Origin of the sequence: Natronococcus roseus (genome assembly GCF_043677095.1) — an archaeon.
In the GTDB taxonomy this organism is placed as follows: Archaea; Halobacteriota; Halobacteria; order Halobacteriales; family Natrialbaceae; genus Natronococcus; species Natronococcus roseus.
This window is the reverse complement of the sequence record NZ_JBHLJR010000004.1, coordinates 216,966-325,128: the sequence shown is the minus strand read 5'-3', so window position 1 is coordinate 325,128 and position 108,163 is coordinate 216,966. Positions and strand designations below refer to the sequence as shown.

The 108,163-nt window shown below is 67.0% G+C and carries 117 protein-coding genes and 1 pseudogene (2 of these 118 only partly in view); 58 read left to right on the top strand and 60 right to left on the bottom strand.

Annotated elements, in window-relative coordinates:
- The 3 genes in view from ACFEMD_RS12745 to lonB are tightly spaced (at most 25 nt apart) and all read right to left on the bottom strand, a layout consistent with a single transcriptional unit that may run on beyond the window.
- Positions 1–264, bottom strand: partial view of a hypothetical protein gene (locus tag ACFEMD_RS12745; protein ID WP_394741363.1) — the 5' portion only. It extends 81 nt beyond the left edge of the window; 264 of the gene's 345 nt are visible here — the first part of the coding sequence; the start codon lies at positions 262–264; the stop codon falls past the left edge of the window.
- Between the two features lie 25 nt (positions 265–289).
- Entirely contained in the window at positions 290–1,249 is a 960-nt protein-coding gene (locus ACFEMD_RS12740) for a CPBP family intramembrane glutamic endopeptidase (RefSeq protein ID WP_394741362.1), read from the bottom strand.
- Positions 1,250–3,475: an ATP-dependent protease LonB gene (gene lonB / locus ACFEMD_RS12735; protein WP_394741361.1), complete on the bottom strand. Its 2,226-nt coding sequence runs from the start codon at positions 3,473–3,475 to the stop codon at positions 1,250–1,252.
- A 222-nt stretch (positions 3,476–3,697) separates the two neighbouring features.
- Here lonB and ACFEMD_RS12730 point away from each other — a divergent pair, with 222 nt between their 5' ends.
- Both ACFEMD_RS12730 and ACFEMD_RS12725 read left to right on the top strand, forming a co-directional pair.
- Positions 3,698–4,213 (top strand): nicotinamide-nucleotide adenylyltransferase, encoded by a 516-nt coding sequence (locus tag ACFEMD_RS12730; RefSeq protein WP_005553865.1) that lies wholly within the window; start codon positions 3,698–3,700, stop codon positions 4,211–4,213.
- Between the two features lie 79 nt (positions 4,214–4,292).
- Positions 4,293–5,099 (top strand): SAM hydrolase/SAM-dependent halogenase family protein, encoded by an 807-nt coding sequence (locus ACFEMD_RS12725; RefSeq protein ID WP_394741360.1) that lies wholly within the window; start codon positions 4,293–4,295, stop codon positions 5,097–5,099.
- A gap of 33 nt (positions 5,100–5,132) precedes the next feature.
- On the opposite strand, the gene ACFEMD_RS12720 is transcribed toward ACFEMD_RS12725, so the two are convergent.
- A complete protein-coding gene (locus ACFEMD_RS12720) occupies positions 5,133–5,480 on the bottom strand; it encodes a HalOD1 output domain-containing protein (protein ID WP_394741359.1) in 348 nt (115 codons plus the stop codon).
- Positions 5,481–5,560: 80 nt separating this feature from the next.
- The gene (thsA, locus tag ACFEMD_RS12715) at positions 5,561–7,105 is read right to left on the bottom strand and encodes a thermosome subunit alpha (RefSeq protein ID WP_394741649.1); all 1,545 of its coding nucleotides are present in this window, start codon (positions 7,103–7,105) and stop codon (positions 5,561–5,563) included.
- Positions 7,106–7,464: 359 nt separating this feature from the next.
- Here thsA and ACFEMD_RS12710 point away from each other — a divergent pair, with 359 nt between their 5' ends.
- On the top strand, positions 7,465–8,427 hold the full coding sequence (locus ACFEMD_RS12710) for a DUF368 domain-containing protein (protein ID WP_394741358.1): 963 nt from the start codon (positions 7,465–7,467) through the stop codon (positions 8,425–8,427).
- 81 nt (positions 8,428–8,508) lie between these two features.
- Entirely contained in the window at positions 8,509–9,297 is a 789-nt protein-coding gene (locus tag ACFEMD_RS12705; RefSeq protein ID WP_394741357.1) for an enoyl-CoA hydratase/isomerase family protein, read from the top strand.
- Here ACFEMD_RS12705 and ACFEMD_RS12700 read toward each other — a convergent pair whose 3' ends face one another.
- Together ACFEMD_RS12700 and ACFEMD_RS12695 are read right to left on the bottom strand one after the other, a co-directional pair.
- Positions 9,298–10,200 (bottom strand): glycosyltransferase family 2 protein, encoded by a 903-nt coding sequence (locus tag ACFEMD_RS12700; RefSeq protein ID WP_394741356.1) that lies wholly within the window; start codon positions 10,198–10,200, stop codon positions 9,298–9,300. It lies immediately after the preceding gene.
- A 54-nt stretch (positions 10,201–10,254) separates the two neighbouring features.
- Complete coding sequence (locus ACFEMD_RS12695; RefSeq protein ID WP_394741355.1) at positions 10,255–10,962, bottom strand: class I SAM-dependent methyltransferase; 708 nt, start codon at positions 10,960–10,962, stop codon at positions 10,255–10,257.
- 267 nt (positions 10,963–11,229) lie between these two features.
- On the opposite strand from ACFEMD_RS12695, the gene ACFEMD_RS12690 reads away from it, so the two are divergent.
- Together ACFEMD_RS12690 and ACFEMD_RS12685 are read left to right on the top strand one after the other, a co-directional pair.
- Positions 11,230–11,511 carry a MarR family transcriptional regulator gene (locus ACFEMD_RS12690; protein ID WP_005553878.1) on the top strand — a complete coding sequence of 94 codons (282 nt, stop codon included), beginning with the start codon at positions 11,230–11,232 and terminating at the stop codon, positions 11,509–11,511.
- Positions 11,512–11,575: 64 nt separating this feature from the next.
- Positions 11,576–12,364 (top strand): MBL fold metallo-hydrolase, encoded by a 789-nt coding sequence (locus ACFEMD_RS12685; RefSeq protein ID WP_394741354.1) that lies wholly within the window; start codon positions 11,576–11,578, stop codon positions 12,362–12,364.
- Here the strand turns inward: ACFEMD_RS12685 and ACFEMD_RS12680 are convergent.
- Positions 12,345–12,612, bottom strand: a pseudogene (locus ACFEMD_RS12680) (hypothetical protein). The gene ACFEMD_RS12685 and the pseudogene ACFEMD_RS12680 overlap by 20 nt on opposite strands.
- A gap of 119 nt (positions 12,613–12,731) precedes the next feature.
- On the opposite strand from ACFEMD_RS12680, the gene ACFEMD_RS12675 reads away from it, so the two are divergent.
- Both ACFEMD_RS12675 and ACFEMD_RS12670 read left to right on the top strand, forming a co-directional pair.
- Positions 12,732–13,475: a YkgJ family cysteine cluster protein gene (locus ACFEMD_RS12675; protein WP_394741353.1), complete on the top strand. Its 744-nt coding sequence runs from the start codon at positions 12,732–12,734 to the stop codon at positions 13,473–13,475.
- Between the two features lie 69 nt (positions 13,476–13,544).
- Positions 13,545–14,309 carry a heptaprenylglyceryl phosphate synthase gene (locus ACFEMD_RS12670; protein ID WP_394741352.1) on the top strand — a complete coding sequence of 255 codons (765 nt, stop codon included), beginning with the start codon at positions 13,545–13,547 and terminating at the stop codon, positions 14,307–14,309.
- A 242-nt stretch (positions 14,310–14,551) separates the two neighbouring features.
- Here the strand turns inward: ACFEMD_RS12670 and ACFEMD_RS12665 are convergent, their stop codons facing one another.
- The gene (locus ACFEMD_RS12665; RefSeq protein WP_005553893.1) at positions 14,552–14,959 is read right to left on the bottom strand and encodes a TRAM domain-containing protein; all 408 of its coding nucleotides are present in this window, start codon (positions 14,957–14,959) and stop codon (positions 14,552–14,554) included.
- A gap of 99 nt (positions 14,960–15,058) precedes the next feature.
- Positions 15,059–16,813 carry a radical SAM protein gene (locus ACFEMD_RS12660; RefSeq protein WP_394741351.1) on the bottom strand — a complete coding sequence of 585 codons (1,755 nt, stop codon included), beginning with the start codon at positions 16,811–16,813 and terminating at the stop codon, positions 15,059–15,061.
- A gap of 253 nt (positions 16,814–17,066) precedes the next feature.
- Between ACFEMD_RS12660 and ACFEMD_RS12655 the strand changes: the two genes are divergently transcribed.
- Positions 17,067–17,225 carry a DUF7559 family protein gene (locus ACFEMD_RS12655; protein ID WP_394741350.1) on the top strand — a complete coding sequence of 53 codons (159 nt, stop codon included), beginning with the start codon at positions 17,067–17,069 and terminating at the stop codon, positions 17,223–17,225.
- Between the two features lie 149 nt (positions 17,226–17,374).
- The gene (locus ACFEMD_RS12650; RefSeq protein ID WP_394741349.1) at positions 17,375–17,845 is read left to right on the top strand and encodes an Hsp20/alpha crystallin family protein; all 471 of its coding nucleotides are present in this window, start codon (positions 17,375–17,377) and stop codon (positions 17,843–17,845) included.
- On the opposite strand, the gene ACFEMD_RS12645 is transcribed toward ACFEMD_RS12650, so the two are convergent.
- Together ACFEMD_RS12645 and ACFEMD_RS12640 are read right to left on the bottom strand one after the other, a co-directional pair.
- On the bottom strand, positions 17,842–19,029 hold the full coding sequence (locus ACFEMD_RS12645) for an NAD(P)/FAD-dependent oxidoreductase (RefSeq protein WP_394741348.1): 1,188 nt from the start codon (positions 19,027–19,029) through the stop codon (positions 17,842–17,844). The two genes, ACFEMD_RS12650 and ACFEMD_RS12645, sit on opposite strands and share 4 nt — an antisense overlap.
- Positions 19,026–19,790 (bottom strand): creatininase family protein, encoded by a 765-nt coding sequence (locus ACFEMD_RS12640; protein WP_394741347.1) that lies wholly within the window; start codon positions 19,788–19,790, stop codon positions 19,026–19,028. Before ACFEMD_RS12640 ends, ACFEMD_RS12645 begins: the two co-directional genes overlap by 4 nt.
- A 383-nt stretch (positions 19,791–20,173) precedes the next feature.
- Here ACFEMD_RS12640 and ACFEMD_RS12635 point away from each other — a divergent pair, with 383 nt between their 5' ends.
- Positions 20,174–20,449, top strand: a complete 276-nt coding sequence (locus ACFEMD_RS12635; RefSeq protein ID WP_394741346.1) for a hypothetical protein — start codon at positions 20,174–20,176, stop codon at positions 20,447–20,449.
- 71 nt (positions 20,450–20,520) lie between these two features.
- Here ACFEMD_RS12635 and ACFEMD_RS12630 read toward each other — a convergent pair whose 3' ends face one another.
- From ACFEMD_RS12630 to ACFEMD_RS12605, 6 genes are all read right to left on the bottom strand, one after another.
- Positions 20,521–21,300: a DUF7388 family protein gene (locus tag ACFEMD_RS12630; RefSeq protein WP_394741345.1), complete on the bottom strand. Its 780-nt coding sequence runs from the start codon at positions 21,298–21,300 to the stop codon at positions 20,521–20,523.
- A 138-nt stretch (positions 21,301–21,438) separates the two neighbouring features.
- Positions 21,439–22,029 (bottom strand): NUDIX hydrolase, encoded by a 591-nt coding sequence (locus ACFEMD_RS12625; protein WP_394741344.1) that lies wholly within the window; start codon positions 22,027–22,029, stop codon positions 21,439–21,441.
- Positions 22,030–22,033: 4 nt separating this feature from the next.
- Positions 22,034–22,531 (bottom strand): DUF7109 family protein, encoded by a 498-nt coding sequence (locus ACFEMD_RS12620; protein WP_394741343.1) that lies wholly within the window; start codon positions 22,529–22,531, stop codon positions 22,034–22,036.
- A 144-nt stretch (positions 22,532–22,675) separates the two neighbouring features.
- Entirely contained in the window at positions 22,676–23,803 is a 1,128-nt protein-coding gene (locus tag ACFEMD_RS12615; protein ID WP_394741342.1) for a glycosyltransferase family protein, read from the bottom strand.
- A gap of 99 nt (positions 23,804–23,902) precedes the next feature.
- Positions 23,903–25,090 (bottom strand): DHH family phosphoesterase, encoded by a 1,188-nt coding sequence (locus tag ACFEMD_RS12610; protein WP_394741341.1) that lies wholly within the window; start codon positions 25,088–25,090, stop codon positions 23,903–23,905.
- A gap of 63 nt (positions 25,091–25,153) precedes the next feature.
- Positions 25,154–26,038, bottom strand: coding sequence for an SDR family oxidoreductase (locus tag ACFEMD_RS12605; RefSeq protein WP_394741340.1), 885 nt, complete (start codon positions 26,036–26,038; stop codon positions 25,154–25,156).
- Between the two features lie 98 nt (positions 26,039–26,136).
- Between ACFEMD_RS12605 and ACFEMD_RS12600 the strand changes: the two genes are divergently transcribed.
- Together ACFEMD_RS12600 and ACFEMD_RS12595 are read left to right on the top strand one after the other, a co-directional pair.
- Positions 26,137–26,781 carry a helix-turn-helix domain-containing protein gene (locus ACFEMD_RS12600; protein ID WP_394741339.1) on the top strand — a complete coding sequence of 215 codons (645 nt, stop codon included), beginning with the start codon at positions 26,137–26,139 and terminating at the stop codon, positions 26,779–26,781.
- A gap of 54 nt (positions 26,782–26,835) precedes the next feature.
- Positions 26,836–27,132, top strand: a complete 297-nt coding sequence (locus tag ACFEMD_RS12595; RefSeq protein ID WP_394741338.1) for a HalOD1 output domain-containing protein — start codon at positions 26,836–26,838, stop codon at positions 27,130–27,132.
- Between the two features lie 16 nt (positions 27,133–27,148).
- Here the strand turns inward: ACFEMD_RS12595 and ACFEMD_RS12590 are convergent, their stop codons facing one another.
- Positions 27,149–27,574, bottom strand: coding sequence for a DUF5791 family protein (locus ACFEMD_RS12590; RefSeq protein WP_394741337.1), 426 nt, complete (start codon positions 27,572–27,574; stop codon positions 27,149–27,151).
- Between the two features lie 375 nt (positions 27,575–27,949).
- Between ACFEMD_RS12590 and ACFEMD_RS12585 the strand changes: the two genes are divergently transcribed.
- The 5 genes from ACFEMD_RS12585 (at position 27,950) to ACFEMD_RS12565 (ending at position 33,569) form a co-directional block, all read left to right on the top strand.
- A complete protein-coding gene (locus ACFEMD_RS12585; RefSeq protein WP_005553918.1) occupies positions 27,950–28,831 on the top strand; it encodes a coiled-coil protein in 882 nt (293 codons plus the stop codon).
- A gap of 280 nt (positions 28,832–29,111) precedes the next feature.
- Complete coding sequence (locus ACFEMD_RS12580; protein ID WP_394741336.1) at positions 29,112–30,413, top strand: carboxylate--amine ligase; 1,302 nt, start codon at positions 29,112–29,114, stop codon at positions 30,411–30,413.
- 68 nt (positions 30,414–30,481) lie between these two features.
- On the top strand, positions 30,482–31,477 hold the full coding sequence (gene sppA, locus ACFEMD_RS12575) for a signal peptide peptidase SppA (RefSeq protein ID WP_394741335.1): 996 nt from the start codon (positions 30,482–30,484) through the stop codon (positions 31,475–31,477).
- A 37-nt stretch (positions 31,478–31,514) separates the two neighbouring features.
- Positions 31,515–32,789: a DUF373 family protein gene (locus tag ACFEMD_RS12570; protein WP_394741334.1), complete on the top strand. Its 1,275-nt coding sequence runs from the start codon at positions 31,515–31,517 to the stop codon at positions 32,787–32,789.
- Positions 32,790–32,843: 54 nt separating this feature from the next.
- A complete protein-coding gene (locus tag ACFEMD_RS12565; RefSeq protein WP_394741333.1) occupies positions 32,844–33,569 on the top strand; it encodes a diphthine--ammonia ligase in 726 nt (241 codons plus the stop codon).
- A 20-nt stretch (positions 33,570–33,589) separates the two neighbouring features.
- On the opposite strand, the gene ACFEMD_RS12560 is transcribed toward ACFEMD_RS12565, so the two are convergent.
- Genes ACFEMD_RS12560 through ACFEMD_RS12550 form a run of 3 tightly spaced genes read right to left on the bottom strand, consistent with a single transcriptional unit; the run spans position 33,590 to position 35,720 of the window.
- Positions 33,590–33,952, bottom strand: coding sequence for a DUF7344 domain-containing protein (locus ACFEMD_RS12560; RefSeq protein ID WP_394741332.1), 363 nt, complete (start codon positions 33,950–33,952; stop codon positions 33,590–33,592).
- A 54-nt stretch (positions 33,953–34,006) separates the two neighbouring features.
- Positions 34,007–34,702 (bottom strand): helix-turn-helix domain-containing protein, encoded by a 696-nt coding sequence (locus ACFEMD_RS12555; protein ID WP_394741331.1) that lies wholly within the window; start codon positions 34,700–34,702, stop codon positions 34,007–34,009.
- A gap of 55 nt (positions 34,703–34,757) precedes the next feature.
- Positions 34,758–35,720, bottom strand: coding sequence for a sugar phosphate nucleotidyltransferase (locus tag ACFEMD_RS12550; protein ID WP_394741330.1), 963 nt, complete (start codon positions 35,718–35,720; stop codon positions 34,758–34,760).
- A 105-nt stretch (positions 35,721–35,825) separates the two neighbouring features.
- On the opposite strand from ACFEMD_RS12550, the gene ACFEMD_RS12545 reads away from it, so the two are divergent.
- Positions 35,826–36,116: a transcriptional regulator gene (locus ACFEMD_RS12545; RefSeq protein ID WP_394741329.1), complete on the top strand. Its 291-nt coding sequence runs from the start codon at positions 35,826–35,828 to the stop codon at positions 36,114–36,116.
- 131 nt (positions 36,117–36,247) lie between these two features.
- Positions 36,248–36,607: a DUF7344 domain-containing protein gene (locus tag ACFEMD_RS12540; protein WP_005553930.1), complete on the top strand. Its 360-nt coding sequence runs from the start codon at positions 36,248–36,250 to the stop codon at positions 36,605–36,607.
- On the opposite strand, the gene ACFEMD_RS12535 is transcribed toward ACFEMD_RS12540, so the two are convergent.
- Positions 36,604–37,032, bottom strand: a complete 429-nt coding sequence (locus ACFEMD_RS12535; protein WP_394741328.1) for a Rieske (2Fe-2S) protein — start codon at positions 37,030–37,032, stop codon at positions 36,604–36,606. The two genes, ACFEMD_RS12540 and ACFEMD_RS12535, sit on opposite strands and share 4 nt — an antisense overlap.
- A gap of 84 nt (positions 37,033–37,116) precedes the next feature.
- On the opposite strand from ACFEMD_RS12535, the gene ACFEMD_RS12530 reads away from it, so the two are divergent.
- Positions 37,117–38,208, top strand: a complete 1,092-nt coding sequence (locus ACFEMD_RS12530) for a saccharopine dehydrogenase family protein (protein WP_394741327.1) — start codon at positions 37,117–37,119, stop codon at positions 38,206–38,208.
- 308 nt (positions 38,209–38,516) lie between these two features.
- Here the strand turns inward: ACFEMD_RS12530 and ACFEMD_RS12525 are convergent, their stop codons facing one another.
- From ACFEMD_RS12525 to ACFEMD_RS12500, 6 genes are all read right to left on the bottom strand, one after another.
- Complete coding sequence (locus tag ACFEMD_RS12525; RefSeq protein WP_394741326.1) at positions 38,517–38,726, bottom strand: hypothetical protein; 210 nt, start codon at positions 38,724–38,726, stop codon at positions 38,517–38,519.
- A 53-nt stretch (positions 38,727–38,779) separates the two neighbouring features.
- A complete protein-coding gene (locus tag ACFEMD_RS12520; protein ID WP_394741325.1) occupies positions 38,780–39,646 on the bottom strand; it encodes an aminotransferase class IV in 867 nt (288 codons plus the stop codon).
- The gene (locus tag ACFEMD_RS12515; protein WP_394741648.1) at positions 39,643–40,272 is read right to left on the bottom strand and encodes an anthranilate synthase component II; all 630 of its coding nucleotides are present in this window, start codon (positions 40,270–40,272) and stop codon (positions 39,643–39,645) included. The genes ACFEMD_RS12520 and ACFEMD_RS12515 overlap by 4 nt, the downstream gene beginning before the upstream one ends.
- A gap of 136 nt (positions 40,273–40,408) precedes the next feature.
- A complete protein-coding gene (gene pabB / locus ACFEMD_RS12510) occupies positions 40,409–41,944 on the bottom strand; it encodes an aminodeoxychorismate synthase, component I (RefSeq protein WP_394741324.1) in 1,536 nt (511 codons plus the stop codon).
- A gap of 49 nt (positions 41,945–41,993) precedes the next feature.
- Positions 41,994–42,743: a helix-hairpin-helix domain-containing protein gene (locus ACFEMD_RS12505; RefSeq protein ID WP_394741323.1), complete on the bottom strand. Its 750-nt coding sequence runs from the start codon at positions 42,741–42,743 to the stop codon at positions 41,994–41,996.
- Between the two features lie 75 nt (positions 42,744–42,818).
- Positions 42,819–43,619: a shikimate dehydrogenase gene (locus ACFEMD_RS12500; protein WP_394741645.1), complete on the bottom strand. Its 801-nt coding sequence runs from the start codon at positions 43,617–43,619 to the stop codon at positions 42,819–42,821.
- A 105-nt stretch (positions 43,620–43,724) separates the two neighbouring features.
- Here ACFEMD_RS12500 and ACFEMD_RS12495 point away from each other — a divergent pair, with 105 nt between their 5' ends.
- The 4 genes from ACFEMD_RS12495 to ftsZ all read left to right on the top strand — a co-directional run bounded on the left by ACFEMD_RS12495 (position 43,725) and on the right by ftsZ (position 47,908).
- Complete coding sequence (locus ACFEMD_RS12495; RefSeq protein ID WP_394741322.1) at positions 43,725–44,669, top strand: calcium/sodium antiporter; 945 nt, start codon at positions 43,725–43,727, stop codon at positions 44,667–44,669.
- 52 nt (positions 44,670–44,721) lie between these two features.
- A complete protein-coding gene (locus ACFEMD_RS12490) occupies positions 44,722–45,189 on the top strand; it encodes an NUDIX hydrolase (protein WP_394741321.1) in 468 nt (155 codons plus the stop codon).
- Between the two features lie 60 nt (positions 45,190–45,249).
- The gene (locus tag ACFEMD_RS12485) at positions 45,250–46,569 is read left to right on the top strand and encodes a D-aminoacyl-tRNA deacylase (protein WP_394741320.1); all 1,320 of its coding nucleotides are present in this window, start codon (positions 45,250–45,252) and stop codon (positions 46,567–46,569) included.
- Positions 46,570–46,726: 157 nt separating this feature from the next.
- Positions 46,727–47,908 carry a cell division protein FtsZ gene (ftsZ, locus tag ACFEMD_RS12480; RefSeq protein WP_394741319.1) on the top strand — a complete coding sequence of 394 codons (1,182 nt, stop codon included), beginning with the start codon at positions 46,727–46,729 and terminating at the stop codon, positions 47,906–47,908.
- Positions 47,909–48,287: 379 nt separating this feature from the next.
- Here the strand turns inward: ftsZ and ACFEMD_RS12475 are convergent, their stop codons facing one another.
- Positions 48,288–48,614 (bottom strand): 2Fe-2S iron-sulfur cluster-binding protein, encoded by a 327-nt coding sequence (locus tag ACFEMD_RS12475; protein ID WP_394741318.1) that lies wholly within the window; start codon positions 48,612–48,614, stop codon positions 48,288–48,290.
- Positions 48,615–48,738: 124 nt separating this feature from the next.
- On the opposite strand from ACFEMD_RS12475, the gene ACFEMD_RS12470 reads away from it, so the two are divergent.
- The 3 genes from ACFEMD_RS12470 to ACFEMD_RS12460 all read left to right on the top strand — a co-directional run bounded on the left by ACFEMD_RS12470 (position 48,739) and on the right by ACFEMD_RS12460 (position 53,463).
- Entirely contained in the window at positions 48,739–50,142 is a 1,404-nt protein-coding gene (locus ACFEMD_RS12470) for a geranylgeranyl reductase family protein (RefSeq protein WP_394741317.1), read from the top strand.
- Positions 50,143–50,360: 218 nt separating this feature from the next.
- The gene (locus tag ACFEMD_RS12465) at positions 50,361–51,554 is read left to right on the top strand and encodes a DUF4397 domain-containing protein (RefSeq protein WP_394741316.1); all 1,194 of its coding nucleotides are present in this window, start codon (positions 50,361–50,363) and stop codon (positions 51,552–51,554) included.
- Positions 51,555–51,714: 160 nt separating this feature from the next.
- The gene (locus tag ACFEMD_RS12460; protein ID WP_394741315.1) at positions 51,715–53,463 is read left to right on the top strand and encodes a gamma-glutamyltransferase family protein; all 1,749 of its coding nucleotides are present in this window, start codon (positions 51,715–51,717) and stop codon (positions 53,461–53,463) included.
- Positions 53,464–53,489: 26 nt separating this feature from the next.
- On the opposite strand, the gene ACFEMD_RS12455 is transcribed toward ACFEMD_RS12460, so the two are convergent.
- The 4 genes from ACFEMD_RS12455 to ACFEMD_RS12440 form a co-directional block, all read right to left on the bottom strand.
- Positions 53,490–55,121 carry a M48 family metallopeptidase gene (locus ACFEMD_RS12455; protein WP_449560124.1) on the bottom strand — a complete coding sequence of 544 codons (1,632 nt, stop codon included), beginning with the start codon at positions 55,119–55,121 and terminating at the stop codon, positions 53,490–53,492.
- A gap of 207 nt (positions 55,122–55,328) precedes the next feature.
- Positions 55,329–56,606 carry an amidohydrolase gene (locus ACFEMD_RS12450; RefSeq protein ID WP_394741313.1) on the bottom strand — a complete coding sequence of 426 codons (1,278 nt, stop codon included), beginning with the start codon at positions 56,604–56,606 and terminating at the stop codon, positions 55,329–55,331.
- A 69-nt stretch (positions 56,607–56,675) separates the two neighbouring features.
- A complete protein-coding gene (locus tag ACFEMD_RS12445) occupies positions 56,676–57,152 on the bottom strand; it encodes a hypothetical protein (protein WP_394741312.1) in 477 nt (158 codons plus the stop codon).
- Between the two features lie 89 nt (positions 57,153–57,241).
- On the bottom strand, positions 57,242–57,577 hold the full coding sequence (locus ACFEMD_RS12440) for an uS10/mL48 family ribosomal protein (protein WP_005553957.1): 336 nt from the start codon (positions 57,575–57,577) through the stop codon (positions 57,242–57,244).
- Between the two features lie 110 nt (positions 57,578–57,687).
- On the opposite strand from ACFEMD_RS12440, the gene ACFEMD_RS12435 reads away from it, so the two are divergent.
- Together ACFEMD_RS12435 and ACFEMD_RS12430 are read left to right on the top strand one after the other, a co-directional pair.
- A complete protein-coding gene (locus ACFEMD_RS12435) occupies positions 57,688–58,128 on the top strand; it encodes a bis(5'-nucleosyl)-tetraphosphatase (RefSeq protein WP_394741311.1) in 441 nt (146 codons plus the stop codon).
- 132 nt (positions 58,129–58,260) lie between these two features.
- Positions 58,261–59,319 carry a DUF5787 family protein gene (locus tag ACFEMD_RS12430; protein ID WP_394741310.1) on the top strand — a complete coding sequence of 353 codons (1,059 nt, stop codon included), beginning with the start codon at positions 58,261–58,263 and terminating at the stop codon, positions 59,317–59,319.
- 55 nt (positions 59,320–59,374) lie between these two features.
- On the opposite strand, the gene ACFEMD_RS12425 is transcribed toward ACFEMD_RS12430, so the two are convergent.
- Both ACFEMD_RS12425 and ACFEMD_RS12420 read right to left on the bottom strand, forming a co-directional pair.
- A complete protein-coding gene (locus tag ACFEMD_RS12425; protein ID WP_394741309.1) occupies positions 59,375–59,875 on the bottom strand; it encodes a DUF5797 family protein in 501 nt (166 codons plus the stop codon).
- A 64-nt stretch (positions 59,876–59,939) separates the two neighbouring features.
- Positions 59,940–61,226, bottom strand: coding sequence for an MFS transporter (locus ACFEMD_RS12420; protein WP_394741308.1), 1,287 nt, complete (start codon positions 61,224–61,226; stop codon positions 59,940–59,942).
- A 114-nt stretch (positions 61,227–61,340) separates the two neighbouring features.
- Between ACFEMD_RS12420 and ACFEMD_RS12415 the strand changes: the two genes are divergently transcribed.
- Positions 61,341–61,595, top strand: coding sequence for a DUF5789 family protein (locus tag ACFEMD_RS12415; protein WP_394741307.1), 255 nt, complete (start codon positions 61,341–61,343; stop codon positions 61,593–61,595).
- 49 nt (positions 61,596–61,644) lie between these two features.
- Positions 61,645–61,953: a transcription factor S gene (locus tag ACFEMD_RS12410; RefSeq protein WP_394741306.1), complete on the top strand. Its 309-nt coding sequence runs from the start codon at positions 61,645–61,647 to the stop codon at positions 61,951–61,953.
- Positions 61,954–62,265: 312 nt separating this feature from the next.
- Here the strand turns inward: ACFEMD_RS12410 and ACFEMD_RS12405 are convergent, their stop codons facing one another.
- From ACFEMD_RS12405 to ACFEMD_RS12395, 3 genes are all read right to left on the bottom strand, one after another.
- Positions 62,266–63,000, bottom strand: coding sequence for a methyltransferase domain-containing protein (locus tag ACFEMD_RS12405; RefSeq protein WP_394741305.1), 735 nt, complete (start codon positions 62,998–63,000; stop codon positions 62,266–62,268).
- A 3-nt stretch (positions 63,001–63,003) separates the two neighbouring features.
- The gene (locus ACFEMD_RS12400; RefSeq protein ID WP_394741304.1) at positions 63,004–63,393 is read right to left on the bottom strand and encodes a nascent polypeptide-associated complex protein; all 390 of its coding nucleotides are present in this window, start codon (positions 63,391–63,393) and stop codon (positions 63,004–63,006) included.
- Between the two features lie 185 nt (positions 63,394–63,578).
- Complete coding sequence (locus ACFEMD_RS12395) at positions 63,579–64,067, bottom strand: PUA domain-containing protein (protein ID WP_394741303.1); 489 nt, start codon at positions 64,065–64,067, stop codon at positions 63,579–63,581.
- A gap of 131 nt (positions 64,068–64,198) precedes the next feature.
- Here ACFEMD_RS12395 and ACFEMD_RS12390 point away from each other — a divergent pair, with 131 nt between their 5' ends.
- Complete coding sequence (locus ACFEMD_RS12390; RefSeq protein ID WP_394741302.1) at positions 64,199–64,372, top strand: hypothetical protein; 174 nt, start codon at positions 64,199–64,201, stop codon at positions 64,370–64,372.
- Here ACFEMD_RS12390 and ACFEMD_RS12385 read toward each other — a convergent pair.
- Together ACFEMD_RS12385 and ACFEMD_RS12380 are read right to left on the bottom strand one after the other, a co-directional pair.
- Entirely contained in the window at positions 64,369–64,866 is a 498-nt protein-coding gene (locus ACFEMD_RS12385; protein ID WP_278300966.1) for a LabA-like NYN domain-containing protein, read from the bottom strand. The two genes, ACFEMD_RS12390 and ACFEMD_RS12385, sit on opposite strands and share 4 nt — an antisense overlap.
- Before the next feature lie 172 nt (positions 64,867–65,038).
- The gene (locus tag ACFEMD_RS12380) at positions 65,039–65,863 is read right to left on the bottom strand and encodes a M48 family metallopeptidase (RefSeq protein WP_394741301.1); all 825 of its coding nucleotides are present in this window, start codon (positions 65,861–65,863) and stop codon (positions 65,039–65,041) included.
- A 336-nt stretch (positions 65,864–66,199) separates the two neighbouring features.
- Between ACFEMD_RS12380 and dapA the strand changes: the two genes are divergently transcribed.
- The 4 genes from dapA to ACFEMD_RS12360 all read left to right on the top strand — a co-directional run bounded on the left by dapA (position 66,200) and on the right by ACFEMD_RS12360 (position 69,975).
- A complete protein-coding gene (dapA, locus tag ACFEMD_RS12375; protein WP_394741300.1) occupies positions 66,200–67,123 on the top strand; it encodes a 4-hydroxy-tetrahydrodipicolinate synthase in 924 nt (307 codons plus the stop codon).
- A complete protein-coding gene (gene dapB / locus ACFEMD_RS12370) occupies positions 67,120–67,887 on the top strand; it encodes a 4-hydroxy-tetrahydrodipicolinate reductase (protein ID WP_394741299.1) in 768 nt (255 codons plus the stop codon). The genes dapA and dapB overlap by 4 nt, the downstream gene beginning before the upstream one ends.
- Complete coding sequence (locus tag ACFEMD_RS12365; RefSeq protein WP_394741298.1) at positions 67,884–68,720, top strand: 2,3,4,5-tetrahydropyridine-2,6-dicarboxylate N-succinyltransferase; 837 nt, start codon at positions 67,884–67,886, stop codon at positions 68,718–68,720. Before dapB ends, ACFEMD_RS12365 begins: the two co-directional genes overlap by 4 nt.
- 505 nt (positions 68,721–69,225) lie before the next feature.
- Positions 69,226–69,975, top strand: a complete 750-nt coding sequence (locus ACFEMD_RS12360; RefSeq protein WP_394741297.1) for an enoyl-CoA hydratase/isomerase family protein — start codon at positions 69,226–69,228, stop codon at positions 69,973–69,975.
- 194 nt (positions 69,976–70,169) lie between these two features.
- Here ACFEMD_RS12360 and paaC read toward each other — a convergent pair whose 3' ends face one another.
- From paaC to paaA, 3 genes are read right to left on the bottom strand one after another with little or no spacing between them, the layout of a single operon-like run.
- Positions 70,170–71,030, bottom strand: coding sequence for a 1,2-phenylacetyl-CoA epoxidase subunit PaaC (gene paaC, locus ACFEMD_RS12355; protein ID WP_394741296.1), 861 nt, complete (start codon positions 71,028–71,030; stop codon positions 70,170–70,172).
- Complete coding sequence (gene paaB / locus ACFEMD_RS12350; RefSeq protein ID WP_394741295.1) at positions 71,030–71,347, bottom strand: 1,2-phenylacetyl-CoA epoxidase subunit PaaB; 318 nt, start codon at positions 71,345–71,347, stop codon at positions 71,030–71,032. Before paaB ends, paaC begins: the two co-directional genes overlap by 1 nt.
- Before the next feature lie 2 nt (positions 71,348–71,349).
- Positions 71,350–72,291: a 1,2-phenylacetyl-CoA epoxidase subunit PaaA gene (paaA, locus tag ACFEMD_RS12345; RefSeq protein WP_394741294.1), complete on the bottom strand. Its 942-nt coding sequence runs from the start codon at positions 72,289–72,291 to the stop codon at positions 71,350–71,352.
- A gap of 219 nt (positions 72,292–72,510) precedes the next feature.
- Between paaA and paaI the strand changes: the two genes are divergently transcribed.
- Positions 72,511–72,909 (top strand): hydroxyphenylacetyl-CoA thioesterase PaaI, encoded by a 399-nt coding sequence (gene paaI / locus ACFEMD_RS12340; RefSeq protein ID WP_394741293.1) that lies wholly within the window; start codon positions 72,511–72,513, stop codon positions 72,907–72,909.
- 100 nt (positions 72,910–73,009) lie between these two features.
- On the opposite strand, the gene paaK is transcribed toward paaI, so the two are convergent.
- Positions 73,010–74,296, bottom strand: a complete 1,287-nt coding sequence (gene paaK / locus ACFEMD_RS12335; RefSeq protein WP_394741292.1) for a phenylacetate--CoA ligase PaaK — start codon at positions 74,294–74,296, stop codon at positions 73,010–73,012.
- A 99-nt stretch (positions 74,297–74,395) separates the two neighbouring features.
- Between paaK and ACFEMD_RS12330 the strand changes: the two genes are divergently transcribed.
- Both ACFEMD_RS12330 and ACFEMD_RS12325 read left to right on the top strand, forming a co-directional pair.
- On the top strand, positions 74,396–75,571 hold the full coding sequence (locus tag ACFEMD_RS12330; protein WP_394741291.1) for a thiolase domain-containing protein: 1,176 nt from the start codon (positions 74,396–74,398) through the stop codon (positions 75,569–75,571).
- Positions 75,568–76,989 carry a zinc ribbon domain-containing protein gene (locus ACFEMD_RS12325; RefSeq protein ID WP_394741290.1) on the top strand — a complete coding sequence of 474 codons (1,422 nt, stop codon included), beginning with the start codon at positions 75,568–75,570 and terminating at the stop codon, positions 76,987–76,989. The genes ACFEMD_RS12330 and ACFEMD_RS12325 overlap by 4 nt, the downstream gene beginning before the upstream one ends.
- Positions 76,990–77,011: 22 nt before the next feature.
- On the opposite strand, the gene ACFEMD_RS12320 is transcribed toward ACFEMD_RS12325, so the two are convergent.
- Positions 77,012–78,148 carry a thiolase family protein gene (locus ACFEMD_RS12320; RefSeq protein WP_394741289.1) on the bottom strand — a complete coding sequence of 379 codons (1,137 nt, stop codon included), beginning with the start codon at positions 78,146–78,148 and terminating at the stop codon, positions 77,012–77,014.
- Positions 78,149–78,468: 320 nt separating this feature from the next.
- Here ACFEMD_RS12320 and ACFEMD_RS12315 point away from each other — a divergent pair, with 320 nt between their 5' ends.
- The 5 genes from ACFEMD_RS12315 (at position 78,469) to ACFEMD_RS12295 (ending at position 81,990) form a co-directional block, all read left to right on the top strand.
- Positions 78,469–79,275 carry an AzlC family ABC transporter permease gene (locus tag ACFEMD_RS12315; RefSeq protein ID WP_394741288.1) on the top strand — a complete coding sequence of 269 codons (807 nt, stop codon included), beginning with the start codon at positions 78,469–78,471 and terminating at the stop codon, positions 79,273–79,275.
- The gene (locus ACFEMD_RS12310; protein ID WP_394741287.1) at positions 79,272–79,610 is read left to right on the top strand and encodes an AzlD domain-containing protein; all 339 of its coding nucleotides are present in this window, start codon (positions 79,272–79,274) and stop codon (positions 79,608–79,610) included. Before ACFEMD_RS12315 ends, ACFEMD_RS12310 begins: the two co-directional genes overlap by 4 nt.
- Positions 79,611–79,669: 59 nt before the next feature.
- A complete protein-coding gene (locus ACFEMD_RS12305) occupies positions 79,670–80,551 on the top strand; it encodes a 3-hydroxyacyl-CoA dehydrogenase family protein (RefSeq protein WP_394741286.1) in 882 nt (293 codons plus the stop codon).
- Positions 80,548–81,393, top strand: coding sequence for an enoyl-CoA hydratase/isomerase family protein (locus ACFEMD_RS12300; RefSeq protein WP_394741285.1), 846 nt, complete (start codon positions 80,548–80,550; stop codon positions 81,391–81,393). The genes ACFEMD_RS12305 and ACFEMD_RS12300 overlap by 4 nt, the downstream gene beginning before the upstream one ends.
- A 138-nt stretch (positions 81,394–81,531) precedes the next feature.
- A complete protein-coding gene (locus tag ACFEMD_RS12295; protein ID WP_160065534.1) occupies positions 81,532–81,990 on the top strand; it encodes a MaoC family dehydratase in 459 nt (152 codons plus the stop codon).
- Positions 81,991–82,080: 90 nt separating this feature from the next.
- Here the strand turns inward: ACFEMD_RS12295 and ACFEMD_RS12290 are convergent, their stop codons facing one another.
- Positions 82,081–82,950 carry an amidohydrolase family protein gene (locus tag ACFEMD_RS12290; protein ID WP_394741284.1) on the bottom strand — a complete coding sequence of 290 codons (870 nt, stop codon included), beginning with the start codon at positions 82,948–82,950 and terminating at the stop codon, positions 82,081–82,083.
- Positions 82,951–83,576: 626 nt separating this feature from the next.
- On the opposite strand from ACFEMD_RS12290, the gene ACFEMD_RS12285 reads away from it, so the two are divergent.
- From ACFEMD_RS12285 to ACFEMD_RS12265, 5 genes are all read left to right on the top strand, one after another.
- Positions 83,577–84,341, top strand: a complete 765-nt coding sequence (locus tag ACFEMD_RS12285) for an aldo/keto reductase (protein ID WP_394741283.1) — start codon at positions 83,577–83,579, stop codon at positions 84,339–84,341.
- A 1,040-nt stretch (positions 84,342–85,381) separates the two neighbouring features.
- Positions 85,382–86,617, top strand: a complete 1,236-nt coding sequence (gene lysA, locus ACFEMD_RS12280; RefSeq protein ID WP_394741282.1) for a diaminopimelate decarboxylase — start codon at positions 85,382–85,384, stop codon at positions 86,615–86,617.
- 85 nt (positions 86,618–86,702) lie between these two features.
- Positions 86,703–87,110 carry an SPW repeat domain-containing protein gene (locus ACFEMD_RS12275; RefSeq protein ID WP_394741281.1) on the top strand — a complete coding sequence of 136 codons (408 nt, stop codon included), beginning with the start codon at positions 86,703–86,705 and terminating at the stop codon, positions 87,108–87,110.
- A 126-nt stretch (positions 87,111–87,236) separates the two neighbouring features.
- The gene (locus ACFEMD_RS12270; protein WP_394741280.1) at positions 87,237–88,313 is read left to right on the top strand and encodes a M20/M25/M40 family metallo-hydrolase; all 1,077 of its coding nucleotides are present in this window, start codon (positions 87,237–87,239) and stop codon (positions 88,311–88,313) included.
- Positions 88,314–88,460: 147 nt separating this feature from the next.
- Positions 88,461–90,356, top strand: coding sequence for a sensor histidine kinase (locus ACFEMD_RS12265; protein ID WP_394741279.1), 1,896 nt, complete (start codon positions 88,461–88,463; stop codon positions 90,354–90,356).
- A gap of 300 nt (positions 90,357–90,656) precedes the next feature.
- On the opposite strand, the gene purB is transcribed toward ACFEMD_RS12265, so the two are convergent.
- Positions 90,657–92,042, bottom strand: coding sequence for an adenylosuccinate lyase (gene purB, locus ACFEMD_RS12260; RefSeq protein ID WP_394741278.1), 1,386 nt, complete (start codon positions 92,040–92,042; stop codon positions 90,657–90,659).
- A gap of 168 nt (positions 92,043–92,210) precedes the next feature.
- Between purB and purH the strand changes: the two genes are divergently transcribed.
- Entirely contained in the window at positions 92,211–93,848 is a 1,638-nt protein-coding gene (gene purH / locus ACFEMD_RS12255) for a bifunctional phosphoribosylaminoimidazolecarboxamide formyltransferase/IMP cyclohydrolase (protein ID WP_394741277.1), read from the top strand.
- Positions 93,849–94,265: 417 nt separating this feature from the next.
- Here purH and ACFEMD_RS12250 read toward each other — a convergent pair whose 3' ends face one another.
- The 3 genes from ACFEMD_RS12250 to carA all read right to left on the bottom strand — a co-directional run bounded on the left by ACFEMD_RS12250 (position 94,266) and on the right by carA (position 96,920).
- The gene (locus ACFEMD_RS12250) at positions 94,266–95,126 is read right to left on the bottom strand and encodes a universal stress protein (RefSeq protein WP_394741276.1); all 861 of its coding nucleotides are present in this window, start codon (positions 95,124–95,126) and stop codon (positions 94,266–94,268) included.
- Positions 95,127–95,219: 93 nt separating this feature from the next.
- Positions 95,220–95,756: a hypothetical protein gene (locus ACFEMD_RS12245; RefSeq protein ID WP_394741275.1), complete on the bottom strand. Its 537-nt coding sequence runs from the start codon at positions 95,754–95,756 to the stop codon at positions 95,220–95,222.
- 87 nt (positions 95,757–95,843) lie between these two features.
- Entirely contained in the window at positions 95,844–96,920 is a 1,077-nt protein-coding gene (carA, locus tag ACFEMD_RS12240; protein WP_394741274.1) for a glutamine-hydrolyzing carbamoyl-phosphate synthase small subunit, read from the bottom strand.
- Positions 96,921–97,022: 102 nt separating this feature from the next.
- Here carA and ACFEMD_RS12235 point away from each other — a divergent pair, with 102 nt between their 5' ends.
- Positions 97,023–97,436: an Lrp/AsnC family transcriptional regulator gene (locus ACFEMD_RS12235; RefSeq protein WP_394741273.1), complete on the top strand. Its 414-nt coding sequence runs from the start codon at positions 97,023–97,025 to the stop codon at positions 97,434–97,436.
- Between the two features lie 18 nt (positions 97,437–97,454).
- On the opposite strand, the gene ACFEMD_RS12230 is transcribed toward ACFEMD_RS12235, so the two are convergent.
- The gene (locus ACFEMD_RS12230; protein ID WP_394741272.1) at positions 97,455–98,165 is read right to left on the bottom strand and encodes a CehA/McbA family metallohydrolase; all 711 of its coding nucleotides are present in this window, start codon (positions 98,163–98,165) and stop codon (positions 97,455–97,457) included.
- Positions 98,166–98,217: 52 nt separating this feature from the next.
- On the opposite strand from ACFEMD_RS12230, the gene ACFEMD_RS12225 reads away from it, so the two are divergent.
- Both ACFEMD_RS12225 and ACFEMD_RS12220 read left to right on the top strand, forming a co-directional pair.
- The gene (locus ACFEMD_RS12225; protein WP_394741271.1) at positions 98,218–99,222 is read left to right on the top strand and encodes a diacylglycerol/lipid kinase family protein; all 1,005 of its coding nucleotides are present in this window, start codon (positions 98,218–98,220) and stop codon (positions 99,220–99,222) included.
- 61 nt (positions 99,223–99,283) lie between these two features.
- The gene (locus ACFEMD_RS12220; RefSeq protein ID WP_394741270.1) at positions 99,284–99,850 is read left to right on the top strand and encodes an NUDIX hydrolase; all 567 of its coding nucleotides are present in this window, start codon (positions 99,284–99,286) and stop codon (positions 99,848–99,850) included.
- Positions 99,851–99,989: 139 nt separating this feature from the next.
- Here ACFEMD_RS12220 and ACFEMD_RS12215 read toward each other — a convergent pair whose 3' ends face one another.
- The 4 genes from ACFEMD_RS12215 to ACFEMD_RS12200 form a co-directional block, all read right to left on the bottom strand.
- Positions 99,990–100,487, bottom strand: a complete 498-nt coding sequence (locus ACFEMD_RS12215; protein WP_241431288.1) for a CAP domain-containing protein — start codon at positions 100,485–100,487, stop codon at positions 99,990–99,992.
- Between the two features lie 104 nt (positions 100,488–100,591).
- Positions 100,592–100,744 (bottom strand): hypothetical protein, encoded by a 153-nt coding sequence (locus ACFEMD_RS12210; RefSeq protein ID WP_394741269.1) that lies wholly within the window; start codon positions 100,742–100,744, stop codon positions 100,592–100,594.
- Positions 100,723–101,043, bottom strand: a complete 321-nt coding sequence (locus tag ACFEMD_RS12205; RefSeq protein ID WP_005554025.1) for a hypothetical protein — start codon at positions 101,041–101,043, stop codon at positions 100,723–100,725. Before ACFEMD_RS12205 ends, ACFEMD_RS12210 begins: the two co-directional genes overlap by 22 nt.
- A 70-nt stretch (positions 101,044–101,113) precedes the next feature.
- Positions 101,114–102,154 carry a zinc-binding dehydrogenase gene (locus ACFEMD_RS12200; protein ID WP_394741268.1) on the bottom strand — a complete coding sequence of 347 codons (1,041 nt, stop codon included), beginning with the start codon at positions 102,152–102,154 and terminating at the stop codon, positions 101,114–101,116.
- Between the two features lie 99 nt (positions 102,155–102,253).
- Here ACFEMD_RS12200 and ACFEMD_RS12195 point away from each other — a divergent pair, with 99 nt between their 5' ends.
- Complete coding sequence (locus ACFEMD_RS12195) at positions 102,254–102,829, top strand: MogA/MoaB family molybdenum cofactor biosynthesis protein (protein ID WP_394741267.1); 576 nt, start codon at positions 102,254–102,256, stop codon at positions 102,827–102,829.
- The gene (locus ACFEMD_RS12190) at positions 102,816–103,532 is read left to right on the top strand and encodes a 5-formyltetrahydrofolate cyclo-ligase (protein ID WP_394741266.1); all 717 of its coding nucleotides are present in this window, start codon (positions 102,816–102,818) and stop codon (positions 103,530–103,532) included. Before ACFEMD_RS12195 ends, ACFEMD_RS12190 begins: the two co-directional genes overlap by 14 nt.
- 376 nt (positions 103,533–103,908) lie before the next feature.
- Here ACFEMD_RS12190 and ACFEMD_RS12185 read toward each other — a convergent pair whose 3' ends face one another.
- The 4 genes from ACFEMD_RS12185 to ACFEMD_RS12170 form a co-directional block, all read right to left on the bottom strand.
- Positions 103,909–104,235, bottom strand: a complete 327-nt coding sequence (locus ACFEMD_RS12185) for a DUF7126 family protein (protein ID WP_394741265.1) — start codon at positions 104,233–104,235, stop codon at positions 103,909–103,911.
- Positions 104,232–105,149 carry a glutamine-hydrolyzing GMP synthase gene (guaA, locus tag ACFEMD_RS12180; RefSeq protein WP_394741264.1) on the bottom strand — a complete coding sequence of 306 codons (918 nt, stop codon included), beginning with the start codon at positions 105,147–105,149 and terminating at the stop codon, positions 104,232–104,234. Before guaA ends, ACFEMD_RS12185 begins: the two co-directional genes overlap by 4 nt.
- Positions 105,149–106,813 carry a CTP synthase gene (locus tag ACFEMD_RS12175; RefSeq protein ID WP_394741263.1) on the bottom strand — a complete coding sequence of 555 codons (1,665 nt, stop codon included), beginning with the start codon at positions 106,811–106,813 and terminating at the stop codon, positions 105,149–105,151. Before ACFEMD_RS12175 ends, guaA begins: the two co-directional genes overlap by 1 nt.
- A gap of 120 nt (positions 106,814–106,933) precedes the next feature.
- Positions 106,934–107,293 (bottom strand): hypothetical protein, encoded by a 360-nt coding sequence (locus ACFEMD_RS12170; RefSeq protein ID WP_394741262.1) that lies wholly within the window; start codon positions 107,291–107,293, stop codon positions 106,934–106,936.
- Positions 107,294–107,449: 156 nt separating this feature from the next.
- Between ACFEMD_RS12170 and ACFEMD_RS12165 the strand changes: the two genes are divergently transcribed.
- Together ACFEMD_RS12165 and ACFEMD_RS12160 are read left to right on the top strand one after the other, a co-directional pair.
- Positions 107,450–107,839 (top strand): cyclophilin-like family protein, encoded by a 390-nt coding sequence (locus tag ACFEMD_RS12165; protein WP_394741261.1) that lies wholly within the window; start codon positions 107,450–107,452, stop codon positions 107,837–107,839.
- Positions 107,840–107,896: 57 nt separating this feature from the next.
- Positions 107,897–108,163, top strand: partial view of a hypothetical protein gene (locus ACFEMD_RS12160; RefSeq protein WP_394741260.1) — the 5' portion only. Its footprint extends 648 nt past the window's final position; only the first 267 of its 915 coding nucleotides appear in the window; its start codon is at positions 107,897–107,899; the stop codon falls past the right edge of the window.

Here is a 108,163-nt window from a genome sequence, read left to right as displayed (position 1 = left end):
TCCGCTCACCAGGTGGGCGAACTGGAGAACCCCGCCCGCGATCAGACAGACCGCGGCACCCGTGACGACCGAGGTCGGATCGTCGGCCTCTCGGTAGAGGATCGCGCCGATCCCGACCGCGATCACCCCGAAGGCGAACTCCGTCACGAGCATCGCCATCGCGTCCTCGGCCAGCGTCGCGTACGCGAACAGGGCGAAGTAAAACAGGATTCCGTAGACGATCAGCCGCCGCATCGACGCCGAGAGTTCGATCGTATCGCTCATACGCGACTCGAGCGTCCCGTCCCCCTTAGCTTTCGAGGGTTCGAGCCCACTCGAGGTCGATCCCCTCGTGGACGACGAACTCGAAGGCGTTGATCAGGTAGTGGGCGACGACGACCACGAGGAAACTCCCTGTCACGATAAAGACCGCCGCCAGCACGAACCCGAGCAGCCCGGTGACGACGACGCCGACGTCGCCCTGCATCCCGTGGCCGAGCGCGAACGCGAGCGAGGACGCCACCGCGAGCAACCACGGCGAAATTCCGAAGCCGACCGAGAGCGCGCCGATCAGCGCCGCCCGGAACAGTAACTCTTCGAAGACGGCGATCAGCGGCAACACGCCCCCGAGCAACACGGCCCATCCTCGAGCCGAGTCGGGCGCCAGCAGCTCCCGGAGCTGTTCGTCGTGGTCGAAACCCAGCCGGGTCGCGAGCGCGGCGCCGAGTTCGTTGGCGACGTAGAGGACGACCCCGACCGCGGTGCCGACGACTAGCCCGGTCTCGAGGTACCCCCTGGAAAATTCGATCCCCAGCGCGTCGGCCGGGACGCCCGTGTAGACGGTCGCCCCCAGCAGAATCAGCGCGAACAGCCCCTGCGAGGCCGCGACGTTCGCGAGCATCATCCCCGTCGTCAGCGAGTCGGGGTCGACGCCGTCCCGACGATCTCGAGGGGACGGCTCGGCCGTCTCCGGCTCGGGATCACGGACGGTCTCAGTCGCGGACACGTCGTCGGGAGCCGCCGACGCCGAACTCGAGCGGGAAGCGTCCACCTCGTCCTCGGCCCCGACTGGCGTTCCGTGGAACTCCTCCTGATCGTCTTCGAGCGGCGACGCTTCGGCGTCGGGGGTGTGATCGGCACCGTCCACAGCGTCGTCGGAGCGTCCCTCGAGATCGATTTCGTCGAACGCCGACTGCGTGAGGTGTGAAAGAACCAGCAACACGAGGAGGACGACGCCGGTGATCGCCGCGAACGCCGTCCACTGAGTCATCTACTGCAGACTCGGGTTCGAACCGCTGGCCGAGCCGACGGCCTGCTGGTCGAACGCCGATCCGGTGATCGACTTGAGTCGATCGACCAGCGAGTCCTTCTTCGGTTCGCCCATCAGGGCGACGTCGAGGACCTCGCTGATGTTCGAACAGGGGATGATCTCGATCATCTCGTCGTACTCGTCTTCGATCATCACGTCCTGTTCGTTGGCCTTCGGGATGATGACCTTCGTACAGCCGGCCTTGGCGGCGGCCTCGATCTTGTGGGTCACCCCGCCGACCGGGAGGACGTCGCCGCGAACCGACAGCGAGCCGGTCATGGCGACCGACTGGTCGATCGGGATATCCTCGAGGGCGCTGATGACGGCCGTCGCGACCGTGATCGACGCCGAATCGCCGTCGACACCCTGCTGGCCGGCCTGGACGAACTGGATGTGAACGTCCTTCTCCGAGAGGTTGACGTCGGAGAACTTCTTGATGATCGCCGAGACGTTCTGGACCGACTCCTCGGCCATCTCCTTGAGCTGCCCCGTGGCGATGACCTGGCCCTGGCCCTGTGCGGGCGCGATCTCGGCCATGACGGGCAGCATGATACCCGAGTCCTCGCCCATGACGGCGAGGCCGTTGACCCGGCCCTCCATCCCGTCGTGGGTAACCTGCAGCTCGTAGTCCTTGCGCCGTTCGATGTAGTCGTCGGCGAGTTGCTGTTCGATCGAGCGCGAGCGGCCCTTGGCCTCGAGGACGTCCTCGCGGGTCGTGAACTCGGCGTCCTCGGCCCGGGCGATGTCGCCGGCGACCCGGACCAGTCCGCCGAGGCTCCGGAACTCGAGAGTGAGATGTTCCTTGCGGCCCGCGCGGCGCTTGGCCTCGAGGATGACCTCCTCGACGGCCTCGCGGGTGAAGTGGGGCAGGCGACCGTCGCGGTCGACCTCCTGGGCGATGAAGCGGGCGTACTTGCGGCGCATCTCGGCGGTATCCTCGATGGTGTCGTCCATGTACACCTCGTACCCGTAGCCCTTGATCCGCGAGCGCAGGGCGGGGTGCATGTTCTCCATCGCGTCGAGGTTCCCCGCAGCGATCATGATGAAGTCACAGGGGACGGGTTCGGTCTGGACCATCGCACCCGAGGAGCGCTCGGACTGGCCCGTGATGGCGAACTCGCCTTCCTGGATCGCCGTCATCAGCTTCTGCTGGGTGCGGACGTCGAGCGTGTTGATCTCGTCGACGAACAGCACGCCCTTGTTGGCCTTGTGGATGCCGCCGGGTTCGACCCGGTCGTGGCTCGGCGTCTCCATCCCACCCGACTGGAACGGGTCGTGGCGGACGTCGCCCAGCAGCGCGCCGGCGTGGGCGCCGGTGGCGTCCTCGAAGGGCGCCTGGCGCTGGTCGCCGTTGTCGACGATCATGTTCGGCACCATCGCGTCCGTGCCGCGGGACGTGTAGCGGAAGATAAACCAGATGATACCCGCCGCGAGGATGCCGAGCAGGATCTGTCCGGAGAGGATCGCGTAGCCGACGACGATCGCGATGATGATCCACATCAGGATCGAACGCATCTGGTTGCGCTTGCGGGCTTCCTCCTTGTGGGCGTCGATGATCTGTTCGCCCTTTCCGGCCGGAACCGTCCTGACCTTCGGCTCGTTGCCGTCGTCTGGGTTGTGGTAGACGAGGACGTCCTGGAGGTCCTCCTGGGGCAGTAGCTGGCTCATCGCCTTGGCCAGCATCGACTTCCCGGTTCCGGGCGAACCGATCATCATCACGTGTCGGCGCTGCTTGGCCGCCTTGATGATGATGTCTCGAGCTTCGTCCTGTCCGATCACCTGGTCGACGAGCCGATCCGGAACCTCGATGTCGTCCGTCGAATCGATCTTGAGTCCGCCGAGCAGGTCGTCCTCGGCGTTCTCCTCGTCGAACTCGACCCCGGGATCGACCTCGACGGTGCTTCCGAGATCCTCGACAGTTTCGATACCCTCGTCGGCGTCGGGTTCCTCGTCGGCGTCGGGCTCCTCCTCGAGCCCGTCGGACGGACGTTGCTCGGACTCGTCGGGCTCCGACTCGCGGCCGGTTTCCTCGATCGGCCTCCCGTCGGACTCGTCGGGCCGGTCGCCGGAGTCCGCCCCCGGCGACCGGTCCCCCTGGCGGTCCGACGACTGCTCCCGCTGGCTCTCGCGGGGAGCGTCGTCAGGTGCGCCTTCGGGGGAGTCATCAACGTTCGTATCGTTACTCATAGAACTCTGTTCAGTACCTGATCCGAAGGGATTGCGACTGATATACTTTCTCCATGCGGAACGCAGCGTCCATGGCCGTAATCGCGGATTACAGCCCCCGGTGGCGGTGATCTGGCCGTCACTGTTTGAGCTCGATCGTCGGCTAGCCGTAAATACCGACTCGGTCCGGCGCCCGCGAGGGAACCCGCCACGCTTAAGCGCAGCCCCGAAACAGTACCCGGCATGAGGGGGTTCTACATCGGCCGTTTCCAGCCGTTTCACAACGGCCACCGCAACATGGTCGAGCAGATCGCCGACGACGTCGACGAACTCGTGTTGGGGATCGGAAGCGCCGACGACTCACACTCGGTGCGGAATCCGTTCACCGCCGGCGAACGGATCATGATGATCACCAAGTCGCTCGTCGACATGGACGTCGTCACCTACGCCGTCCCCATCGAGGACCTGGAACGAAACTCGGTGTGGGTGAGCCACGTCCAGAGCATGAGCCCGGACTTCGACGTCGCCTACTCGAACAACCCGCTGGTCGTCCAGCTGTTTCGCGAGGCCAACTTCGAGGTGCGCCAGTCGCCGATGTTCAACCGCGAGGTCCTCGAGGGAACCGAGGTCCGCGAGCGGATGATCAACGGCGGCGACTGGGAGTCGCTGGTCCCCGAGGCCGTCGCCGAGGTCGTCGACGAGATCGGCGGGATCGAACGGATCCAGATGGTCAGCGGCTCCGATACGAACGGCGACTGATCCCCGGAACCGCTCGGCCGCGGGACAGCTGTGCCCTCGAGCCGCGTTCGTTTTTATCGATCGAGCCGTATCCGCGGCCATGATCACGCTCACGTCGGACTTCGGGACGCCGTACCCCGCGGCGATGAAGGGAGTCCTGCTCGGACGCACCGATGCGAGGCTGGTCGACGTCGGGCACGACTTCCCGCGCCAGGACGTTCGTACCGCGGCGTTCTGGCTCCGGGAGACGCTGCCGTACTTCCCGCCGGCCACGCACCTCGTCGTCGTCGATCCCGGCGTCGGCACCGGCCGCGACGCGATCGCCATCCGAGCAGGGGAGCACGCACTCGTGGGACCTGACAACGGCGTCTTGCTCCCCGTCGCTCGGCGACTCGCCGGCGACGCCGCCCTCGAGAGTTACGTCGTCGACGAGGAAGCGCTCGAGCCGGTCGTCCCCGCGGGCGAGTCACCTCCGGATCCCGGCGAGGGCCCGAGAAGCAACACCTTCCACGGCCGGGACGTCTTCGCCCCGACCGCCGCGGCGGTCCACGACAGCGACGGACTCGACGCCGTCGCGTTTCTGACGCCAAGCGACGGTCCGGTCGACCTCGAGCTTCCAGCGGCAAGCCTTGAGGACGGTCGCGCCGTCGGCGAGGTGCTCGTCGTCGACGACTTCGGGAACGTGATCACGAACGTTCCCGGGGAGTTCCTCGAGGGCCGCGATCGAGTCGTCGCGAACGACGAGCCGGTTCCGGTCGGCGACACGTTCGAGGCCGTCCTCGCGGGCGAGCGACTCGCGACCGTCGGGAGCCACGGCTACGTCGAACTCGACGTCAATCGGGGGCGAGGCGAGACGGCGTTCGAGCTCGCCGTCGGCGATCGGGTCGTCCTCGAGCCCGTCGATTGAGGACGAATCGGGAGTCAGTCGACCGGGTAGGAATCAGCGATCGGCCGGCGGATCGATGACGAGTTCGCCCGAGGCGTGGCAAACGATCGCGCAGCCGGCGAACCGAAACGAGGTCGTTCCGTCCTCGATGCGGTGTCGACCCCAGTGAGCGAACAACGTATCGAGAGCGTCGGGATCGACCCGCGTCGACAGCGACTCGAGTTCCTCGGGGTCGGTCTCGAGCACCGACGCCACGGCCAACACGAGGACCGTACTCACGGCCTCGGGGTCGCTGTCGGTCCACCACACGTGGTAGGTCTCGCGGTCCTCGTCACGGTAAACGGTTCGACCTGCGACGTCGTCGACCGGCGTCAGTCCGTCCGACGGCGGAGAGAGGGACATTCTACAGGACGGTTTGTGTATTATTACTTAACCTTATTGTCAAAAATACAATTAGATTCGAAGGAGAGACGACCGGACGACTACTCGGCGGCGATGACGTCATCGATGCGGACGATCATCGTCGCGGCCTCGGTCGCGCTCTGGATGGCCTCACGCTTGACGTCCGCGGGGTCGACGACGCCGTACTCGAATGGGTCGTCGATGGTGACGGTCTCGCCGTCGGTGATGAGGCCGGCGCGCTCGCCGCCCTCGTGAGCCGCCCGCAGATCGACGAGGGTGTCGATCGGGTCCTGGCCGGTGTTGGTCGCCAGCGTCCGCGGAACGACGTCGAGCGCGTCCGCGAAGGAGGTGACCGCGAGCTGTTTGCGACCCTCGATGCCGGCGGCCGCCGAGCGGATCTTGTCCGCGATCGCGATCTCGGTCGCGCCGGCGCCGGGGACGACCTCGCCCGAATCGAGCGCCGTCGAGACGACGTCGAGGGCGTCGCCGATGGCCCGCTCGAGCTCGTCGACGACGTGCTCGGTGCCGCCGCGGACGAAGACGGTGACGGCCTCGGCGGCCGCGCCGCCCTCGACGAACGCGAGGTCGTCGTCGCCGTAGTTCTGGCTGCGGACCCGGTCGGCCGCGCCGAAGTCGCTCTCCTCGAGATCCTCGAGGGCGCCGACGCGGTTGGCGCCGGTCGCGGAGACGATCTGGCGGGCGTCGGAGCTGCCGACGTTGTCGAAGACGAGCACGCCCTCCTTCGCGAGGAACGAGCTGATGCGCTCGTCGACGTCGTCGGTCGTGAAGACGACGTCGGCGCCGCTCTCGGCGAGGGTCTCGGCGTAGCCGCGAACCTCGCTCTCCTCGGCGTCGATCGCCTGGTTGAGCTGGTCGATCGAATCGATGGCGTACTCGGCGTCGATGTCGCCGGTGCGGACGCCGAGCTCGACGTCGAGGACGGCGATGGAGGCGTCCTCGACCTCGCCGGGCATCGAGTCGTGAGCGGCTTCCTCGTCGATGACGATGCCGGGGACGAGCTCGGTCGCGTTCGAGGAGGCGCCGATCTGGGTGTGGACGGTGACGTTGTCCCGGTGGACCCCCTCGTCGTCCTCGACGTGACGGATGGCCTCGACGACCGTCTCGGCCAGCGACTCGGCGGTCAGGCCGCCGGTGCCCTTGCCCGTCATGCTGGATTCGGCGACCTGTTTGAGCACGTCGTCGTCGACGGCGTCTTGGCTGACCTGCTCGTCGATCGCCTCGAGGGCGATCTCGGCGGCCTCGTGGTAGCCCTCGACGATCGTCGTCGCGTGGACGTCCTGTTCGATGAGGTCCTCGGCCTCACCCAGCAGGTTACCGGCGATCACGGCCGCGGTCGTCGTCCCGTCGCCGACCTCCTCCTCCTGGGAGTCGGCGACCTCGACGAGCATCTGGGCCGCGGGGTGTTCGATGTCCATCTCGTTCAGGATGGTCGCGCCGTCGTTCGTGATGACGACCTCGCCGCCCGAGTCGACGAGCATCTTGTCCATCCCGCGGGGACCGAGTGTCGTCCGTACGGACTCGGCGACGGCCTTGCCGGCCATGATGTTCGACGACTGGGCGTCCCGGCCCTGGGTTCGCTGGCTATCCTCGCTCAGAATGAACATAGGCTGTCCGCCCATGCGTCGCTGTTGTGCCATTGTGGATCCTCACTAACCATGTCGTCAGCACTTCTATATAATTGTTTCGCTAACCGTCGGCGCTCCGTCTGGCGATTTTCCCTGTCACACCTCGACACACCCTCGAGACGACGGTCGCTCGAGGTCACAGTCGCCGAGGAGTTCCGATCCGCCCGGAAACGTCGCTCGAAGATCGTTCGAGCCGCCGAACTCGGCCTGTGTCGGATTCGCATCCGTCGAGCCGAGTGAGTCGATTTATGTCGGAGCCGAAACGTTCGCTACGTATGGTCGCGAAACGGGCGGTCGGTTCTCCGCCGTCGACGACGATCGGACGGTGACCCCCAGCTATGTTACACGCTCTCGAACAGCGGCTCGGACCGCGGTTCTCGGTGCTGCGGGTCTACTGCTACGGTCTCTGTATGGGAACGGCCGACGCTCTCCCCGGCGTTTCCGGGGGGACCGTCGCGCTCCTGCTCGGCTTCTACGGCCGGCTGATCGCCGCCGTCACCGCGCTCACGCCCGGTCGGGCGATCGACGTCCTCCGGGGATACGATTCCGAGCGCCGGGAGCGCGCCAGGGAAGCGCTCCTCGAGATGGATCTCCAGTTCCTGCTCCCGCTGGGCGTCGGAATGGTGACGGCCGTCGCGCTCATCGCCGAGGCGGTCACAGCCCTCTCGGAATCGCATCCGCTTCCCCTCTTTGGCTTCTTCATCGGACTGATCGCTGCATCCGCGGTCGTCCTCTTCCGGAGCCTAACGTTCGACTCGAGTCAACACGTCCTCGCGGCCGTCGCCGGCACCGGGTTCGCACTGCTCGTTTCCGCCAACATCCTCCAGCTGCCGGGTAGCGGCCTCCTCGTGATCTTCATTTCGGGGGCACTAGCGATCAGCGCGATGATTCTGCCGGGCATATCGGGATCGCTGATCCTGATCTTGCTCGGCCAGTACGTCGTTCTCACGGGCGAACTGAGTGCGTTCCGCCAGTCGCTGCAGGATTTCGTACTTGGAAACGGAACGCTCGCCGCCGTCGGAGAGCCGGGGTCGACCGTCGTCGTGTTCATCATCGGCGGCTTTGTCGGACTCGTCACGATCGCACGGGTTGTCAGGTTCGCGCTGGATCGCCACCGTGGGCTCACGCTCGTATTCCTCGTCGGGCTCATCGCCGGGTCCGTGCCTGCACCGCTTCATAACATCGCCGAAGTGCACCCGATGACGACGGAGACGATCCTGTTGACGACGGCGTGGGCCGCTCTCGGCGCAGTCGCGCTGTTCGCGCTCGACTGGGTCGCCGGCGGCTTCGATCCCGAGTAACAAACACTGCTTGCGTCACGGCGGGTTCGTCGAGAGTCGCCGAACCTGAACGTTATACTCATAGGACCTGATCGGTTCGCCATGGAATCCGTTGGCACTGGACTCGCGCGTATCGATCGGAACGACCGACGAGCCGACGTCTACCTCGCGCGACCCGAGAAGCGAAACGCGATGTCGGTCGACCTCATGCGGGATCTGACCGCGGCGTTCGAGCGCGTCGACGCCGACGAGGACGTCTGGGCGGTCACCCTGCTCGGGGAAGGGCCCGTCCTCAGCGCCGGGATGGACCTCGAGATGATGCGCGACCGGGTCGAGCCCGACTCCGAAATCGACCGGGACGTCTTCCCCTCGCTGCTCGAGACCATCGAGCGGACCCGCCAGCCGGTCGTCGCCGGGATCAAGCGGGCCGCGCCGGCCGGCGCGTTCGAGCTGACGCTGCCCTGTGACTTCCGGATTCTGGGCCGCGACGCGAAGTACGGGCTGCTCGAGGTGACGCTCGGCACGTTCCCCCACGGCGGCGGCACCCAGCGCCTCCCGCGACTGGTCGGGCTCTCGAAGGCGAAGGAGATCGTCCTCACCGGCGAGTTCGTCGACCCCGAAGCGGCCGAACGGATGGGGCTGGTCCACGAGCTCTGTGCCGACGAGGCGGTCGACGAGCGGACGAAGGCGTTCGCGGATCGGCTCTGCGAGAACGCGCCGCTGGGTCTCGAGAACGGAAAACGCGCGCTCAACGCCGCCCTCGAGACCCCTCTCGAGCGGGGGCTCGAGTTCGAACGGGCGCTCGGGCGAGAGCTCGACGACACGGACGACTACCGGGAAGGATTCGATGCGCGACTCGCCGATCGGGAGCCGCAGTTCGGCCGGGAGTAACTATCGGCGGTCGTAGATCCGAACGGCTCGGTCGTGGCGCACCGACAGCCCGTTCGGATTCCGGCGGGTCGATCGATCCGCGTAGCGGGCGCGCACGCCGTCTTTGAACCCACCCGCGGCGTTCGTAACGACGTCGACGCCGTCGGAGAACCAGCCGGTCGGCGTCGCGTCCCCGGTGACGATCTCCCGTACCCCCGAGAGGCCGTCCCGGATCGCGCTGCCGACCGTCCGCCCGAGCACGGTCGGTCGCGGGCCGTAGTTCTTCCCGAGGCCGTACGCGAGCGATCGGTACGTCGTTCCCCAGTCGGGTTCGGCCCGGCCGCCGTCGGCCCCGACGTCGCTGCGGACGGCCATCGACGGCGACCAGGCGACCTCGAAGCCCAGGCCACCCACGCGGTGGGCGCAGTCCCGCGCGCCGTCGCTCTCGAGGTACTCGTCGAACCCGTCGAGCGCCTCGAGCGAGGTCCGGTCGAACGCGACGTTGCCGCCGTCGAAGACCGTCACGCTGTGGCCGACGATCCGTTGGGTGCGCTCGCTCTCCGGGACCGTTCCGTCGGCCTCGCGTGTCGGGCCCGCGACGATGTCGGCGCTGTCGGCGGTCGCGTTCTCGAGGGCCTCGTACCAGCCGGGTTCGATCGCGTACTCGGCGTCGAGGAACGCGACGATCTCCCCCGTCGCCACCTCGAAGCCGGCGTTACGGGAGACGTTGGGGTTTCGCTCCGAGATCTCGACGAGGACGTCGACGTCATCGCGTTCGCGAACGACGCCCGTCGTTCCGTCCGAGGAGGGGCCGTTGACGACGACGACTTCTGTCCCGTGTGGGGTTTCGGCCTCGAGCGCGTCGAGACAGGATAGCAGTCGCTCCCGGTCGTTGAGCGTCGAGACGACTACCGAGAGCTCCATACCGTATAGTAGAACTACCCGAGGATAAAAATAGGGCGGAATTCGATCCCGCGATCAGCGAACACGCGTGTTCCAGTACGACACCGACGCGAAGTGATCGGTCAGCGAACGGCCGCCGACCGTCTCGTCGAGCGTGCGGATCGCGGTCGCCAGCCGGTTCGGGATCGACCGATAGAGCCCGTACGGCGCCAGAAAGTCGTCCTCGACGTCGACCAGCGTCAGATTCGCTTTCGCGAGCAATACGCTGACCTCGCTCTTCGAGTAGAGCCGCGACCCCATCGGGAGCGCCCAGTTGTAGACGCTGCGCGCGCTGAAGCGGTTGAACGTGTCGAAGACGATCTGGTCGCGCGAGACCCGACGCATCTCCCGCAGGAACGCCTCGGGGTCGTCCGCCAGATGGAAAAACCGCATCGCGATGACGGTGTCGAAGTGATCGTCGGGAAACGGCAGTCGTCCGGCGTCGCCCCGCAGGAACTCGAGGGTCCCCTCCAGGTTCGCCGTCTGCGCTTTCTTGCGTCCCTGTTGCAACATCGCTGCCGAAATGTCCAGTCCCACGACGTCCGCGCCACGCTCGGCGAGCATGACGGTAAACCGCCCGGTACCACAGGCGATCTCGAGGACGTTGCGGTCCTCGACGGGCATGATGGCCTCGAGTACGGCTTCCTTCTCCCGGCGGTCGATCAGCTGGCCGCCCTGGGAAAAGCGCTTGTCGTCGTACTCGGCGGCGACGTCGTCGGCCTGGTACCACTCCTGTCCTTTCACACTGGCTCCAACTACAGCAGCGACGGGATAAAACGATACTGGAGTCCGTCGGCGGCTGTCCCGAAAGTGACACGCCGATCCACGGTACGAACGCCGTCGATAGCCGGCGACTGCCGCATCGAGGTAGCTACGAGGGTGCTCGGTCAGACCGGAACCGAACGGTTCAGATACATGTAATAATATGACGTCTAGACACCTATTACAAACTGGATTGTTCGTATCCACATATAGGGAAGCTTTACCACCACTGCTTTCGCTGTGGTAGGTATGAGCATGAGTACCGCAGAGGACCACGCTGCCGCCGCCGAGGACTCACTCTCCGAAGACGAGTACCGCGACCGCCTTCGCGACCTGCCGCCGAGTGCGAAACTCGTCGCCAAGGTTCTCGAGGCCGACTCGCCGCTGTCGCAGGGACAGCTCGCCGAGGAGTCGCTGCTGCCCGACCGGACCGTTCGCTACGCGCTCAACCGCCTCGAGGACGTCGAGCTCATCGGCTCCCGGTACAGCTTCCGCGACGCGCGCAAGCAGGTCTACTTCCTCAAACACTGATCGCTCGAGACCGACCGTCGACGGTCTCCGATACGCCTTTTTTCGCCGACCGTGATGGCCGCCCATGAACGTCGCGTCCGTCGCCGTCCCCGTCCGTACCCGCGCACCGGGAGGGACAACTAACGCCTACCTGCTCGGCGAGGAGCCGTCGGTGCTCGTCGATCCCGCGGCCCGCACCGACGAGCTCGATCGACTCGTCGCCGAGCGGTCGGTCGAACACGTCGTCGTCACCCACACTCACCCCGACCACGTCGGCGCAGTCGATTCCTACGCGGCCGAAACCGGCGCGACCGTCTGGGGCCGGTACGGACGGAGCGAGCGGTTTCGCGAGGCGACGGGACGGGAGCCCGATCGGGAGCTGCTTCCGGGGGCGACGATCGACCTCGGTGACGAGCGCGTGCGCGTTCTGGAGACCCCGGGACACGCACCCGACCACCTCGCGTTCGAGGCCGACGCGGACGGGCCGATCGTCTGCGGGGACTGTGCCGTCGCCGAGGGCAGCGTCGTCGTCGGCGCCCCCGAGGGCGACATGCGCGCGTACCTGACGACGCTGCGTCGGCTCCGGGCGATCGACCCGCCGGTGCTGCACCCGGGCCACGGCCCCGCGATCGAGACGCCGCGGGTGGTCCTCGAGCGACTCATCGCTCACCGACTCCGGCGCGAGCGACGAGTGCTCGAGGCCGTCGACGACGGCGCCGGCTCGCTCGCGGCGATCCTCGAGGGCGCCTACGAGAAGGACCTCGAGGGGGTTCGCGACCTCGCGCGGGCGACCGTCCGGGCCCACCTCGAGAAACTCGCGGTCGAGGGCCGACTCGAGTGGGACGGCGAGCGCGCTACGAGTCGCCGGAGGTGAACTGGAACTCGAAGGTGAGCTGATCCTCCATTCGGACCCGGACGCCGCCGAACTCCTCGGAGATCTGTTTACGGGCCTCGGAGCTGGGTTCGACGGTGAGCGTGACGCTGTTGCTGTTCGCGTTGTACTCGATCCGGCTGACGGTGACGTCGAACGCGAAGAGGTCGGGAACCTCCGTTCGGAGGTGCTCGCGCACGTGATCGATCATCCGTCTGAACGTCGCCCATCTCCTCGTTGAGCGATGGCATGCGCTAGCGTAGGTCTCGAGCGATCGTAACGGTTCGTCTTCGCTCGGAAGACAGTCCGTGCTACCGGGGAAGGCGACGCCAAGCGACCGGCTTTTCCCCCTCGAGGCGTAGTGACGAACGTGCGATCGCTGGAAGCCGAACTGGAGTCCGCCCGCAAGCTGGCCGTCGACGATCTGGCCGACGCCATCGAGTCGATCGGCTTCGAGTGTACCCGCTGTGGCGCCTGCTGTACGGGCCACGGCGAGGACGAACACACGGCGACGGTGTTTCCCGACGAGGTCCGTCGGCTCGAGGACGCGGCCACCACCGACGACCTCGAAGGGGAGGCGGTCCCCGACGCCGAGGACCGCGAGTGGCGCGACGTCGCCCGACCGATGCCGTACGGCCTCGAGGAGGGCGACGACGGGCTCGAGGGCGAGACCTTCGAGTGGGCGCTCGAGACCGACGGCTGCGGCGACTGCGCGTTCTACGCAGAGGACGAGGCCGGCGTCGGCGCCTGCACTGCCCACGAGGACCGACCGCTGATCTGTCGCACCTACCCCTTCAGCGTCGGGCTTGCGGGAACGAGCCAGCCGATGGGCGAGGCCGTCGACAGCGTTTCGCTCCCCGAACGGGGAGAAGCCGACGACGAGAACGAGACGGGCGTCCTCCGCGCCCACGAGTGCGAGGGGCTGGGCCGGGACATCTCCCGCGAGGACGCGGAGGAACTCGCCCGCGCGCTGAAGGAGCGCGCGGTCCGGGAACTCGAGGAGGCGATCGGCGTCCGGGACGAGTACGAGCCCGCGGATCGGGAGCCGGGCGAGGTCGTCGTCCACGACTCCGAGGGCCCGAAGCGGATCGACGGAACCCCGCTCGAGGAGTAGCCGACTCGTTTCCGGGCACCGATCGAGTCGAACCGACAGGAATTTCCTGCGACCGCTGGATCCGTCCGCATGAACGTCGATTGGGACGCGATCACCCACGTTACGAAGGTCGATCCGGCGAAATCCCTGCCGTCGGATCTCGGCGTCCTCGAGGGGACCGATCTGGTGCTCGTCGGCGGCTCCGACGGCGTCACCGAGTCGAACAGCCTCGAGGCGATCGAACGGGTCACGGACGTCTTCTCGGAGATTCCTGTCTTTCAGGAGCCGTACAGCTCGAGCCACGTCTCCCGGGAGACCATCGAGGCGGCCGACGCCGTCTCGATCCCCGCCGTCTACAACGGCGACCGGGACCACTTCGTCGGCAAGCACGTCGAGCTGTTCACCGAGGTCGGACAGAAACCCGACGAACTGCTCGGCTCGAGCGTTCCTCTCGTCGGCGACCTGATCGCCTCGAAGGGCGTCGAGGTGGTCGCTGAACTCGCGGACAAGCTCGTCGGCGAGGGGTACGTCGTCCAACACCTCGAGTCGACGGCCGCGGCGGTTTCGGGCGTCGAGACGGCCTACTGTCCCGAGGAGGTCGCGGGCGCGGCCCTCGCGACGGAGGCGTTCTACGACTTCCCGATCTTCTACGTCGAGTACTCGGGCACCTACGGCGGTCCCGACGATGTTGAGGCCGCCGCGCGATATCTCGAGGAGACGGCGCTGTTCTACGGCGGTGGGATCGACAGTTCCGAAAAAGCGAGCGAGATCCTCGAGGCCGGCGCGGACGCCGTCGTCGTCGGCGACTGCTTCCACGACGACCCGGAGACGTTTCGGGAGACGATTCCGGAGTAGAGATCACGAGGAACACGATTTCGTCAGAGACCCGAATATCGGGAGCCCGTGCGCCTAGCGTGTTTCTCTCGAATTCCGATCGAACGGGAACCGAGAGAGCGAGCGCTCCCGGCGGTTCTCGTCGGCGTATCTGCCGGGGGTCGAGCGGGCTGCGGACCGACGACCCGCAGCCGGCCGGCGTGGCGATAGAGTCACCACGCGACCAGCCGAAGCCCGATCGAGATACCCTCGGTAACGGGTTTCTAGAACGTGTCCTCGATAATCTCGCCGACCGCGAAGTTCGACTTGACCTCGGTGATCTCGACCTTGACGCGCTCGCCGACGTCGGCGCCAGGAACGATGATCACGTAGCCTCGCTCGACGCGAGCGATCCCGTCGCCCTGCTTGCCGATGTCCTCGATCTCGACGTATCGAGTCTCGTTGACGTCGACCGGCGGCTGCGGTTCCGACGGCGCGGTCTTGGGCTGGGGCGTCGATGCGGACGACTCCTCGGTTGCTTCATCACGAGAGATGAGCGCGACACGATAGACGTCACCGGCGTCGATGTCGCCGGTTTCGACCTCCTGTCGGGGCACCTCGATGACGTACCGATCCTCTTCCTCCGAGACTTCCGTACTGAACAAACACAGCAGTTTTTCAGATATTTCCACAGGTAGACCCTCGACTTTGACTCTGCGTGCCAACCGTAATAGAACTACCGAACGACTACCGTGGTGTGCCGTGGCACTCGCGGGAGCGCCACGCGCCCGTCAGTCGGCGCGCTCGAGCGGCCGGATCGTCGCGAACCCCTCGAGATCGACCTCGCCGCCGAACTCGGCGTCGGCGACCGAGTCGTAGGGCCGGTTGACGACGATGTTTCCTGCAGTCGAACTCCCGATACCGGGGATGGTCGTCAGCTCGTCCATCGACGCCTCGTTGAGATCCAGCGGATACGGCACGCCGGTCACCGATCGGTAGCCGTGGTCGACGACGGCGACGTCGGTCGTCTCTCCGAGCGGGCGCTCGCCCGGGATGCCGACCAGCAGCGGGTAGGTTCCCAGCTGACGGCCGAACGTCTTCCCGTCCTGGTGGTACTCGAGGTGGACGTCCGGCAGGACGGTTCCGAGCGGGGCGACGCGGGCAAGCATTGGGTTATCGATCTCTTCCCGTACTTGCGTCTTGTAGCGCTTGAAGAGCTTCTTGTGCTCGTTTGCGATCTCGGCGCCCGTCTCGGACATGTCGGTCCCGTCGAACGACATCACCTGCCGGATGTTCACCCGCCGGAGCATGTACCCCTCGTCGTACACCCGATGGAGAAACTCGAGGTTGCGCTCGTAGGTCTCCTCGCGTTCGCCCTTGAGGCCGTGTAAGAGGTTGATCCCGGGCAGGAGCTTGGGGAGACGGATCGGTGCGTCCTTGCCCGCGCTCGCGGCCGCGCCGTTCGCGCGTTCGGAGGGCCTCGGATCGTCCGGCCCTCCCGGGCGCCACCCTGCTTCCTCGTTGACGATCTTGACCGCCTCGAAGCACTCCTCGGCGGTGACGTTGAGGTTGTTCTCCTCCTGGACCAGCGGATCGGCGGACTCGAGCCCGAACGCCGCGGTGTCGCCTGGGGTGTTGTGCTCGGCGATGATCCGGATCCCCTCCCGACTCTTTTCGGGCCACTCGACGATCGTGATGGGGTTCATGTTGTCCAGATGCAGCGTCTCGAGGTCGGGCGCGACCTCGCGGATCCCGCCGTACAGCGAGCGCAGGGCGTCGGGGTTGGGCGCCTCGCCGTCGCCACCGTAGGCGAGGATGTCTGCCTGGCGGCCGATACGGAAGTGTCTGACGCCCAGATCGGAGAGGGCGTCGACCTCGCCGACGACCGACGGCGGCGGGCGGAACGTCGGATTCCCGTAGAGGGGCTCGGTACAGAACGAACACCGGTAGGCACAGCCCCGCGAGGTCTCGAGCTCGGCGATGAGGTAGTCGGGATGATTCGGGTGTTGCTCGACGATGAAGGCGCCCTCCTGGGCCCACCGCGAGACCTCGTCGACGTCGCGCATCCGGTTGTTAAAGCCCTCGAGCCCGCTCTCGACCAGGTCGTGGACGGCGGCCTCGACGTCGCCTTTCGCGACGAAATCGAAGTCCAGGTCCTGGCGCTCGGTCTCCGTGGCACCGGCGTTCTCGTCGCCGACGCCGAACTTCACGGGACCACCCATTAGACTCGTGCCGCTTGCGGTCCAGGCGAGCTTGCGAACCTCGTCGGGTTCGGCGGGCGTGCCGCCGACGTACTTGCCGGGGACGGTCATCCCACCCAGATAGATCAGGAGGTCGGCCTCGTCGACGTCGCGCCACCGGTCGGGCTCGTCGCGCAGGCCGTCGATCGTGTGGTACGTGATCTTCTCGCGGGGAACGTCCGCGTCGACGAGCGCTCCCGCGGTGTAGCGGGGGTACGTCGAGATGTACGGCGGCACCCCGAAGTGAGCGGGCTCGTCGACGTAGCCGTCGACGATCGTCACCGACAGCGTCTCGGGGTCAGTCATGGCGCCAGGTAGCGCCTCGAGCGGTAAAACGGTGACTACACGAAATCCCCGACGCGCCGGACGTGGTCCGCCGCGTCGACCCTTTCAGTCCCGCCCGGCGGTGAACGGACGAGAGGGTGAAACCCTGAACTGGTCGGTCGGCCGACGTCGACGGCTCGCTCGAGGGTCGACTCCGCCGTAGGCGATCCGACCGATTCGATCGGAGCGTGCCGTAACCCCGACGTTGATGGTCGTCGTGACGCTACTACCGTGTATGCCACCAACCGAGGAGATCGTCTGTACCGCCGAGGACTGCTTTCTCGACCTCTTCGAGAACCACTACACGTACGACGTTCCCGACGACTTCGACGTCTCGGCGCTGTCCTGTCCGGTCTGTGGCGGCACCGACTGTCTGAAACCGGTCGAGCTGTAGTCTCTTCCAGAAACGCCGTACAAGCCCGTAGTTTCCGCGCCACAATCACTAAGAACGAGCCGAGCGTACCGTTCGAATCTGACCATGATCAGGATCCCTCGGTCGTCGTGCTCGGGTCGGCTGCGTTCGCCCCGCGGGGTTGATCCCCGATGAGCCTCGCGAGTCTCGCGGACGCGGTCGGCGCCGCCCTCTACCGCCAGATCGGCCGCGCCAACGGGCGCGTACAGCGCCACCGCCCCCTGGCGGTCGACGTCCTCGAGAACGAGACCGGTTACCTCGTCGTCTTCGACGCCCCCGGTGCCGGCCCCGACGACATCCAGGTTCGGTATCTCGAGGGAACGGTCACGGTCAAGATCGACCGGTTCCGGCAGTTCCACGACGGCTACGAGATGCGCTTTCCCGGCCGCGGGATGGAACTCGAGGGCGAGGCCGAACTCCCCGGCGACGCGCTCGTCGAACCCGACGCGGGGACGGCCACGCTCTCGGAGTCGGGCGCCCTGCGGATCGAGATTCCGAAGCGCTCGGCGGTCGACGGCGAGCCGTCTCTCGAGAGTCGGTCGGCGCCGAATGACCCGAGCGATACCGAACCCGGGACCAACGAGATCCCGATCGACGACTAGTTCTCCCGAATCGTCATCCCCTCGACGACGTCGAACGCCTCATCGCCGTCGAAGCGGGTCGGATCGAAGGGCTCGATCCCCTCGCCGCCGAGTACCTGATCGGCGATCCGTTCGCCGATCGCTGGCGCGCGCATGAACCCGTGGCCCTGGAACCCGGTGGCGACGTACAGCCCGTCCTCGAGTTCGCCCACCAGCGGGTCCCGATCAGGCGTCGACGTACACAGCCCGGCCCAGGCTCGCACGACGTCGTCGGGGTCGAGGTGGATCCCCGAAACGCGGTGGTCGACGCGCTCGAGTAAGTCCGTCACGAACCCCGACGAGGCGTCGCGATCGTAGTCGTCGGGGTCGGCCTCGACGTACTCGGTGCCGTCGCCCGCCAGCACGCCGTCGGCGTGGGGCCGCAGGTAGAACTCCCCGGTGGCGTCGTAACACATCGGCTCGGCGAGCTCGCAGTCCGCGACCAGCGCCTGCACGCGGTAGGGCTTCATCGCGATCGCGATCCCCGTATCGGCGAGCACTCCCTTCGTATGCGCCCCCGCGGCGACGAGCACGGCGTCGACCTCGTGGGTGCTCCCGTCCGCATCGTGCACGACGCGGGCGGGATCGGTCCGAACCCGAACCGGCGTCTCCGGACGCAGCGTCGCGCCCGCCCCATCGGCGGCCGCCGCGAGACAGGCCGTGTACGTCGCCGGGTCGGTGTAGCCCGCGGCACCGGCGATCCCCGCGACCGCGACGTCGTCCGTACGAAGCGCCCGAAACCGTTCGGCGAGCTCGTCGCCGTCGACCTCGAGCGCGATCGTTCCGTTCTCCTGCATCCGCGTGATCTGGTCGCGAAGCGCCTCGGCGTTTCGCTCGTCGCCCTCCCGAGCGAGCCAGACGTAGGGACACTCGACGAACGGGAACGTGTCGTCGCCCGACAGATCTCGAAAGCGCTCGATCGCGTCGCCGCCGATCTCGGCGTCCAGCGGATCGGCGAAGGCGTCGTAACAGACCCCCGCCGCGCGCCCGCTCGAGCCGCTCGCGATCGTCCCGCGGTCGTACAGCGTCACGTCGGCGCCCTCCCGGGCCAGGTCGTAGGCCGCGGTCGCGCCGATCGCGCCCGCGCCGACGACGGCCACCTCGAGGTCCCGGCCGCGCTCGGTGAACGCGTCCGCGCCCACGGCGAGTTCGGGCTCCCCGCTCATCGGCGATCACGAGGCCAGCAGGCCTCGAGCGGGCGCTCGGCGAGCCACTCGAGCAGCGCGTGGAGTCGGTCGCGGCCGGTCTCGAACAGCCGTCGGCCCTTCTCGGGGTCGGCCTGGGTCGGTCGCCCGACCGCGCCGCTCTCGGAGAAGTCGATCGTGTCGAACCCGAGGACGGCGCCGTGGACCGACTCGCCCCAGCCCTCGCTCGCGCCGGCCTCGGCGGCCTCGAGTTCGTCGGGTCGGACGAGGTCCTCGCGGAGGTGCCACAGCAGGCTCGACTCCGCCGCATCGGCGTGGCCGCCGTCCTCGTCGAACAGCTCGTCGGCGAGTTCGTCGACGGCGTCCCACCAGTTCCACGGCGGGGCGAACGCCGTCCGCTCCTCGCGTAGCCGGCGGGCGGCCCGCCGGAGCGCCCCCGAGTTGCCGCCGTGGCCGTTGACCACGACGACCTTCCGGACGCCGTGGTCGGCGAGGCTCGAGATCGTTTCCCGGACGTACTCCTCGAACGTCTCCGGGCCGACGTACAGCGTCCCCTCGAACTGGCGGTGGTGTTCGCTGACGCCCACCGGGAGGGTGGGAAGGACGACCGCGTCCTCGCGGTCGGACACTGTGTGAGCGAACGCCTCGGCGGCCATGTGGTCCATCCCCAGCGGGAGCGCGGGGCCGTGCTGTTCGGTGCTTCCGACGGGAAGGACGGCGACGGAAGCCGCCTCGAGGTCCTCGGCGGCCGCCGTCGTCGTCCGTTCGGCGAGCAACGTCATACCCGTCGGTGGGCGCCGGAGGGACTTATTTACACGGGATGGGTTCGAAAAAGAGGGCTCAACGAAACCGACCTGGGTGGTCGAACGCGTCCGCCTGGGAGTAGGCGATTCGTCCCTCACAGACGGTACGAGGCGGATAACGTAGGGACCGCTCCCCAGACAGCCGACGCTAGTGCCGAACGGGGACCCATCACCGCTTCGAGAATTTCGACTTCGGTTAGACGGAGAGCCACAATCCGTTCGCTTCGCTACTGTTCCTACCGATCCCTCGATCGGGTGAACTGTAACTCGGGATGGGAAAGCATACAGTTATCGGTTCGATAGTGTCTCCTTAAATGACACTAGAACGTTGGCAGTACACCTGGGGTGGGCTGTTCCTATTGATGGCCGGGATTGCCACTGCTTCACTGTATATCACGGGTATTAGCATCCCCACGGGTTTCGCAGTTGTAGTTGCGATGGGCGTTTTTGGCATCGTTGTGCGACCGAGAATGTACGGTTATATTATGTCCGGAATAGGTGTCGTATCGGTCCTTCTTTCGGTCGTGCTGTTTGCTTGGAACTGGAGCTTCCTCACGGTAGGTGCGGTGGCCACCGTCGGAGTCGGTGCGGTTCTCCGCGGCGTTCATACGCAGTTGAACATGCAACCGGAACAGTAGGAAATCTCGGCTGAAGCTAGAAAGGAATACCCTCCGTTACTTCTCCAGAGCCCGAGTAGTTCGGAAGGGCGTTACTCGAGCAGGGGATCCAACCCGCGTGCGGGATAACCCACGACGGTCGTCGCGCCGGCCTCCCGGAGGGCCTCGGTCTGTGCGCTGACCTCCCGTTCGGTGCCGACGAGCGCGTAGTCCCCTGCAGCCTTCAGCAAGACCTCACGCGCACGGCCGGTGGCGCTCGAGTCCGTCGCGCAGTCCTCGGGCAGCGCACGGGAAACGGGGCGACGGCGGGCGACGTAGTCGCCGACGGCGTCGAGGACAGTGTCGTCATCGTCGGCGAACACCGCGGGCGCGTAGACGGCGAGGTCGCCCTCGAAGCCGGCCGCCCGCAGGGCCCGAAGCTCGCGGGGGGTCGACCGCGAGAGCAGGTCGTACTGGGTCGCACCCGTCGCCATCGCGATCCGTTCGACGCTCTCGGAGCCGACCCAGGCGTCGGGATCATCCTCGAGGGCCGCACCCAGCCGGGGTGCGACGGCCCGCTCGCGTTCCTCGTCGGTGAGGTAGGCGGGGTGGCCGGCGACCAGGACGCGCCCGACTCCGGACGGGAGTTCGGCCAGCAGGGAGTCGTCGCCCAGCGGATCGAAACCGTCGGCCCTGACGGGAGTCGTCACGAACACGTCGGCATCTGCCGATAACGAATCGAGGACCGACGGTGCCGGGATGTGGTCCCGGCCCTCGTAGTCGACGGCGATCGTCTCGGCGGGGATCGACGCGGCCAGGGAGACGTCACACTCCGCGGGTTTCAGCGCGATCCCGTCCAGTCCGGCTCGGGCGACGGTGCTCGTAGTTAACATTGGAACTCACCTCGCGCGACGAAAAGGCGGCTACGATCGGTGCGGAACGCGATCACTCGTCTGCGCGATCATGGACGTGCTGGGCGGGCCGCGAGCAAAAAGCTGACGTTCCGCGCAGGACTCGTACGGGAGCGCGTCTCACAGCGTCGAACGATCGATTCGTTCGGGCGCCTCGAATCCGGTGGTCAGCTCGAGCAGCTGGACCAGAATCCGACCCGTCGCCCCCCAGACGGTGTAGCCGTCGACATGGAAGTAGTGGATGACGATGTCGCCGTAGTAGGGGTGGTCGCGGCGCTCGCACTCGTAGTTCTCGGGGTCGAGAAACCCCGACAGCGGAAGGACGACGATCTCGGCGACCTCGATCCCGTCGCGCTCGTACTCCCGGTCGGGCACCCGGGCGACGAAGGGGGTGACGGCGTACTCCGAGATCGTCCGGATGTCGTCGAGCTGGCCGACGACCTCGGCCTCGTCGGGCTCGAGCCCGATCTCCTCGTTCGCCTCCCGAAGTGCGGTCGCGAGGATCGACTCGTCCTTCGGTTCGGCGCCGCCGCCGGGGAAGCTCATCTGGCCGGGGTGGTTGCCCAGGTCATCGGATCGGCGGGTAAACAGCAGGTAGTCCTCCTCGTCGCGCTCGATGACGGGGGCGACGACGGCCGCGTCGTGTTCCTGGTCGTCGATGCCGATCGGGGGGTGGTCCGCGATCGGCGCGAGGTTCAGTCTCGGTCCCATCTGATCACTCGAGGGCGGCCTCCAGTCGCGCGCGTTCGTCCGCGAGGTCGACGGGCGCCCACGTTTCGACGTCGTAGCTCACGTCCAGCAGCGTCTCGATCCTGTCGTCGTCGCCGTCGTCGACGGCCGCGTCGGCCGCCGTGGCGAACTCCTCGCGGACCGTCTCCCCGAGGGCCTCGCGGTCGGGTCGCCTAGGTTCGACGTCGAGGATGTGGGGGACGTCCTCGGCGCCGTCGGGGACGGTCGGAAACGCGGTCGGGCCGGCGACCAGCAGCGGCTCGCCGGGCTCGACTCCGTCGGGGGCCGATCGCTCGGGCGGCTCGTAGGCGACGAGGGCGAACGACTCGAGGGCGCCGTCGATCCCCGTCTCGAGGGCGTCGGAATCGACGTCGCCGCCGTCGGCGCGAAACGCCGCCTCCTCGAGGGCTCGCTCGAGGTCGGCTCGGGTGAGCCCGCCGAAGAGGTCGACGACGCCGGCGAGTTCGTCGGCGGTCGCGTTCATACGCCGTCCACGTTCGGTGCGCTGTTGAATGTTACCCCGCACGCGGTAGCGCGGGGATTCCGTCCTCTCATCGAGTGCCGGTTTCATCCCCGGCCACGGTCGGTCGGGGAATTCGCCTCGCGATCCAGTACGATCGTCGAGAGGTCAGTCGCTTCCCGCGGAGCCGACCCGGGGTCCGTGCCACGGGCGGGCCCGCTCGCGGACGGTCTCGGGATCGATCGGGGCGTCGAGCCAGCGGGGTAGCCGGCGGTCCGGTCCGGGGGGTTCGATCGCAGCGGCGTAGCGCTCGAGCTGGTCGTGCTCGCGCTCGGGATCGTACGCGAGCCCGTTGAACGCCGCGTCGGCGCGGTACTGGGCGATCAGATCCCGGCCGATCTCCCGGTAGCGCCCCGGTAGCGTCTCGTAGTCGGGGTCGACCCCGCCGGCCTCGAGCACCCGCAACAGCTCGGCGCCGACCGTCCGGCTCATCCCCTCGAGCCCGGTCTCGCCGGCGACCGCGCGGTGGTCGTGTTCGTGGACGCCCAGGTCGACCTGTGCGGTGCCCGCGAACCCGGCGTAGTCGAAGGCGTCGCCGAGGGTCCCGACCTCGAGTCCCCACGTCCGGGGCGGGCGAAGCCGCTTGGCGAGGTCGGCGGTCATCGCGAACTCGCCGGCCAGCGCGTACCGGAAGGCACTGCAGTACTCGAGGATCGGCTCGTCGTGTCGGGCCGACAGGGTTCTGAGCAGCGGCTCGTAGAACAGCCGGAAGAGGCGTCCGTAGAGCCGTCCGCGTTCGACGCGCGCGTAGTAGCCCTTCGAGAAGGCAAACTCCATCGTCAGCGGCGCGAGCAGCCGACGGACGTGGTCGACCTCGTAGCTGCGGGCGTCGGCGTCGTGGACGACGACGTACTCGCCGGCCTCGGCGGCGGGGCCGAGCGCGAGCCAGACGTCCCGTCCCTTGCCGGTCTCGCCGGCGAGTCCGGCCTCAGCGAGTCGCTCCTCGAGGGCCGGCGCGTTACACCACAGCACTTCGATCGGCAGGGCGAACGTCTCGAGCCACTCGCGGAACGGGCCGATCCGAGCGGGCGACGCCCGGACCGGAACGACGACCGCGGCGGGCTCGAGGGACTCGAGTTCGGCGAGCACGCGGGTTGCGGCCGGGCTCTCGTGTTCCCGGTCGGTCATCGGAACGACGACGGCCGCGTTAGCGACGGGATCGCCCTCGAGACCCGTCGCCATCGGTTCCCCGCCGAGGTCGTGGAGTGTCGCGATCCGATCCTGGACGTACTCCATCGATCCACTGTTGGAGCGAGCCGGTAAAACGGCCACGACTCCGGCGAACTGCGGTTGGCGGCACGTTGCGTACGGCGAGCCGAACCGGTTCGGCCGCCGCTACCGCCGGCTGCCCGACATCGCCGAGAAGAGCCGATCGTCGAATACCGCCCGCCCGCGACCGTCCTCGGTCTCGATCGCCTCGAGGTAGTCGACCGGGATCTGCCCGCCACCCATTCGGGCGTGGCCGCCGGCGTTGGCCATCGGGACGTCGCTGACGGCGTGGCGAAGCGTCTCACCCATGTGGACCCGATCGTCCCGGGACCGACCCGAGACGTGGATCGTCCCGTCGTACTCGCCGTAGACGGCGACCGCGGTGACGCCCTCGAGCTGGAGCAGCTCGTCGGCGGCCTGGGAGATCGCGTCGACGTTGGTGACCGAGCCGACGTCGCAGACGGCGAACGAACCCTCGATCCGGCGATCGGTGATCGCTCGAGCCTTCGTCTTGAGGACGTCGTCGCTCACCTGCGGGTTGGCGATCCGGTCGAGCAGATCCTCGTCGATCCCCGGGTAGAGGTAGCCACAGGCCTCGAACTCGGCCCACGAACAGCCTCGAGTCAGGTGGTTCGTATCCGACTGGATGCCGTAGAGCAGCCCCGTCGCCAGTGCCGTCGAGAGCGCGGGTTCGTCCGCCGTTTCGTCGCCATCGGGCGAGACGTCCAGCTCCTCGAAGTACGTGGCGACGATCGTCGAGGCCGAGCCGTAGTCGCTTCGAACGTCGGTGAACTCGGTTCCGGTCCCGTTCCCGGGGTGGTGGTCGACGACGGCGACGGGTTCGACGATCTGTGCGCCGGTGAACCCCCGCGGCGTGTTGTGATCGACGAGCACGACCGCCTCCGCCGCGAGCTCCGAGGCCGCCTCGATGCGCTCGAGTTCGAGCCCCAGGACCGTCCGAAAGGCCCGATTTTCCTGGTGGCGGATCTCGCCGGGAAACTGCAGCGTCGCGTCGGTGTCGACCGACGAGGCGATCTCGGCGACCCCCATCGCACACGCCATCGCGTCGGGATCCGGGTTCGGGTGCAACAGGACGGCGACCTCGTCGCGGCTCTCGAGGAGGTTGCGAAGGCGCACGCCCGGCGGGCGACGGAGCCAGCGGACGAGCCACCAGACGCCGACCGCGACCCCGCCGACGGCGACGACGAGCAGGGAGAGCACGAGCGGGTCGAGCGAGCGGATCGTCTCCGCGGCGGGCTCGAGGGCCAACGTGTCACCTCCGATCCCGCCGCTGTCGACGCCCCGGTGTCGCATACCGCACCATTACATCGGATCCCCAAGAAGTTTCCCATCAGGCGGGGAGGACGGTGCTCGGACCTACTGGCGGGCGTCGATCGCCTCGCGGTACCCCTCCCGGAACGTCGGGTACGCGAACTCGTACCCCAGCTCGCGGAGCTTCTCGTTCGAGCAGCGCTTGCTCGTCAGGATCCGACGGCGAGCGGCCTCCGAGAGGTCGTCGGCCTCGAGCCGTTCGGCCTTCGTCTGCTTCGGCGGCTGTTCGACGCCAGCCTCGTCGGCGAGCCAGTCGGCGAAGGCCCACTTCTCGACGGGTTCGTCGTCGACGACCTGGACGACCTCGTCGCGGGCGAGGGTTTCCTCGAGCAGGTAGCGGACGGCGCCGGCGGCGTCGTCGCGGTGGACCATGTTCAGGTAGCCCTCGGTGACCGGTCCCTCGAGGTAGCGCTCGAGGCGGTAGCGGTCCGGTCCGTACAGGCCGGCGTAGCGCGCGACGGCGCCGTCGAACCCGTACTCCGGCGGAAGCTCGAGGGCGACCCGTTCGGCCTCGGCCAGCACCTCGGTCTTCGCGGTCGTCGGCGCTATCGGCGTCGACTCGTCGACCCAGTCGCCGTCGTGGTCGCCGTATACGCCCGTCGAGGAGGTGTAGACCAGCCTCTCGGGCGGCTCCTCGCGCTCGCCGAACGCCTCGATCGCTGTCCGTAGCCCCTCGACGTAGACCTCGCGGGCGGCGTCGGCGCCCCGACCGCCGCTGCTGGCCGCGAAGACGATCGCGTCGACGTCGGGGACGGCCTCGAGCATCGCCCGGTCGGTGACGTCGGCCCGGACGGCCTCCAGTCCGGCCGATTCGAGCGACTCGAGTCCGTCGTCGGATCGACGGACGCCGATCGCGTCGTGGTCCCGTTCGACGAGCTGGCGGCCGAGTTCGCGGCCGACGTAGCCACAGCCGAGAATCGCAACACGCATACGTCGACTCGGGCTCCGGACCACATAATCGCACCGACGGATCGCCGAGCGAGCGGTAGCCGGAGAGAAACTATCCCGTTCTGAACCGAAGAACGGGTATGAGCTTCATCGTCGAGTTCGAGCTCTCGACGCCGATCCTCCGGGAGACGGCGACCGCGGCCTCGAAACTCACGATCGAACAGGTCTACCGGTCGGAGCGCGGCGCTACGAAACTCGTCTTCTGGGCCTACGGGGACGACCTCGAGGCGGTCGCGGCCGCCCTCGAGGCCGACGACTCGATCGCCGAGTTCGCCGCGCTCGAGGAACTCCCCGAGCGACGGCTCTACAGCGCGGCGCTGACCGACTGGGGAGCCGACCTCCTGACTCACCCCGCGGCCGCGGCGGACGACATCTCGTTTCTGGACATCACCGTCACCGACGACACCGCGATCCGAGCTCGGGTTCCCTCCCGCGAGGCCCTGCAGTCCTACCGCGAGAGCTGTCGGGAGCGCGAGCTCCCGTTTCGCCTCCGGCGGATCTTCCAGGAGCACGAGTCCGAACCGAGCCGGTACGGCGTCTCGGAGCGACAGCGGGAGGCGCTGCTCGCCGCCCTCGAGGCGGGTTACTTCGACGTCCCGCGCGACGCGACGCTGGCCGAGATCGCCGAGGGGCTCGGCATCTCCGACCAGGCGCTGTCGGCGCGGCTCCGTCGCGGACAGGCAACGCTGTTGCGGAACACGATCGCGATGGACGATCCCACTTGAAAGGTTGGCGATCCAACCAGCGTCCTTTCACAGCTCCCGGCGATACGGGGAGACATGACCTCCATGAGAGCTACCCAGGAGACGAGTCAAACCCCGATGAACTACCAGGCCGATCCCGAGCAATCGCTCAGCGAGGCGGTTCTCGAGGCAGTTGCCGCGGCCACCGAGGTCGACCAGCTCGAACTGGCCGACGAGTTCGGCCCGCTGTACCACGCGATCGATCCGTCGGCGCTCGACTCGCTGTTTCGCGACCGATGCGAGACCGACCGAGCGGTCGGCTCGGTCACCTTCGAGTACGCCGGCTTCCTGGTCTCGGTCGACCGAACCGGGCAGGTAACGCTGACGTCCTGACGCCCCGACGAAGCCGCTACTGGGACCGGCCGGCGATGACGTGTTGCAGGTGGACGTACTCCGCGAACGACATCGGCGCGCGCCGTTCGATCTTCTGTTGGACCTCCCTCGCGTCGAGATCGATCTCGAGGTGACTCTCGACCGCGTCGACGTCGAGCACCGCCGTCGTCATGCCGAGCAGCAGGTGTTCACAGGCCATCGTCTCGATCGTCTCGGCGTCGGGAGCGTCGCCTTCCAGGGCCTGGATCTCGGCGGCCTCCTCGAGCGAGAGGTCCGGCGACTCGCCCTCGAGCAGCGCCTCGAGGGCGTCGCGGTCGACGCCCGTGCGATCGAGGGCCGTCTCGAGGCCGTGTCGATCGACGACCGAGGCGAGCTGCTCGTCGTACTCCTCGCGAAGCTCGGCCGGCGTCCCCGGGACGGACATCCGCTGTTCATAGAACATACTCGACACCACAGCGGTCGGCCACAAGTGGGTTGTCCTTCCGGCGGCGTCGGCGATATTTATACGTCGTCCGAGGTCGCTGAATCGGTCCAGACAACCCCACGCGACCCCTGCTAACGGTTTTCACGGGTGAGCTGACCGGTACATTTAAATTACCGGCGACAGTAGATGTGGTCACCAGAACGCCACCGGGGCGCGTATCGCTCGACGATCGATGACAGGAAATCTTATTCACCGAGGTTTCGCAGGTCGTGAGCGAACGCTGTACGCGGCGACGCGACGAGTCGGCGATCCGCCGAACGCGCGGATCACCACCGACGATGACCGCGTTCGTCCGCTCCCGGTGCGGGTATGGCACAGAGGTTTGACTAACACATGGTAGACGAATCGAAAAACATCGAACTGACAGACGACGACCTCGAAAACGACTCCAAGGGACAGCTTATCAAGAAGGCGGGCCAGCTTCGAGATCGACGAAACGATCTCAACCAGATGGCCTCCGAGCGCGCATCCGAGCGCGACGACCTCAACGCGAAGACTCGCGAGAAGGTCGACGAGGCCCAGGAGCACCGCGAGAAACGCGACGAGCTCAACGAGCAGGTCCAGGAGCACAAGGACAAGCGCAACGAGCTCAACGCCGAGGCCAACGAACTGTTCGACCGCGTCGAACAGCTCAAGTCCGACATGGAGCTCAACGAGGGCAAGGACTTAGAAGAACTCGAGGAGGAGATCGAACAGCTCGAGTTCAAACAGCAGACCGAAGTGCTCTCGAGCGAGGAAGAACAGGAGCTCATCGAGAAGATCGAGTCCAAGCGCGAGGAGTACGAGGAGCGCAAGGGCAAGCTCGAGCAGAACGACGACCTCGAGGAGCTCGTCGAGGAAGCCGAGGAAGTACGTTCGGAGGCCTCCCAGCACCACCAGAAGGTCACCGAGCTCGCGGACAAGGCCCAGGAACACCACAACCAGATGATCGAGGCCTACCGCGAGGCCGACGACATCCGCGACGAGGCCGACGAGATGCACGAGTCGTTCGTCGAGGCCCAGGAGGCCGCCGACCGTCACCACGAGGACTTCGTCCGCGTCCAGAAGCGCCTGCGCGAGCTGGACAAACAGGAGGAAGAACAGCGCAAGTCCCAGCGTGACAAGAAGAAAGAGGAGGCCAAAGAGGAGGCCGAGGAGATCTATCAGAAGTTCAAGGAGGGCGAAACCCTCGACACCGAGGACCTGATGAAGCTCCAGAAGACGGGACTGCTGTAGGCCGATTCGTCAACCTGTGTCTGCTGCCGTTCGCTTTTTGCAGTAGCGGTCGCGTTCTCTCTCGGTTTCGGTTCCCGTTTTCGGGCGAAACGGACGCGTACAGCCATTTTGGTTCCTGCGTTGGCCACCCCGTTCGTGAGCCGATGGTTTCGACTCTCGAGCGGTCCGGCGTCGGTAACCGACACATACAGCGCCGGTAGGGCACCGCTCTCGGCCGCCGAACGACTCGTTCGGCGGTAGTTCGGCCATAACAATGCCCTCGTCGCTGGGGAACTCTCGCATGCACGAGTCCAGGGACGACGTCGCCGTCTTCGTGCCGGGGATCGACGCCCCGAGTACGGTCGCCTGTCTCCGTTCGCTTCGACCCCGCGGCATCCGGACGATCGTCGGCTCCGAGTCGACCGCCACTCCCAGTGCGGTTTCGCGGTACTGCGACGAGTTCGTCCGCTTACCCGACCCGACCCAAGACCTGGCCGCCTACGGCGACGCGCTCCTCTCGATCGCTCGCCGCCCCGACGTCGAGACGATCATCCCGGTTCGCGAGGAGGACATCTACTCGCTGGCGCGAAACCGGGAGGCGTTCGCGCCGGAAGTCGCGACGCCGTGGCCGACGTTCGAGACGCTACGGCAGGTCCAGGACCGTCTCGAGCTGTTCGCGGCGGCCGATCGCGCCGGCGTCGCCGCCCCCGACACCGCGCTCGTAGACGAGTGGGACGACTGGGACCGCGAGACGATCGTCAAACCGCGCTACTCAGTCGCCGCGCCGGAGTACCTGGGTCCGGGGTTCGACCGCGTCGAGGTCGGCTCGACCGCCTACCAGACGCCGGGAGAGCCACCGAACGCGGCCGCCTGTACCGAGGCCCGCGGCCACGTTCCGCTGGTCCAGGAGCGGATCCCCGACTCGCGGGAGTACGGCTTCTTCGCGCTGTACGACCGCGGCGAGGCGGTCGCGACCTTCCAGCACTGCCAGCGCCGGGGCTGGGAGTACTGCGGCGGGCCCAGCGCCTACCGCGAGTCGATCTACCTCCCCGAACTCGAGGCCGACGGCAGGGCGCTGCTGGACGAGCTCGAGTGGCACGGGCTGGCGATGGTCGAGTTCCTGCGCGACCCCCGCGACGGGCGGTTCAAGCTGATGGAGATCAACCCCCGATTCTGGTCGTCGCTACCGTTCACCGTCCAGACGGGGGCGGACTTTCCGTTTTACTACTGGCAGCTGGCGATGGGCGAGTCGATCCCGGGCCGGCCGACCTACGAGACCGGGCTCGGCGGCCACCTCCTGCGGGGCGAGCTGAGCTACCTCCACAGCGTGCTGACCGAGGAGTACCCCCCTCTCGAGCGGCCGTCACCGTGGGCCGCACTGGTGGCGGTCGGGCTGTCGCTCGTCCGCCAGCCCCGGTTCGACTACGCGGTCGCCGACGATCCCATGCCGTTCGCCAGGGACGGCTGGAACGTCCTCCGGGAGTGGCTCGGCGACTGGAGGGCCGGCCCCGACGAGGAGCTCCCTCACGCCGGCGAGGTCGAGCGAGAGGCGCGGGACGACGGGGATACCGCCGACGCGCCCGGCGGCCTTCCGGCGGAGTAACGGCTCCGAATCGCCAACGCTTAACGGGGTTGCGGCGTCACTCACGGGTATGACTCGAGGTGGCCGGAGTGGTCAGTAACGAAGGTATCGGTCGACTCGCCGTCCTCGCAGCCGGGGCCGCAGTGTTCGCCGCGATCGGCGTCGCACTGTTCGTGATCTACCCCGACACGCTAGCCGATCTCGCCGGCGTGCTCGTCGCCCTCGCCGTGATCGTCCTCGGGGTGCGGATCGCCGGCTCGATCGCCGACAGCCTCTTTCCGGCCTACGACATCGCCGAGGTCGCCGTCGAGGGGCCGATCACCCGCGACGGTGGCGGCGGACGGTTCCCGTCGGGACCGCGCTCGACTCCCGCCGACGACATCGTCGAGCAGATCGATCGAGCTGACGAGGACGACAGCGTCGACGCCCTGTTGCTCAAACTGAACACGCCCGGGGGCGAGGTCGTCCCCAGCGACGACATCAAACTCGCCGCCGAACGGTTCGACGGACCGACGGTCGCCTACGCGACCGACGTCTGTGCCAGCGGCGGCTACTGGATCGCCAGCGGCTGTGACGAACTCTGGGCGCGAGACGGCTCCATCGTGGGCTCGATCGGCGTTATCGGGTCGCGGGTCAACGCCAGCGACTTCGCCGACAAGGTCGGCCTCTCCTACGAGCGCTTTGCCGCCGGGAAGTTCAAGGACGCCGGCACGCCGCTGAAGGAGATGGACGATAGCGAGCGGGCCTACCTTCAGGGACTGATCGACGACTACTACGAGACGTTCGTCGAGCGGGTCAGCGAGGGCCGGGACTTAGAGCCCGAGTTCGTTCGCGAAACCGAGGCCCGGATCTACCTCGGCGAGCAGGCCCACGAGATGGGACTGGTCGACGAACTCGGCACGCGCCGCGAACTTGAGGACGAGCTCGCTGACCGGCTCGAGCGCGACGCTGTCGCCGTCGAGGAGTTCGAGCCCGAGCGACCGCTGATGGCTCGCGTCGGCGGCGGTGCCCGAAGTATCGCCTACGCCTTCGGCGCCGGCGTCGCGAGCGTCGTCGGCGACCGGGAGTTCCGGCTGCGATTCTAGCCGTGGTTTTATCGTTTCAGGGGATCGAACGCCTACCGTGACAACGCTGGTCGTCTGTCTCGACCGGACCGACGATGTCGGGCGAAAGACCGGACTCCGGTCGCCCGTCGTCGGCTGGGAGGCAGTCCGTGCGCTGGTGACCGACGTCGGCCTCGCGGATCCGGAGGATTCGGGGGTCAACTCCCTGCTCGAGACCCTCCGGGTCGCCCAGAGCCTTCGCGACGAGAACGAGGACGTCGTCGTCGCGGTCGTCTCGGGCGACCGGGAGTCGATGGTCTCGGCGGACCGGTCGGTCGCACGACAGGTCGACGACCTGATGGCCGCCCACGATCCCGACTCGGCGGTCGTCGTTATCGACAGCGCCGAGGACGAGCGGCTGGTCCCGATCGTCGAGAGCCGCGTGCAGGTCGACTCGGTCGATCGGGTGGTCGTTCGCCAGGCCCGGGACATCGAGTCGACGTACTACCTTCTCAAGCAGTTCCTGGCCGACGAGGAGCTCCGCCAGACCGTGCTGGTCCCGATCGGTCTGACGCTTCTGGTGTTTCCGATGCTCGCGTGGTTCGTCGGCCCCGCGGAGGGCGCCGCCGCGATCACGACCGTTATCGGCCTCTTCTTGCTGTACAAGGGCTTCAGCGTCGACGAGGTCGTTACCGGGCTCGCCCTCCAGATCCGCGAGTCGCTGTACTCCGGACAGGTCTCGGTCGTCACCTACGCCGTCGCAGCCGGGCTGACCCTCGTTGGCGTCTTCGTCGGCGTTCTCGGCGTCTCGAACCTCGAGGAGCCGTCCGGCGTCGTGCTCCCGGCCGTTCAGTTCGCCTTCGACAGCGCCCCCTGGCTCGCCGCGGCCGCCCTGACCGCCAGCGCCGGCCGACTGCTCGACGAGGCGATCGGCGAGGAGCCGATCGGCAGCTCCTACCTCAACCTCCCCTTCATCGTCGTCGCCGTCGGGCTGGTGGTTCGGGGGTTCTCGGCGTACTTCCTCGAGCAGCAGGCCCTCATCGAGTCGGTCCAGGTCCCTGCGATCGAACTGGGCGTGCTCTCGATCGACACGTTCGGGATCACGGCCGGCGAGCGGCTGGCGCTGTACGTCGTCAGCGCGATCGTCGTGAGCCTCGTCGGCGCCAAGGTCGCCGCGACGTTCAGCGGCGACACCGACCGAACCGTCCTCGAGGACGTCACGCCCGAATCGGGGCTCACGGACGGCGGGCCGCGCTCGCAGCCGGCCGACGACCAGGACGCCGGTCGCGACGAGAGCGACACCGACTCGGGACGCGGGAACGAGGAGGACTCGGGTCCCGACTACCCCCGGTAGTCCAGCGGCGACGGAACTCGCCACCCCTTTAGCCTCCTCGCTCGAGTAACCCGTATGAGCGACGCAGACGGCGCCTGGGTCAGCCTCTTCTCGGGCGGGAAGGACTCGGCGTGGGCGCTGTACCGGGCCCTCGAGCGCGGACTGAACGTCGAACGGCTCGTCACGGTTCACCCGACCGGCGACTCCTACATGTACCACGTCCCGGCGACCGAGCTGGCCGGGCTGGCCGCCGAGAGCATCGGCATCGAGCTGCTGGAGGTCGAACCCGAGGACTTCGGCGCCGAAACCGCGACGGACGCGAGCGCGCAGGGCGACGACGAACTCGAGCCCCTCGAGGCCGCCCTCCGGGAACTCGACGCCGAGCTGCCGGGCGGGATCGCGGGCGTCACCGCGGGGGCCGTCGAGAGCGAGTACCAGACGAGCCGGATCGAGGCGATGTGTGACCGCCTCGGCTGTGACCTGTTCGCGCCGCTGTGGCGCGAGGATCCCCGCGAGCTCGCCGACGCGATGCTCGAGACGGGCTTCGAGATCAAGATCATCCGAGTCGCGGCCTACGGGCTCGACGAGTCCTGGCTCGGCCGCACGATCGACGCGGACGCCCTCGCGGAGCTCGAGTCGCTCAACGAGGAGTACGGTGTTCACATCCTGGGAGAGGGCGGCGAGTTCGAGACGCTGGTGGTCGGCGGCCCGCATATGGATCGACGGATCCATCTCGAGTACGAAACCGAGTGGGACGGGACGCGTGGGACTCTGTGGGTGAGCGACGCGCGGCTGGAGTGAGGGGCGGATCTCGAGGGGACTCAGGAACCGTCGCGTTCGAAGCGCGGTTCGGGGTCGCTTTCGGAGACGGTCGCGAGATACGGCTCGAGGCCGGCGAGTCGGTCGGTCGGTTCGACGTGATTTCGCTCCCGGTCGTACTCGACGAGCTCGAGGTCGACCAGCTTCGGGATGTGGACGTGCTGCAGGGAGACGAAGATGCGACGAACGGTTTCGGCGGGAACGTCGGTGACGGGCGTCCCCGTCTCCGCGACGACGAGTTTCTTGGTCAGATCGTTCACCGTGAGCCGACGGTCGTCGTTCCCGAACGCGGTCAGGATCCGTCGGCGCCGTCGGTTCGCTAACAGTTCGAAGACGGCGTCGAGATCCCGACTGCCGCGTGTCATATCTCGCGTTTCACAACTCGCCGCATTGATACGTCGGATTGTATGTTCAACCCTTCAAGTACCGGGCCGCTCGAGGCGGCTCTCGGTCGGTGCCGCTTCCTGGCCCGGCGGGGTCACGGCCAAGGTGTTGCCGATTAGCGCCTCGTAGCCGCGGTGGAGCCGCTCGGAGAGCGACTGCGGAGTGATCTCGAGCTCCTCGGCGACGTCGGTGAGCGAGACCGACGGCGAGGAGAAGTACCCCGTCTCCCAGGCGGTCAGCAGCGCGTCGTGTTGCTTCTCGGTCAGCTCGTACTGGCCGACGCCGCGCGGGTGTGCGCGGGCGAACAGCTGCGTCAGCCGGTAGGGGATCTCGAAGTCGCTGCAGTACGTCTGAAACTCGTCGAGGCTGTTTCGATCCGCGAATCGCATCCGAAGCTCCCACTCGTCGTACTGCGCCGACGCCTCCAGGATTGTCGCGCCCAGTTCCGTGTACGCGTAGACCAGCGAGTCGACGTTCCCCGTCCACTCCCCGCGGTACAGCATCGATCGCTCGTAGTCGTCGATGTGTTCGACGTCTCGAATCGTCGGATCGTCGGCCGTTGCTCGCTCGAACATCCGGTGATCGACCCCGGATACCCACAGATACGGCGTGAGCACGTCGTCCGCCGCGACGACGCGCTCGATCTCGATGACGAGATCCCGCTCCGATCGGAGGGTCTCGTGGAGCGCGAACGCCTCGGCGGGAATGTGAAACTCCCCGAAGAGACTCATAGCTCCTACTTTTCCCGAACAGTTATAAACGGATCGGCTACTGCAAGGCGAGCGATCACCTGGTGATGGTCGTGTGGGCTCCGATGAGCGCGCCCGCGAGATCGAGGTCCTCGAGCCGGGTTCCCTCGTCGATGATCGATCGCCTGACGCCGCCGTTCTCGATCGTCGCCTCCGGGAAGACGACCGCGTGGTCGAGCTCGGTGTCGATCAGCGTGACGTCGTCCATCACGTGGACGTTCTCGCCGATCGTCGCGTTCTCGAGGGTCGCCGAGTCGGCGATCAGGGAGTCGCCCTCGAGGTGCCAGGCGACGGCGTCGAGGTAGCTCTCGGGGGTGCCGATGTCGAACCACGCCCCCTCGAAGGTGTAGGCGTAGGTCGGCTCCCGATCCTGGAGCCACTGGACGAACCAGCCCGGCTCGTCGGGGTTGTTGTCGCCCTCGAGGTAGGTGTCGAACAGCGTCAGCGCGTCCCGCGGGAACGCGTAGCAGGCGATCGACACTAGGGTGCTTTTGGGGTCGTCGGGTTTCTCCTGGAAGTCGACGACGCGGTCGCCCTCGAGATCGACCAGGCCGTAGGATTTGGCCTTCTCGCGGGAGCCGACGTCGTAGGCCGCGAGCGTCGGGGCCTCCCGCTCGAAGAAGTCGTCGACGAACTCGGAGAGATCGAAGCTTAGCAGGTTGTCGCCGGCGACGACCAGCAGGTCGTCGTCGACGTTCTCGCGGTCGATCAGCTGGGCGAGCGCGCCGACGACGCCGAACTTGTCGTCCTCCTCGGTCGTCTCCTCGACCGACAGCGTCGGCTTCTCGAACTCGCTGTCGGCGAGGTGCGCCTCGAACTCGTCGGCGAAGCGCTCGTTCGTGCTCACGAAGACCTCGTCGATCCGGTCGTCGGCCTCGAGCTCCGCGAAGATTCGATCGATGACCGTGGCGTCGCCGATCGGGAGAAACATCTTGGGGCGGTGTTTCGTGATCGGCCACATCCGGGTCGCGTACCCGCCTGCCAGAACGACGGCTTTCATGGCCCGTGTTTCACCGACCGGATGTAAGTGGTTTACCCCTGCGCGGCTTGCGATTCGCCCTCACAGAACCGAACACCTATCGGGATACGGGCGATGGGCCTACGTATGCGGAAAGCAGACGAGACGACCCGGCAACGACTCGCCGACGCGCTTCGTGCCGAGCCGGCGACGCCGAGCGAACTCGCGGTCCAGTTCGAGCTGACCCCGGAGACGATCCTTCGACACCTCGAGCACGTCTCGCGGTCGGTCGACGGCGGCGACGAGCGGTTCCTCGTCGCGCCCCCGACCTGTCGGGACTGCGGGTTCGACGGCTTCGACGAACTGTTGAACCGGCCGTCGCGGTGTCCCGACTGCAAGAGCGAGGCGATCGACGAGCCGGCCTACACGATCGAGTAGCCGCGGCCCGAACTGCGAGCGCGGTTTCGACACGCCTATCTGTCGGCGCGGCGACGGTCCGATATCGACGCCTCGAGCGGTCGATCGCCGGTTCTCGCCGGCCGCCGCCGGGCTCGCGACGCAACATACGTATGACCACCTCCGACTCCGACTTCGACTCCCCCGGGTTCGTTCTCGCGATGCTCGACTGGCTCGAGCGCCGCGAGGAGTCCCCGGCAGCGGTCGACGAGAGCCTCGAGCTGTTGGCCGATCGGCGCCGCCGGCTGTTGCTCGAGGTCATGCGCACCTACGGCGAGGAGCTGACGCTGCCCGACGCCGCCGAGGAGGTCGCAGTTCGCGAAACCGGCCGAAAGGTAACCGAGCTGTCGGCCGAGCGAGTCGCGAACGTCTACATCTCCCTGTACCACGACCACATGCCCCGGCTCGTCGAGGCCGACCTCATCGAGTACGACCAGGAGCGGGATCTCGTGATCCCCCTCGAGATGCGCTAGAACTCGACGTTCGACGTCGAGGTCAGGTCGCCGCCCTCGTCGATCGGGCCTGCCGCGACGAACTCGTACTCCTCGTCGGTCAGATAGACGTCGCCGTCCGAGACCGTCACCTCGAGTTCGGTCAGGTACGCCCCCTCGCAGGGACCGAACGTACACTTCCCCGAGTCGGTTTCGAAGTACGCGCCGTGGTTCGCACAGATCACCTCGCCGTCGCGCATCGGCGCGCCGTCGCCCTTGTCGAGTTTGATATGCGTGAAGTGCTGACAGTAGTTCAACCAGCACGAGACGTCCGCGTCGGTCGACGCCGCGCCGTTCGCGACGAGAATCGCCTCCCGGCGGTCGCCCAGTTCGTCGGCGACGCGAAAGAGGAAGGTCGACTCCGCGGGAACGTTCTCCAGGGTCGTGATCCGCTGTGTAGCCGCCATCGGTGTCCGGTTACGAGTCAGCGCTCGTGAACGTTTCGAGACCGTCTGACGGAGTTTTAACACGCCGAACCCCCAACGACTGCCATGGACTCCCTCCTCATCTACGGCTCGTACGGCTACACCGGCCGGCTGATCGCCCGCGAGGCCGTGGCTCGCGGCGGCTCGCCGACCCTCGCCGGGCGCGACGGGGAACGGGTCGCCCAACAGGCCGAGGACCTCGACCTCGGAGGACGGGCGATCGACCTAACGGACGGCCGGCTCGAGGACGATCTCGATGCGTTCGACGCCGTGTTGAACTGCGCCGGCCCGTTCGAGCGAACCGCCGAACCGCTCGTGTTGGCCTGTCTCGAGGCGGGAACGGACTACCTCGACATTACTGGCGAGTTCCCGGTGTTCGAACGCCTCCGCCAGTACGGGGAGACCGCCAGCGCGGCGGGGATCACGCTGCTCCCCGGGGTCGGGTTCGACGTCGTCCCGACCGACTGTCTGGCCGCGATGCTCCACGAGCGCCTGCCGACCGCCGATCGGCTTCAGCTGGGCGTCAAGAGCGAGTACGGCTTCTCCCCGGGAACCGCCCGGACGTTCGTCGAACTGGCCGGGGAAGGAGGCGTCATCCGTCGGGATGGACGGCTACTCAGCGTTCCCGCGGCCTTCCGCAGCCGGAAGATCGACTTCGGTGAGGGTCCCGAACACGCCGTGACGATCCCGCTGGGCGACGTCATCACCGCGGCCCACACGACCGGAATCGAGACGGTCGAGGTCTACGGCGCCGTCCCCGAGTGGAGCAAGCCGCTGCTGTCGGCGACCGACTCGCTGGGGTGGCTCCTCGAGCGGCCGTCGGTCGAACGCGCGGCGACCCGCGCGATCGACGCCCTCCTCGACGGTCCCGACGGGACGGCCCTGGCGACCGAATCCGCGACCGTCTGGGGCGAGGTCGTCGACGACGACAGCGGCGAGCGCCGCAGCGGCCGCCTCCGGACGCCCAACCCGTACGCACTGACGGCCGATGCCGCGGTCAGCGCCGTCGAACATCTCCTCGAGGACGGCGTCGAGAACGGGTTCCAGACCCCGGCCAGCGCGTTCGGCTCGGCGTTCGTCACGGAACTCGCGGGCGTCGAACGGGAGCTCCTCGAGGCCGACGCCGAGGGATCGGCGGTGCCCGAACCGGCCGACTGATCACCCTCGAAACCCTCGGTGCCGAGAGCCCGAAACGGTATCGCGAGCCGAATCATCCCTCGAGCCGAATGATCCGTTCGTTCGTCCGTCCTGTCTTCCCCTGGGCGACCTTCGCGTTCGTGTCTCTCTCGAGTTTCGAGCTGCTGCTGTTCGGTCGGTTCGACCCGACGCGCTCCTTCCCTATTGTGATCGGCGTGGGGGTCGGCCTCGCCGTTGCGGATCGGAACGGTCCGATTCGCAGGCCGTGAACGAGCGGGTCGGTTCGCGTGTCGTGGCTCCCCACGGCACAAGGCGGGGACCCGTCCCGGTCAGTCGTCGCTCGCGTCTCGAGCCCCGCGGATCTCGTTGCGCAGACTGGCCGCGCTGACCCCGACGATCAGGCCGACGCCGAACCCGGGCAGGAAGTCCGCGGGCTCGCCGAGGACGGCGAGAAACGCACCCAAACCGAGTGGTGGAGCCAGGAAGATAACCGTCATCTCCAGGGCGAAGACGTCCACGCTCTTTTTGGGTTTGTCCATACGAATAGTGGTTCGTACAACACACTGACAGTTTCGGTCCGCGCACCGATCGATCAGTAACAGGCGCTTTCGACGCGCTCGTCGTACAGCCTCGAGAGGCGATCCGTCACCGGTCCGCCGCCGAGGTCGACCCCGTCCAGCGAGCCGATCGGTCGCAGCTCCCAGGTGCGGTTCGTGAGGAAGGCCTCGTCGGCCTCGAGGACCTCGGCCAGTCCGTAGCTCCCCTCCTCGACCGGGAGGTCGGCCCCTCGAGCCAGCTCGAGGACCGTCTTTCGGGTGATCCCGGGCAGGACGTCGCCGTCCGTCGTGGGGGTACAGACCGTCCCGTGGCGGACGAAAAACAGGTTGCTCGTCGCGCCCTCGGCGACGTTCCCCTCGAGATCCGAGAGCAGCGCCTCGTCGGCCTCGCCCTCGAGTTCCGCCCGCGCGAGGATCCCGTTGAGGTAGTTGTGGGTTTTCGCACTCGAGGGCAGCGCCGCGTCGGGGATCCGTCGGGTCTCGACGCTGCGGACCGTCGCGGGCCCGTTCCAGACGGGGTCGCCCTCGAGTCCGCCCCGGGGGAGCGGTTTGGCGTAGACGACGACCGTCGGATCGACCTCGGGCTGGGGGGTGAGCTTGCCCGGCTGGACCCCGCGGGTGACCGAGAGCCGGACGTAGGCGTCCGCGAGGTCGTTCGCCGCGAGCGTCTCGTCGATTCGGTCCCGGAGTTCGCTCCCCGAAAGGCCGTGCTCGAGGGAGAGGGCGTCGCAGGTTCCCTCGAGGCGCTCGCGGTGGGCCGCCCAGTCGAGGACGGTCCCGCCGTAGGTCCGCAGGGTCTCGAAGGCGGCGTCGCCGTAGCGAAAGCCGCGGTCGTCGACGCTGACGGTCGCCTCCGAGGCGGGAACGAGCTCGCCGTCGACGTGGTACAGTCGGTCGCTCATCGCTCGCCCCGCGAGTCGGATCGCTCGTGGTCGGCGGCGAACCGACAGAAGTTCTCGACCATCCGCTTGCCGACCGAAAGCGAAATTTCCCCATTGGCGTCCTCCTCGGGGTCGCGAGTGAGGATGCTCTCTGGGTGAAACTGCACGCCCAGCTGCGGCTTTTCCCGGTGACGAACCGCCATCAGGACGCCCCGCTCGTCGGCGGTTCGGGCCGTCTCCTCGAGGCTGTCGGGGAGGTCCTCGCGCTCGACGGCAAGCGAGTGGTAGCGCCCGACCTGGAACCGTTCGGGGAGTCCGTCGAACAGCCCCGAACCGTCGTGGGAGATCCGCGAGGGCTTGCCGTGGACGACGTGGGGGGCGTGGACGACCGGGGCGCCCTCGGCCGCACACAGCGCCTGGTGGCCCAGACAGACCCCGAGGATCGGGTAGTTGGTTTCGGCGAACAGCGGGATCGAGATCCCCGCCTCCTGGGGGGTTCCGGGGCCGGGCGAGACGACGATCCCTGTCGGATCGAGTTCGCGGACGCTCTCGAGGTCGATCTCGTCGTTCCGTCTGACTACGACCTCGTCGGCAACTTCGCCGACGTACTGGACGAGGTTGTACGCGAAGGAGTCGTAGTTGTCGATGACCAGCAACCTTTTGCTGCGCTCACTCGCTGACGCTCGTTCGCTGGCAAAACGTTGATGAAAACCCTGCCTCCCTCCCTCCGGTCGGTCGTTGGGCCGCTCGCTCGCGGACCCGAGCGAGCGGCTGCTGTGTTCGTCACTCATCGTCCTCACCCCCAGCGCCCTCGAGGCCCATTCCGGCTCGCTCCCCAAGCGCGTCGTCGATGGCGTTGATCAGCGCCCGCCCCTTGTCGAGGGTCTCGTCGTACTCGCTGTCGGGATCCGAGTCGTGGACGATCCCCGCGCCCACGCGAAGGTGATACTCCTCGTCGTGACGGACGAGCGTCCGGATGACGATGTTCAGCGTCGCTCGCCCGTCGAAGCCAAAGATGCCGACGCTACCGGTGTACGGACCTCGGCGGGTCGCCTCGAGCTCGTCGATGATCTCCATCGTCCGGGGTTTGGGCGCGCCCGTGATCGTCCCGCCGGGGAACATCGCCGCGGCGGCGTCGGCGAGCGTCGCGTCCGAACGGAGTCGGCCGGTGACGTCCGAGACGAGGTGCATTACCTCCGAGTAGCGGTCGATCCGACGGTACTCCTCGACGTCGACGCTGCCGTACGCGCTGACCTTCCCGAGGTCGTTTCGCTCGAGGTCGACGAGCATCGCGTGCTCGGCGCGTTCCTTCTCGTCGGCGAGCAGGTCGGCCTCGAGCTCGGCGTCCTCCTCCGGAGTCGCTCCGCGCGGACGAGTTCCCGCGATGGGCTCCGTTCGAACGAACTCGCTGTCTCGCTCAAGCAGCAGTTCCGGACTTGCGCTCACCAGATCGGCGCTGCGAAACTCGAGCAGTCCCGAGTACGGCGCCGGATTCACCCGCCGGAGCGCGTCGTAGGCCGCAACGGGGTGGACCGCGGCGGGCGCGACCAGCCGCTGGGAAATGTTCGCCTGGAAGGTGTCGCCGTCCCGGACGTACTCCTTGACTCGCTGAACGCGGTCCGCGAAGGCCTCGCGGCCGCAGTCGCTCTCGAAGGTCGCCTCGTCGGTCGCGACAGGCGGGTCGCCGATCGCAGGGTCGCCCTCGAGGCAGCTCCGGGCGAGCTCGAGCGCTCGCTCCCGACCCCGATCGTAGGCGTCCTCGAGGTCGTCGCCGAGCTCGACGCGCGGACAGGCCGTGATCCGGAGTTCGGTCGCCTCGTCGTCGGCCGTCGGCTCCTCCCAGGCCGCCAGCCGGTCGTAGACGGCGACCTCGAGGCGTGGGAGCCCGCGGTCGTCGATCGCCGACGCTGGCAGCTCCTCGAGTTCGCGGACGATATCGTAAGAGAGCCAGCCGACGGCGCCGCAGGGGTAGGGAACCTCGCAGTCCCCGCGGACCAGGTCCTCGTCCGCGAGGACGCCCTCGAGTGCTGAAAGCGTCGGCGACTCGCCGCTTCGGTTCCGCGCGACCGCGTCCGGGCCGACGGTGAGCCCGTCTACGGGATCGGTGCCGAAGTACCCCCAGCCGGGCTGGCCGCCGGTGGTCTCGAGGTAGACACCGCCGTCGCCGTCGCGGGCGCTGCGATACGCGAGAAAGGGATCGGAGACGGAGAGACGAACCGTGACCGGAACGCGGGCGGCCGCTACCCCGTCGCCGTCGAGGCCGCCGCGGGCGGCGGCGCGAAACGAGTCGACCGTCGTGACGACGCGCGGATCGCTCATACCCTCGCGGAGGGTCGTGACCCTAATCAGTGTACGGTTCTCTCCAGGATTAGCGGACCTTCGCCCGGTCGATCCAGCCCTGGATGCGTTTCTCTGCGATGTCGGTCTCGGACTCGAGGTGGGCGGCGTCGGCATCGGCGAGCTCGGCCACGGTTTCGACGCCGGCATCGGCCAGCCGATCCGCGTACGCGGGGCCGATCCCCTTGACAACGTCGACGGGTTCGTCCGGAACGTCCGGCGTCTCGTCGTCGTCCGGCTCGTCGGTTTCGGCCTCAGCTTCCGTACCCGGGTCGTCCGGCGCCTCGCTCTCGGGCTCCGATTCGTCCAGCGTCTCAGTCTCGGACTCGGCCTCCAGTTCGGATTCGGCAGCCGCGTCGGAGTCGTCCGGAGACGTCTCAGTCTCGGTCGCCTCCTCGAGATCGTCAGATTCGGCCGACTCGATCGGGTCGGCCGGTTCTGCAGACTCGGTCTCGGAGTCGGCCTCGAGTTCCGACTCGTCGTCCACGACCTCCTCGTCGCGAACGCCCTTCTCGCCGGGCTCTTTCGATTCGGTCGGCGTTGCGTCCGACTGTGTCGGCCCCGCTGCCTCGGCGGGCTCCGCCGCAGTGTGTGGTGTGTCGTTCGCCTCGGTCATCGACCCCGTCGAGGCCGAAGCCGTCGTCTCGGCGGCCGCCGACTCCTCGTCGGGGGCGGCCCCGCGCTCTCGTTCGACCGTTACCCCGACGTCCCGAGCGTCCCCACGCTCCGAGCCAGAGTCGTCGAACCCCAGCAGCGACTTCAGCTTTTGGAGGATTGCCATTAGCTGGATATAGTTAACTCGCACCACTTAAATTCGCCTGATGCCCGCGGTGAACGACCGCTCCTCCGGTCGCGTCTACAATCTCGAGCGAAGCGCCTCGTTCATCGCCCCGACGGGCGCCTCCCGGTCGGTCCACAGCTCGAGCGCCTCGACGCCCTGGTAGAGCAGCATCCAGGCGCCGTCGACCGTCGTCGCGCCGACGGCTTCGGCGTCCCGAAGCAGTCGCGTCTCGAGCGGGCGATACACCGCGTCGAGCACCGCCAGCTCGCCGTGGAGCGCCCCGGCCGGCACCGGCGTCGCGTCCTCCTCCATCCCGACGCTGGTCGCGTTGACGAGCACGTCGGCGTCGGCGAGGAGCGCCTCGAGGTCCTCGAGTCCCCGACCGACGGCGCCGGGCACCTCGTCGGCGAGTTCGTGTGCCGTCGACTCGGTCCGGTTCGCGATCGTCACGGCGGCGCCCGCGTCCGCAAGGCCGAACGAGATGGCCCGGCCGGCGCCGCCGGCACCGACGACGACCGCACTCGCGTCCTCGAGCGCGACGTCGTGATCCCGCAGTGCGCGCAACGCGCCGGCGGCGTCGGTGTTGTGACCCGTAGGTTCCTCGCCGGAGAAGTCGATCGTGTTCACCGCGCCGATTCGAGTCGCCAGCTCGTCGGCCGCGACGACCTCGAGGGCGTCCCGTTTGAAGGGGATCGTCACGTTCAGTCCCCGAACGCCGAGCGCATCGGCGCCCCGGATCGCCGCCTCGAGCTCGTCGGGGGCGGGTTCGAAGGTGACGTAGCGGGCGTCGAGTGCGAGTTCGTCGTAGGCGGCCTCGTGCATCGGCGGCGACAGCGAGTGGCCGACCGGGTTGCCGATCAGTCCGTAGACGTCCATGGCCATACGTCGACTCGAGCGAGCGGGCGTATAACGGGTGTGGCTCCGGCAGCGCTTCGGTGGGGTTCCGGGTCGCTTATCCCACGGTCTCGAGTAGCGACCGGTATGCTGTCGGAGACCGGGGTCTCCGTGCTCCTGTTGGGAGCCGGGATCGTCGCGCTGTACGCCGGTGCGGAGCTGCTGGTCGCCGGGGCCGGCCGCCTCGCGCTCGGGATCGGCCTCCGGGCGGCGACCGTCGGCGTCACGGTGATCGCGTTCGCGACGACCGCCCCGGAGCTGTTCGTCGCGACGATCGGCGCCCTCGACGTCTCTACCGACATCGGACTGGGCGCGGTTCTGGGGTCGAACATCGCGAACGTGGGGCTGGTACTCGGCGTCGCCGCCCTCATCAGGCCGCTGTCGGTCAGCGAGACCGTCATGAAGCGTCACGTTCCCTTCATGGTATTCGCGGCGCTACTGTTGGTCGTCTTCGGCGCGAACGGTCGGATCGGCCGGCTCGAGGGAGCGATCTTCCTGCTGGTGCTCGCCGGATTCACCGCCTACCTGCTGTACTACGTCAACGCCGACCCGATGCCGGCCGAGGAGAAACCCGAAGCCAACGAGGGGGTCTCGCTCCGGGATCTCGCGCTCGTCGGCGGGGGACTGCTCGCGCTCGTCGGCGGCTCGCGGTGGCTCGTCGCCGGCGGCACCGACCTGCTGCTCGAGCTGGGCTTTTCCGAGCTGTTCGTCGGGCTCACCGTATTGGCGCTCGGAACGTCGCTCCCCGAACTCGCCGCCTCCGCCGTCGGGGCCGTCCGCGGCGAGACGGGGTTCGCGATCGGCAACGTCGTCGGCTCGAACATCTACAACGTGCTCGCGGTGCTCGGCATCGTCGCGCTGATCACCCCCATCGAGATCGCCTCGAGCACGCTCCGGTTCGAGCTCCCGATACTGGTCGGCTTCACCGTCGTTCTGGTCGCGATGATGGGGTACGGACGGCGGCTCTCCCGGCTCGACGGCGCCGTTCTCCTCGCCGGCTACGCCGGCTTCCTCTACCTGCTCGTCCCGTAGTGCCCAAAGGATTTGGGAGTGGACTTTACGGGATGCCCCTTGTACGAAACGTATGAGCGAATCGAAAGAAACCACGTACGTCGGGAAGGCCTGTGCGTACATCACCCGGGAGACGGGCGAGTTGCTCGTCTTCGAAGGCCCGGGGCATGAGGGCCTGCAGATTCCGAAGGGCACCCTCGAGGGCGACGAGTCGCCTCGAGAGGGGGTGTTCCGCGAGGTACGCGAGGAGAGCGGTCTCGCGACGCTGCAGGGAACCGAACACCTCACGACGGACATCTGGGTTCGGCGCCAGTCCCCGCCGAAGTGTTACGTCCGCCACTTCTTCCACGCGACCGTCCACGAACCCCGAGACCGCTGGACCCACACGGTCCGGGACGGCGGCGAGGAACACGGCTCGGAGTTCGAGTTCCGGTGGATCGAGCCGACGACCGATCGAGCGTTCGCGCTCGACCTCGATGACTACGTCGGCCTGCTGCCATCCGCGACGGTCGGCCAGAGCCGACAGGTCGCCTCCGACTGAGTTCCTTCCCTGCCGATCGAAAGCGGAGCGTATTCGAGGCGCCGCCCCCGAGGAGTCGACGTGATCGCAATCGTCGAGAGCCGCGCCGATCGTGCCTCCGTCCATATCTGTGAGCAGCTTCGCTCGCTCGCCGACTGGACCGAACGCGAGGACCCCGACCGTCCCGCGGCCGACGGCGGCGGCACCTACCACCGCCTCGAGGGCGCTGAACTGCGCTCGTTCGACGACCTCCACCTCGACCTGGAGCGGCCGGCCGAGGCCTTCGACTGCGACCCCGAGCTGCTGGTCTTTGCCTCCCGACACTCGGGCGACACCGGCGCCTTGCTGACGGGTCACTTCACGGGGAGCTTCGGCTCCGCGGAGTTCGGCGGCGAGGACGACGCTCTCGCCGAGGCCTGTCCGAACGCCCTCGCCGAGCTGCTCGCCGCCTTCGAGACCTACGCGCCCGAGGGGTACGACGTCGGGATGGAGTGTACCCACCACGGTCCGAGCGACGTCGGCTGCCCCTCGCTGTTCGCGGAGCTGGGCAGCGACGACGAGCAGTGGGACGACCCCGACGGCGCCGCGGCCGTCGCGCGGGCGATCCTCGAGCTCCGCGGGGTCGACGCCCACCGCGACAGGCAGGTCGTCGGCTTCGGGGGGAACCACTACGCGCCCCGCTTCCAACGGGTCGTCGAGGACACCGAGTGGACGGTCGGGCACATCGCCGCCGACTGGGCGCTCGAGGCGATGGGCCACCCCGAGAACCACCGCGAGGTCATCGAGCGATCCTTCGAGGCGAGCGATGCCGACCTCGCAGTTCTCGACGGCGAGTGGCCCGTTCTCGAGGAGCTCCTCGCCGACCTCGATCACCGGATCGTCGGCGAGACCTGGCTGCGCGCGGTCGGCGACCGCCCGCTCGAGCTCGTCGACGCCGTCGAGTCCGAGCTCGGCCGGGTCGAGGAGGGGGTTCGCTTCGGCGACCGCCGCGAGGAGTCGTTCGTCGTCCGCGAGCTGCCCGCGGAGCTGCTCGAGACCGCCCAGGGCGTCGACCCCGATCGGGTCCGGGAGTCGTTCGAACGCCACGCCGTCGCCTTCGAGACCGAGAACGCCGGCAGCCGCGTCGGAAGCCGCGTCGCCCTCCCCGATCCCGACGCGAAACGGGAGCTTATCGAGGCCGTCGCCGACGTTCTCGAGGCGAAGTTCGAGCGCGTCGCGGTCGAGGACGGCGCCGTCGTCGCCGAGGAGTTGGCGTTCGACCCCGAACTCGCCCGAACCCTCGGCGTCCCCGAGGGACCGGCGTTCGGCGCACTCTCGGATGGGGAGGCGGTGACCGTCGACGGCGAACGGATCGACCCCGAGGTCGTCCACCGCGAGCGCACCCACCGGTTCGAGTACTGACCGGTTCGGTCCCGGAGGGAAGTGCCCGGTTGGTCCGCCGTGGCTTGCGGTGGATCGGTTCTCGACTCCCGACACGTAACCCCGCCTTATCCCGCCTCCGGGCGCCTGACGTGTAGGGGAAAGGTAATTATGCTCCATCTACTACTGGCTCCCAGGAATGGACTCTCTTATCGAAGACGCGATCGACGAGGCCGAGAACGCGGAGGGGAACGTCCCCGACGCGTCGGGGTCGGACCGGTCGGGCGCGAACGGCGTCGACAACAGCGGCACGATGACCGACGACGAACTCGAGGACGTTCTGCAGGATCTCCAGACCGACATCACGGTCGTCGGCTGCGGCGGCGCCGGCGGCAACACCGTCAACCGCATGCACGAAGAGGGGATCCACGGGGCGAAGCTCGTCGCCGCGAACACCGACGTCCAGCACTTAGTCGAGATCGAGGCCGACACCAAGATCCTGATGGGTGAGGACAAGACCGGCGGCCGGGGCGCCGGCTCGCTCCCGCAGGTCGGCGAGGAGGCCGCCCTCGAGAGCCAGGAGGACATCACCGGCGCGATCGACGGCTCCGACATGGTGTTCGTCACCGCCGGCCTCGGCGGCGGCACCGGCACCGGCTCGGCGCCCGTCGTCGCGAAGGCCGCTCGTGAGTCCGGAGCGCTCACGATCTCGATCGTCACCACGCCGTTTACCGCGGAGGGCGAGGTCCGCCGAACCAACGCCGAGGCCGGCCTCGAGCGTCTCCGGGACGTTTCCGATACGGTGATCGTCGTCCCCAACGACCGCCTGCTCGACTCCGTGGGCAAACTGCCCGTCCGCCAGGCGTTCAAGGTCAGCGACGAGGTGCTGATGCGCTCGGTGAAGGGGATCACCGAGCTGATCACGAAGCCCGGCCTCGTCAACCTCGACTTCGCCGACGTTCGGACCGTCATGGAACGCGGCGGGGTCGCGATGATCGGCCTCGGCGAGTCCGACTCCGAGGCGAAGGCCGAGGACTCGGTCAAGACCGCGCTGCGCTCGCCGCTTTTGGACGTCGACATCTCCGGGGCGACCTCCGCGCTGGTCAACGTCACCGGCGGCAACGACATGTCCATCGAGGAAGCGGAGGGCGTCGTCGAGGAGATCTACGACCGGATCGACCCCGACGCCCGCATCATCTGGGGGACCTCGATCGACGAGAGCCTCGAGGGTAGCATGCGGACGATGATCGTCGTCACGGGCGTCGAGTCGCCACAGATCTACGGCAACGGCGACGAGGAGCCGACCCAGCCCGAGCGCGGCTCCCAGGCTCGAGGCCGGGGCGGCGCTCGCGGCGAGGACGACATCGACTTCGTCAACTGATCGACGGACTCCTCGAACCTTCTCCGCAGAACTCGGCGATCGACGGGACCACCGCACGGACCGCCGTCCGTCAGCTTCGGCCACTCCAGTAGATAGTAGCGCGGTTTCGGTATTCAACCTCGAGCCCGAAACTGAAACTGGCCATTCGCTAACTACGTCTGCACACGTACCTTTTTGCTGCGGGTCCTCGCTCCCTGCGGTCGCTCGAACCGCTTGCAAAAATCTACGCTAAAAAGCCGCTCGCTCCCGCTGGTCGCTCGCGGGTGCTGCGCTTGTGGTGCGACTGCAGCGGTATCGCCTTCGCCTGTATGCAGCGCGAGTTTTCCGGGGACCTCCGAATAACGAGATCGTACTCCCAACTACTGTTACAGCAAATGCCTCAGTCGTCGGCTGTCGCCGGTTCGTCGCCCGCGAGGTCGTCCTCGATGCTCGGGGGGTACTTCCCGCGCTCGAGTTTTAGATCCGACTGCGGCCGGGCCATGCAGGTCAGCGCGTAGTTCTCGGCTTCCTCCTCGGTGAACCCGCGAGCCGCGGGCTGGGTGACCTCCCCCTCGAGGATCTCGGCGGTACAGGCCAGACACATCCCGACCCGACAGGAGAACTCCTGGGCGATCCCCTCCTCGAGACAGCGGCTGAGGATCGTCTGCTTGTCCGTGCAGGTGATCGTCTCCCCCGTGCCGACGAACTCGACGGTGTACTCGGTCATACGGAGCGATACGAACGACCCCGACAAAACTCTTTATTAGCTCCCGCTGTGACGAATCCGCCGTTATCGGCCCGCCGTACCGCACATAAAACGTTTTCTTACCCCGGGATCCACACTGTTCCATATGAGTACGCAGGAACGGTCGGCCGCCGAGACGTCCGGAACCCGATCGGCGGACGTCGTCGTCGTCGGCGCCGGCACCGCCGGCAGCTACGCCGCAGCCACCGTCGCACGCGAGGGGTACGACGTCGTCCTCCTCGAGCGCAAGTCCGAGGAAGAGGCGGGCCACATCGCCTGCGGGGACGCCCTGAAAGGCGCGGCGGACTTCCCCGACGCGATTCCCCGGTCCCAGATCGAGCCCGCGTTCACGAACACCGACGTCGACCACGGCCGATTCGAGATCCCCCAGGAGGACACCGTCCTCGAGATCCCGATCCCGGGAGAGCTGGCCGTCGTCGACCGCTGGGAGTACGGCAGACTCGTCATCGAGGGCGCCGCGAACGCGGGCGCGGAGATCCACTACGACACCGTCGTCCAGGACGTCACGCAGGCCGAGAACGGCCGCGTCACGGGCGTTCGGGCGAGGCGGAGGGGCGAACCGCTCGAGTACGAGGCCGAGGTCGTCATCGACGCCGCGGGCTCGCTGTCGGTGTTACAGGACCACGTCGACTTCTCGGGGTCGACGTTCGACACGAACGTGAACTACACCCACTTCTGTTCGGGTTACCGCGAGGTCGTCACCGTCGACGACCCCGTGGAGTGGTCCGACGCCCTCGTCTTCAAGCCGACCGACCGCGCGGCGGGCTACCTCTGGTACTTCCCGCGCACGGAAACCGAAATCAACGTCGGCCTGGGCTTCCAGATGACCGAGGAGCCGATGAAACTCGTCGAGAGCCTGAAACGCGACCTCCGGAGCCGACCGGAGTTCGAGGGGGCGCAGGTCGAGGACAAGCTCGGCGCCGCGCTCCCGACGCGTCGACCCTACGACTCGGCGGTCCACCCGGGCTACATGGCCGTCGGCGACGCGGCCGGCCACGTCAACCCCACGACGGGCGGGGGGATCGCCGGCGCGGCCTACGCCGGCAAGTACGCCGCGGAGGCCGCCGTCGAGGGGATCGAGGCCGGCGACGTCGGCGAACGAGCCCTCTGGGAGTACAACCAGCAGGTGATGGACCACTTCGGCGCCCGCTACGCCGCGCTGGACGTCTACAACGTCCTCTCGACGGCGGTCGACGTCGACGACCTGATGGGGCTGCTCGCGGCGATGCCCGGCGACAAGCTCGCCGAGGCGCTGTACTCGGGTAGCACGGACATCGGCACGAAGCTCAAGCTCGAGGCGATGCTCAAGAGCCGCGACCACTGGGGGACGATCTGGACGCTCTACCGGACGAAGCAGTGTGCGGACGACCTGCTCGCACACTACGGTCACTACCCCTCGCATCCCGGCGCGCTCGACAGCTGGCAGGATCGCCGCGATGACCTGATGGAGGCGGTGTACGAGACGACTGGTGCCGATCCCAAGTACTAGAGTGGCACTCTGGCTCGGCGAGCGACGCAGCTGTGACGCGGTGCCGTCGCTCCGAGGCGACCTACTTACCGTCTCTCCTCTCAGGTAATCGTCGCGTGCTCGGGACGTACGGGAAACTCGTTGCCCGCCAGACCACACGCTAAACCAGTCTCGCGGCTTCTCGTCTTCCTACTTCGTTAGGGGTGATCGATAATATTGCTAACGCCCAACATGTGTCTATGTCGCAAGGACATACCCGCAGACGCACGCTAACGCTGATCGGAGCCACCGGAGCCGGGCTGGTTGCGACCAGTTTCAGCGGGACGAGCGACGAGCACGGGGGGGACGACGACGAGTACGACGAGTACGACGACTACGACGATCACGACGATGAGTACGACGACCACGACGACGAAGGGGAGGTCGCGCAGGTACGAGCAGCCCATCTCTCGCCGGACGCGCCGAACGTCGACGTGAGCGTCGAGGGTGACACCGTCCTCGAGGACGTGCCGTTCCGCGCGGTCAGCGAGTATCTCGAGCTGCCAGTCGGAGCCACGAGCGTCTCGATCTCGGCGGCGGAGGATCCCGATACGGTGGTTTTCGACGAGGAACTCGAGCTCGCCGAGGGCGCGTTCACGATCGCCGCGCTAGGCGAACTGAGCGAGGAGGACCAGCCGTTCGAACCGGCCGTTCTCGAGGACGACGTGAGCGATCCGGGCGAGGACGCCCGGGTTCGCCTCGTCCACGCGTCGCCCGACGCGCCGGCCGTCGACGTCACCGTCGACGACGGCGAGATGGTGCTGTTCGAGGACGTCGCCTTCGGCGAGGCAGGGGCGCTCGAAGTACCGCCGGGTGACTACTGCCTCGAAGTGCGACCCGCGACGGAGTGCAACGACGGCGACGTCGTCGCGACCTTCGAAGTCAGCCCCGAAGCCGGGAACGTCTACTCCGCGTTCGCGGTCGGCTACCTCGACCCCGACGCCGCACCCGCCGACGAGCCCTTCGACCTCGAGGTCGTCCTCGACGCCGCACCCGACGACGAGGACGAAACCGACGAGGAGGAGGAAGACGAGATAGCCGACGGCGAAACCGTTACCGTCGGTCCCGATGGCGACCTCGTCTTCGATCCGGAGGAACTCGAGGTCGAGGCCGGAACGACCGTCGAGTTCGTCTGGGACTCCGACGGCCACAACGTGGTCCCGACGTCGGTTCCCGACGGCGCCGATTGGGAGGGCGAATCCGAGAACCTCGACGCGGGCGCGACGTACGAGCACACCTTCGAGCAGGAGGGGACCTACGAGTACGTCTGTGAACCCCACGAGGCCCAGGATATGGTCGGCGAGATTCACGTCGTCGAGGGCGACGAGGCGATGGACGACGAGGACGACCACGACGATTACGACGAAGACGACGATTACGACGACGACTACTGATCGGTCGACACCGACGCCGTCTCCGACCGTCTGAGACGGCCAATCGACCGCTACCGGTTCGCTCGAGGACGCTCCAGTCTCGTTCTCGTGCGGACCGTAACGTTTCGCTACGGTTCGAACCGTCCCGTTCGCTTTTGTTCCCGCGTCGCCGGCCTCCGGTATGGGCACGAACGTTCGCCGTCGGGAATTGCTGGTAACGAGCGCCGGAGCCGGCGCCGTGAGTCTCGCCGGCTGTGCCGGATTCTCGAGCGACGGACCCGAAGAACGGGCGGAGGGAGACCAGCGGGCCGTCGTCTCACAACACCACCTGGCGACCGAGGCCGGCCTCGAGACTCTCGAGGACGGCGGGACGGCCGCCGACGCAGCCGTTTCCGTCGCCTGCGCCCTGAGCGTGGTCGAACCCTGGTTCTCCTCGGCGCTGGGCGGGGGGACCTGGGCGCTGTACTACGACGCCGAGGCCGACGAGGTGACCAGCCTCGACGGCGTCGGTCCCGCCGGCCTCGAGGCGACGCCCGAGGACTACGAGGAGCGCGCGGACGAGGCGGGGATCCACCAGGCCGTCGTTCCCGGCGCCTGGGACGGCTGGATGCTGTGGCTCGCCGAGTACGGCAACCTGGATCTCGGGGACGTCCTCGAGCCCGCGATCACCCTCGCCCGGGAGGGGTATCCCGTCAGCCCGGAGATGGCGGGCTGGCTCGCCGACGAGGCCGATCTGATCGCGGACCGACCCGCCGCGGCCGACATCTATCGCGACGACGGCAACCTCCTCGAGGAGGGCGACACCGTCACCCAGGACGCGATGGCGGACACGTTCGACTCGCTCGCCGACGCCTACGCCGACGGGGACGACCGATCGGACGGGATCCGGGCCGCACGGGACTACTTCTACCGCGGGCCGATCGCCGAGGCCATCGTCGACCACTCCGACGAGCACGGCGGCTACCTGACGCTCGAGGAGTTCCGCGAGTTCGAAGCCGAGATCGTCGAGCCGCTCTCAGTCGCGTACGACGAGGACCTCGAGGTTTACCAGAACCCGCCCAACAGCCAGGGGATCACCCAGCTGCTGGCGCTGAACGTTCTGAAGGAGTTCGACTTCGACGACCTCGAGCCGGGCGACGCCGACGCGGTCCACCTCCAGGCCGAGGCGATCAAGCTCGCGTTCGCGGATCGGTACCACCACGTCGGCGACCCCGATCGGGTCGAGGTCCCCATCGAGGACCTGCTCGAGGAGGAGTACGCTGCTGACCAGCGCGACCGAATCGACCCCGACGAGGCCATGGAGTGGCCGATCGACACCGGACTCGAGGAGACCGACGCCGACCACACCACCACGTTTCACGTCGTCGACGACGAGGGCAACGCGGCCGCGGTGACGACCAGCCTGGGCGCGCAGTTCCTCGTGATCGGCGACACCGGCATCCACGTCAACAACCGCATGCGGATGCTCGCGCTCGAGGACGACGACCCGAACCGATTGACGCCCGGCTACGCCGTTCGACACACCTCGAACCCCTACATGGCGCTCCGGGACGGCGACCCGTACGTGCTGGGCGGCGTCACCGGCGTCGACACCCAGCCGCAGGGTCAGACCCAGCAGTTTCTCAACGTCGCCGAGTTCGGGCTGGGCGCCCAGACGGCGGTCGACCGCCCGCGGTTCGTCAGCACCGCCTTCCCCTCGACGGATTACCCCTACGAGGCCGACGACACCCTCCAGATCGAGACCGAGTTCCCCGAGAGCGTCCGCGAGGACCTCGAGGACAGAGGCCACGACCTCGAGGAGGGTGCCGGCATGTTTGGCACCGGGAACGCGATCGTTCTCGAGGACGACGACCTCCAGGTCGGCGCCGAGCCGCGACACTCCACGGCCGAGGGAGCGGTATCGCGGGCGAGCCACGACGGCTCGAGCTAAGCGCTGACGGGCCCGCGGGCTGGTCCCTACGTGCGAACCCGGAGCCGATCGATCCGGCGCTCGGTCGCGGGATGGGTCCCGAACAGTCCGCGAGCCACGAGGCGTCGCGTCCGGTCGAAGAATCGGTGTTTCTCCCACGGCGGCGGAACGATCGAGAACGCCGTCGTGAGATCCCGCTCCCGGAGATCGCTCGAGGGACGACGCTCGAGATCGGTGTCGAGCGTCTCGAGCGCACTGGCGAGCGCCGCGGGATCGCCCGTGATCGCGACGGCCGCGTCGTCGGCCGCGTACTCCCGACCCCGGGCGACGAACGCGACGGCGGCGCGGCTGACTGCGTTCGTAAGCATCGCCAGGGGCTCGAGCACCGGATTGAACCCGTACCGACCGGTCGCCGTCCGCGCGACGCTGCCGGGCGCCGACAGCGCGGTCAGCACGGCCGCATCGCGGTTCGCGACGTGGGCGAGCTCGTGAGCCAGCACGGCCTCGAGTTCGCGGCCCTCGAGCGAGTCCACGATCCCTCGCGAGAGCACGATCGTCGACGTCGCGGGACGATAGCCGACGGCGAGCGCGGTCGGCGTCCGTCGGTCGACGAGCCGAACGTCGGGAGCCGGAACGTCCGTCTGCCCGGCGAGGCGCGCGACGGTCGTCCGGACGTCGGCCAGTTCGCGGTCGTCCACGGTCGCTTCGGCGACCGGGTCGCGGTCGTGATCGCCCTCGAACTCGAGGCTCCGAAGGACGGCGGCGTCGCCACCGAACTCGCCGCGAACTGCGCCGACGAAGTGACCGCCGACGAACGTCGACGCGGCGACCGCGCCGACGGCGACGGCCAGCGCTTCGAACGGCCAGATCGTCGTCGCCGCGTAGCTCCCCGCGAGGACGACGACACCGCCGAGAGCGACGAGAAGCGGCGGCCGCGGGCCGGGCGCGCGCTCGAGACGGGCCGCGAGTCGCCGGGCCTCGTCGGCGATGCCGTAGTACGGCTCCTCGGATCCGACCGCTGCCTCGCTCTCATCCTCGACGTATTCCACGAGCCGATCCCGGGCGACGTCGAGCGCGCCGGGTGCGAGTATCGCGCCCAGACCGATCCCGACGAGGGCGACCACGAGCACGACGGCGAACAGCGCCGAGTACGCGAGGCTCATGTAGCCGACGGCGAGGACGGCGACGAGCAGCTGGTCGCCGACGGCGCTTCGCTCGAGCCGATCCGCGTCGTTGCTTCGCGAGCGGACCCAGGCTCGAGCGGCCCAGACGTACGAGATCGTGAGCAGGTAGAAGGCGCCGAACACGACGAGCGCGGCGAAGATCGCCGGCGGGAGGACCTCGCGAGCGAACGGCAGGGTAGCAAGGGCGACGAGCAGCGAGGAGAGCAAGAGGACGTACGCGCCCAGCTCGACGACGCCCTCCGCGATCGGACCGGGTCGCACCGAATCCGCGTTCTCCCGGGCCGTCCGAAGCGATCGAAGAGCTAGTTCGACGGCGAACAGCGAGAGAGCGACGGTCGCGACCGCGAGCGTCGCCGCGACCGAAACCGGAAGGACGAGCGCGAGGACGTCGACCGCGTACCAGACGAAGCCGGCGACCGGGACGGCGACGAGCACCAGTCCGGCGCCGACGACGGCGCCGACCAGCAGGAGACAGAGTGCCGAGGCGAGGGCCATGCGTGCCCAGAGACCGAGCCGGACGCGGGTCGAACTCACGGCTCGATCACGCTCCGGGAACGCGCTCGACGGACGGAGGACGAACAGCGTGGTCGCGAGCAGGTTCGAATCACTACTCGATCGTTTCGGTCGGAAGGTGATAAAGATCACCTGACGGACAGGTGCGTTCGATCCGGTGTTGTGATCGGCGGTAGCGGGAGGACTCCGTCAGGGACGGTCCCGTCCGATCCGTTCGATCGCGCCTGCGACCGTCTCGATCCCGTGGCCGAGGCTCGCCTCGTCGACGTCGAACGTCGAGGTGTGGTGGCCGCCGGGGTGGTCGGTCCCGACGCCGACGTAACACGCCAGGCCGCCGTTTTGCTGGACCTCCTGCATGAGGAAGGTGGCGTCCTCGCTGCCGCCGAGTTCGTCGCGCTCGAGGACGTTCTCGACGCCGTCGACGCTACCGGCGACGTCGGCGACGACGTCGACGAGCGCCTGGTCGCTCGTGGCGCTTGGCGCGGCCGCGCCGATCTCGAGGTCGACCTCGCAGTCGTGCATCTCGGCTGCCGATCGCATCACGCGCTCGGCCTTCTCGTACATGTACTCCATGAGTTCGGTCGTCTCGCCTCGCACCTCGGCGACGATGCGGGCCTCCTCGGGGATGACGTTCGCGGCGCTGCCGCCCTCGACGACGCCCGCGTTGATCCGCGTTGGGCCGTCGCTGTGGCGCGGAATGCCGTAGCAGTTCTGGACGGCCGTCGCCATCGCCTGGACGGCGTTGCGACCCTGCTCGGGGTGGCCGCCCGCGTGGGCCGGCTCGCCGGTGAACGTCGCCTCGAGGTGTCGCACTGCGAGGAAGCCGTCGATGCCGGCGACGATCTCGCCGGTGGGGTGGTCGAGTCCGACGTGGAGCCCGAGCAGGTAGTCGACGTCGGCGAGGTGTGCGCTTTTGGCCATCGACTTCCCGCCGCCGACGACCTCCTCGGCGGGCTGAAAGAAGACCTTCAGCGTCCCCGAAAAGTCGCTCTCGGCGATCGCTTCGAGGACGCCGATCCCGATCGTCGCGTGGGCGTCGTGGCCGCAGGCGTGCATCGCGTCGTCGTGTTCGGAACGGAAGCTCTCGGCGACTGGCAGGTGGTCGGGGTCCTCGGACTCGGGCTGGGGAAGTCCGTCGATGTCGACCCGAAGGCCGACCGTCGGCCCCTCCCCCTTCCGGAGGACGCCGACGGCGCCCGTATAGCCGCCCTCGAGGGAGTCGAGGACGGCCTCGTCAGCGCCGTGCTCGCGAGCCTGCTCGTGCCACGCATCGAGTTCGCCCTCGTCGGGGACCCCCATGCGGTGTTCGGCCGCGATGGCGTCGGGGCCGACGTGGAGTTCGTCGAGGTCGAGGCGGTCCTCGAGCTCCTCGACGATTCGCGCGGTGGTGTAGAACTCCCGCCAGGCGGGTTCGGGTTTGCGGTGGAGGTCTCGGCGCAGCGAAACGAGGTCCGGATCGGTGGACATAGCGCCGTCTTGGGAGGGAGGTCCCAAAGCAGTGGCGGGTTCGGTCCGTCGGCCCGCGAGACGGCGGCGTCAGTCGCGGTCGGTCCCCGGCTCCGTGTTCACCTCTCCGGCGACCGGAGCGTCCAGCTCGCGAAGCGCCCGCGTGACGACGTGGGCCTGGACGAGGTCGCGATCCGACGGCGGGTACTCGGTGTCGCCGGCGAGGACCCGTCGGCTCTCCCGCCAGAATCGCTCCTCGACCGGCTGTTGATCCGGCTCCTCGCGCGTGCGGCCGGTGAACGCCTCGAAGTCCGCCCGGAGATCGAACGAGGCGCGAGCGACGTTACAGCGGGGCAGCGGCGACATCCCCGTCTCGAGGACGAGCTTCCGGACCGTCTCCCAGTCGGACGCACAGAAGTGGATCGACACCTCGCCGACGACGTCCCGCCAGGCGACGGCCTCGCTGTACCGCAGCCGCTGGATGAGCCGCGGCGGCAGGTCGATCCGGCGGTGGATCTCGGGGTCGTCACAGAGACAGCAGGGTTTCTCGACCTTGCCCGTGTACATCGCTCGAGCGTTCGACCGTGCGGAGAAAAGCCCCTCGATCGCGGCGACCCCGTCCGGATCGGTCGTCCCGTTTCGAGACCCGGTTAGCCTCAGTTTCCGCGGCCCGCGCCGTGGATCTGCTCGACCTCGGCCTCGATGTGAACCGAGTCGGGAAAGTCGTGTTCGGCGATGTTGCGCGCGAGGTCGTCGTGACCGTGGATCTCGAGTTCGCGCGTGAAAACGGTGTAGTTCCAAGAGTCGAACCGTCGGTCGTCGTCGCCATGCAGGCGAGCGTGCTGGGGGACGGTCAGCTTCTCGGGCGGGTGGGAGTGGGGTCCCTTCAGCGCGGCGCCCTTGCGCTCGGCGGTGGATTTGATGTCGTCGACGATGCCGTCGAGTGCGGCTCGATCGCCGCTCTGAAGCGTGAGCCGGGTGACGAAGGTCATGCTGGTACTGTACAACTGTGAACGGCCGGCGCGTAAAAACCTGCTGAGATGCGGTGCCGGCGGATACACAGTCCGATATTCTCTTAACGTCCCGCACGTTACTCGAGGTAATGGCAGTCGAAGCTACGAGCGCAGGCGCGATCCTCTTCCGCGATACGCGGGGCCGGCGCGAGTATCTTCTACTCAAGAGCCGCCCGGGTGACTGGGAGTTTCCGAAGGGCGGTGTCGAGGGAGATGAAGAACTTCAGCAGACGGCGATCCGCGAAATAAAGGAAGAGGCAGGTATCGATCAATTCCGACTACTCGACGGCTTCCGCGAGGACTACGACTACGTCTTCGAGGCCAACGGCAAGACGATTCACAAGACCGTTCATCTCTTCGTCGCGAAGTCCTTCGAGGCGAGCGCGGAACTCTCGAACGAACACCGCGACCTCCAGTGGCGCGACTACGAGCAGGCGGTCAACACCGTCACGCAGGACGGGCCGCGGGAAATCCTGGAGGAGGCCCACGAGTATCTCGACGAGATCTTAGAAGAGGACGACGAGGAGTAAGGCGAGCGACGAGCGAACGCGCAGAACGGATCTGGCGTCGACAGCTCCAGCTGTGGCCTCAACTCGGACCCCGATTGCAGAACCGGCGGCTGACCACAGCGCACTTGTCGCCGATCACCCTACGGACGGCCAGTGACGCGAACGCGAGCGACCGACAGCGAGTTCGCCTTCGAGCTGCGGAGCTGTCGCTGGGCCGAGCGGGAGTGGCCCCCGGCCGAGACCCTCGCGGACGACCGCGCGGTCCTCGTCGCCCGCCAGCTCGGGACGAAGCGCCGACGCTGGGACACGATCGTCCTCGAGTGCGACCGCGAGGCCCTCGAGACCCGTGCGAACTTCGGCCCGAAGCGACTCGATAGCGACCTCCTGCACGTCGTCCGGAACGCGCCCGCCGACTGGGCCTACTACCGCGACGCGCTCCCGGATCCGGGCTACCCCTGGCGGTACGTCCGCGAGGCGATCCACGAGGCCGACGACCGCGGGATCCTCGACGTGCGAAAGCGGAGTAACCGAATCGAGATCCGCCGGAAGTGGACCTATCCGGAGTGGATCGACCGGATCGTCGCCATCGAGAACAAGCCCGACCTCGACGCGAGCGCCGCCCGGACCCTCGCCGCCCAGCTCGAGTACGACGTCGCGCTGGGGCTCGCCGACGAGGTCTGGACCGCCACTCGGAAGACGGGCGAGCGCGTCGAGCCCGTGCTGTTCGAGGGCCTCCCCGTCGAGGCGGGCGTGCTCGCGCTCGAGCCCGAGTCGCTGTCGGCCGCGGTCGCGTGGTACCCCCGCTCGCTGTCGGTCGACGAGCCGGGAACCCGGATCCTCGAGCGACCCGACGGCGGCAAGCGGGACGGCTCGGCAGCCCGGTTCGAGTACGTCGACCCCGAACGGAAGGCCGAGAAGCGCCTCGCGATCGCGGAGCGGGCCTACGAGCGCGGCTGGCGCTCGTTCGTCGAGACGATGCGTCCCGACTGTCGGCACTTCGCCCTGCGCGGAACGGACGGCACGCAGCTGCGACCTCACTGCGAGGCCAAGAGGCGCTGTCAGACGGCCGCGGAGTGTTCGGGTTCCTGTCCCGAGTTCGAACCGGAGCCCCCGGTCTGGCGAACGCGAGGGTGGCCGATCGAGGGCGGGCCGGGGACTCGGCTCTCGGCGCTACTCGAGGAGCGTCGCCGACGTCGGCGGCCCGGCCTGTAGGATCTCGCCGGGGACGCGGCGCTCGCGGTCGCTCGTTTCGGACGTCGAGAGGGAGTCAGTCGGTCGTCGTGACCTCGAGCTCGTCGCGCTCGACGGCCAGCCGGAACGTCGGGACGGTGCGGTACTCGATCTCGACGACGCCCTTCCGGCGCAGGCTCTGGAGACCCGAGCGGACCTCCTCGGAGTCGGGATCGACGTCGTAGGCGTCCCGGAGCTTGTGTAACACCGAGACGACGCTTTCGGACTCCTCGTCGGGACCGGCGAGCACCTCGACGATCCGGGCCTGGAGCTCGGGCACCCGGATCTTGGAGGGGGTGCCGTCGTCGGGGTCGCTCTCGACGCCCGGCTCGACGTCGACGAGGTCCGCTGCCTCCGCGGTCGCCCGGATCAGGCTGTTGTCGTCGCGGAAGTAGTAGTCGCCGAGCTCGTTCTCGAGATACTGGTGGACCTCGCTGCCGCTTTCTAACCCCCACCGATCCTGCAGCTCCGAGTTCTTCGTCGGCTGTAGTTCCACCACGTCGGCCAACCGTTCCGTGGCCTCGTCCGAGAGCGTCATCGCTCGGAGATACGCGGATCCGGTACTTTTGCGTTGTGTCCCGCCGCGGCGGGTCGCGATTCGATCAGTCCCCGAGTACCGGCACTGGAGCGGTCGTCTCGAGGGTTTCCTCGACCTGGGTGTAGACGAGGATCGCCCCCAGCGCGGCGAGCACGGTGCCGAAGGCGAAGGGAACCCAGAACCCGTAGCCGATCAGCGCGCCCGAGGAGAACGGGCCGATCGCGATCCCGAAGCCGAAGGCCATCGTCAGCACCGAGAGCTTCGACCCCGACTCGCCGTCGCCCGCGAGGTCGCCGGCCAGCGCCAGCGCGGGTGCGAACACCATCGCACCGGCGATCCCCTGGACGAGGCGGGCCAGGAACATGGCCTCGGAGCTCGCGACCAGCCCCTGGGCCATCGTCGCGGGGACGAGGACGATCATGCCCGCAAGGATGAACGGCCGTCGGCCGTACTGGTCGCAGGCCCGGCCGATCGGCGTCTGCAGGAGGATCTGGGCGAGGATGAACGCCGCGAACTGGAGGCCGAACCAGGTCGACCCCTGGTCGAGGTGGTCGTTGACCTGTGGCTGGATCGTCGCGAACAGGGCGATCGCCGCCGCCATGAACAGCGAGACGACGCCCAGCGTGAAGATCGGATCGAGCAGGTTCTTCCCCGACGAATCGAAGACGTCGATCGAGAGATCCGCGCCCGCGGTCGCGCCCGTCGACTCGGGGTCCGTGATCAGAACCGTCACCAGCAGGTAGCTCAACGTGGCCGTGATCGCGGCGACGTAGAAGGCGGCGTCGAAGCCGCTGATCGCCAGCCCGCCGGGAAGCGGGTAGGGGCCGGCGCTGACGACCGCGCCGGCGGCGACGGGGCCCGCGCCGAAGCCGACCAGCCGGAACGTGTTGTAGACGCCCATATTCCCACCCCGGTCGCCCGTCGTCGCGAGTTCGTTGACCAGCGCGACCGACGCGGGGATGATGAAGGCGACGCTGATCCCCTGGAGGCCGCGGATCACGAGCAGGGAGACGTAGGTCTCCGCGAAGACGTACGCCAGGTTCGTCAGCGCGAGTCCGCCGAGGCCGACCAGAATGAACGTCTTTCGCCGCCTCGTTCGGTCCGAGAGGCGGCCGGTGAGGGGCTGGAAGGAGCTGTTGAGAAAGCCAAACAGCGACAGGATAACGCCGATGATCATCGCCTCGCTGAGGCCGAACGTCGGCCCGCCGACGACGTCGTCGGCGACGTACAGCGGGATCACGATGATCAAAAAGGAGTTGCCGACTCCGTCCGCCATCCGGGCGAACGCCAGCGCGAGCACTCGCCTGTCGACGGCGAACTGCGCGAGAACCCAGTGAACGAGACGCCGCATCGACTCGAACTGCGTAACCCATCCCGATTATCGTTTCGAATCGAAATGGCGACCGGGAAGACAGTCAGGTTCGGCTGCATCGCTCTACAAGACCCTGGCGCGCGTCCCCCTCGTATGGAGGAGGTCAAACTCAGTCGAATCGACGACACGTTCGAGCGCCTCGAGTACCCGGTCGAGGCCGAGACGGCGGCGACCGAACTCGAGGGCGTCACCCTGCTGCTGGCCGATGGCGAACGCAACCTGGGCGAGCTGATCGAACGAAGTACGAGCGATCGGTTCGAGTCGGCGAACGATCTCGAGGCCGAACTGCACAACGTCCTGCCGCGGGAGGCCGTCGGCGAGCCGTACCAGTCGGAGGGAGAAGGCTAACACCCAAACGGGTCGTTTAAGTCGCTCCATCGACGTATGCCGGACAACGATGGAATTCTGCGACGAATGCGGTTCGATGATGAAAGCCGACGACGGCATCTGGGAGTGCGGGAGCTGCGGCTTCACGAAGCCCCAGGGCGACGCCGCCGAGTACACGCTGACCGACGACCAGGAGGCGTCCGAGGTCATCGAGTCCTCCGAGGAGACGTCGCTGCCCGAAACCGACGCGCACTGTCCCGAGTGCGGTCACGACCGCGCGTACTGGTACATGCAACAGATCCGCGCGGCCGACGAGTCCGAGACGCGGTTTTTCATCTGTAGCGAGTGCGAGTACAAGTGGCGCGAGGACGACAACTAACGAAATTTTACGTTGCAGTCTGTCGCGGCCGCGGCGATACCGCGGCCGCGACGTCCCTCGGTGAAATTTCGATCAAAAGCACTTCTCCCTCCGTTCCGAACGCGTGGCGTTCTCAGCTCACGGCTTCGCCGTTCGCTCGATCGCGGCGCTACGCGCCGCGCTCTCCACGTCGGTCGTCGGCCCGCTCGCTCACCCTCCGGGTTCGCTCGCGGTAAGTGTCGGTAAACAGCCTGCCCTCCCCCGAGTCGCGGACTCCTCGTAGTGCTCGGAGTCCGTTCCCGGACAGTTTCCCTCGGGAGTAGTAGAACAGAACTACTCGTTCCGGGCGAGCGTCAGGTATCCCGTGTGGCCGACCGGAGCCGTCGAGGGTCGGGACCCTCGGTCGTCGAACTGCATCTCCCGCTGGATCGTCTCTCGGGTACGGACGTCCGACAGCTCGGCCGCTCGAGCGGCCTCGACGACCTCGCGGGTCGACTCGATGAACGGGCTGTACACCGCGAGGAACCCACCCTCGACGAGCAGCTCCGGAACGCCCTCGACGACGTCGGGCGCGTCGCCCGTATCGAGGGTGACGACGTCGAACGACGACGGCTCGAGGTCGCCGAGTTCCTCGGTCAGATCGCCGGTGCGGACGTCGACGCGGTCGGCGACGCCGCCCAGTCGCATGTTCTTCCGGGCGACGTCGGCGAACTCCGGATCGCGCTCGTAGGTGACGACCGACGCGCCCGCGCGGGCCAGTAGCGCCGCGAGCACGCCCGTGCCGGTGCCGGCGTCGAGCACCCGATCGCCCTGCGCAACGCCGGTTTCGCCGATCACCAGCCCGATGTCTCGCGGAACCATCGGCGCGCCCGTTCGCTCGAAGTGGTGGAAGAGATCCGGGCCACGGAGCCGCCGCACCCGGAACTCGTCGCCGAGATGCGTCTCGAGGGTCTCGCCGGGCTCGACGTCCTCGGGAACCTCGAGCACGCCGAGATCGGTCCCCTTCTCCTCGCCGGGTTCGACGAGATACTCGCGGTCGCCCCGAACCAGTAATACCGGGACAGTCACGCGTTACTCGAGGGCCTCGACCGCCGCGGCGAGGTCGCCGTCGTGTTCCTCGAGGGCCTCTCGGGCCTCGTCCTCGCTGACGCCCGTGCGGGTGGCGACGATCTCGACGTCGTCCTCGGGGATCGCGCTCCCGGCGTCCTCGTCGGCGCCGGCGTCGGCGCCTTCCACGGCGCCCGCCGCACCGGACTCGACCTCCTCGGGCGAGCCGATAACCTGGTAGGTCTCCTGGCCGCGGGCGTCCATCTTCGTGACCTCCGCGTCGTCGAAGACGAGGTCGTACTCCGAGGTCCGAATGATGACCTCCTCGGCGTCGACGTCCTCGACGTCGATCCCCATCTGTTCCATCATCTGTTCCATCTTGCGCGGGTTCATGCCGCCGCCTCCTCCGAACATACCCGGTACGTCGCCGCCAGCCGTCTTTTACTCTGCGGTCTCTTCCGAGCGTCGCGGATGGTCCGGAATCGGAACGGAGCGTACGCAGCAGCTTCCACGCCGGTCGATGGTCCGCTCGAGCAGGCTGGGGCCTCTCCCCGCCGCGGAGAGACGGACGTGCCGGGAGACGGGGACGGCGAACCCGATCAGCGCTCCGCGGGCACGCCCTCGCGAACGGAGACGGCCATCCCCGTCTCGAAGTCGCCCATCGCCGCGCCGTCGAGTTCGGCCGTCCCGACCGCGAGCACCTCGCCGTGCTCGTGGACGACGACCACCTCGTCGCCCGGGCGGATCTCGGAACCGGCCTCGAGGACGAACTTCGCGAAGACGTTCTTCTCCTCGCGGACGAACGGTTCGCTCTCGTCGTCGACGACGACGCGGTAGGCCGGTCGCTCGAGGGCGGCGTCGAGCCGTCGCCCGCCCTCGATCCCCAGCGTGAACCGGCCGTCGATCCCGAAGGAGACGAGGCGGCCGTCCTCGCAGTGGATCTGCTGGGGTCGCCCCGAGGAGGTGCGTTTGACCGTCAGCGACTCCGTCGGCGGGAAGAGGCTCGCGCCCGCGTCGGCGCCGAACTGGTAATCGGCGATCGTCCGCAGCGCCGGCAGGCCCGCGTTTCCGTCGGCTGGATCGCTCATAGCCCGCGTTCGGCGCGGGCGGTCGAAAGCCCTTCGACCTGCCGGCGACGGCGTTCGTGATCCGCTGACAGCTACCGTCTCGCGACTGTCATCAGGACCGTTATGTAGGTCGGCGCCGATTCGACGATCGAATGGATTTCACGCAGGTCGTTCTCGGACTGGCGTTGCTCGCGGTGAGCAGCCTGACGTTCGCCGGCCCGTCCGCGCTCGAGTCGCACGTTCTCGTCTACGTGCTCACGGGATCGGCGCTGGTAATCGGCGCGGGCGCGCTGTGTGCCGACCTCGCCCGCGACGCTCGCGTCTAGAGCAGGAACGTCTCGCGGCGCGAGTCGAGGTCCAGAAACGAGTCGGCCTCGGCGATGAGCTCCTCGGCGGTCGAGGCCTCGAAGGCCATCACTTCGACGCGGACGCCCTCGTGGCGCAGGTGTGAGCAGAGCCGCGAGAAGTCGCCGTCGCCCGTACAGAGCACGAGCGTGTCGATGTGGTTCGCAAGCGTCACCGCATCCAGACTCATCCCGACGTCCCAGTCGGCCTTCTTCGACCCGTCGGCGAACGTCTTGATATCCTTGATCTTCGTCTCGAAGCCGATGTCGATCAGCGCCTCGAAGAAGCTCTCCTCCTCGGGCGAGTCCGCGCGGATGACGTAGGCGATGGCGCGAGTGAGCTGGCGGCCCTGTACCGCCTTCTCGAGCAGCGAGGAGTAGTCGATGTTTCGGCTGTGGAGGCTCTGTGCGGTGTGATAGAGGTTCTGCGCGTCGACGAGAACCGCGACGCGTTGCCCCGAGTGGATCTCCGTCATACGGTCACTTGGGTCGACCACCCATAAAAAGTCGCGTCGTTCGCCTCGACGACGGTCCGGGACGGCGACCGAGCGCTTCGACCGCCGGATCGGGCGTCCGTTCGACGGACTCGAGCAGGACGTGGCGCTCACCGTTCGGTTCGAAACGGCCGCGAAAACGGGTCGACGGGCGTTAGCTGCGAAGCTTCTCGATGCGCTTTTCGGTCGGCGGGTGGGTCGCGAACACGGTCGCGAGCAGTCCGCGCTCGGAGTTGAAGATACAGAGCGCGGCCTGTCCCTCGTCGACGGTCGACTCGCGGTTCTCGGCGCCCTTCGAGATCTTCTCGAGGGCTCGCGCGAGCGGGTCGCCGCTGCCGATGTACTGGCGAGCGTCGTCGTCGGCGACGTACTCCCGGTACCGCGAGATAGCCATTACGAGGACCGTGACGAGCATCTGGGCGAAGATCGAGAGGATCCAGCCGACGATGAAACCGCCGGGGTTGTCCTCGCCGCCGAAGACGTAGACGAAGTAGACGGCGTAGCCGACCATCATCCCGATCGAGCTGCCGACGGTCATCATCAGCACGTCGCGGTTCTTGATGTGGGCCAGCTCGTGGGCGATGACGCCCTCGAGCTCGTCGCGGTCGAGCAGCCGGATGAGTTCCTCGCTGACGACGACGACGCCGTCGCCCTTTCGACCGGTCGCGAACGCGTTCGGGACGCCCATCTGCTGGACCATCAGCGTGGGCTTTTTGATGCCCATGTCGCGGGAGAGCGACTCGGTCATCCGGTGGATATCGGCGTACTGCCCCTCCTCGGGCATCGCTTCGGCTTTCCTGGTCGCCATCCACTTGCCGAGTTTGTACTGGAGGAACGGGAACGTCACCAGCAACACCAGGACGATCGGCCAGCCACCTGTCCCCAGGAACGCGAGGCCGACGGCCCCCACGAACAGGTACAGCGCCGCCAGCATCGAGCCGACGACGAACATTCGCACTTTCAGTCCGAAGTCTGTCATACCCCGAGGTAAGGGGTCGTGATGTATAAATTTCGCGGGTTGATTCGACAGACGGCGCGGCGGAGCCTGTCTCATCTCGGCTCGTCCGCCTCGAGTTGCCGCAAGAATCGCAGGACAACGAAATCCATAAGTTCGTCCCGGTTGGCCTTCCGGGTATGCCACGCACCGCTCGCGCGATCGTCGGACCCATCGTGAGCGGAGCGAGCGCGGCCCCCTTCTCGAAAAAACGCGTCTGAGAGTGCTCGTGGCGAGCGTGGCGACCTCGTCTCGGGCGCGCTCCGGTGTGCGGTTTCCCAGAATCGTTCGACGAACGCACGACCACCACACGACACAGACATGACATCCAACATCGACTTCAGCGGCGTCTTCCCGGCTATGTGTACGCCGTTCGACGAGGACGAACAGATCGACTTCGAAACACTGCGGACCGACGCCCAGCGACTCGAGGAGGCGGGCGTCGACGGGCTCGTTCCCGTCGGCTCCACGGGGGAGTCGGCGACGCTGACCCACGACGAACACGTCGAGGTCGTCGAGGCGGTCATCGACGCCGTCGACGACGTGCCCGTCATCGCAGGCTCGGGCTCGAACAACACCCGCGAGGCCCTCGAGCTCTCCGAGCGCTCGGCCGACGCCGGCGCCGACGGCCTGCTGCTGATCTCGCCGTACTACAACAAGCCCGAACAGCAGGGCTTCGTCGACCACTACGAGAGGATCGCCGACGCCGTCGACCTGCCCCAGATCGTCTACAACGTCCCCTCGCGGACGGGCCAGAACATCGAGCCCGACGCGGCCGTCGAACTCGCAGCCCACGAGAACATCGCGGGCTACAAGGCCGCGAGCGGCGACCTGGGCCAGATCGGCGAGGTCGTCGAGCGCACGCGCGACGAGGACTTCGCGGTCCTCTCGGGCGACGACGCGCTCACCCTGCCCGTCCTGTCGGTCGGCGGCACCGGCACGATCAGCGTCTCGGCGAACGTCGAACCCGAGCGGACCTGCGCGATGGTCGGGGCCGCCCTCGAGGGCGACTACGAGCGCGCCCGCAAGCTCCACCACGAGCTCGGGCCGCTGTTCCGGACGCTGTTTATCGAAACGAACCCGATCCCGGTCAAGGAGGCCATGGAGATCCGCGGCTACGGCCCCGCCCGGATGCGCTCGCCGATGACCCGCCTCACCGACGAGAACCGAGCGCTGCTCGAGGACGTCCTCGCCGACCTCGAGGACGAGCCGACGGCGGTCGCCGACGCAGAGGCCAGTCCATGACGGTCGGGATCGGCGTCACCGGAGCGACGGGGCGGATGGGCCGCGAGGTCGTCGCCGCCGTCGCCGATCGCGAGGACTGCGAGGTCGCGTTCGCGGTCAACCGCGACCCCGAGGGCGAGCGCGTCGACGGCGTCGAACTCGAGGCCGCGGCGCGGTTCGACGCGCTGCTCGCGGAGCGCGAGCCCGACGCCGTGATCGACTTCACCGGACCCGAGTCTGCCGCGGACTACGCCCGGGCCTGCGCCGAGACCGGCGTCGCCTTCGTCACGGGGACAACCGGGTTCGACGACGACGGGCTCGCGGCGCTCGAGGACGCCGGCGAGGAGGTTCCCGTGCTCCACGCGCCCAACTTCGCCCGCGGGGTTCAGGCGTTGGTCAACGTCGTCGGCCAGGCGGTCCGGAACCTCCCGGGGTACGACGTCGAACTCGTCGAGACCCACCACAACGGGAAACGCGACGCCCCCAGCGGCACCGCGAACAGACTGCTCGACGAGATCGAGGCAAACGGCGACTTTGCCGGGCGCACGCACGGCCGCGAAGGCGAGGCCCCCCGCGAGGACGGCGAGATCGGCGTCCACGCGCTTCGTGCTGGCAACGTTACTGGTGAACACGAGGTCGTCCTCGCGGGCAACGACGAAGAAGTCCGCCTGACCCACCGCGCCGAGGACCGCGGCGTGTTCGCCGCGGGTGCGGCCGACGCCGCGGTCTGGATCGCAGGACGGAAGGCGGGGAACTACGACTTTGCGGACGTGATCGACGAATGAGCACGCTCGAGAGCGAGATCGGCGAGCTGTGGGATCGCAAGCAAAACGGCGAGGTCGACGCGGGGTCGGCCGGCGAGGACGAGCACGCGACCCTGGAGGCCTTTCTCGAGGCCCTCGAGGACGGCGAGGTCCGGGCCGCCGAGAAGAACGGTGGCGAGTGGGAGGCAAACGAGTGGGTCAAGCAGGGAATCCTTCTGAACTTCGGCCTGCGCCAGAATCAGGCCTACGAGTACGGCGGCGTCGACCACTACGACGTCCTCCCGCTGCGCGAGACCGACGACCTCGGCGAGCGCGGGACCCGGAACACGCCCGACGGGACGACGATCCGACGGGGCGCCTACCTCGGGTCGGACTGCATCATGATGAGCCCGAGCTTCGTCAACGTCGGCGCCTACGTCGACGACGGCACCCTCGTCGACTCCTGTGACACGGTCGGCTCCTGTGCCCAGATCGGCGCGGACGTCAAGCTCGGCGCGAACACGCTGATCGGGGGCGTCTTAGAGCCCGTCGAGTCGGCGCCCGTCGTCGTCGAGGACAACGTCTCGCTCGGTGCCGGCTGCCGAGTGACCTCCGGGTTCGTCGTCGGCGAGAACAGCGTCGTCGGCGAGAACACCCTCCTGACGCCGCGCATCCCCGTCTACGACCTCGTCGAGGAGGAGGTCGTCTACGGCGAGCTGCCCGCCGATCGCCGGGCCTTTACGCGGTTCGTCGAGTCCTCGGTCAGCGACCACGACCTCTTCGAGGGCGGGGCCTACAAGCCCGCCGTCGTCGCCACCGACCTCGAGACCGAGACCCTCGAGGCGACCGAGCGCGAGGACGCGCTCCGGGAGTAAGACTCGACCACCGTTTCGTTCGCGGTCGTTCTGCGACGGCTGTCGGTGCGATAGGCACCCAACCGTTAGCTTCTCCAGAAGTACCAGATTAGCATATATCTAAATAGATGGAGGGTAGTGCGAAACCCTCTCGATCGAACAGCTCAGAATCGAACCGCCAGCCACCGGGGCGAAACCTCCCTATTGTAGATTTGTAGGCCCTATTCAGCGCCTCATCGTATCAGTCGGTTATCTTTCCGAAATCGGTCACCGATATTCGATATCCCTCTCAGAATGCGGGTGTTCGCCGCTCAGCAGCCCCAGATCGATCGACCTTCGAAGTTATCTCGGTACCGAGAGACTCTGCCGAAACGAGGTTAGAATATGTTTGGAAGAATAGATTAAGTCCGAATGCTTCTAATTCTGTCATTCGCACGATCTCGAGCGCCGTCGTGCGTTCCCGGACGGACGCGGTCGACGGAGCGAACATGAGAATCGTTATTGTACTCGGTACTGTCGCGGGCGTATGCGCATCGACGACGAGAACGGAGTCCGAACGATCACCTTCGACCGGCCCGAACAGCTGAACGCGTTTACGGCGAGCGAAGCCAGGAAGCTGGCGGCGGCCATCGAGGAGGTCGACGAGGAGGAGTACGACGCGATAGTGCTCACCGGCGAGGGCGAGGCGTTCAGCGCCGGGGGCGACCTCGAGGCGATGGCCGAACGCGAGGAGACGCCCAAGGAGTCGTACGAGCGGACGACCGAAACGCTGGGACGTGTCGTCGAGACCGCGCTCACCTCACCCGTTCCGATCGTCGCGAAGGTAAACGGCGACGCCGTCGGCGCCGGCCTGGCCGTCACTGCGGTCAGCGACTTCGCCTACGCCGCCGAATCGGCCTCGTTTAGCTGCGCGTTCGTCCGCGTCGGGCTCGTCCCCGACACCGGCGGGACCTTCCTGCTCCCGCAACTGATCGGACTTCGGGACGCCAAGCGACTGGCGCTGACCGCCGAGTTCGTCTCCGCTGAGGAAGCCGCGGAGCTGGGGTTGGTCAACGAGGCCGTCCCGGACGGGGAACTGGGCGATGCGGTCGCCGACCTCCTCGAGACCCTGCGGAAGCGACCGACGGCGACCCTCGGGCTCACCAAGCGGGCGATCCACGAGAATATGGGCCGGTACTGGCAGGAGGCGCTGGACCACGAGCTGCTCACTCAGTCGCTTGCGTACGGGACGCCCGAACACGAGGAGGGAGTCCGATCCTTCCTCGAGGACGACTGAGGCGCATGCTCTCCAGCCATAGAGTATGACGCTTGACGACGATGGTGTTCGAACTTGGTCGTATTCGAACACGACGGCAGAAAATCGTCTAGCAGAGCGTTAGGATCACGACACAATGAAGCCAATACTATTTACAGCAGTACGCTTGTATCTCGATATCCCGCAATCCGTTCGCTCGCCGAGAGCGGTGTTGCTTATTCGGGTTTGCTCATAATCGTGGTCGCGGTGGATCGGTCGAGTTCGTTGTAGGTGTGAGTGAACTCGTCGTAGAGATCGAACCACGCATCAGTGTGGTTTCCATCGCGTCCTCGCTTCTCAGGAAGGCATTCCTGCGACGCGACGAACCCCGCAGCGTCTCCCTGATCTTTGAGCGGCGGCGCGAGCCCGAAGGACTCGAGTTCGGGTACGACAGCAGCGAGCCAGTCCTCGCCCAGCTCTTCGACCGTCGCGTCACGAAGCCCGAAGTCGACGATAGCGCTCTCTACGTCCCGATCGACGGGTTCGAAGATCGTCAGCGCGTGCGGGAACAGACGATCGAGCGTTTCCTGTAGTTTGCCTTGCCCTTTGTCGTCGTCGGCTAACCGCTTGAGCCAGCTTCGGGCGTGTTCGAGGTGGTACCCCTCCTCGTTTTGAATCTTGCCGACACGGTCGGCGATCTTCGGATGTGTAGAGCTCTCAAGCGCCTCGAGACGAAGCTTTTCGGCGGCGTCGTACAGGTACGATCGGAGGATCGGATCGGCCCAGTTCCCTTCCTCGAACGGAAGTTCGACGAGCGTACTGTGACGGAAGTCTGTAGGATCGCGCTCGTAGACGAGATCCTGTTCTTCGTAGCCCAACTCTTCGAGGACGTCGTACCACAGCCGGGCGTGACCCAGCTCGTCCTGGGCGTTGTTCGCCAGCGCGAGATCCGACTCGAGGGTGGGCGCGCGGACCTGCCACTCGGTGTAGCGTTCGGCCAGCACGAATTCGTCGTCCGCGAGCCGTTTTATCAGCTGTTCGAGGGCGGTTTGTTCGCGTTCCTCGAGTTCGGTCGGTGTGTCAAATCTGGTTGCCATCAGTCGTCACCCCGCTGTCGCTCGGCGGTGGCCTGTTCGTCCTCGCTCTCGACGACCTCGCGGGCGTCCTCGCCGGTGGTGTTGTAGGCGGTCGCCCACCGGTAGCTCCTGTCGGTGGCGCCGCCGAAGGCGACGTCCTCGCTGTCGATCTCGCCGATCTCCTCGCGGGGGACGACCCAGAGGCTGTTGGTCGGCTTGCGGCGACCGTGCTGGATGGCGGCGAACTGTTTGGCCATCTCGCGGTCGGGCGCGTGTACGTTCCCGCAGTGGGTGTGGTACCCACCCACCTTCTCTTGACGGAACACTTCCCAGATCATGGTCAGTCGGCCGCCTGCGGCGCGTGGCCGCCGGCGGTGGTAGCGTCGTCCTCGATCGTGTTACGGACCCACTGGACCGCGTCCTGGGCCTGCTTCCGGCCGTTGATCTGTCCGAGGCCGGGCTCGTAGTCGTTTTTGGCGATCGTGAAGAACTCGTCCCAGTCGAGATCCTCTTCCTCGACGGCGTAGGTCCCGTCGTCGCGCTCGCGGATGCGGGGTTCGTCGGGGATCTCGAGGCCGTGGTTGCGAGCTTTGGGGATGTACTGGTCGAGGAAGGCGTCCCGGAGGTCGTCGTTGGACTGCTGTTTGAGTCCGACCGAGGCGGCGAAGTCGTGGTGGGTGCTCTTGTCGTCGGTCGGTCCGAAGAACTGGATGATGCGAGGCCACCACTCCTCGAAGGCCTCCTGGGTCATCCGCTGTTCCTTCCGCGAGCCGGTCATCAGCTCCTTGAGGATGTCCTCGCCGTGTTTGACGTGAAAGCCCTCCTCGAAGCAGACCTTGTCCATCGCGTGGGCGTAGGGCTCCCAGCTGGTCCGTCGCAGCGTCGCCTGCCGGCGCATCGCCGCCCCGTCGACGAAAAACGAGATCATCGGCACGTCGACCCAGCTCTTCAGCGGGTAGTGAAAGCAGTTCAGGAACTTCCCGTCGCCGTTCGCCAGATCCTCGAGCATCTCCTCGCGAGTCTTGACGCCCAGTGACTCGGCGGCACGGTACAGCAGCTGACCGTGGCCGATCTCGTCCTGGACCTTCGCCGAGAACGCCAGCTTCCGGTCGATACTGGGCGCCTGGCGGATGAACGGCCGCTCGAGGTAGGCGCCCATGATCTCGCTGTTGGCGTGGAACTCGATCATCCGCGTCGCGGCCTCCCGGTACTCCCGTGGCAGGTCGTCCGCGGGGCTGAACTCCCGTGGCCCCGCGCGCTCCGTGACTGCGTCGACGTTCATTACTCTATTGCAGAGTAGATTCCTCCATAGTGTTTCACCCCCATATGACGCGGTTTTAAATACTTTTGAGGACGTCCACAACGGTCGCCCGGGCCAAAACTTCGTTCTCAGGCGGACAAACGTCTCAACCGAATCGATCCAGTTCCGATGAATCGGCCATACTCCTCGAGGAGTACGACCTCCAGTAGTTTCTTTACTGATCGGCACACGGGTAGCGGTATGACGTCTATCGACGCCATCAAGGAACACGTCGAGAACGACCCCTACTGTGAGACGCTCGGCATCGAACTTGTCGACCTCGAGCCCGGATACGCACGCACGGAACTCGCGGTGACCAGCGATCTGACCAATTTCCACGGGACTCCCCATGGCGGGGCCATCTATTCGCTGGCTGATGCGGCGTTTGCCGCCGCATCGAACTCTCACGGCGACACCGCGGTTGCACTCGAGACGAACGTTTCCTATCTCGAGGCCGTCGACGTCGGCAGCATTCTGACTGCAACCGCCGAAGAGACACACGCTGGCGGCCGAACCGCCGAGTACAAAGTAGCCGTTACCGACGAGGCGGACGACCGGGTCGCGACGTTTCGCGGGCGCGTCTACGTCCTCGAGCAGTAGTTCCGTTGTGAACCTGCAGTCAGAACGAGACGTATCGGCAATCGACGTCTACGGATTTTCGTGAGTGATGCCGTCAGAATAAGGTACCTCGCAGTCCTTATCAGCGGTGATCGTAGACTCGCTTCACCTTCCCGACCTTGGTGCGCTCGATCCCGCCGGGCTCTTCGATCGTCAACGTATCGGGCGTGAACGAGAGCACGTTCTGCAGTCGCGTCAGGATCTGATCGCGCAGGTCGTCAACGGAGCCGTCGAAATTCGGCTCGCGCTCGATTGTGACCTCGAGGGTGTCGAGGTTGTCCACTCGATCGAGATCGATCCGGTAGTAAGGAGCGACCTCGTCGAACTCGAGAACGACGTCCTCGATCTCGCTCGGGTAGAAGTTGACCCCGCGGACGATGACGAGGTCGTCGGCGCGACCGGTGACGTTGTCCATCCGGACCATCGTCCGGCCGCACTCGCAGGTCTCGTAGCTGAGCGACGTTAGATCGCCGGTTCGGTATCGGAGGACGGGGAGCGCCTCCTTCGAGAGCGTAGTGAGCACGAGCTCGCCCTCCTCACCCTCCGGAAGGGGCTCGCCCGTTTCCGGATCGATAACCTCGGGGAAGAACCTGTCCTCCCAGATGTGGAGCCCGTCCTGGGCCTCGTGGCACTCGTTCGAGACGCCGGGCCCGATGATCTCCGAGAGGCCGTAGATGTCGATTCCAGTCACATCGAGACGGTCCTCGATCTCCTCGCGCATCGGGTCGGTACAGGGCTCAGCACCGAAGATGACTGCACGGAGGGGAAGTTTCTTGATGTCGACACCCATCTCCTGGGCCGTCTCGGCGAGATACAGTGCGTACGACGGCGTACAGGCGATCGCGTCGCTCTCTAGATCTTGGAGCATCTCGACCTGACGCTGGGTGTTGCCGCCGCCGATCGGAATTACCGTCGCGCCGAGTTCCTCGACTCCGTAGTGGAGACCCAGACCGCCGGTAAACAGCCCGTAACCGTAGGCGTTCTGGACGGTATCGCCAGCTTCGAGTCCCGCCGCCGCGAGGCTGCGGGCGACGACCTCGCTCCAGACCTCGAGGTCGTCTTCGGTGTACGAGACGATTTTCGGCTTCCCGGTCGTTCCCGAGGACGCGTGAATTCGGATGATCTCGTCGTCATCGACGGCAAACAATCCGTCCGGATACTCGTCGCGGAAGTCCTCCTTCGTCGTGAAGGGAAGTTTCGTGATGTCGTCGACCGTCTCGATGTCCTCGGGTGTGACGCCGATTTCATCGAGTTCGTCGCGATAATAGTCGACGTTTTCGTAGGCGTTCCGTACGGTCCGGCGAAGTCGGTCGTTCTGCAGCTCCCGTAGCTCCTCGCGGGAGGCCACTTCTATGTCCTTGTGTACCATCCTCAACTACCCCTCTACCGGGGTACGGTAAAAAATGATGTGGTATTTCCCCCGCTCCGAGTTCCGAAGCTATATACTAACTCGTGACAAGGCCTCGATATGCGAGACGTCTATGTTATCGGCGCGGGACAGACTCCCTTCGGCTCGTTCCCGGAACGGAGTTATCGAGACCTGTTCGCAGAGGCGTACGGAGCCACCCGTGACAGCGTCGACAACGGTATCGAGACGAACGAAATCGACGAGGCCGTCGTCGCCACTCTCGGCGTCGGTGGGCGACAACTCGGCCTCTCGGGCCCGGCGGTAACCGAACACGTTGGCCTCCACAACGTCCCCTGCTCGCGGATCGAGAACGCCTGTGGGGCGGGTGGCTTCGCCGTCCGTCAGGGAGTCCAGGCGATCAAAAGCGGCATGGCCGACGTCGTCCTCGCGGGTGGGTTCGAGGTCATGACGGATCTCTCCGGCGACGTCACGAAGTACTGGCTCGGCGTTTCCGGCGAAACCGAATGGGAGCGCCTGACTGGGACGACGTTCGCGGGCGTCTACGCCCAGATGGCGAGCGCCTACCTGAACGAGTACGACGCGACCGAGGAGGACCTCTCCCGGGTCGCCGTGAAAAACCACGGCAACGGCGCGAAGAACCCGAAGGCCCACCTCGGCTTCGAGTGCTCGCTCGAGGACGCGGTCGCCGCCCCGGCGGTCGCGGACCCGCTCAACCTCTATCACTGCTGTCCGACCTCCGACGGCGCGGCGACCGTGCTGCTGGCCAGCGAGGACGTCGTCGACGAGTACACCGACGAGCGCGTTCGCGTCGCGGGAACCGGCGCGGCCAGCGAGCGCGTCGGGCTGGCCCAGCGCGACAGCTACACCGAGATTTCAGCTTCGAGTGAGGCAGCGGACCGCGCGTACGAACGCGCCGGAATCGACCCCGACGATCTCGACTTCGCCGAGGTCCACGACTGCTTCGCGATCGCGGAGCTCATCGCCTACGAGGACCTCGGGTTCTGCGACCGGGGCGAGGCGCCCCGCCTCCTCCGCGAGGGCGTCACCGACCCCGACGGCGATCTCCCGGTCAACACTTCCGGCGGCCTCAAGTCGAAGGGCCATCCCATCGGCGCGACCGGCACGGGCCAGGTCGTCGAGGCCTTCGACCAGCTCACCGGACGCGCGGGCGACCGCCAACTCGAGAATCCCAGATACGGGCTCACCCACAACGTCGGCGGGAGCGGCGGCGCGACGGCCGTTCACGTCTTCGAAAACGAGGAGGTAGCGCGATGACGGGACTCGAGAGCGTCGGCGCGTACGCCCCCCGCTACCGGCTCACTGCGGACGCGGTCACGGACGCCTGGGGGCAGTTCCACGGCGCCGGCATCTCCGAGACAGCAGTGCCCGCGGGCGACGAGGACACTCAGACGATGGCCTACGAGGCCGCTTTGCGGGCGCTCGAAGCGGGCGAGGTCGATTCCGACGACGTCACCCACCTCTACCTCGGAACGACGACGCCCCCCTACGAGGAGGAGGCGCTCTCGCCCCGACTCGCTAGCTTCCTCGGCCTCGGCGGCGCCCTCGAGACGCGTCAGTTCGCCGGCAGCACCCGCGCCGGCGTCGACGCGCTCGCGTCGGGACTCGAGGTCGCGGACGGAACGGTGCTCGTCGTCGCGGCCGACGCCCCTCGCGGCGCGCACGACGACGAGATCGAACACGCGGGCGGCGCGGGAGCCGCGGCCGTCGTTCTGACCCCCGACGGCACCGGGTCGGTGACCGAGCGCGCGGAGCGCGTCAGCCCCTTCCCCGGGACGCGGTTCCGCCTCGCCGGCGAGGTGGAGACGACGGGACTGGGCGTCACGGGCTACGACCGGCGGGCGTTCACGGAGACGGTTACGGCCGCCGCGGACGCGCTCGAAACCGACCTCTCCGCGGTCGACGCGGTCTGCCTGCAGTCGCCGAACGGGAAGCTCCCCTACCGCGCCGCCGGGTCGCTCGGCGTCGACTCGGAGGCGCTCCAGCCGGGGACCACGGTCCACGACCTCGGCGATACGGGCGCGGCCAGCGTCCTGCTCGGATTCGCGAGCGCGCTCGAGGACGACCACGAAGAACTCGTCCTGCTCGGCTACGGCTCCGGCGGCGGCGCGACCGCGCTGGCCGTCGACGCCGCCGACGTCGCGGTCGCGAGCGCGCTCGAGGGCGGCGAGACCCTTCGCTACGGCGAGTACCTGCGGATGCGCGGCGACATTACACCCGGTGAGCCCGACGGCGGCGGCGCGTACGTCAGCGTGCCGAGCTGGAAGCGGACGATCCCGCAGCGCCACCGTCTCGTCGCCGGCCGCTGCGAGGAGTGCGGATCGATCGCGTTCCCGCCCGAGGGCGCGTGTCCAGACTGCGGCGCGCTCGAGGGCTACGACGAGGTCTCCCTCCCCGGAACCGGAACCGTGGAGGCGGCGACGGTCATCGGCCAGGGCGGCGCGCCCCCCGAGTTCGTCGAACAGCAGGCCCGTGAGGGCTCGTTCGTCAGCGCGGTCGTCGCGCTCGACGGTCCTCGAGACGACGACGGAACCGTTTCGACGCCGACGCAGGTGCTAACTGGCGCCGATGAGACCGTCGAGGTCGGCGACCGCGTCGAAGCCACGATCCGGCGGATCTACACGCAGGAGGGAGTGACCCGGTACGGGTTCAAGATGCAACTCGCGGCGGAGTAGAACAGGAGGAGCGAAGACGCGCTTACGCCCGTTCGAACACTACCGCAACGCCCTGTCCGAACCCGACGCACATCGTCGCCAGACCGTACCGGCCGTCCCGGCGCTCGAGTTCGTGCAGCAGGGTCGTCGCGATGCGTGCGCCCGAGCAGCCGAGCGGGTGGCCGAGTGCGATCGCACCGCCGTTGACGTTCAGTTTCTCGTCGTCGATACCGAGTTCGCGCTGACAGTAGCGGCTCTGGGAAGCGAACGCCTCGTTGAGTTCCACGAGGTCGAGGTCGTCGACGGTGAGGTCGGTTCCCTTGAGCGCGTCGCGGGTCGCGGGTACCGGGCCGGTCCCCATCACGGTGGGGTCGACACCGGCGACGCCGCGCGAGCGAACGCGAGCGAGGGGCTCGAGGTCGTGTTCCTCGGCGTACTCGGCGCTCGTCACGAGCAGTCCGGCCGCGCCGTCGGTCAGCGGCGAGGCGTTGCCGGGGGTGACCGTCGCCGCGTCGTCGTCGGCGAAGATGGTAGGGAGGCCGGCCAGGGTCTCGAGGTCGGTGTCCTCCCGCGGGCCCTCGTCACGTTCGACGACACCGTCTCCCGTCTCGACTGGGACGACCTCGTCGTCGAACCGGCCTTCTTCCCAGGCCTCGATCGCGCGCTCGTGGGAGCGAAGCGCGAACGCGTCCTGTTCCTCGCGACCGACGTCGTACTCCCGGGCGACGCGCTCGGCGGTCGCGCCCATCGGGAGTTCGTCGGCGTCGTATCGCTCCTTGATGTCGGGGTGGAGCCAGTCCGAGAACGGGATCCGGCTCATGTGCTCGACGCCGGCGACGGGGTAGACGTCGCCGTCATCCGTCTCAACCGCGCGGACGGCGTCGACGAGCGCCGTCAGCGACGAGCCACAGAGTCGGGTGGTCGTCGCCCCCGGAACGGTCTCGGGGAAGCCACCGGCCAGCAGCGACTGGCGGGCGAGGTTCCGGCCCTGTTCGTTCTCTTGATTCGCACAGCCGAGACGGAAGTCGTTCCACTCCTCGGCCGGGGCATCCGTTCGCTCGACCAGCGATTCGAGCACAGTCGTAACGAGGTCCTCGGGGTAGACATCGGCGAGTCCACCGTCTTTCCGCCCCTGTGGGGTTCGCACTGCGTCGACGAGTACGGCCTCAGCTCGGGTCATCGACCGAGAAATCGAACGGTCAATAGTTAAGTTTTGCCTCGTGCACGGTTCTGAGCCGTCGGTCCGTGGAACAGTACACATGGATGATCATTCGATACAGTTTTCAACGAGGACGGTATGCTATGTGATAGGTAACACTCACCGCGTGGTAGCGAGTTAGCCGAAACGGCCGATTCGCGCCGACGGACAAGCTGGTCGCCCACCGAACGGGCCGGTGCCAGTACCGCAGCAGTGTCGACGCTACCGGCCCCACGTTGTACGCACCCAGGGCGCTACTCATCCGGGGGTCGGTCGGATCAGAACCCTCTCTCGAGGTCACGATGTCAGGAAACGAAACCGCATCGGCGGGGCAAGACGAGCCCGCCGATTCAGACGCACGCACCGCTCTCGAACAGGATCCGCAGGGACAGCAGCTGCTGTCACGACTACTGCACGTAGATTTCCGGGCGGGTGCCCGCGACTCCATCGGAATTCTGTTGGGGCTCATCCCGTTCGCGCTCGTGTTCGGGATCGCCGCCGACGGCGCGGGGTTGTCGATCCTCCAGACGGTTGCGATGTCTGCGGGAATCTTCGCGGGCACCGCACAGCTCGTCATGGTCGAGTTGATGGCCACGAACGCGGGACTCGCGATCATCGTCCTCACCGGGCTCGTCATCAACCTCCGGATGCTCATGTACTCGGCCTCCATCGCACCGCATTTCACCGAGTACGGAAAGCGAACGCGGGCGTACCTCGCGTACTTCCTCACCGACCACGTCTACGCGGTGTCGATCGGCGAGTACGCCGACGAGTCCCGTGATCGAAACAAGCGGCTGTACTACCTCGGACTCGGCGTGAGCATCTGGCTCGTCTGGGTCATCACGACGGTAATCGGGTACGTCCTCGGAGCCGGCATCCCGGCCTCGCTGAACCTCCAGTTCGCGATCCCGCTCGTCTTCCTCGCGATTCTCGTCCCGGCTATCGACGCGTATCCCCAGCTCGTCGCCGCGCTCACGAGCGCGCTCGTCGCGATCGCCGCGGCGCTCGCCGTCTCCCAGACCGGGCTCCCAGAGGGTGCTGATCTGCTCATCGCCGCGGGCGTAGGGATCGGTGCCGGCGTCGCGGCCGAGGAGGTGATGGGCCGATGAACGGGTACTCGATGCTCAGTATCTGGGGCGTGATCGTCGCGATCGCTGTCGCCACCTACCTCATCCGGTTGTCGTTCATCCATCTGTTCGGTCGGGTCAACCAGGTTCCCAGAAGGGTCAAGCGCTTCCTGAAGTTCGTTCCCGCAGCGGTGCTGGCGGCGCTCGTCGCCCCCCAGCTCGTCACGCCGAGTGCGGCAGTCACTGAGATGGTCCTCGACGAGCGCCTGCTTGCGGGTGCCGTCGCCGCCGGCGTCGCGTGGTGGCGGGGAGATATTCTGTTGACGATCATCACCGGGATGGTCGCCCTCTGGACGTTCCAGTTCCTTCTCTTCTGAGGGAGTCCGGATTTCGGGAACGGAAACGGCTTTGACCCGCCTCGTTCTATGCGTCGCGTATGCGAGTCGCAGTACTCGGAGCCGGCACGATGGGCCACGGCATCGCACAGGTAACCGCAATGGCAGGTCACGACGTCGTCGTCCGGGATATCGAGACGGCGTACGTCGAGGACGGACTCGAGTCGATCGAATCGAACCTCGAGGGCGGCATCGAACGCGAGAAGGTCACCCGCGAGGAGGCCGACGCGGCGCTCGAGCGCCTCTCGGGAACCACGGATCTCGCCGAGGCGGTCGAGGGGGCCGACGTCGTCGTCGAGGCCGTTCCGGAGGACGTCGACCTGAAGAAAGAGACGATGGCAGACGTCGAGAAACACGCCGACGACGAGACGGTCATCGCGACCAACACATCCTCGCTCTCGATCACCGAAATCGCGAGCGCCGCGGAGCGAGACGGGCTCGTCGTCGGGCTGCATTTCTTCAACCCGGTCCACATTATGCAGCTCGTCGAGATCGTCGTCGCCGAACAGACCGACGACGAGACGCTCGAGTTCGCCCGGGAGTTCGTCGAGGATATCGAGAAGACCCCCGTCGAGGTCACCGACTCGCCCGGCTTTGCGTCCTCTCGGCTCGGCGTCGCCCTCGGCGTCGAGGCGATCCGGATGGTCGAAGAAGGCGTCGCGGACCCGCGGGACATCGACGCCGCGATGGAGCTCGGCTACAACCACCCGATGGGACCGATCGAACTCGGCGACGTCGTCGGGCTGGACGTCCGCCTCGACATCCTCGAGTACCTCCGCGAGGAGCTCGGCGAGCGATTCCGGCCGCCCCAGGCGCTCAAGCGGAAGGTGCGTGCGGGCAAGCTGGGCAAGAAGACCGGCGAAGGGTTCTACGTCTGGGAGGACGGCGAGATCGTCGGCGTCAGCGGGGAGGTAGACGAATGAGCCTCCCCGAGAGCCCCGTCGAGGGAACTGCGGAGATCGACGCCGTCGCCGCGGACTGCGAGACGGTTCACGCGAGCGTCGGCGACCGCATCCCCGGCGTCGCGACGGTCACCCTCGACCGCCCGGAGGCGCGAAACGCGTTGAACGCGCAGGTTCGCGGCGAACTGAAGGACGTCCTCGCGGCGGTCGCGGAGAGCGACGTCCGGGTCGTCGTCCTCACCGGCGCGGACGAGGCCAAGGCGTTCGTCGCCGGCGCCGACGTCGGCGAGTTCCGCGACCGGAGCGCTCTGGACCAGCGCGAGGCCTCGAGCCGACCGCGGGTGTACGAGGTCGTCGACGACTTGCCCCAGCCAGTTATCGGCCGACTCAACGGGCACGCGCTGGGCGGCGGCTGCGAACTCGCGCAGGCCTGCGACGTCCGCATCGCCCACGAGCGCGCGAAGATCGGCCAGCCCGAGATCAACCTCGGTATCATGCCCGGCGGTGGCGGCACTCAGCGCCTTCCCCGGCTCGTCGGCGAAGGCCAGGCGATGCGGCTGATCCTCTCGGGTGAACTCATCGACGCCGAGGAGGCCCACGAGATCGGTCTCGTCGACGGGGTCTGTGCGGATTCGGAGACCCTCGACGAAGAGGTCTACGACCTCGCCGAGTCGATGGCCTCGAAGAGCCCCGTCGCGCTCGAGTTCGCGAAAAAGTCGGTGAAGGCGGCCTCGCGGATGGATCTCGAGCAGGGGATCGAGTACGAGGCGGAGCTGTTCGCCCAGCTGTTCGCCACCGAGGACAGAGACGAGGGGATCGACGCGTTCTTCGAGGACCGCGATCCCGAGTGGAACGGTCGATAACGTCTCGGTTCCGGCCGATTCGGTCCGGCTCGGGCGAGACGGTTCGGCGGCGGCCGATACGATGGACTGGCGGTACCTCGCGAACAAACCGGCGCTCGAAGGAAAACGTATTTATCATACTTTCATGAACAACAGATCATGGCATACAGTTACGAGCCACACCACTTCGAGGACTTCGAAGAGGGCCAGGAGTTCGAGAGCGTCGGTCGAACCGTGACGGAATCCGACTTCGTCATGCATTCCGCGCTTACCGGCGACTGGACGGAACTGCACACCAACAAGGAGTACGCGGAGGACGGCCCGTTCGATGGCCGGATCGCCCACGGTCCGATGACCTTCGTCCAGGCGACGGGCTTCGTCTACCGCACGGGTATCGTCGAGCGTACGGCGTACGCATTTCTGGGGATGAACTACATGGACCTCCCGAATCCCGTCTACATCGGCGACACGCTCTCGCTCGAGATGGAAGTCACCGAAACGAAGGACGTCGACCACGACGACGCCGGCATCGTCGTCCTGGATACAGTGATGACCAACCAGGACGACACCGTCGTTCTCGAGGGCGATATGAAATTCCTGATCAAGCGCAAGGAGTGACGGCGACGATGTCCGGTCGCCCTCTCGGACGCCCATAACTGGTTTCGAGACTCCATCTCGAGGACCGCGAAAACGGCGCTACCGAAGGGCCTACAGTTCGAGGAACGATTCGGCGTTTTCCCAGAGAATTTGCCGCTGTAGCTCCTCGTCGAACCCCAACTCCGCGAACTGTTCGAGCCAGCGCCCCGGCTCGAGCATGGGATAATCGGTCCCGAACATCACCTTCCCCGAGAGGAGGGTCTCGGCGTAGTGTAACACCTGGTCGTCGATGTACTTCGGCATCCATCCCGAGAGATCCATGTAGACGTTTCCCTTCTGCTGACAGATAGCGAGCTGTTCTTTCTCCCAGGGGTAGGCGGGATGAGCGATGAGGATCTGTAGATCGGGATAGTCCGCAGCAACGTCGTCGATCAACATCGGGTTACCGTACTTGATCTTCAGCCCGCGACCCCCTGGCGAGCACGCACCGAGGGTGGAGTTTCCGCCGTGGAAGACGACGGGAACGTCGAGATCCTCGATCGTCGCCCACAGTTCTTCGTGTTCGGGAGCGGAGGGATCGAACCCCTGTGCGATCTGCTGGAACTTGAACCCGGAGAGATCTAGGTCCTCAACACACCGGATCGCCTCCTCGACGCAGTCGTCTTTAAGCGGGTCGACCGATCCGAACCCGATGAAGAAGTCCGAGTACTCGTCGCGGACCTCGGCGACGTAGTCGTTTGGAACGGGCGGGTTCCCCGTATTCGTCTCCGCGTCCCAGCCGAGCAACACGGCCCGACCCACGCCGGCCTCGTGGTATTGCTCGATCATGTTCTCGTAGGTATCCGTCTCGAGGTCCGCGCCGAACCGATCGGCGGCGTCTTTCATCATCTGCCCGCCGGCGTCGTGAAGGAACTCGCTGGTCGGCTGGTGAGCGTGCATATCGATTGCGCGCGGCTCGTCGGCAGGGATAGTCGAACCCATACGGTGGACATCGTCCCGGCAGCATATATGTGTGATTGATACTGGAGGTCCTTCGGCGCTGGAGCGAACAGCGAAATCGCGACAGACGGACGACTCCGTAGCACGGCGACGTTGAACTTCGATATCGGCCAGGCGATTAGTTCCTCGCGGCGACCTTCGAAGGACGCGATCCAACAACCGATCTTATATCAGGTTAAAGATAGCAATCGGGGAATAGCAGTACAAAAACAGGTTATGAAACGTGTAGTCGATCTCGATGAGCGGGTTCCATTACAGACACAAAATCGGATTGAAGGCGCTCAAAGCGACTCTCTCCGTACTCTAGGAGCGAGTGACGAATCATATGTGCTGGAAGCCGACGCAACTCGAGAACCGACGTCGATGGAAGATAGTATCCGAGTTTCCACGTCTCAGTGCCAGTACCACGGAAGACCGGTCGGTCAGTGTGTGGATCTGATCGATCCATCCGAATCATACCGCATTCGAGAACTACCACATTCTAGTATTAAAAAATTATTTGTTATTACTCCGATGGGGTGCCCGGACGAGAGTGGCGGCGACACGCCGACTCAAGCCGATCCGGTTCGATACGAGGGCTCTTAGGTTCCACTCGAGAACCTCTACCTATGCAGCTACCACCGATCGGACTCGGTACGATGGGGATCGAGGATCCCGACACGATCGCGACGGCCCTCGAGTGTGGCTACAGACACCTCGACACGGCCCAGATCTACGGGAACGAGGCCGTCGTCGGCGAGGGGCTGGCCCGCAGTTCGATCGCACGCGAGGACGTCGCCGTCGCGACGAAGGTGTGGGCCGACAGTCTCGCGCCCGACGCCGTCCGCGAGACCACCGCGGAGAGCCTCGAGCGGCTCGGCCTCGAGCGTGTCGACCTGCTGTACGTCCACCGTCCGATCGAGGCCTACGAGCCCGAGCGGACGCTGCCGGCGTTCGACGACCTGCACCAGGAGGGCGTGATCGACGGCGTCGGCCTGAGCAACTTTTCGGTCGCCGAACTCGAGACCGCCGCCGACGTCCTCGAGGCGCCGATCGCGGCCCACCAGGTCGAGTACCACCCGCTGTTCCAGCCCGGGGACCTGCTCGCACACGCCCGCGAAAACGACTACCCGATGGTCGCCTACTCGCCGCTGGCGAACGGCCGCGCGGGCGAGATTGAGCCGGTCGTCGAGATCGCTGAAAGACACGATGCCACGCCGGAGGCGGTCTGTCTCGCGTGGCTGGCCGCCAAAGAGGGCGTCGTCTCGATTCCGAAAGCGAGTAGCCGGGAGCACCTCGAGGCGAACCTCGAGGCGCTGGAGCTCGAGCTCGAGTCCGACGAACTCGCACGGATCGACGCCATCGAGCGAACCGAGGAGCTGTTTCCGGAGTAGGACTCCGAAGACCGGTTAACTGCGTGCGGTGGCGCGCGCTGGGCGGCGACGAGCGAACAGCGAGTCGCGGTTCGACGGTGCGCGAGGGATGAGTGAGTGAGGTTCACGAACGAACGAATCGGCTGGGGAGGACGTGGAGGTTCCTTGTGTCCACGAGTTGCAGCACACTTTCTTCGGCCACTCTTCGGAGCTACTCGAACCGGTTAGTATGAACGACTGACTCACAAGTCGATTCTCTGGATCGGTTGGTTCGTTATTGTGAACTCCATACTGAGCGGTTAGCAACGAATAGTATCTACCAAACCTGACAGACAAGCGCTACTTTCATGTGATTATGTATTAAACGGTGGCATATAGTTCATGGTTTCGATACCGTCTGGATATACAAGCTATGGCGTCTTAGCTCTTGGATTACTGATGCTTGTTGCTACCATTGTACTATCTGCACAAATGACACTGGCTGCTTGTGAGTTCGATAGCACGATGTATGATATGATTGGAATTCATCCGACTCAAAGTTCAATCGAGGGAATCGTTCCACCCGGAATAGGAGGCCCTGGCCGAGGGGGAGTACTCGCCTGGAACGATGGGTGTAACGAACGTGGTAGCCCGCTTCTGTTTCCCGTATTAGGAGTCGTCGGAACGATCGCAGGACTGGGCTTTATTGTACGAGATATTTACAATCGCTCTAACTGATCACCGTGCTCTGTAGTTGACCTGTACTGAGTGTCCATCGCTCTTGAACGCAACTGCACCGAGGATGAACGCGCGTTACGTACGTCTGCACACGTACCTTTTTCTCGTCGGGTTCGCTCGCGAGGCTCGCTCACCCTCCTCCAAAAATCTACGCTAAAAAGCCGCTCGCTCCCGCTGGTCGCTCGCGGATGCTGCGCTTGTGGCGCTACCGCAGCGCTATCAGTTTCGCCTGTACGTAGCGGTGAGTCACTAGCACTCTCGAGCACCGGAGCACTTCTGCCAACCGCCGAGACGAGCACGGCAAACCCAAACCCTTGTTTCGTCGCGGTCACTCGAGACGAACGATGACCGACCTCGCCGACTCGCCGGCCGTGCGCCGGCTCGCCGACTGGGACCACGGGCGACTCGAGGGCCTCGCCGACGAGTACGACACGCCGCTGTACGTGATGGATCTCGACCGCGTCAAGGAAAACTACAGCCGCTTCGCCGCGGCGTTTCCCGACGCCGAGGTCATGTACGCCGCGAAGGCACACACCGGGAAGGCGGTCCTCGAGGCGGTCCTCGAGGTCGGCGCCGAAATCGAGTGTGCGGCCTGGGGCGAGCTCCAGCGCTCGATCGACGCCGGCGCGGACCCGAACACCCTGCAGTACACCGCCGTCAACCCGCCGGATCACGACCTGGACTACGCCACGGATCTCGCCGCCGAGGCGCCCGGCCTGACGATCACGATCGGTGCGACCGACACGCTCGATCGCCTCGCCGAGCGCGGCTACGACGGTCGGATCGCGATCCGCATCAACCCCGGGATCGGGACGGGTCACCACGAGAAGGTCGCCACCGGCGCCGACGCGAAGTTCGGCATCCCCTACGAGCAAGTTCCCGAGGTCGCCGACCGCATCCGCGAGGAGTTCGAGCTCGTCGGGCTCCACGCTCACGCCGGCAGCGGCGTCCTGACCGAGGGGCTCGAGGAACACTGCCAGGCCATCGAACGAGTTGGCGAGATGGCCCGCCGGGTCGGCGACGACGACCTCGAGTTCGTCGACGTCGGCGGCGGCTACGGGGTTCCCTACCGCGAGGACGAGGAGCCCCTGGACCTCGAGAAGACCTCGAATATGGTCCGCGACGCAGTGGGCGAACTCGAGGCGACGCTGAAACTCGAGCCCGGCCGCTACGTCGTCGCCGACGCGGGGCTGATCCTGAGCGAGGTGAACACGATCAAGGACGCTCCGGACACGACGGTCGTCGGCATCGACGCCAGCCTGGCGACGCTCATTCGGCCGGCGATGTTCGGCTCCTACCACCCGATGTACAACGTCAGCGAGCCCGACCGCGATCCCCACCCAGTCACGGTCGGCGGTCCGGTCTGTACCAGCGCGGACGTCTTCGCCCACGACCGCCCGGTCGCTCGGCCCGAACGCGGCGACGTCCTCGCGATCGGCAACGCCGGTTCCTACGGCTACGAGCTGGCCAGCCAGTTCCACTCCCAGCCCCGACCCGCGGAAGTAGGACTCGAGGACGGCGAGGCCCGCGTCGTCCGCCGTCGGGAGACCCTCGAGGACGTGACGCGGGTCGAGCAGTAGCCTAGAGTTCCATCGAAACCGGACTGTCAGGGCCGTGTAACGGGTGTGTGGTGGTTTTAGACCGCTCGAGCCCGTGGACTATCGTATGAGTACTGTGAGCGAACGACAGTCGACACGAACGGGGCGGTTGCCGCCCGTTCCGCGCCTCGCCGGGCTGGCGGCGGTGCTCGGCACCTGGATCTTCTGGTCGGGCGTGTTCGTGACGGGCTTCGGCTGGATCGTCACGAACAACGTCCTCGTCGGCGCCGTCGTGGCCGCGTTCGCCGCCTACGCCGCGGCCCGTCCGTCGGGCGGTCGGCTCCCGGCGCCGGCCGCCCCGCTTATCGTTCTCGTCGCGGGAGCGTGGACCGTCGCGGCGCCGTTCGTCTTCGGCGTCGAGGCGGGGATCCTGTTCTGGAGCAACGTCGTCGCCGGCGCGCTCGTCGTCGTGCTGGCGGCGGCCAGCCTCTACGGGAGCCGAAAGCTCGAGGCGGACGCCCCGACGTCCGCGTAGCGAACCCTCTCGAGGAGGGGGTTCCGGACTCGAACGCCATCGGATCTCGACGAAAGCGGGGGCTTATGACTCGCCGCCGGAAACGGACGGTATCGACGCGCCGTCGCCCGACGACGGCCGATACCCATGAGTTTCGACATCACCACCTTCCACGCCGAGGCCGTCCGAACCCCGTCCCACGAGGACGTCTCGGCGATGCGCGAACTGCTGCTCGAGACGCTGCGCGAGGCCGGCCACGAGCCCGAGGTCGACGCCCGCGGAAACCTGCTGGCGAGTCGCGGGAGCGACGACGGCCCCCACATCGTTCTGAACACCCACTTCGACACCGTCGCGCCTCACGTTCCCTACGAACGGGACGGCGACACGGTGCGCGGCCGCGGTGCCTGCGACGCGAAGGGGCCCCTCGCCGCCTTGCTCGCAGCCTTCCTCCGGACTGAGCCGAGCGCCGGACGGATCACGCTCGCCCTGACGCCCGACGAGGAGACGCTGATGACCGGCGCCGAGCACCTCGGGGAGACGCTGTCGGCCGACGGCTACGTCGTCGGCGAGCCGACCGAGCTCGACGTCTGCGTCGCCGCCCGCGGCCAGTGTGAGGGGACGATCACCCTCGAGGGAGAAGCCGGCCACGCGGCGAGCGTTCCGGCAGCGGCGAATCCGGTGTTCGGACTCGCCGGCGTCCTCGAGGCCCTGCGGAGCTACGACGAGGAAACGGGTCCGGACACGGATCCGGTGCTCGGAGAGCCGAAGCTGACGCCCTCGGCGCTCTCGGGGGGCGAGGCGCCGAACCGCGTTCCCGGCTCCTGTCGGCTGACGTTCGACCGTCGGAACGTCCCGCCCGAGACGAGCGACTCGTTTCGCGAGGAGCTGCAGGCGTACCTCGAGGCGCGCGTCCCCGACGCTCTCTCGGTGTCGGTCGAACTGATCCGGCCCGACACGCCGTTTCCGGACCCGTTCGTTACCGACGAGGACGAGCCGCTGGTGGGCGCGCTCGAGGCCGCGAGCGGGGGCGAGGTTCGTCCGTTCGGCGCCGCGACGGAAGCCTCGTTCTTCGCGGCCGACGCGCCGACCGTCGTCTTCGGACCGGGTGCGCTGGCGGACGACGACGGTCCCGTCGCCCACGCCGAACGCGAGTACGTCCGGCTCCCGGCGGTCGAGACCGCGGCCGACGCCGTCGCGGAGTCCCTCGAGTCGCTGCTCTCGTGATCGTCCCGCTCCGATCGGTCGGCCGGCGAACTGCGTACACGCTCGGTCGCAATAGCTTTACGAAATTACCGGTAACTTCGATCGGCGGCCGACCCGAATCCGAGCGATAACACTATTCGTGACTGACGTGAAAGGGCACACCAGCTAATGACCGCGGAGAAGGCAGCGGGTGGGACAGGCGGCGACGAGGGAGTTCGCGAGGCGCTATCGCTGCGCGAGCAGGCGATGGACGAAGCCCCGGTCGGGATCGTCATCACCGACCCCGATCGGCCGGACAATCCGATCACGTACGTAAACGAGGGGTTCGTTCGACTCACGGGCTACGCTCGGGAGGAGATCCTCGGCCGGAACTGTCGGTTCCTCCAGGGGGAGCGAACCGACCCGGAGCCGGTCGAGCGAATGCGAGCGTCGATCGAGGCGGGCGAATCGGTTACCGTCGAACTGCTGAACTACCGAAGGGACGGCGATCCGTTCTGGAACCGGGTGACGATCGCGCCGCTGTTCGACGGCGGCGAGGTGACGAACTTCGTCGGCATCCAGCAGGACGTGACGGAGCGCAAGCGACGGGAGCGCGAACTCGAGCGCGAGCGCGAGTTCGTCGAGCAGGGACTCGACGTCCTCGACGACGTCTTCTACGTGATCGGAACGGACCGACGGCTCCGTCGCTGGAACGAACGGCTTCCGGAGGTGACCGGCTACACCGACGACGAGATCGCCGAGATGGACGCCCTCGAGTTCGTTCCGGTCGACGAACAAGAACTGATATCGCAATCGATCGAAGACGTGCTGGCCGGCGAACCCGAAACCGTCGAATCGGCGCTGCTCACAGCTGACGGCGACCGAATCCCCTACGAATTCACCGGCTCGCGGCTGACCGATCCCGACGGGGAACTGATCGGGGTCGTCGGCATCGGACGGGAGGTCGCCGAGCGAACGCGCCACCGGACCGTCCTTGAGTCGCTTCACGAGATCGCGACGACGATCCAGACCGCGGAGTCGGTCGACGCCGTCTGCGAACGGACCGTCGACGCGGCGGCCGACGTCCTCGAGTTCGACCTCTGTTCGTTGCTGCTGTGCGAGGACGAGTGGCTGGTTCCGCGGGCGACTTCGGCCGACGCCCCGACGGGCGGGAGTCGGCCGATGCGGCTCGATCAGGGGCTCGCCGGCAAGACGTTTCAGTCCGGCGAGTCCTACCTCGTCGACGAAGTCACCCCCGACGGCGACGCCGACCCCGCGAAAGAGTGCTACCGATCGGGCTTCAGCGTCCCGGTCGGCGACTCCGGCGTGTTCCAGGCGGCCAGCACCGAGACATCGGCGTTCGACGCCCAGGACGTCGAGTTCGCGGAACTGCTCGTCAGCCACACCGCGAACGCGATCGAGCGACTCGAGCGCGAGGCCGCCCTCGAACGCCAGAACGATCGCCTCGAGGAGTTCGCTAGCATCGTCTCACACGACCTTCGGAACCCGCTGAACGTGGCGGCGGGCCGGCTCGAGCTCGCCCGCGAGGCGTGTGACGACGACAACCTCGAGGACGTCGCGCGGGCCCACGATCGAATGGAGGCGCTGATCGACGACCTCCTGGCGCTGGCCCGGGAGGGACGGTCCGTCCTCGAGACCGAACCCGTCGACGTCGCGGCGACCGTCGCCGACTGTTGGTGTCACGTCGAGACCGCCGAGGCGTCCCTCGAGGTCGAGACGGAGCGCTCGATCGAGGCGGACCCGAGTCGATTCCAGCGGCTCCTCGAGAACCTCGTTCGAAACGCGGTCGAACACGGCGGGCCCGACGTGGCCGTTACGGTCGGGGATCTGGAGGACGGGATCTACGTCGAGGACGACGGGCCCGGGATCCCAGCAGAGAAACGCGAGGCGGTCTTCGAGACGGGCTACTCGGAGTTTCGGGACGGAACCGGGTTCGGACTCGGGATCGTCGAGCGGATCTGCGAGGCACACGGCTGGAACGTGGCCGTAACCGACGGCGACGACGGCGGGGCGAGGTTCGAACTCACCGGGCTCGAGTTCGCCGACGGCGAGCGCGAGCGGTGACGCCCGTCGCGTCTCACCACTGTGTCGAGATGTACAGCAGGATGATCATACAGACGATCCCGATGAGAAAGAGCACGGCGGTAGCGATCTCGGGAAAGAGTGCCTCGAACATGGGTGTCCGTAGCGGCCGTCAGTTCAAATCAGTACTGGTCGAACCGTCGTGAGAAGAGCGAAACTCGGACCCTTCCGTCGTCGACGGATCGGAGCAAGCTGCGAGGGGCCGACGTACTCGAGATGACGCCGAGTGGGAGTCTGACCGGGGGGTTCGAACGCCTCCGCCGGGTGAGTCTACGTCCGGGATCAGTCGAGGTCGTCGACCAGCTCGCCCGCGACGCCCGTGTACGCGGCGGGGGTCAGCTCGCGCAGCTCCCGCCGTACGTCGTCGTCGACCTCGAGGTCGTCGAACAGTGCGTGGAAGTCCTCGAGGGAGACCTCCCGCCCGCGGGTGAGCTCCTTGACCCGCTCGTAGGCGCCCTCCTGGCCCTCCCGACGGAGGATCGTCTGGACGGCCTCGCCGATGATCTCGGGGGTCGACTCGAGGTCGTCGCGCATCACTCGCTCGTTGGGGACGACCTTCTCGAGGCCCGCGGCGGTCTTGTCGTAGCCGATCAGGCAGTGGGCGAGGGCGGCGCCCATGTTGCGTTTGACCGTCGAGTCCGAGAGGTCCCGCTGAAGTCTCGAGGTCGTGACGTAGTCGGCGAGGAAGGCCAGATCGGCGTTGGCCTTCGAGAGGTTCCCCTCGCTGTTCTCGAAGTCGATCGGGTTGACTTTGTGGGGCATCGTCGACGACCCCGTCTCGCCCGCGACGGCCTCCTGGCCGAGATAGCGGTCGGAGACGTAGAGCCACATGTCCAGGTCGAGATCGAGCAGGACGTCGTTGGCGCCGCGGAACGCGTCGAACAGCGCCGCCAGATCGTCACAGGGGTTGACCTGGGTCGTCAGCGGGACGAACTCGAGGTCGAGGTCCTCGACGAACGCTTCGGCGAACGCCGGCCAGTCGACGTCGGGGTAGGCGGCGACGTGGGCGGCGTAGGTACCCGAGGCTCCGCCGAGCTTCCCGCTCAGATCGTCGGCAGCCGCGCGGATCCGGCCCGTCGCCCGACCCAGTCGGGCCGCGTAGACGGCCAGCTCCTTGCCGAACGTCGTCGGCGTGGCGGGCTGGCCGTGGGTGCGAGCCAGCATCGGCAGGTCGCGGTGCTCGCGGGCCATCTCGGCGAGTTCGTCCTGCAGGTCGTACAGCGCCGGTAGCAGCACCTCGTCGACGGCCTCGGCGAGGAGCAGGCGGTGAGCGAGATTGTTCACGTCCTCGCTGGTCAGCCCGAAGTGGATCCAGGGCCCGGCGTCGCTGCCCTCGGGCAGGCGATGTCGAACGAAGTACTCGACGGCCTTGACGTCGTGGTTGGTCGCCTCGAACTCGCCGTAGCCGTCGGTCTCGAGGGTCTTGATCAGCCGGGCGTCCTCCTCGGCGAAGTGTTCGTACAGCCCGCGCAGGTGCTCGCGCTCCTCGAGGGAGAGCTCCAGGGGCGTCACTTCCAGGTCGGCCAGCGCGATCAGGTACTCGACCTCGACGCGGACGCGAGCCCGCATCAGCGCGGCCTCGCTGGCGTACGGCGAGAGCCGTTCGGTCCGACCCGCGTAGCGGCCGTCGATCGGCGAGACGGCGTACAGGGCGTGGGTGTCGGTCATCGTTCCGATCCTTTCCAGCGGGGTCCAAAAGCGTATCGAAACGGGGAGCCACGACCGTGCATACTTCGAGAATACGGAGGCAGAATACTGCCGTAGTGATGCTCGATTGTGTATACCTCGGCGCTCGAGACCGCAACGGCTTTCCCGATCGCGGGCGCGGATTCGACCATGACCCGAATCGCCGGACTGGCCGGCAACCGAGGCCGCAACCTGTTGAACGTCGCCGACCGTCGACCGGGCGGAGTCGACCTCGCCGTCGTGCTTTCCTACGATCCCGAGGCACCGGTTCTCGAGGCCGCAGCCGAACGCGGGATCGCCACCGAGGTCGTTCCACTCGAGGACGGGGTGGACCGCCGCGAGCACGAACGGGCGGTCAACGAGGCCCTCGCCGACTACGAGTTCGACCTGGTCTGTCTCGACGGCTACATGCGGATCCTCTCGGAGACGTTCCTCGAGGCACAGCCGACCACGCTGAACGTTCACCCCTCCCTACTGCCGGCGTTTCCCGGCGACGACGCCTGGGGCGACGCGCTCGAGGCCGACGTCTCCGTGACCGGCTGTACGGTCCACGTCGTCACCGACGCGACCGACGCGGACGGCGAGATCCTCGAGGCGGAGATCGACGCCGGTCCGATCGTCACCCAGGAGCCGGTTCCGGTCTACGAGGGCGACGACGGGGAGACGCTGAAGGAACGCGTCCTCCACGAGGGCGAGTTCCGGGCGTATCCGCGGGCGGTGAAGTGGTTCGCCGAGGGTGCGGTGGACGTGGATCTCGAAGCGGGCGAGGTGACGGTCGACGCCGACGTCCCGAGCCCGGACGGCACGAACCACGATGGACTTCCCGCGCGGCGACTCGCCTCGAGCGACCGTCTCAACACCCTCCGCTACGGCGAGAACCCCCACCAGGACGCCGCGGTGTACGCCGACTACACCTGCGACGAGGCAAGCGTCGTCCACGCCGACCAGTTGAACGAGGGCGCGAAGGCGCTGAGCTACAACAACTACAACGACGCCGACGGCGCCCTGAACCTCACCAAGGAGTTCGACGAGCCCGCCGCGGCGGTGATCAAACACACAAACCCTGCAGGCTGTGCGACGGCCGACACGCTCGCCGAGGCATACGAGCGGGCGCTCTCGACGGACCCGATGAGCGCCTTCGGCGGCATCGTCGCCCTCAACCGGGAGTGTGACGCCGCGACCGCCGAGCTGGTGATCGACTCGTTCAAGGAGGTCGTCGTCGCGCCCGGCTACAGCGAGGACGCCCTCGAGATCCTCTGCGAGAAGGAGAACCTTCGGGTGCTCGAGGTTGGGGAACTAGGCGAGCGAACGGATCGGTTCACCGAGAAACCCCTCGTCGGGGGGCGACTCGTCCAGGAGCGGGACCTGCAGTCGATTACCGTCGCGGACCTCGAGGTCGTCACCGAGCGCGAGCCGAGTGCAGAAGAGCTCGAGTCGATGGTGTTCGCCTGGCAGACGCTGAAACACGTCAAATCGAACGGAATCCTCCTCGCGCAGGGAACCGAGACCGTCGGCGTCGGGATGGGACAGGTCTCCCGGGTCGACGCGGTCCGGCTGGCGGCGATGAAGGCCGACGAACACGCCGAGGGGAAAGACGCCGAGGGCGGCGTGATGGCCTCGGACGCCTTCTTCCCGTTCCCCGACGGGATCGAGGAGGCAGCCGAGGCGGGGATCGAGGCCGTCGTCCAGCCCGGCGGCTCGGTCAACGACGACGACGTGATCGCCGCCGCGGACGAACACGGGATCGCGATGGCGTTTACGGGCCAGCGGTCGTTCAGACACGATTAGCAGCCGCGAGCGAGCGGCTTTTTGGTCCGGATTTTTGCGCGAGGGTGGGAAAAACGAACCCGAGCGGAAAAAGGTGGATCCGCGATGGCGCTTACGGGCCAGCGATCGTTCAGACACGACTAACCAGGTAGGGGACCAGCGGTTCGTTGAGGCCGCGGTTCCGGAGTAGGTATTACCGTGTAAATTCCTCGAGGATATCCGATTCGCGCGCCTCGAGGACTACAACGACGATAGCGGTCGCTCTCGAGTAGTAGAGAGACGGGGTAGGCCAGCCAGCGGAGACCGCGCGTGGAAACCACGCGGGCCGAAAGGTAGCCGGCTGGCCGTGCCGTCCACCCAACTCTCTTCGCTGTCGCTACAAAACACCTCCGGAACGGGAACGAGACCACCGTCGACACCAACCCCCAGCGCCCACAGTTACCGAAACCGATCCCGTAGCCGACGCCACAGCGCCTCCGGAACGTCCCGTTTTCGCTTGGCCATGATGACGGCGCTCTCGGCCTCCCGACCGATCGCCTCGGGGACGTCCCCGACCAGCGCCCGCCGGAGAAAGGCGCCCTCGGCCGCGCCGACGACGGTCACGTCGTGGTCGCTCGAGCGCTCGACGATCGTCTCGACGACCGCCCCCTCGAGGACGGTCTGTTCGACGGACTCGACGGCCCCCAGCGCGGGCGCCGTGCGGTTGAGCAGGTCCCGGGCCTCGGCGACGGTCTCCTCCTCGCGGTCGGGGACGACGGTGACGAGTTCGATCCGGGCGTCGTGGGCGCGGGCCAGCGCGCCCGCGGTCTCGGCAGCGAACTCGGTGTTGGGGCCGCCGGCGACGGGGACGAGCACCGACGAGACGGCGCGTCGGTCCCGGTCGATGCGCTTGACGAGGACGTCACACGGCGCGTCGGCGAGGACGTCGTCGATGTAACTCCCGAGGACGACGTCGCGGCGACGGGGTCGGCCGCGCCATCCCAGCAGGATCGCGTCGACGGACTCGTCGGTCGCGACGCCGCGGATCCCGTCGGCGACGCTTCGGCCGAACCGGACTCGGCCCGCCGCGGCGACGCCGTACCCCGTCGCTCGCTCGACCGCGTCGGCGACCAGCGCCTCCTGGTCGTCGACGTCGAACTGGCGGCGGGCCTCGCCGAGGGGAACCTGCATCGGGACGGTGACGATCGAAAGTACGAGGATCTCGAGGTCGCGATCGGTCGCGAGGTCGATCGCGGTATCGAGCAACTGGTCCGCAGTTTCGGGGTTCGCGACTGGGACGAGGAGACGATCGCCAGACATGCGTCGGGTAGCCGTACTGTCTCCGTGCAGCGATAAGTAGGCTTTCCCGGCACGGCGAGGGGCGACTCGGGGGGCAGTCGAGGGCGACGGCCGTCACTCCCGATCCTGCGCGACGAACGCCTCGTAGAACGCCGCCGAGAGGTGACGGTCCTCCCACGCCCGGCGCTCGTCGTCGTCGATCGACGCCCCCCAGATCGCGAGCAGGGTGACGAACGCGCCGACTCCGGGAACGACCGCGATCGCGAACGTCACCAGCGGCTCGAGCACGAACACGCCGACGAACCGCGAGACGACCGCTCCGGTATCGACGCCGAACAGCGTCCAGCGAGCGACGAACGGCGCGAACGCGACGATCGCGAGCGGGTAGACGACGGCGTTTAGCAGCGGTCCGCCGGAGCCGCGGACGAACGCGAGTCCGAAGTACGTCCAGACGAGGATCGAGCCGGCCATCCCGCCGACGCGCTGTGCGGAGACGTTCGTCTCGCTGGCGAGCACCGAGAGGTCGCCGTAGCCGATGGCGACCGCGCCGAAGTATCCGATCCAGAAGACGGCGACCGCGACGATAACCGTCGCCGCGTGCTCGAGCGGGCGCTGGTCGGCGAAGCCGTCGAGTGCGGGTGGACGGTCCATTACTCGAGCGAGGCGTCGCCTCGGGGTTCAGCGTTGCGGATCCGGTTCAAAACGGCGCGTCGAAACTGCCGGGAGACCGAGCGGGGCTCAGTCGTCGGCGGGGACGGCTCGCTGGCTTCGGTCGCCGGCCATCGCGAGGACGTCGTCGAAGAAGTCGAGGGTGTCCTCGGGGCCGGGGTTGGCTTCGGGGTGGTACTGGCGGGTGAGAACGTCGTACTCGACGCCGTCCAGTCCTTCGGGAGTATCGTCGTTGACGTTGATCTGGGAGACCTCGAGGGCGTCGCCGGGCTCGTCGACGGTGTAGCCGTGGTTCTGGGTCGTCATGACGACGCGACCGGAGTCGAGATCGAGGACGGGCTGGTTGACGCCGCGGTGGCCGAAGGTCATCTTCTCGGTGGTGCCGCCCAGCGCACGGGCGACGATCTGCTGGCCGAGACAGATGCCGGCGACGGGGGTGTCCTCGACGAACGCCTCGACGAGCGAAACCGCCTGCTCGTAGTTTGCGGGGTCGCCGGGACCGTTCGAGATGAACAGCACGTCGGGATCGACCGATTCGACCTCTTCGACGCTCGCGTCGTAGGGCAGAACGTGGACCTCGGCGTCGCGTTCGACGAGCGAACTGGTGATCGACCCCTTCGCACCGCAGTCGATCAGCGCGACGGTCTCGCCGTCGTTGCCGGCACCGTGAACTTCGGCCTCGTCGACGCTGACCTGGGCGCCGATCTCGGTGTGGTCGCTCATCTCCTTGCAGGCCTCGAGTTCGGCCAGGGCGTCCTCCTCGGTGACGTCCTCGCCGACGGCGATGCCACACTTCATCGCGCCTTCGTCGCGGATGTCGGTGACGACTTCGCGGGTGTCGAGGTGGTCCATCGCGGGAACGCCCTCGCTCTCGAGCCAGTCGGCGACGTCATCGGTGAGCTCCCGGGAGAGTACGGCCCGGGGGTGGACGCGGTCGTCCTCGAAGCGTTCCTCGCGGACGCCGTAGTTCCCGATCAGCGGGTACGAGAAGGTCAGGATCTGTTCCTCGTAGGACGGATCGGTCAGACTCTCCTCGTAGCCGGTGTAGGCCGTCGTGAATACCAGTTCGCCACGAGCCGTCCCTGGAGCACGGCCACGTCCCTCGATCACGTGACCACCTTCCAGTGCAACGTAGGCAGCTGTCATTACGAACTACGTATTTGATGCCGGGGCATAAGTGTTGCCTTCGAAGCTGAGTTACGAAATTCGTAATGGGTAAGTGCGGGTCGGTCGTAGCCCCGCATCTCCATGGACGAGCTGGATCGACGGATCCTCGATACGCTTCGGCGAGACGCCCGCACGCCGTACACGGAGATCGCCGACGAGGTGGGGACGAGCGAGGGAACGGTTCGGAACCGGGTCGAACGCATGATGGACGACGGGGTGATCGAGCGCTTTACCATCTCGACGCACACGGGCAACGTCAAGGCGATGATCGAGGTCAGCGTCGCCGTCGACGTCGACACGAAAGCCGTCTCCGAACGGATGGCCGAGTGGGAGGAGGTCGACTTCGTCTGGATGGTCTCGGGCGAACAGGACATCGTGCTGGTCGTCGACGCGACCGACACCCGCGGCGTCAACGATCTCATCACCCAGGCTCGCGACCAGGACGAGGTCGTGAGCACACAGACACGGCTGATTCTGGACGAGCAGCTTGGCTGAGGGGAGCCGAAAGCCGGGCTACGAGTCGGTCGCGTCCGGCGGCTCTCCGAGCCCCGGCGACGGCTCCGCGAGCAGCCCATCAGGATGTTTCCGGCTGTGGATCTCTCGGTAGAGCCGACGCAGCCCGCGATCGAATCGTCCGGTCGCGACTCGAGGTTCGACCCGGCCGTCCCGAATCGCCTCGACGACCGCCTCGGGCGTGAGTTCGGGGGCGTCGATCCGCGTGTACGCCCGCCCCGCCTCGAAGGGGTAGTGGGCGTCGCTGCCCCCGACCAGCGGCAGGTCGTGGCGCTCGGCCAGTCGCTGGACCAGTCGCTCGGTTCGGGGGTGTTTGCCGTTGATCTCGAGGGCGTCGAACGGCAGCGCCTCGAGCTCCCGGATCGTGCTATCCCGATAGGGATGGGCGACGATCGCCGCACAGCCCCGATCGTGGGCCAGCTCGACGACCTCCGCGGGCGTGTACTCGCCCGGGACGGTCTCGGTCGGCGGCTCGGGCCCGATCACGAGAACGTGGCCGCGCGTGGTCGAGATCTCGATCCCGGGAATCGTCGCCACCCGCGACGAGGAAAACGGCGTGTAGTAGTCGTGATTCGTCGTCGCGACGCCGTCGAGTCCGCGCGCGTCGAGCGCGCGTGCGAGCAGCCGAAACCCGTACGGGTCGAACCGGTCGCCCAGCGCCCGATGACCGTGAAAGAATCGCGTGTGTGCGTGCAGGTCGACGGCGAACATATCTAGTCGAACGTGAACTGGCCGTTTTGTTCTTCTGACTCGTACCGCCGGTATGGAGCGAGACGTCGATCGAGTCGGGCAGCCGAGCGGAGACGTCGAACGGGAGAACGGAACCGACGCCGACCACGTCGTCATCTGCAACCCGGTAAGCGGTACGGAGGATCACCTCGAGCGGGTGCGGACGCTCGCACGCGAGCGCGGGTTCTCGGTTCGGATCACCGAGGGCGAGGGCGACGGCGTTCGGTTCGCCCGGGAGGCCGGGGCCGCCGGTGCCGACCTCGTCGTCGCCTCGGGCGGCGACGGGACGATCAACGAGGTCGTCAACGGTCTCGCCGAGGCCGAGTCCCTCGAGCGAACGACCCTCGCGGTCGTCCCGACCGGCACGGGAAACAACTTCGGGTCGAACCTCGGAGTCGACACTATCGAGGAGGCCTTCGAGGCGATCGACACGGGCCGACGTCGCCGGATCGACCTGGGTACCGCGAACGGCCGGGCGTTCGTCAACTCCTGTGTCGGCGGGCTCACCGCCGAGGCGAGCGGTGCGACGACGCCCGACGAGAAGCGACGCCTCGGGGTTCTCGCGTACGTCGGACGCACCCTCGAGACGATCTCCTCGTTCGACTCCCTCCCGATTCGGGCGACCCTCGAGGGCGGAGCCGACGACGGCGACGCGAGCACGCGGAGGACGTGGACGGGCGAGGCGATGCTCGTGCTCGTCGGGAACTGCCGGCGATTCGGCGGTCCCAGACGCGCCCAGGCGAACGTGGAGGACGGCCTGTTCGAGGTGACGATCGTCGAGGACGCCCCGACGACCGACCTGGTCGGCGAGGCCGCGCTCGCGGGGCTGTTCGAACGCGGCGAGCGACACATCGTTCGCCACCGCGTCCCCTCGCTCGCCCTCGAGAGCCTGCGGTCGGAGCCGATCGAGTACAGCCTCGACGGCGAGATGCTCGACGCGGAGACCCTCGAACTCGAGACGGCGGCGAACGCGCTCGAGGTCGTCGTCGGGGATCGCTACCGGCCGGATCCGGACGCGGCCGGCAGTCGGTCCGGCTGAGGGCTGGAGTCGGGAGTAGCGAGACGATACTGGTTTCAAGACCCTTTGCAATTGTGTGGGTATGAGTACGCCACAGGACGAGGAACCCCACAAAAATGCACGGCAGGACGTCATTGCCGTCGACGAAACCGACACCGAACTCGAGCTCGTCAACCGACTCGAGGCCCACACCGGCGACGGAATCCGTCACCGGGCGTTCACCTCGCTCGTCTTCGACGAGGACGACAACGTCCTCCTCGCCCAGCGTGCACCCGGGAAGCGTCTCTGGGGAACGTACTGGGACGGGACCGTCGCCTCCCACCCCGTGCAGGGACAGAGCCAGGAGGAGGCGACCCGCCAGCGACTCGAGGAGGAACTCGGCATCGCGCCCGAGCAGTACGACGACCTGCGGGTGACCGACCGCTTCGAGTACAAGCGCTACTTCGAGAACGCGGGCGTCGAACACGAGGTCTGTGCCGTTCTGAAGCTGACGCTATCCGATCGAACGCTCGAGCCCGACGAGGAGGAGGTTGGCGGCTTCATGTGGGTTCCCTACGAGCGACTTCACGAAAACCCCGAGTGGTACCGCCAGCTTCGACTCTGTCCGTGGTTCGAGATCGCGATGCGACGGGACGTTCGCTCCGAGTAAGGACGGTTTCGTTCATCGAAACGGCTTACCGACGGACAAAACGGGTTCCGGCGACTGAACTCGGACTAGGAACGGGATAGTCGCCGAAAACGATCGGACGGACGTTCCACCGACGCTTCGAAAAACGAAAGTCGGCCGATCAGCGACAGTTCGTGCCGAAGTTCTGGGTCACGTACAGTCGGCCGTCCGAGGCGACTGCGGCACCGATCCCCTCGGCGGTCCAGGACTGGGAGAGGATGTTCTGGCGGTGGCCGTCGCTTCCCATCCACTGGTCGACGCTCTGGCGGGCGGCCGCGGTCGGCGACTCGTCGGCCGCGTAGTTGAACAGGACGTTCTCGGCCCAGCCCCGGCAGTCGATCCCGAACCGCTCGTAGCGGTCGCTCATCGTCTCTCCCTCCGGAGACGTGTGCGAGAGATAGTTCCGGTCGGCCATATCCTGGCTGTGGGACGACGCGACCGCCGCGAGGTCGTCGCGGTAAGCGAGGGCGTCCAGTCCGCGATCCGTTCGGATCTCGTTGACGCGGTCGTGGATCGCCGACTCGACGGCTGTCTCGAAGTCGACGTCCTGCGCTGCCACCTGGTTCGTTCCGGCGGCGAGCGCGGAGCCGCCGAGGACGGTCACTGCTGCGTTACGCACGAACGATCGCCGCGAGTTGCGTGCCATCGTTTCTGCCTGTTTCCTACTGAACCTTTACTATAGTCAGGCTAACCTCAACTAGCCAATTCGACTGTTCGATTCTGTCACTGTATCGAAGAAAACGGGACGGGAGCGAGGGTGTCGACGACAAGGTGGTCCGGCTCGAGCGAACGGGCGGACTGGCGAGAGGAAACGCTGCGGTCGAAGAACGTGTGGGTGCTCGAGGCTCGAACGATCAGGGCCGGGTCGTCGCCCACACCGCCGTCACCGCCAACAGGACGGCGGGGACGAGCGGCAGGACGATCAGGGCGAACAGGTAGTCGGTCGCCGGGGGCCACAGCAGGATGATCCCCGGCGCGACGATGAACGCGAAGACGATGACGGCCACGAGCGTCCAGCCGCGCCAGTCGAACTCGCGGTCGGCCGCCTCCGGATGAACGGGTTCGTCGACCCAGTCTGCGGTCTCGTCACCGTCGTCGGTCGTCTCGCGGGGTTGGCCCTCCTCGTCGAACGTCGAGGGATCGTGGACGTAGCCGCCGTCGTCGCTCGAGGTCACGTCCGGAGGTTGCGAGGCGACGGTCAAAGCAGTCACGGTTCCGCCGTCCGAGCGACGGGTGTTCGAGCGTCTACAGCTCGCTGTCGGGGCGAACGACGACCTTGCCGAAGCCCTCGCGGGACTCGATGATCTCGTGGGCGCGGGCGGTCTCGCTCATCGGGAGTACCTCGCGGATCGCGGGCTCGAAGGTGCCGTCCCAGACCAGTTCCATCACGTCGTCGACCTGCCCGGGGGTTCCCATCGTCGACCCGATGATCTGGAGCTGGTTCCAGAAGATCCGCGGGATGTCCGTCTCGGGATTTCCGCCCGCCGTGCCGCCGCAGGTGACCAGTCGACCGTTCTTCGCGAGGCTCTTGATCGAATCCCGCCAGGTTCCCGCGCCGATGTAGTCGACGACGACGTCGACGCCCCGGTTACCGGTCTCGCTGCGAACCCACTCCGCGAAGTTCTGCTGCTCGTAGTTGACGACGTGGTCCGCGCCGAGCTCGCGCGCGTGCTCGAGCTTCTCGTCCGTGCTGCCGGTGGCGTACACCTCCGCGCCCGCGTAGTCGGCGATCTGGACCGCGGCATGGCCGACGCCGCCGCTTGCCCCCAATACGAGCACCTTCTCGCCGGCCTCGATGTCGGCGCGGTCGATCAGCAGCCGCCAGGCGGTCTGAAAGACGAGCGAGGTCGACCCCGCAGTGACCCAGTCGACGCCCTCGGGGACGGGGATGAGGTTGTCCTCGGGAACGGCGGCGTACTCGGAGTGAACCCCGGTGACGTGTTCGCCGATGAGGTGAAAGTTGACACACAGCGTCGGATCGCCGCTGCGACAGAACTCGCAGTCCCCGCAGTGGACCCCCGCGGTGACCGCGACGCGGTCCCCCGGTGCGAACCGGGTGACGTCCTCGCCGACGTCCTCGACGACGCCCGCCGCGTCGCTGCCCGGCACGTGGGGCATCTCGAGGTCGAGCGTCGGTAGCCCGCGGCGGACCCAGACGTCGAGGTGGTTCAGCGCGCCCGCCTTCACGTCGACCAGTACTTCGTCTCGGCCGACCTCCGGGTCGGGGTAGTCGCCGTACTCGATGACGTCCGTCTCGCCGTGTTCGGTGACTTTGACCGCTTGCATACACGTTTCCCGACGGAAACGACCGGCATAACGGTTGGGCCAGCGGAAGCGACGCGTCCGTTTGCGAGCGTTTTACCCGTTACCGCTCGAACGGGACGTATGACCGAATCGGAGAGCGAGAGCGGGCCGATCGGGAGTCAGCTCGGCGTCGGCCTCGTCACCGTCGCGACGAACCGTCCCGTCGACACCGGCGCCAGCGGCGGCGAGATCGCCACCTACCTCGAGGAGAACGGCTGTGACGTCGCTATGCGGGAACACGTCGGGAAAGACTACGACAAGGTCCAGTCGGTCGTCTCCCGGCTCATCGACCGCGACGACGTCGACCTCGTCGTCACGAGCGGCGGGACCAGCGTCGAACCCGACGACGTCACGCTCGAGGCCGTCGGGCCGCTGATCGAGAAGGAGCTGACCGCGTTCAGCGAGCTCTTCACGACGCTTTCCTACCGGAAGTTCGGGGCGAAGGTCGTCGCGGCCCGGACCTCGGCGGGCGTCGCCAAGGAGGTTCCGGTGTTCTGTCTCCCCGCGAGCCGGGACGCGGTTCGACTCGGACTCGAAGAGATCGTTCTGCCGGAGGCGCGCCACCTCGTAACGCTCGCCCGCGAGGACGCGTCCGAAACGTCGCCCGAACTCGGAACCGACACCGCCGAGCGCGAGGGAACCGATGCCGACGAATGAGGGAAAAGAACGGATCCGCGAGCGGGTCTGGGACGACCTAGAGGAAAGCGGCGTCGCCCGATTCCCGTTCCCGCCCCACGGCCGGATTCCCAACTTCGCGGGCGCCGACGACGCCGCCGACCGCCTCGCCGACCAGCCCGAGTGGGCGGCCGCGACGGCGATCAAGGCCAACCCCGACGCGCCCCAGCTTCCGGTCCGTCGCCGCGCGCTCCGGGACGGAAAGACCGTTTACATGGCCGTTCCGCGCCTGCGCGACGAGCGGTGTTTCCTGAAGCTCGACCCCGACGCCCTCGAGGACTACGACGCGGCGACGACGGTCTCGGGCTCGTCCGAACACGGCGAGCAGGTCGGGCCGGAGGCCGTCGAAGAGATCGATCTGATCGTCTCCGGGAGCGTCGCCGTCACTGCAGACGGGGATCGAACCGGGAAGGGAGAGGGATACAGCGACCTCGAGTACGCCGTTCTCCGGGAGTTCGGTCTCGTCGGCGAGTCGACGACCGTCGCGACGACGGTCCACGAGCGACAGCTGGTCGACGACGAGGTCGACACCGGCGACCACGACGTCTCGATGGATCTGCTCGTGACGCCCGAAGAAGTACGTCGGCCCAATGGCGACGGGCAGCCAGACGGTATCAACTGGGAACTGCTCTCCGAAGAGCGTCTCGAGGAGATTCCGGTACTGAAACGGCTCCGTGAGCGGTAGCTCGGGAGCGTGCTGAAAGCCATACTGGGACACGACCCCGTGTCCCGAGACAGCGATGGTGACGCGGGCCGGTGCAGGGAACCCGCCTCACCCATCAAGCGGATAACGGTATGGCAATGTGGGGGAAGGGTGCTGTGGTGGGGTTGCTGGAAGTCACGGGTTGGCAGATCGGTGCCACTTGGTGGGGTCTGCCCGTCGACCTCCATCGACTCCTATGAGTGGGTACCACTTGAACTGGGGAGTCGGTATAGCTGTCTTACGTCGAATTCCCGCAGGCTTAACTCGAGTTTATCCGTTCGAAATAGCTCAATAGAACGTTCACGGCGGCCACAGACGAGTAAGTTCCCGTTGCCAGGCCGACCGTCGGAACAAACCGTCAGCCGACCAGCTCTTCGGCGACCAGGGTCGCGTCCATCAGCTGCGGGTCGAGCGCGAGATCGAGCTGGCCGCGGACGAACTCCGGGACCGTGCGGTCGCCGTAGGCGACCGTCCGAATGTCGTCGTTGAGATCGCAGACGATCGGAATCGTCGTCGCCTGATCGACGTCGGTCAGCACGTACAGCTCCGCCTCGAGGACGCCCGCCTCCTCGAGGGTCGGTCGGGAGAGGACGCCGTTGACTCGAGCGACGTCGACGCCCTCGGCCTCGAGGGCGTCGCCGATGCCGTCCTCGTCGGGGCCGGCGACGATAGCTCGCACGCTCATTCGTACTCGATGGTCGCGGGCGGTTTGTGGGTGACGTCGTAGACGACCCGCGCGACGGTCTCGTTCTCGCCGGTGATCCGCGACTGGATGCGCTGGAGCGTCTCCCAGTCGAGCTCCTGGGCCCGGGCGGTCATCCCGTCGCGGGATTCGACCGACCGAACCGAGACGACCCAGCCGTGGACTCGGTTGTCGCCCTTGACGCCCGTCGCCTTGCCGATCACCGCGGCCAGAGCCTGCCACGGATCGTACTCCTCGAGTTCCTCCTCGACGACGTGGCAGGCGTGACGGGCGACTTCGAGTTTCTCCTCGGTGACCTCGCCGATAACTCGGACGGCGAGTCCGGGGCCGGGGAACGGCATCCGCTCGGCGACGAGTTCGTCGAGTCCGAGGTGACGGGCGACCTCCCGGACTTCGTCCTTGTACAGATCGCGGACGGGTTCGACGATACCGTCGAAGTCGACGACGTCGGGCAGGCCGCCGACGTTGTGGTGGGACTTGATCCCGCCCTCGCTCTCGATGCGGTCGGGGTAGATTGTTCCCTGGACGAGGTAGTCCGCGTCCGCGTCCGTGGCCTCGCGCTCGAACTCGCGGATGAACTGCTCGCCGATAACCGCCCGCTTCTCCTCGGGGTCGGTGACGCCCTCGAGCGCCTCGAGGAATCGATCCTTCGCGTCGACGATCCGCAGCGACTCCATGTAGTCGAACGTCTCGCGGATCTGGGCGGTCTCACCCTTCCGCATCAGCCCGGTGTCGACGTAGACCGGGGTGAGCTGGTCGCCGATCGACTCGTAGGCAAGCGCCGCCGCGACGGAGGAGTCGACGCCGCCCGAGAGGGCGATGACCGCGTTCGCGTCGCCGACTTCGTTCTCGATCTCTTCGACTGCTTCGGGGACGAACGTCTGTGTGTCGACCATCAGTGGGTTACCTCGGTTTCGCCGTCTGTCGTCGTGTCGTCTGTGGTACGCTCGAGTGCGGCCTCGACCAGGCCGAGAAACGGCGGACTCGGCTGTCCCGGTCGGGACGTGTACTCGGGGTGGAACTGCGTGCCCAGGAAGTATGGGTGGTCCTCGAGCTCGAGGATCTCCATGCGGTTGCCCGCGGTGCCCGAGAACACGAGCGGCTCCTCCTCGAACCGGTCGAAGTACTCGGGGTTGACCTCGTAGCGGTGGCGGTGGCGCTCCGAACAGGAGGTGTCGCCGTACAGCTCGTAGGCGAGCGTCTCGGGCTCGATCACCGTCGTGTGCTCGCCGAGTCGCATCGTCCCGCCCATGTCCTCGACCTCGTACTGTTCGGGCAGGATGTCGATGACGGGGTGGGGCGTCTCCTCGTTCATCTCGGCGGAGTGGGCGTCCTCGAGACCCAGCACGTTCCGGGCGTACTCGACGACGGCCATCTGGAAGCCGAGACAGAGCCCGAGGAACGGAACGTCGTTCTCGCGGGCGTAACGGACCGCCTCGATTTTCCCCTCGGAGCCGCGCATCCCGAAGCCGCCGGGAACGATGACGCCGTCCATCCCCTCGAGCTGACCGTCGTGGTCGTCCGCCAGCTCGTCGGCGGCCACCCAGTGGACGTCGACGTCGACACTACGGTCGAAGCCGGCGTGTTTCAGCGACTCGTGGATGGACATGTAGGCGTCCTCGAGGTCGTACTTGCCGACCAGCGCGACGTCGACCGAGCCGTCTTTCTCCGTCGTGACGATCTTTCGCCACTCGTTTGCTCGCTGCCCCTCCGGTAAGGCCTCGCTCGCGAGTCCGAAGTGTTCGAGGACGTACTGGTCGAGCCCCTCTTCCTCGACCATCAGCGGAACGTGGTAGACGTCCTCGACGTCGGGGTTCGAGAACACGGCCTCCGTCTCGATGTCACAGAACAGCGCGATCTTCTCCTTCGTTTTCGGCTCGAGGCGGTCCTCGCAGCGCCCGACGATCACGTCGGGCTGGAGCCCGATCGAGCGAACCTCCTTGACCGAGTGCTGGGTTGGTTTGGTCTTCTGCTCGCCGTTTTTCGAGTACGGGACGAGGGTGACGTGGGTGAAGAGGATATCCTCCTCGTCTTCCTCGTGGGCGAACTGGCGTAAGGCCTCGAGGTAGGGCATCCCCTCGATGTCGCCGACGGTGCCGCCGACCTCGACGATACAGACGTCGGTTCCCTCCGCCGCTTCGCGGATGCGGCGCTTGATGTCGTCGGTGATGTGAGGGATGATCTGGACCGTCTTCCCCAGGTAGTCGCCGGCCCGTTCCTTCTCGATGACGTGCTGGTAGGTCTTCCCCGTCGTGACGTTGTGATCGGAGGTCATGTCGACGTCGAGGAAGCGCTCGTAGTTCCCCAGGTCGAGGTCGACCTCGCCGCCGTCCTCTAAGACGTACACCTCCCCGTGCTGGTAGGGGTTCATCGTCCCCGCGTCGACGTTCAGGTAGGGGTCGACCTTCACCGCGGTGACGTCGAAGCCGGCGTTTTTCAGGAGCCGACCGGTGCTCGCGGCCGTGATCCCCTTCCCGAGCCCCGACATAACCCCGCCGGTGACGAAAATGAACTTGTTCCCCAGCGAGGGATCATAATGAGTGTCCGATTCCGTCGGCATACCGAGTGTCCGCGCGAACGGTTGAAAACGATTTCGGGACCGGCGCGCGCCCGGTAACGGCTGTCAGTGCCGACGGTGACAGGTTCGAGCCTCGGCTCCCCGGATGTCGCGGAAAACCCGCTACGACCCGCCGGGATCCTCGTCCTGTACCTCCACGATCCGAGACTGGTCGACGTACTCGATCTCCCCGCCCAGTCGAAGCTGGATCGTTCGTCCGGGCAGGTCAGGATCGTCGTCATCGGTCGGCTCCTCCGGAACCGAGACTGCGGTTACGCCGCCAACCGAGACGTCCCGGCGCTGGATCGGGTCGTCCTCGTACTCGATCGTCTCCCAGGTCTTCAGGTCGAAGTCGTCAATCTCCTCGCCGAAGTACTCCTCGGGCTCCTTGTCGACCGTGTCCTCGGTCTGGGACTCGCCGGTCGTTCGGTTGTCATCGAACTGAACCTCCTCGTGTTTGTACTGTTTGAGATGAACCAGCATACCCCGACACACCACAAACACGTAGTTAACCGTTGGAGTGGAAGGAGCAACCCGTTAATCAGTGCTACCGTCCCGCCGACGGCTCGGTTCGGGTCGGCGACGGTCGATCCTGCGGCGATCGGTAGCTCGAAAGGGTCCTCGAGCGTCTTCCCGAGTATGGACTCCCAGTCCGACCTCCGCGTCACGGTCGGCGACCGCGAACTGACCGCGACCTGGACCGACGGCGCGCCCGAAACACGGACCGCACTCGAGAACGTCCTCCCCGTCTCCGGCGACGCGATCCGCTGGGGCGACGAACTGTACATCTCGGCGTCGCTCGACGCTCCGCTCGAGGGCGGCCGGGAGGTCGTCCCCGAGGGGGCGATCGCCTACTGGCCCGCGGGCGAGAAGCTGTGTCTGTTCTGGGGGCCGACACCGGCGAGCGTCGACGACGAACCCCGCGCTGCCGCACCCGTCACCGTCGTCGCCCGACTCGAGGAGACGGCACCGCTCGCGGATCTGACTGGTGGTGCAGAGCTGCGCCTCGAGCGTGCCGACGAACCGTAACTCGAGCGAACACGTCAGACGCGTATCTTTTTGCGGATCGACCGCGTAGCGAACCGTATGTCCCTCGAACACCGCCGGCCGGTCGCGAACGCCGACCAGCCGGATCTCGGCTTCCAGGCCGCGTTCGGCTTCTATCTCGGCCTCGTCGCCGGCGGCCTCGTCGCCCTCGTCGGGCTGGCGGCCGACGTGACGACCGCGACGCTGCTCGGCACGATTCCGACCGTCGTCACCGCCGTCACGCTTATCGGTCACGTCCTCGCGAAGCGCTCCCACGGCCTTCCCGAGCGGATCGGCCGTCGCCGTCGCCTGCGACTGGCCTGCTAT

Excerpts from the sequence above, each read along its gene's own strand:
- ACFEMD_RS12740 (WP_394741362.1), bottom strand. The coding sequence starts at position 1,249 with ATGACTCAGTGGACGGCGTTCGCGGCGATCACCGGCGTCGTCCTCCTC.
- lonB (WP_394741361.1), bottom strand. The coding sequence starts at position 3,475 with ATGAGTAACGATACGAACGTTGATGACTCCCCCGAAGGCGCACCTGAC.
- ACFEMD_RS12730 (WP_005553865.1), top strand. The coding sequence starts at position 3,698 with ATGAGGGGGTTCTACATCGGCCGTTTCCAGCCGTTTCACAACGGCCAC.
- ACFEMD_RS12725 (WP_394741360.1), top strand. The coding sequence starts at position 4,293 with ATGATCACGCTCACGTCGGACTTCGGGACGCCGTACCCCGCGGCGATG.
- ACFEMD_RS12720 (WP_394741359.1), bottom strand. The coding sequence starts at position 5,480 with ATGTCCCTCTCTCCGCCGTCGGACGGACTGACGCCGGTCGACGACGTC.
- thsA (WP_394741649.1), bottom strand. The coding sequence starts at position 7,105 with ATGTTCATTCTGAGCGAGGATAGCCAGCGAACCCAGGGCCGGGACGCC.
- ACFEMD_RS12710 (WP_394741358.1), top strand. The coding sequence starts at position 7,465 with ATGTTACACGCTCTCGAACAGCGGCTCGGACCGCGGTTCTCGGTGCTG.
- ACFEMD_RS12705 (WP_394741357.1), top strand. The coding sequence starts at position 8,509 with ATGGAATCCGTTGGCACTGGACTCGCGCGTATCGATCGGAACGACCGA.
- ACFEMD_RS12700 (WP_394741356.1), bottom strand. The coding sequence starts at position 10,200 with ATGGAGCTCTCGGTAGTCGTCTCGACGCTCAACGACCGGGAGCGACTG.
- ACFEMD_RS12690 (WP_005553878.1), top strand. The coding sequence starts at position 11,230 with ATGAGCATGAGTACCGCAGAGGACCACGCTGCCGCCGCCGAGGACTCA.
- ACFEMD_RS12685 (WP_394741354.1), top strand. The coding sequence starts at position 11,576 with ATGAACGTCGCGTCCGTCGCCGTCCCCGTCCGTACCCGCGCACCGGGA.
- ACFEMD_RS12670 (WP_394741352.1), top strand. The coding sequence starts at position 13,545 with ATGAACGTCGATTGGGACGCGATCACCCACGTTACGAAGGTCGATCCG.
- ACFEMD_RS12660 (WP_394741351.1), bottom strand. The coding sequence starts at position 16,813 with ATGACTGACCCCGAGACGCTGTCGGTGACGATCGTCGACGGCTACGTC.
- ACFEMD_RS12655 (WP_394741350.1), top strand. The coding sequence starts at position 17,067 with ATGCCACCAACCGAGGAGATCGTCTGTACCGCCGAGGACTGCTTTCTC.
- ACFEMD_RS12650 (WP_394741349.1), top strand. The coding sequence starts at position 17,375 with ATGAGCCTCGCGAGTCTCGCGGACGCGGTCGGCGCCGCCCTCTACCGC.
- ACFEMD_RS12645 (WP_394741348.1), bottom strand. The coding sequence starts at position 19,029 with ATGAGCGGGGAGCCCGAACTCGCCGTGGGCGCGGACGCGTTCACCGAG.
- ACFEMD_RS12640 (WP_394741347.1), bottom strand. The coding sequence starts at position 19,790 with ATGACGTTGCTCGCCGAACGGACGACGACGGCGGCCGCCGAGGACCTC.
- ACFEMD_RS12635 (WP_394741346.1), top strand. The coding sequence starts at position 20,174 with ATGGCCGGGATTGCCACTGCTTCACTGTATATCACGGGTATTAGCATC.
- ACFEMD_RS12630 (WP_394741345.1), bottom strand. The coding sequence starts at position 21,300 with ATGTTAACTACGAGCACCGTCGCCCGAGCCGGACTGGACGGGATCGCG.
- ACFEMD_RS12625 (WP_394741344.1), bottom strand. The coding sequence starts at position 22,029 with ATGGGACCGAGACTGAACCTCGCGCCGATCGCGGACCACCCCCCGATC.
- ACFEMD_RS12620 (WP_394741343.1), bottom strand. The coding sequence starts at position 22,531 with ATGAACGCGACCGCCGACGAACTCGCCGGCGTCGTCGACCTCTTCGGC.
- ACFEMD_RS12615 (WP_394741342.1), bottom strand. The coding sequence starts at position 23,803 with ATGGAGTACGTCCAGGATCGGATCGCGACACTCCACGACCTCGGCGGG.
- ACFEMD_RS12610 (WP_394741341.1), bottom strand. The coding sequence starts at position 25,090 with ATGCGACACCGGGGCGTCGACAGCGGCGGGATCGGAGGTGACACGTTG.
- ACFEMD_RS12605 (WP_394741340.1), bottom strand. The coding sequence starts at position 26,038 with ATGCGTGTTGCGATTCTCGGCTGTGGCTACGTCGGCCGCGAACTCGGC.
- ACFEMD_RS12600 (WP_394741339.1), top strand. The coding sequence starts at position 26,137 with ATGAGCTTCATCGTCGAGTTCGAGCTCTCGACGCCGATCCTCCGGGAG.
- ACFEMD_RS12595 (WP_394741338.1), top strand. The coding sequence starts at position 26,836 with ATGACCTCCATGAGAGCTACCCAGGAGACGAGTCAAACCCCGATGAAC.
- ACFEMD_RS12590 (WP_394741337.1), bottom strand. The coding sequence starts at position 27,574 with ATGTTCTATGAACAGCGGATGTCCGTCCCGGGGACGCCGGCCGAGCTT.
- ACFEMD_RS12585 (WP_005553918.1), top strand. The coding sequence starts at position 27,950 with ATGGTAGACGAATCGAAAAACATCGAACTGACAGACGACGACCTCGAA.
- ACFEMD_RS12580 (WP_394741336.1), top strand. The coding sequence starts at position 29,112 with ATGCACGAGTCCAGGGACGACGTCGCCGTCTTCGTGCCGGGGATCGAC.
- ACFEMD_RS12565 (WP_394741333.1), top strand. The coding sequence starts at position 32,844 with ATGAGCGACGCAGACGGCGCCTGGGTCAGCCTCTTCTCGGGCGGGAAG.
- ACFEMD_RS12560 (WP_394741332.1), bottom strand. The coding sequence starts at position 33,952 with ATGACACGCGGCAGTCGGGATCTCGACGCCGTCTTCGAACTGTTAGCG.
- ACFEMD_RS12555 (WP_394741331.1), bottom strand. The coding sequence starts at position 34,702 with ATGAGTCTCTTCGGGGAGTTTCACATTCCCGCCGAGGCGTTCGCGCTC.
- ACFEMD_RS12550 (WP_394741330.1), bottom strand. The coding sequence starts at position 35,720 with ATGAAAGCCGTCGTTCTGGCAGGCGGGTACGCGACCCGGATGTGGCCG.
- ACFEMD_RS12545 (WP_394741329.1), top strand. The coding sequence starts at position 35,826 with ATGCGGAAAGCAGACGAGACGACCCGGCAACGACTCGCCGACGCGCTT.
- ACFEMD_RS12540 (WP_005553930.1), top strand. The coding sequence starts at position 36,248 with ATGACCACCTCCGACTCCGACTTCGACTCCCCCGGGTTCGTTCTCGCG.
- ACFEMD_RS12535 (WP_394741328.1), bottom strand. The coding sequence starts at position 37,032 with ATGGCGGCTACACAGCGGATCACGACCCTGGAGAACGTTCCCGCGGAG.
- ACFEMD_RS12530 (WP_394741327.1), top strand. The coding sequence starts at position 37,117 with ATGGACTCCCTCCTCATCTACGGCTCGTACGGCTACACCGGCCGGCTG.
- ACFEMD_RS12525 (WP_394741326.1), bottom strand. The coding sequence starts at position 38,726 with ATGGACAAACCCAAAAAGAGCGTGGACGTCTTCGCCCTGGAGATGACG.
- ACFEMD_RS12520 (WP_394741325.1), bottom strand. The coding sequence starts at position 39,646 with ATGAGCGACCGACTGTACCACGTCGACGGCGAGCTCGTTCCCGCCTCG.
- pabB (WP_394741324.1), bottom strand. The coding sequence starts at position 41,944 with ATGAGCGATCCGCGCGTCGTCACGACGGTCGACTCGTTTCGCGCCGCC.
- ACFEMD_RS12505 (WP_394741323.1), bottom strand. The coding sequence starts at position 42,743 with ATGGCAATCCTCCAAAAGCTGAAGTCGCTGCTGGGGTTCGACGACTCT.
- ACFEMD_RS12500 (WP_394741645.1), bottom strand. The coding sequence starts at position 43,619 with ATGGACGTCTACGGACTGATCGGCAACCCGGTCGGCCACTCGCTGTCG.
- ACFEMD_RS12495 (WP_394741322.1), top strand. The coding sequence starts at position 43,725 with ATGCTGTCGGAGACCGGGGTCTCCGTGCTCCTGTTGGGAGCCGGGATC.
- ACFEMD_RS12490 (WP_394741321.1), top strand. The coding sequence starts at position 44,722 with ATGAGCGAATCGAAAGAAACCACGTACGTCGGGAAGGCCTGTGCGTAC.
- ftsZ (WP_394741319.1), top strand. The coding sequence starts at position 46,727 with ATGGACTCTCTTATCGAAGACGCGATCGACGAGGCCGAGAACGCGGAG.
- ACFEMD_RS12475 (WP_394741318.1), bottom strand. The coding sequence starts at position 48,614 with ATGACCGAGTACACCGTCGAGTTCGTCGGCACGGGGGAGACGATCACC.
- ACFEMD_RS12470 (WP_394741317.1), top strand. The coding sequence starts at position 48,739 with ATGAGTACGCAGGAACGGTCGGCCGCCGAGACGTCCGGAACCCGATCG.
- ACFEMD_RS12465 (WP_394741316.1), top strand. The coding sequence starts at position 50,361 with ATGTCGCAAGGACATACCCGCAGACGCACGCTAACGCTGATCGGAGCC.
- ACFEMD_RS12460 (WP_394741315.1), top strand. The coding sequence starts at position 51,715 with ATGGGCACGAACGTTCGCCGTCGGGAATTGCTGGTAACGAGCGCCGGA.
- ACFEMD_RS12455 (WP_449560124.1), bottom strand. The coding sequence starts at position 55,121 with ATGGCCCTCGCCTCGGCACTCTGTCTCCTGCTGGTCGGCGCCGTCGTC.
- ACFEMD_RS12450 (WP_394741313.1), bottom strand. The coding sequence starts at position 56,606 with ATGTCCACCGATCCGGACCTCGTTTCGCTGCGCCGAGACCTCCACCGC.
- ACFEMD_RS12445 (WP_394741312.1), bottom strand. The coding sequence starts at position 57,152 with ATGTACACGGGCAAGGTCGAGAAACCCTGCTGTCTCTGTGACGACCCC.
- ACFEMD_RS12440 (WP_005553957.1), bottom strand. The coding sequence starts at position 57,577 with ATGACCTTCGTCACCCGGCTCACGCTTCAGAGCGGCGATCGAGCCGCA.
- ACFEMD_RS12435 (WP_394741311.1), top strand. The coding sequence starts at position 57,688 with ATGGCAGTCGAAGCTACGAGCGCAGGCGCGATCCTCTTCCGCGATACG.
- ACFEMD_RS12425 (WP_394741309.1), bottom strand. The coding sequence starts at position 59,875 with ATGACGCTCTCGGACGAGGCCACGGAACGGTTGGCCGACGTGGTGGAA.
- ACFEMD_RS12420 (WP_394741308.1), bottom strand. The coding sequence starts at position 61,226 with ATGCGGCGTCTCGTTCACTGGGTTCTCGCGCAGTTCGCCGTCGACAGG.
- ACFEMD_RS12415 (WP_394741307.1), top strand. The coding sequence starts at position 61,341 with ATGGAGGAGGTCAAACTCAGTCGAATCGACGACACGTTCGAGCGCCTC.
- ACFEMD_RS12410 (WP_394741306.1), top strand. The coding sequence starts at position 61,645 with ATGGAATTCTGCGACGAATGCGGTTCGATGATGAAAGCCGACGACGGC.
- ACFEMD_RS12400 (WP_394741304.1), bottom strand. The coding sequence starts at position 63,393 with ATGTTCGGAGGAGGCGGCGGCATGAACCCGCGCAAGATGGAACAGATG.
- ACFEMD_RS12395 (WP_394741303.1), bottom strand. The coding sequence starts at position 64,067 with ATGAGCGATCCAGCCGACGGAAACGCGGGCCTGCCGGCGCTGCGGACG.
- ACFEMD_RS12390 (WP_394741302.1), top strand. The coding sequence starts at position 64,199 with ATGGATTTCACGCAGGTCGTTCTCGGACTGGCGTTGCTCGCGGTGAGC.
- ACFEMD_RS12385 (WP_278300966.1), bottom strand. The coding sequence starts at position 64,866 with ATGACGGAGATCCACTCGGGGCAACGCGTCGCGGTTCTCGTCGACGCG.
- ACFEMD_RS12380 (WP_394741301.1), bottom strand. The coding sequence starts at position 65,863 with ATGACAGACTTCGGACTGAAAGTGCGAATGTTCGTCGTCGGCTCGATG.
- dapA (WP_394741300.1), top strand. The coding sequence starts at position 66,200 with ATGACATCCAACATCGACTTCAGCGGCGTCTTCCCGGCTATGTGTACG.
- dapB (WP_394741299.1), top strand. The coding sequence starts at position 67,120 with ATGACGGTCGGGATCGGCGTCACCGGAGCGACGGGGCGGATGGGCCGC.
- ACFEMD_RS12365 (WP_394741298.1), top strand. The coding sequence starts at position 67,884 with ATGAGCACGCTCGAGAGCGAGATCGGCGAGCTGTGGGATCGCAAGCAA.
- ACFEMD_RS12360 (WP_394741297.1), top strand. The coding sequence starts at position 69,226 with ATGCGCATCGACGACGAGAACGGAGTCCGAACGATCACCTTCGACCGG.
- paaC (WP_394741296.1), bottom strand. The coding sequence starts at position 71,030 with ATGGCAACCAGATTTGACACACCGACCGAACTCGAGGAACGCGAACAA.
- paaB (WP_394741295.1), bottom strand. The coding sequence starts at position 71,347 with ATGATCTGGGAAGTGTTCCGTCAAGAGAAGGTGGGTGGGTACCACACC.
- paaA (WP_394741294.1), bottom strand. The coding sequence starts at position 72,291 with ATGAACGTCGACGCAGTCACGGAGCGCGCGGGGCCACGGGAGTTCAGC.
- paaI (WP_394741293.1), top strand. The coding sequence starts at position 72,511 with ATGACGTCTATCGACGCCATCAAGGAACACGTCGAGAACGACCCCTAC.
- paaK (WP_394741292.1), bottom strand. The coding sequence starts at position 74,296 with ATGGTACACAAGGACATAGAAGTGGCCTCCCGCGAGGAGCTACGGGAG.
- ACFEMD_RS12330 (WP_394741291.1), top strand. The coding sequence starts at position 74,396 with ATGCGAGACGTCTATGTTATCGGCGCGGGACAGACTCCCTTCGGCTCG.
- ACFEMD_RS12325 (WP_394741290.1), top strand. The coding sequence starts at position 75,568 with ATGACGGGACTCGAGAGCGTCGGCGCGTACGCCCCCCGCTACCGGCTC.
- ACFEMD_RS12320 (WP_394741289.1), bottom strand. The coding sequence starts at position 78,148 with ATGACCCGAGCTGAGGCCGTACTCGTCGACGCAGTGCGAACCCCACAG.
- ACFEMD_RS12315 (WP_394741288.1), top strand. The coding sequence starts at position 78,469 with ATGTCAGGAAACGAAACCGCATCGGCGGGGCAAGACGAGCCCGCCGAT.
- ACFEMD_RS12310 (WP_394741287.1), top strand. The coding sequence starts at position 79,272 with ATGAACGGGTACTCGATGCTCAGTATCTGGGGCGTGATCGTCGCGATC.
- ACFEMD_RS12305 (WP_394741286.1), top strand. The coding sequence starts at position 79,670 with ATGCGAGTCGCAGTACTCGGAGCCGGCACGATGGGCCACGGCATCGCA.
- ACFEMD_RS12300 (WP_394741285.1), top strand. The coding sequence starts at position 80,548 with ATGAGCCTCCCCGAGAGCCCCGTCGAGGGAACTGCGGAGATCGACGCC.
- ACFEMD_RS12295 (WP_160065534.1), top strand. The coding sequence starts at position 81,532 with ATGGCATACAGTTACGAGCCACACCACTTCGAGGACTTCGAAGAGGGC.
- ACFEMD_RS12290 (WP_394741284.1), bottom strand. The coding sequence starts at position 82,950 with ATGGGTTCGACTATCCCTGCCGACGAGCCGCGCGCAATCGATATGCAC.
- ACFEMD_RS12285 (WP_394741283.1), top strand. The coding sequence starts at position 83,577 with ATGCAGCTACCACCGATCGGACTCGGTACGATGGGGATCGAGGATCCC.
- lysA (WP_394741282.1), top strand. The coding sequence starts at position 85,382 with ATGACCGACCTCGCCGACTCGCCGGCCGTGCGCCGGCTCGCCGACTGG.
- ACFEMD_RS12275 (WP_394741281.1), top strand. The coding sequence starts at position 86,703 with ATGAGTACTGTGAGCGAACGACAGTCGACACGAACGGGGCGGTTGCCG.
- ACFEMD_RS12270 (WP_394741280.1), top strand. The coding sequence starts at position 87,237 with ATGAGTTTCGACATCACCACCTTCCACGCCGAGGCCGTCCGAACCCCG.
- ACFEMD_RS12265 (WP_394741279.1), top strand. The coding sequence starts at position 88,461 with ATGACCGCGGAGAAGGCAGCGGGTGGGACAGGCGGCGACGAGGGAGTT.
- purB (WP_394741278.1), bottom strand. The coding sequence starts at position 92,042 with ATGACCGACACCCACGCCCTGTACGCCGTCTCGCCGATCGACGGCCGC.
- purH (WP_394741277.1), top strand. The coding sequence starts at position 92,211 with ATGACCCGAATCGCCGGACTGGCCGGCAACCGAGGCCGCAACCTGTTG.
- ACFEMD_RS12250 (WP_394741276.1), bottom strand. The coding sequence starts at position 95,126 with ATGTCTGGCGATCGTCTCCTCGTCCCAGTCGCGAACCCCGAAACTGCG.
- ACFEMD_RS12245 (WP_394741275.1), bottom strand. The coding sequence starts at position 95,756 with ATGGACCGTCCACCCGCACTCGACGGCTTCGCCGACCAGCGCCCGCTC.
- carA (WP_394741274.1), bottom strand. The coding sequence starts at position 96,920 with ATGACAGCTGCCTACGTTGCACTGGAAGGTGGTCACGTGATCGAGGGA.
- ACFEMD_RS12235 (WP_394741273.1), top strand. The coding sequence starts at position 97,023 with ATGGACGAGCTGGATCGACGGATCCTCGATACGCTTCGGCGAGACGCC.
- ACFEMD_RS12230 (WP_394741272.1), bottom strand. The coding sequence starts at position 98,165 with ATGTTCGCCGTCGACCTGCACGCACACACGCGATTCTTTCACGGTCAT.
- ACFEMD_RS12225 (WP_394741271.1), top strand. The coding sequence starts at position 98,218 with ATGGAGCGAGACGTCGATCGAGTCGGGCAGCCGAGCGGAGACGTCGAA.
- ACFEMD_RS12220 (WP_394741270.1), top strand. The coding sequence starts at position 99,284 with ATGAGTACGCCACAGGACGAGGAACCCCACAAAAATGCACGGCAGGAC.
- ACFEMD_RS12200 (WP_394741268.1), bottom strand. The coding sequence starts at position 102,154 with ATGCAAGCGGTCAAAGTCACCGAACACGGCGAGACGGACGTCATCGAG.
- ACFEMD_RS12195 (WP_394741267.1), top strand. The coding sequence starts at position 102,254 with ATGACCGAATCGGAGAGCGAGAGCGGGCCGATCGGGAGTCAGCTCGGC.
- ACFEMD_RS12190 (WP_394741266.1), top strand. The coding sequence starts at position 102,816 with ATGCCGACGAATGAGGGAAAAGAACGGATCCGCGAGCGGGTCTGGGAC.
- ACFEMD_RS12185 (WP_394741265.1), bottom strand. The coding sequence starts at position 104,235 with ATGAGCGTGCGAGCTATCGTCGCCGGCCCCGACGAGGACGGCATCGGC.
- guaA (WP_394741264.1), bottom strand. The coding sequence starts at position 105,149 with ATGGTCGACACACAGACGTTCGTCCCCGAAGCAGTCGAAGAGATCGAG.
- ACFEMD_RS12175 (WP_394741263.1), bottom strand. The coding sequence starts at position 106,813 with ATGCCGACGGAATCGGACACTCATTATGATCCCTCGCTGGGGAACAAG.
- ACFEMD_RS12170 (WP_394741262.1), bottom strand. The coding sequence starts at position 107,293 with ATGCTGGTTCATCTCAAACAGTACAAACACGAGGAGGTTCAGTTCGAT.
- ACFEMD_RS12165 (WP_394741261.1), top strand. The coding sequence starts at position 107,450 with ATGGACTCCCAGTCCGACCTCCGCGTCACGGTCGGCGACCGCGAACTG.